The organism is Streptomyces sp. NBC_01410, assembly GCF_045040195.1.
In the GTDB taxonomy this organism is placed as follows: Bacteria; Actinomycetota; Actinomycetes; order Streptomycetales; family Streptomycetaceae; genus Streptomyces.
Genome location: NZ_CP109530.1, coordinates 1,311,493 through 1,424,524, shown reverse-complemented (window position 1 = coordinate 1,424,524; position 113,032 = coordinate 1,311,493). Strand labels below are relative to the sequence as shown.

The following is a 113,032-nucleotide window of genomic DNA, read 5'->3' as shown; positions in this document are numbered from 1 at the left end:
TCGTCCGGCTTCAGCCAGGTGTACTTGAGGATCTCGGCCTTGGAGCCGAGCCGCTGCGAGCAGTACGAGCAGTCCTCGGGGCAGAGCCCCGACTTGAGGTTGACGAGATAGTTCAGCTTCACCCGTCGCCCGAACCACTGGCGGCGCACCTTGCCGGCCGCGGCCACCACTTCGAGCACATCGTCGTCGGAGGTCGCCAGCACGGCGAGCGCTTCTTCGCGGGTCGGCAGCTCGCGCCGCAGCCCCTTGTCCACCAGCGTGGTCAGCAGGTCCATGGCGCTGATCCTTACGTACGGCATGCGCCAGGGCCAAGGAGGAACTCCACAACAGAGCATGTTTGAGGTGTGTGCATGGCCACATCCGCTCCTCCAGCCACCCCGGCTAGGGTCTGTGCGCTGCCTACAAAAGGACCGGACCACCATGCACCAGGATCCTTTCGCCTGGATCGACGACGAGTCGCGCCGCCGCGAGCGCGCGGGTCTCGTCCGTACGCTCCGGCCGCGCACCGCCGAGTCCGAGCTGCTGGATCTCGCCAGCAACGACTATCTGGGCCTCACCCGCCACCCGGAGATCACCGGCGCCGCGGCAGAGGCGGCCGGCCGCTGGGGCGCGGGAGCCACCGGCTCCCGGCTCGTCACGGGCAGTACCGCCCTCCACGCCGATCTCGAGCGGGAGCTGGCCGCCTTCTGCGGCTTCGAGGCGGCCCTGGTGTTCTCTTCCGGCTATGCCGCGAACCTCGCCGGGGTGACCGCGCTGAGCGGCCTCGGCTCGCTGATCGTCTCCGACGCGGGCAACCACGCCTCGATCGTCGACGGCTGCCGGCTCTCGCGCGCCGAGACCGCGGTCGTCCCGCACGCGGACGTCGACGCCGTACGCAAGACGCTGGAGGCGCACCCGGGGCAGCGGGCACTCGTGGTCAGCGACTCGGTCTTCTCGGTGGACGGCGACGCGGCACCGCTGGCGGGCCTGGCGGAGACCTGCGGTGAGTACGGAGCCGCCCTGCTCGTCGACGACGCGCACGGGCTCGGCATACTGGGCGAAGGAGGCCGGGGGGCCCTGAACGCCGCGGGCATCGCGGGCGCCGACGGCGTCGTCGCAACCCTCACGCTCTCCAAATCCCTGGGCAGCCAGGGCGGAGCGGTCCTCGGCCCGGCCCGGGTGATCGACCATCTGGTCAACGCGGCCCGTACGTTCATCTTCGACACCGGCCTGGCTCCCGCGGCGGCGGGAGCGGCCCTGGCGAGCCTGCGGCTGCTGCGCCGCGAACCGGCGCTGGCGGACCGGGCCCGCACTGTCGCCGCGATGCTGCACCGGCGGCTCACGGACGCGGGACTCACCGCCGCACGCCCCGACGCCGCCGTGGTCTCCGTACAGGCTCCGTCGCCCGAGGCGGCGCTGCGCTGGGCCGCGGACTGCCGCGCCGCCGGGCTTGTGGTCGGCTGCTTCCGCCCTCCGTCGGTGCCGGACGGTATCTCCAGGCTCCGGCTCACGGCGCGCGCAGACCTGACGGATCAGCAGATCGAGCAGGCCACGAAGACCATCATCGAGCTCGCGCCGGCCGGTTGACGGCGTCGCCGCCTCCGGCAGCGGTCAACAGGCGATTGTGCGCCCAAATACGGTCTCGCGTAGCAGAGTTCACCGCTTTGAGCGACAGGTATCCGCATATCTTGGTGGATCGCCACCTGGGGAAGCACGTGAGGTGGCACTCTGGCGCGAAGCACAATCCGTGGCCGTCCTTGCAATTCCGCTACGAGTCGGAGCGCGGCCACGGTGGGAAAGGGACAGCTCGCCATGGCAGACCATCAGGAAGCCTCCGTAACCCTGCCGAGCGATCCCGCCTCGGTCTCCGCCGCCCGGAGATACGCCGCACGTGTTGTCTCCGAGTGGGGTCTGCCCGTCGAGACCGAAGCCGTCGACACCGTCCGGTTGATCGTCTCCGAACTCGCCACGAACGCCGTCCAGCACACCTTCGGCCAGTCGCCGACATTCACCGTGGACCTGCGTCTCGAGCGCGACGAGGAACTGCGCATCGGCGTCACCGACAGTCATCCCCGCTGGCCCCAGCGGCTGCCCGCCGCGGTCCGGCAGGACAACGGCCGCGGCATGGTCATCATTCGCAGCCTCACCGCGGAGTACGGCGGACAGCTCTCGGTCACACCGACCCCGGAGGGCGGCAAAACGGTCTGGATCGCCCTCCCGTGGACGGCCCCCGTCCAGAACTGACACCGGCCGGAAGGCTTCGGCCCGAAAGCCCCTGCCCCTGCCTGTCCGCCCTGCACTTCACGCGCGGCCGAACGCGCCCCGTAGCAGCGCCCGAAGAGACTCCGCCGCCGGTCCCGACTCCTCGCCCCGGTGCGCCACCGAGATCGTACGCCGGAAGTCCGCCGGGTCCAACTGCCGTACGCCGAGCGGCGTCGCCGACATCGCCGCGACCATCTCCGGCACCACCGCGACCCCGATCCCCGCGCTGACCAGTGCGCACACCAGCGCGTAGCCGGGCGACTCGCACACCACCGCAGGCGTCGCCCCGGCCCGGGCGAGCGCCGTCTCGACCCCCTTGCGCGGCGGATGCGAGGGCGCGCTGCTGATCAGCGGCTGTCCGGCGAGACCGGCCACCGGCAGCCGCCCCGAGCCGCCCGCGAGCGCATGGCCGGGCGCCGTCACCAGGACCAACTCCTCCACCAGCAGCGGTTCCAGGACCACACCCGCGGGCGGCGGCGCCGGTTCGGCCGGTTCATACGTGTGCGTCAGCGCAAGATCCACTTCGCCGGCCGCCACCGCCAGGACCCCGCCCGGCGGCTCGTACTCGGCGACGGTCAGTTCCACATCCGGATGCGCCCGGCGGAACGAGCTCAGCACCGGCGGCAGCAGATGGACGCCCACCGTGGTGAAGGTCCCCACCCGCAGCCGCCCGCCGGACAGCCCGGACAGCCGCGCCAGCTCGTGCCGCGCCCGGTCCATCTCGTCCAGCACCCGGCGGGCCCGCGCCGCCAGCAGCTCGCCCGCGGCGGTCAGCCGCGCCCCGCGATGGCTCCGCACCAGCAGGGCCGCCCCCGCCTCGCGCTCCAGCTTGGCCAGCTGCTGGGAGAGCGCGGGCGCGGTGTAGCCCAGACGGGCGGCGGCCCGGGTGATCGAACCGGCCTCGGCGACCGCCACCAGCGCCGCCAGCCGTGTCGGGTCGTACATGCCACCTCCCTTAAGCATTGCTTTAGGCAGACCCAGAAGATTACAAGTACACGTTAAGGCCCTGGCCGGTCCACGATGGTGGCCATGGACGCACAACTGGTCGCCTTCATCGGGGTCGCCGCGGGCATGGTGGCCATGCCGGGCGCGGACTTCACCGTCGTCGTACGCAACGCGCTCGCCTCCCGGCGCGCGGGCGTGGCCTGCGCTGTCGGCGTCGCCGGGGGACTGCTCGTGCACACCGCGCTGGCGGTCGCCGGACTCGCGGCCGTCCTGGTCGCCGTGCCGGTGCTCTTCCGCACGCTGCAGATTCTGGGCGGTGCCTATGTGCTCTACCTGGGCGTACGGGCCGTACGCTCCGCCCTGCGCCCGGCGCTCGCGGTCGAGGATCCGCAGGGCCCGGCCGCGCAGGGCATCGGCCGCAGCCTGCGCCAGGGCTTCCTCACGAACGTCCTCAACCCGAAGGCTCCCGTCCTCTTCCTCAGCCTGCTCCCGCAGTTCGTTCCGGACGGTGCAGCGGTCCTGCCGCGCACTCTGCTGCTCGCGACGATCGTGGTCGCACTGGCTCTGGTCTGGTTCCCGGCGGTGGCCCTGCTCGTGGACCGTCTCGGGACGTGGCTGCGCAGGCCGCGCACCACGCGGGCCGTCGAAGGCGTCACCGGCGGAGCGCTCACGGCTCTCGGAGTGACCCTGCTCGCCGAGCCGCTGGCGCACTGAACCGGCGCGCCTGAGGGAGCCCGCGCACCGGTCGCCGCGGCGAAACGCGGCGATCGGCGCGCGATGAGCCACCGCCGTCAGCGCACCCGGCCGTACCAGACTTTCTTGGTCCAGATCTTCTCCAGCTTCACCCAGGAGCCGCTCTTCGGCGAGTGCCAGATCTTGCCGCGGCCGGCGTAGATGCCCACGTGGTAGACCCGGCTGCCGTAGTGGAAGAACACCAGGTCTCCCTTCTGCCGGGAGGAGGCCGGGACATGACGGGTCCTGTTGAACTGCTGCTGGGCGGTACGCGGGAGCTTTTTGCCCGCCTTCTTGTACGAGTAGAGCGTCAGCCCTGAGCAGTCGAACCGGGAGGGACCCGCGGCGCCGAACCTGTAGGGCGCCCCCTTCTTCGAGGCGGCGACCTTGAGTGCCGTTTTCGCGTGGGTCGCTGCCGCGTAGGCCTCGGGAACGGCGCCAGGTGCCAGCAGCGAGCCGCCGACGGCGGCGAGGGTCAGGGCCGACACGGCACCCGCCCTGGTCATCAAGTACGGGACATGAATCTGCGCAGTCATGCGCAACCCTTCGTCAGCCGCCTGTGAAGGATGACCTGTCGGGTTCGGACGGACGAAGATGCCCGGCCGCGGATGCGGCTTCACCCCGAGGGACCGCCGGGCCGTCCGGCTGTCCCGTTCTGCTTGGGTCCTCCACTCCTGCCGATGCACTCCTGTCGACCAGACATCCGGAGCGGCGGCAGGACTCGGCGTCCGCCCGGACCGCCCCGCCGAGGTGGCGGGGGCTTGTCGTCCCAGGGATCTTGACCCACTCTGTGCCGAATTTCCGAGTTGAAACGGCCGTTTGTGAGCTTCGCCACCCCTGACCTGTTCGGGTGGACAGAACGGATTTACGGACGGGTACGTGACAGTTGAGGAGTCTCGCACCAGCACCGGAACAAGTCATTCCGCCAGATCGGTAGTCATGGCGCGCAAGTTGTGCGTACTCGCTGAGGGGTCGTCGAGTCCATCGAATGGGGGATGCACCCCGGTACCCTGATGGCGTACGGAAGCCGCTGCTTCGTCAACTCATTGCCGGGGGCGGCATCGTCACCCGGCGCGCCCGCCGCTCGCCGTCGAGCACCCTGAGTGCTTCGGCGAGCGTCGCCGCATGCACTTCGCTCTCCCCGCGCATATGCATCAGCGTCAGGGCGTCCTTGAGCGCCTCGGCCCGTCCGACCAGCGCCTGTGCCGCGCGGAGTGCGCCATAGGTGTGCGTGCCACGGGCCGGGTTGATCCGCCCCAGCAGGTCGAGGACTTCGAGATAGCTGTCGACGAACTCGCATTCGGCGCGGGTCAGTGCCGGAAGTGGCGGCTGTTCGGGTGGCAGCATCCGGCGCTCACCTCGAACCGGCGGCGGAGAGTGAAGTCTTGCGGTTCTTGATCACATGGTCCACCAGTCCGTATGCCCTGGCGTCCTCGGCGTCGAAGATCTTGTCGCGCTCCAGATCGGCGTCGATCCGCTCGGAGGTCTGGCCGGTGTGGCGTACGAGCATTCCGGCGAGTTGGGTCCGCAGCCGCAGCAACTCCTGTGCCTGGATCTCCAGATCGGACGGCTGGCCCTGCAACGGCTCATCGAACGCGGGCTGCTGAAGGACGATCCGGGCGCCGGGCAGTGCCATCCGCTTGCCGGGGGCCCCGGCCGAGAGCAGCAGCGCGGCGGTGGAGGCGGCCTGACCCAGGCAGGTCGTCTCCACATCGCAGGTGATGACCTGCATCGTGTCGTAGATCGCGGACATGGCGCTGAGCGAGCCGCCGGGGGAGTTGATGTAGAGGGAGATGTCGCGGTCCGGTGCCGCGTACTCGAGGTGCAGGAACTGCGCGATCACATCGTTGGCGGCGGTGTCGTCGACGGCGGTGCCGAGGAAGATGATCCGCTCGTCGAGCAGCTTCGAGTACGGATCGAGAGTGCGGTTGCCCGTGCTGGTGCGCTCGGTGAAGTGGGGCAGGACGTAGCGGGCGGCGGGTCGGTTCATGACGTACGTCTCCTCTCGCACGGCCCATCTGTAAAAAATGTACAGGATGTACAGGCCGTTATGATGGGGAGCATGGCCTACGAGATTCCGGTGACGCAAGCCCGCGCAGAGCTCGCCGAACTGATCAACCGCGTCGTCTACGGCGGGGAGCGCGTCGTCGTGACCCGCCACGGAAAGCCGCTCGTGGCGCTGGTGTCCGCCGCTGACCTGCAACGACTTGAGCGGGATCAGGAGGCGGCCGAGGAGCAGGTGATCAGTTCGGTCTCCTCGCTCGGCTCGGCCGCATCCGCTACCGGCGAACGGGGGCGCTTCGGTCTCGCGGCCGAGCACCGGCGCCCGGATGAGCGCCGCTGACCACGGCCCGGCGCACCGAAGGGCCGCGCGCCCCCGGACGGCCGACGTCCGTATACGACCTCGGTCCTCGTCCGTACGGGCCAAGGGGCCGGGTGAAAGCCCAGTAGGTGAGCACCACCGCAGCGAGGCTCATCGCCCCTGCGCAGGCGCTGATGTCCCTACGTGTCCGTCCGTGTCCCGGCGTGAGACCGAGATCAGTTAACGCGCCGGAAAAACTCTCCGCCTAACGTTCAACCGCTCGCCGTGAGACACCCGCGCGTTGGTCAACAGACTGTTGGCGTGGGTCAGCTTCGCGCTGCACCCGGGCGGGCCGGACGACTGTGAGGTGGACGCGTGCAACTCTCCCCGCACGAGCAGGAACGACTGCTCATCCATGTGGCCGCCGACGTGGCGGAGAAGCGACGGGCGCGCGGGGTGCGGCTCAATCACCCCGAATCCGTCGCCCTGATCACTTCGCACATCCTCGAAGGCGCCAGGGACGGCCGCACCGTCGCCGAACTCATGGCCTCGGGACGCAAGGTCCTCACCCGCGCCGATGTCATGGAGGGCATCCCCGAGATGATCCATGACGTTCAGGTCGAGGCGACCTTCCCGGACGGCACCAAGCTCGTCACCGTCCACGACCCGATCGTCTGAAGGGAAGGCCGCCGATGATTCCCGGAGAGATCCTGCTCGCCGAGGGCCGCGTGTCCCTCAACCAGGGCCGTGAGGTCACCCGCCTTCCCGTCGTCAACGCCGCCGACCGGCCCGTCCAGGTCGGCTCCCACTACCACTTCGCCGAGGCCAACCCCGGCCTGGAATTCGACCGTGCCGCCGCGCGCGGCCTGCGGCTGAACATTGCCGCGGGCACCGCCGTGCGCTTCGAGCCCGGCATCCCGGTCGACGTCGAACTCGTTCCCTTCACCGGCCGACGCGTCATCGCGGGCCTGCGCGGAGAGGTCGGAGGCGGTCTCGATGCCTGAGCTGAGTCGCGCCGTCTACGCCGATCTCTTCGGCCCCACCACCGGCGACCGGATCCGGCTCGCCGACACCGACCTTCTCGTCGAGATCGAGCAGGACCGTTCCGGCGGGCCCGGACTCGCGGGCGACGAGGCCGTGTTCGGCGGCGGCAAGGTGATCCGCGAGTCGATGGGCCAGTCCCGTACGACACGGGCCGAAGGCGCACCAGACACCGTCATCACAGGGGCGGTCGTCATCGACCACTGGGGCATCGTCAAGGCCGACATCGGCATCCGCGACGGGCGCATCACCGGCATCGGCAAGGCCGGCAACCCCGACACGATGGACAGCGTGCACCCCGATCTCGTCATCGGGCCCGAGACCGAGATCATCGCGGGCAACGGCAGGATCGTGACCGCGGGCGCCATCGACGCGCACGTCCACTTCATCTCGCCGACCATCATCGACCAGGCCCTCGCGACCGGTGTCACCACGCTCGTCGGCGGCGGCACGGGACCGGCCGAGGGCACCAAGGCCACCACCATCACCCCCGGGCCCTGGCACCTTGCCCGGATGTTCGAGGCGATGGACTCGTTCCCCGTGAACATCGGCCTGCTCGGCAAGGGCAACACGATGTCCCGCGAGGCCATGCACTCCCAACTGCGCGGCGGGGCGCTCGGGTTCAAGATCCATGAGGACTGGGGGGCGACCCCCGCCGTCATCGACGCCTGCTTGAGCGTGTGCGAGGACACGGGCGCCCAGCTCGCCATCCACACGGACACCCTGAACGAGGCGGGCTTCGTCCAGGACACCCTCGCCGCGATCGCGGGCCGCACCATCCACGCGTACCACACCGAGGGCGCCGGCGGCGGGCACGCACCGGACATCATCACGGTCGTCGGTGAGCCGCACATACTGCCCAGCTCCACCAACCCGACCAGGCCGCACACCGTCAACACCATCGAGGAACACCTCGACATGCTGATGGTCTGCCACCACCTCAACCCGGCCGTACCCGAGGACCTCGCCTTCGCCGAGTCCCGGATCCGGCCCTCCACGATCGCCGCCGAGGACATCCTGCACGACCTCGGCGCCATCTCGATCATCTCCTCCGACGCCCAGGCCATGGGGCGCGTCGGCGAGGTGATCATGCGTACCTGGCAGACCGCCCATGTGATGAAGAAGCGGCGGGGAGCACTGCCCGGAGACGGCCGTGCCGACAACCACCGGGCACGTCGCTATGTCGCCAAATACACGATCAACCCCGCCGTCGCCCAGGGCCTCGACCACGAGATCGGCTCGGTCGAGACCGGCAAGCTCGCGGACCTGGTGCTCTGGGATCCGGCCTTCTTCGGCGTCAAGCCGCAGCTGGTCATCAAGGGCGGCCAGATCGCGTACGCGCAGATGGGCGACGCGAACGCCTCCATCCCGACCCCCCAGCCGGTCATGCCGCGGCCGATGTTCGGCGCGCTCGGCAGGGCGCCCGCGGCGAACTCGTTCAACTTCGTCTCCCGGGCGGCCATCGAGGACGATCTGCCCGAACGCCTCGGCCTGGGCAAGAAGTTCGTGCCGATCACCAGCACGCGCCGGGTCACCAAGGCCGATATGAGGGAGAACGACGCGCTCCCGCGTGTCGAGGTCGACGCCGACACCTTCACGGTGACGATCGACGGCGAGCCGGTCGAACCGGCCCCCGCGGCGGAGTTGCCCATGGCCCAGCGCTACTTCCTGTTCTGACCATGGACGATCACTCCCGCGTGCGGGCCTTCGGAGGGCCCGGCGCCACGCATACGGCCGGCGGCCGCGCCGCCGTCCCGGACCCAGGTCCGATCGGCGGTCCGGCAGCGCCCGCGGCCCGCGCCGCGCTGCTCGTTCTCGCCGACGGCCGGTTCCCCGCCGGTGGGCACGCCCACTCCGGCGGAGCCGAACCGGCCGTCAAGGCGGGCCGCATCCGCGATGCCCGGGACCTGGAGGCCTTCTGCCGGGGGCGGCTGCACACCACCGGTCTCACCTCGGCGGGGCTCGCCGCCGCGGCCGCCCTCGGCCTCGACCCCCTCGCGCTCGATGCCGCCGCCGACGCCCGTACCCCCTCACCCGCCCTGCGGGCCACCGCCCGCAAGCTCGGCCGCCAGATGATGCGCGCCGCCCGCTCCACCTGGCCGAGTCCCGAACTGGACGCGCTCGCCGCGGCGTTCCCGCGCGGCACCCACCAGCCGATCGTCCTCGGGCTCGCCGCCCGCTCCGCCGGACTCGGCCCCGAGGATGCCGCGCACTGCGCCGTGTACGAGTCGGTCGGCGGACCGGCCACCGCAGCCGTACGCCTCCTCAGCCTTGACCCCTTCGAGGCCACCGCCGTCCTCGCCCGCCTCGCACCCGCCATGGACGAAGTCGCCGCACAGGCCGCACACGCAGCGCGCGAGGGTGTCGACGCGCTGCCCGCCGCGTCCGCCCCGCTGCTCGACATCACGGCGGAGGCGCACGCCGCCTGGCCCGTACGCCTCTTCGCCTCGTAAGACATCAAGGAGCCGCACCATGCATCTCGACCACTCGCACTCCGGTCCGGGGGCCGTCAGCGCCGACGCCGTACGCCCCGACGGCACCCGGCGCGCCCTGCGCATCGGCCTCGGCGGCCCCGTCGGCTCCGGCAAGACCGCAACCGTCGCCGCGCTCTGCGGAGCCCTGCGCGACCAGCTGTCCATCGCCGTCGTCACCAACGACATCTACACCCGCGAGGACGCCGAATTCCTGCTCCGCAACGCCGTACTGCCGCCCGAGCGCATTCAGGCAGTCGAGACCGGAGCCTGCCCGCACACCGCCATCCGCGACGACATCTCCGCCAACCTCGAAGCCGTCGAAGACCTGGAGGAGAGCGTCGGACCGCTCGATCTGATCCTGGTCGAGTCCGGCGGCGACAATCTCACCGCGACCTTCTCCAAGGGACTCGTCGACGCCCAGATCTTCGTCATCGACGTCGCGGGCGGCGACGACATCCCGCGCAAGGGAGGCCCCGGTGTCACCACCGCCGATCTGCTCGTCGTCAACAAGACCGACCTCGCGCCCCATGTCGGCTCCGACCTCGGCCGGATGGCACAGGACGCCAAGGAACAGCGCGGTGAACTCCCCGTCGCCTTCACCTCGCTGAGGGGCGAGGACGGCGTGCGCCCGGTCGCCGACTGGGTGCGCGCCCGGCTGGCCGCCTGGACCGCATGAGTATCCAGGCAACCGCCCGCGTCGTCGCCACCCGCGACGGCCTGCCGGTACTCACAAGCGACGGACCGCTCGCCCTGCGCCGTACGCGCGCCGCCGGTCCCTACATCCGTGTCACCGTCGTCGGCGCGATGAGCGCACCGCTCGGCGGCGACCGGCTGGCGATCGAGGCGGAGGCGTCCGACGGGGCACGGCTCCGCGTCGACTCCGCCGCCGCGACCATCGCCCTGCCCGGCCGCACCCCCGAACAGGCCCACTACGACGTGTCGTTGACGGTCGGCGAGAACGCCGAACTGCGCTGGCTGCCGGAGCAGCTCATCTCCGCGTCCGGCAGCGATCTGCGGATGCGTACGCGCGTCGAACTGGCGGCGAGCGCACGGCTGGTGCTGCGCGAGGAGCAGATCCTCGGCCGCCACGGCGAAGAGCCCGGCGCCCTCGCGAGCCGCCTCACCGTCCACCGCGCCGGACGTCCGCTGCTGGACCAGGAAGTGGCCTACGGTCCCGGCGCGCCCGGTGGCTGGGACGGCGGCGCGGTCCTGGGGGGACACCGCGCCGTGGGCCAACTCCTCGTCGTGGACCCCGAGTTCGATGAGAAGCCCGCCCAGCCGCGGCTGTTGGGCGAGAGCGCGGTGCTCACACCGCTTGCCGGTCCTGCCTACCTGGTCACGGCCGTCGCGCCGGACGCCCGCCAACTCCGGTCCGTACTCGACGAAGCGCTGAGCGCGGAGCTGCCCGAGTAGGGCGAACCAGGTGATTTCGCTGTACCGCTGAACGGGACACTACTTACCGGTATTGGTTCGGTAAAGAAACACCAGTACGACCTGTTCCCGGCAGCCCCACAGACGAAAGGATCCCCCGGAGAACTCGACAACAGAAGGGGGAGTTCTACGTGAGACGCACAGCAGTGCTCGGCTCGGCCGGCACTCTGATCGCGGGCACCCTCATCACGGGCGCGATCACCGCTCCGGCAGCCAACGCGACCGGCAGCCACAGCGGTTGGTCCGAGACACGTGGTGTTCAGGTCGCCGCGGAGCGGGCCGCGAAGAAGGGGATCGACTGGGCGGACTGCCCCGCGGACTGGGGATTTGCCAAGCCCATCCAGTGCGGATGGGTGAGCGTGCCGCTCGACTACGCACGCCCCAACGGCAAGCAGATCAAGATTGCCGTCGACCGAATAGGCAACACCGGCACCAAGGCCGAGCGCCAGGGAGCCCTGATCTACAACCCGGGCGGCCCCGGCGGATCGGGCATGCGCTTCCCGACCCGGGTCACCAACAAGAACCCGCTCTGGGTCAACGCGTCGAAGGCGTACGACTTCGTCGGCTTCGACCCTCGGGGTGTGGGCCACTCGGCCCCCATCTCCTGTGTCGACCCGCAGGAGTTCGTGAAGGCGCCGAAGGCCGACCCGGTCCCGGACAGCGAGGCCGACAAGCGCGCCCAGCGCAAGCTCGCCGCCGAGTACGCGGACGGGTGCGCCGAGCGCAGCGGCTGGATGCTGCCGCACATGACCACGCCGAACACCGCGCGCGACCTGGACGTCGTCCGGGCCGCCCTCGGTGAGAAGAAGCTCAACTTCCTGGGCGTCTCCTACGGCACCTACATCGGCGCGGTCTACGCGACGCTCTTCCCGGGCCATGTGCGCCGGATGATCGTCGACAGCGTCGTCAACCCCTCGCGGGAGAAGATCTGGTACGAGGCCAACCTCGACCAGGACGTCGCCTTCCAGATGCGCTGGAATGACTGGAAGGCCTGGGTCGCCAAGAACGACGCGACCTTCCACATCGGGGACACCCCCGAGAAGGTCGAGCAGCAGTGGCTGAAGCTGCGGGCCACCGCCAAGAAGAGCCCCCTCGGCGGGGTCGTCGGACCGGCGGAGCTCATCAGCTTCTTCCAGAGCGCTCCGTACTACGACTCCTCCTGGGTGCCCGTCACCCAGACCTGGAGCAAGTACCTCGCGGGTGACACCCAGGCACTGGTCGACGCTGCGGCGCCGGACCTGTCCGACACCAAGGGCAACATCGCCTCGGAGAACGGCAACGCCGTCTACACGGCCGTCGAGTGCGCGGACGCCAAGTGGCCGACCAGCTGGAAGAAGTGGGACCGGGACAACACCCGGCTCCACAAGGACTACCCGTTCATGACGTGGGCCAACGCCTGGATGAACCTTCCGTGCGCCACGTGGTCGTCCAAGCAGCAGAACCCGCTGTACGTGAAGACGGGCAAGGGTCTGCCGCCGGTGCTCATCGTGCAGTCGACCCGTGACGCCGCCACTCCCTTCGAGGGCGCCGTCGAGCTGCACAAGCGGCTCAAGGGCTCGCGTCTGATCATCGAGAAGGACGCCGGTTCGCACGGTGTGACCGGTCTGGTCAACCCGTGCATCAACCAGCGGGTGGACGCCTACCTGGTCAGCGGCACGCTGGACAGCAGCGACGTGACGTGCACCCCGCACGCCACGCCGAAGCCGTAGTCACAGCCGATACGGGGGAGGGGCGGCCGGTTCCGGCCGCCCCTCCCTATTCGAGCGACCTGCCCAAGGCGTAGTGCCCGCAGGCTCAGTTCGCTCCCCAGCCGTGTTCCTCCAGCCACGCGTCCTCGTCCGCATACCCGAAGAGGTCGCCGTGCGGAGCGTACTGCGCGGCCATCTTCGGGAAGGCGTCCGTCCATTCCCTGCCGCTCAGCTGCCCGGCGAGCCACTCGACGGTCGCGGGCAGGGAGTCTTCGTAGCTCGTCACGGCCCGGTAGCCCAGCTCGCGTTCGGCTGCCGCCATGTCGTACACGACCGAATGCTCGGCCGTCCAGGGCGTCTTGCCCACGGAGTCGCTGGGCGGGCCGCCCTCCAGCAGTACGCTCTCGCCCCGGTGGCCGAGCACCCGGTCGATCGCCGCGCCGATCTCGGCGACCGTCGGCGCCTCGGGATCACCGGCGTTGAGCACCCGCGAGCCCGGCGTCCGGGCCGCGAGCCGGATCAGCTCGGCGAGATTGGCGACATGCACCGGATGGAACCGGCTGCGGCCGCCGTGCGCCAGCACCCGTACCGGGCGGCCGTCCAGTGCCCGCTTCACGAAGTACAGCTCACGCGGGGTGCGGCAGTACGGTCCATGGATCGCGCCCGCGCGCAGCAGCGTCGTCGGCAGAGCCGCGCCCGCCGCCAGCAGCTCCTGCTCCAGGGCCACCTTGCGGGTGCTGTAACTCGCTTCCCCGGGCGCGACGGTGGGCTGGGTCTCCGGGATCGGCACCGGGTAGCGGGGAAAGCCGCCCGGCTCGCCCTGGGTGTCGAAGCTGCGTCCCTCGTCGTCCGCGTACACCGCGCCACTGGAGATCACGACCGCCGAACCGATCCGGTCCGCGAGACCCTTCAACTGCCGTGCGTGGCCGCTCCCGTAGGCGACCATGTCAACCAGCACGTCGCAGCCGTCGCCGAGCGCCGCGGACAGCGCCGCGTCGTCCTCCCGGTCGGCGCGCACCGCGCGCACCCCCTCGGGCCAGCTCCCGTCCCGGCCGCCGCCGCGCGAGAGCGCCCGTACCTCCCAGCCGTCCGCGGCGAGGGCGCGCACCGCGGCCCGCCCCACCTGTCCTGTCGCTCCCAGCACAACTGCGCTTCCCGTGGTCATACGAGGCACGCTAGGCGTGGGGATCACGCCGGGCCCAGAGCGGTTCGCCGAGCGCGCATCCGCTCTCAGCTTCTTCGCCGGGGGAACTTCTTCACCGGCTCCAGCTCCGCCTTGACCTCGGCGGCGTAGCGGTCCACGTACTCCTGGCCGGACAGTTCGAGGATCGCGTACATGATCTCGTCGGTGATCGCGCGGATGGCGGCCTTCTCGTTCTCCATGCCCGCGTACCGGGAGAACTCCAGCGGCTCCCCGAACCGCACGGTGACCCGCTTGATCTTCGGCAGGACCTGCCCGGGCGGCTGGATCTCGAAGGTGCCCACCATGGCGCACGGCACGACCGGTACCCGGGCCCGCAGCGCCATCACGGCGACGCCGACCTTGCCCTTGTAGAGCCTGCCGTCGTGCGAACGCGTGCCCTCGGGGTAGATCCCCAGTAGCTCGCCCTTGCTCAGCACCCCGAGCCCCTCACGGATCGCCGCCTGGCCCGCCTCCTTGCCGGAGCGGTCGACCGGGATCTGCCCGGCGCTGTGGAAGAAGGCGGCGGTCAGCCGGCCCTTCAGGCCCGGCCCGGTGAAGTACTCCGCCTTCGCGAGGAAGGTGATGCGCCGCTTGATGATCGCGGGCATCAGGAAGTGGTCCGAGAACGACAGGTGATTGCCGGCGACGATGGCCGCGCCCTCTTCGGGGATGTGCTCGAGTCCCTCGATCCTGGGCCGGAACAGCAACCGCAACAGCGGCCCCAGAATGACGTATTTGAGCACGTAATAGAACAATTGAGGGTGCTCCTCACTTGGTCCGGATCGGCTTCAGGGCTGCGTTGTGCCAGGTCATCGGGCACGCCGGGGGGTCAGTCTAGGTGCAGGTCTTACCGGGCGTAAGCGTCCGGGGCCGGAATAGTGACGACCGCACGCCAACCGCTGTCGCTTGCTCCGCATGGGCGATGTGTTGCGGTCTCGGCCACCCGAGGTCAATCTTGTTGGTGACCCAGAAGCGACACTTGCTCACTCTTCGCACTCGGGGTCCCTAGCCGAAGAGCTGACCAGGTCGCGGTGAGGAGTAACGGTCATGCACGTCACGGCCGCCTGCCGCTACACCTTGGAAGTGCAGGCATCGACAGAACGGATTCCCCAGATCCGGCGCATTCTTGCAGCGCATCTTCGGTACTGGAGTCTCGAGGACCACATTGGACCGGTATGCCGCGCGGTCGACGAACTCGTCGGCAACGTCGTCCACCATGTGAAGGGCGACAAGACGTGCGTGGTGGAGCTGCGCTGGACGGGCAGGCATCTGATCGCATCCGTCGCGGACAAGGACCGCAGGATGCCGCGGGTGACCAGTTCCTCCCCCAAGAAGGGCGGACTGGCCACGGTCGCCGTGCTCAGCGACAGCTGGGGCACGTGCGGCACAGCCACCGGCAAGGTGATCTGGTTCAGCCGTCGCGTCAAGGAAGTGCAGCGTGTCCTTCGTACCGCGCCGGTCTCGATGCCGCCCGTCCGCGAGTTCAAGCCGCTGCCGAGGAGCCTGGCGTTCCCCGAGGACGAGGTGTCCGCGGTGCCGGCGAAGGTCCGCGAGCCGGACCGCGCCGTCACGCCCGCCGGGGTCGGATGACGGCAGGGGCCACGCGCGTGAGCCGTACGGGCGATTCGCATCGCCCGTACGCGCGGTCCGCCCGCGCGGCCCCTAGGGCGGCCGCCCCACGGCCTGGCACAGGACCTTCGTCAACGGCTGCGAATTCGACGCGGCGACCGGGGACGTCCTCCGCTTCTGAGCGGCTCCGTCCCCGGTGCTCCCCGTCAGTTGCCGCGCGAAGCGATCACTCCGATCGTCACCAGGCCGAGCACCACCCAGCCGAACCAGAGCCAGCCATTGCTTCCGAGTGCCGCCGTGTACGCCGTCACGACCACCAGGGTCCCGACGGTGAGCACTCCCATCGCCTTCGTGGATCCGGACATGCGCGCCCTCCTCCGACGGCTGCGGCCGTCGACCTCATGGTCACCCGTGAAGTGGGCCTCGCGCTACTGCCCGGTTACTGTCCGCGTGCCTGGAGCGAGGCGAGATACGCGTTGTACGCCGCGAGATCCTTGTCGCCGTCCCGGTCCGCGGCCCGGTCCATGCGCTTGGCCTGCCGCAGTTCGGAGCCGTACCACTGGAAGACCAGCGCGATCAGCACCAGCACGGACGGGATCTCGCTGAAGGCCCAGGCGATACCGCCGGCCGCGTTCTGGTCGGTGAGCGCGTCGATGCCGAGCGAGGCCGGCGGATTGCTGTACGCGCTGATCATCGGCTCGGTCGCCATCATCAGGGCGATGCCGAAGAAGGCGTGGAACGGCATGCCCGCGAAGAGCTCCAGCATCCGGATCACATAGCCCGGCCGGTGCGGCCCCGGGTCGATGCCCATGATCGGCCAGAAGAAGACGAGGCCCACCGCGAGGAAGTGCACCATCATCGCCAGATGCCCGGTCTTGGACTCCATCAGGAAGTCGAAGAGTGGGCTGAAGTAGAGCCCGTACAGGCTCGCGATGAACAGCGGGATCGTGAAGGCCGGGTGCGTGACGATCCGCATGTAGCGGCTGTGCAGCAGGGCAAGCAGCAGCTCGCGCGGCCCCTTGCTGCCGCGACGGCTCGCGACCGGCAGCGCGCGCAGCGCCAGCGTCACCGGCGCCCCGAGCAGCAGCACGATGGGGGAGAGCATGCTGATCACCATGTGCTGCACCATGTGCACGCTGAACATGACCATGCCGTAGTCATTGAGCTTGGTGCACATCACCAGGGCCACGCTCAGCACGCCGACCGTGAAGCAGACGGTCCTGCCGACCGGCCAGCTGTCCCCGCGCCTGCGCAGCCGCAGCACGCCCCAGCCGTACAGGCCGAGTGCCAGCAGACAGCCGACGAGAAAGAACGGGTCCGGTGAGAACTCGAGCCCCCGCCCCAGCGTGAACGGCGGCAGATCCATCGTCATGCCGTGCCCGCTGTGATCCATCCGCTCGCTCCCGATTCGCGCTTGTTGTCCGGACCAGACTAGAACCGCCCCCGGCCGCAGCAGCGGCCGGGGGCGGTTCCAGTCGTTTGCTACCGAATCAGAGCACGCACTCGGCCTCGGCATAACGTTCGGCCGGGACGGTCTTCAGCGTCTCCACGGCCTCGGCCAGCGGCACCATCGTGATGTCGGTGCCGCGCAGCGCCGTCATCATGCCGAACTCACCGCGGTGCGCGGCCTCCACGGCATGCCAGCCGAAGCGGGTGGCGAGCACTCGGTCGTACGCGGTCGGGGTGCCGCCGCGCTGGACATGGCCGAGGATCACCGCACGGGCCTCCTTGCCGAGCCGCTGCTCCAGTTCGACGGCGAGCTGCTGGGCCACGCCTGCGAAGCGCTCGTGCCCGTAGATGTCCTTGCCGCCCTCGTTGAACTTCATCGACCCCTCGCGCGGCTTGGCGCCCTCCGCCACCACGACGATCGCGAACTTCTTGCCCGCCGAGAAGCGCTCGCCGACCCGCTGGGTCAGCTCTTCGATGTCGAAGGGACGCTCGGGCACCACGATGGCGTGCGCGCCCGCGGCCATGCCGGAGTGGAGCGCGATCCAGCCGGTGTGGCGGCCCATGACCTCGACGATCAGCACCCGCTGGTGCGACTCGGCGGTGGTCTTCAGCCGGTCGAGGGCCTCGGTGGCGACGCCGACGGCGGTGTCGAAGCCGAAGGTGACATCGGTCGACGCGATGTCGTTGTCGATCGTCTTCGGGACGCCCACGATCGGCAGCCCGGCCTCGGAGAGGAGGTTGGCGGCCTTGAGGGTGCCTTCGCCGCCGATCGGGATGATCGCGTCGAGACCGAGCTCGGCGACATGGCCCCTGGCCCGCTCCACACCGTCGCGCAGATGCGCGGGCTGGACACGGGAGGAGCCGAGAATCGTGCCGCCGCGGGCGAGAATGCCGCCGACCGCGTCAAGGTCGAGCTTTCGGTAGTCGCACTCCAGAAGGCCCTTCCAGCCGTCGTGGAAGCCGATGACCTCGTCGCCGTGGTCGACGACGGCGCGGTGTACGACGGAGCGGATGACGGCGTTCAGACCGGGGCAGTCGCCGCCGGAGGTGAGCACACCAATGCGCATAGCCCGAAATACCTTTACAACGTGGGCAGAGTCCCGGACCACGTCGTCCGGTCGGATCCCCGCCACCCTACCGGCGCCGGGTGACGGGGCCGAACCGGATGTCCGACTGATGGACGTCAGCTTTCTGTCAGCCGGGCTGTCAGTCGGACACTCGGGCGGGCAGTCGGGCGGGCTGCTGTCAGGCGGGCTGGGTCGCGGAGGCGATGCGCTCGGCGCGCAGCGCCTCGTACCACCGGTCGTCCGTCGGCGGCAGCGCGTTCACGTCGAGGGCCAGCTTGAGCAGCAGATCCGCGATCTGCGGATTGCGCGCCATCACGGGGCCGTGCATGTACGTGCCGAAGACGGTCTCGTTGTACGCGCCCTCGGTGCCGTCGCCGGTGCCGTTGCCGCGGCCCAGGATGGTGCGCGCGAACGGACGGGCCGACGGGCCGAGGTGCGTGATGCCCTGGTGGTTCTCGAAGCCGGTCAGCTGCGGCAGGCCCAACTGCGGGTCGATGTCCGCCAGTACGTCACCGACGCACCGGTCGCCCTCGCCGCGCGTGGAGATCACATCGATCAGGCCCAGGCCCGCCTCGCGCTCGCCGAGGTCGTTGATGAACTCGTGGCCCAGGATCTGGTAGCCCGCGCAGACCGAGAAGATGATCGCGCCGTTGGACGCGGCCCGGCTCAGCCCGCCGTCGCGGCGCAGCCGCTCGGCCGCGAGCCGCTGCGGCCGGTCCTCGCCGCCGCCGATCAGATAGATGTCGCCGGAGGTGGGGACCGGCTGGTCGCTGCGTACGTCGACGCGCATCACATCCAGGCCGCGCTGCCGGGCCCGGCGCTCGACGACCAGCGCGTTGCCCTGGTCGCCGTAGGTGCTGAGCAGGTCGGGGTAGACCCAGACCAGACGCAGGCTGTTGTCGCTCATGCTCATAAGTCCTTTTCGGGGTCCGCGGGTCAGTTGCCGACGCGGCGGCGCACGTCCTGGAAGGCGGTGTAGTTGGCGATCAGCTCGATCCGCCCGGGCGGGGAGAGCTGCACCGCCTCGTCGACGCTCTCGCACACCCGGAAGTCCAGGCCCGCGACTTCGAGCCGTACGGCCAGGTCCAGCCGGCGGTCGCCGATCACGAAGATCGGGTGACCGGCGAGCCGGGTGTAGTCGACGTCCCAGAGCCAGGAGGTGTCCGTGCCGTCGGCGCCGCGGGCGTTGACCGAGAGGATCACCGGGGTCGGCGGCGGGTCGATCAGGGAAAACGTTTCGAGCCAGCCGGCCGGGTTCTTCGCCAGCAGCAGACGCAGATCGCGGCCGAGGAAGGAGACGACGTCATAGCGTCCGGCGACGGCCTGCACGGAGTACATGCGCTCCAGAGCGACCTGCGGCGGCACGCCGAAGCAGGCCGCGACGGCGGCCGAGGTGGCGGCGTTCGCCTTGTTCGCGCGGCCGGGCAGCTGGAGGTGGATCGGCCAGGCCGAACCGTGCGGGTCGAGGACATGGTCGCCGCTGAGCACCCAGCTGGGGGCGGGACGGCGGAAGCCGCACTCGCCGCAGAACCAGTCGTCGCCCGGGCGCTGCATCACACCGCCGCAGGACGGGCACGACCAGGCGTCGTCCTTCCACTCCTGGCCGGCGGCCACCCACACGACGTTGGGCGAGGAGGAGGCGGCCCACACGATCAGCGGATCGTCGGCGTTGGCGATGACCATGGCCTTCGTACCGGCCAGACCCTCGCGCCACTTCTCGGCCAGCATCCGGGTCTCGGCCGCGCGGTCCAGCTGGTCGCGCGACAGGTTGAGCAGCGCGATGGCCTTGGGCGTCACATCACGGGCCACGCCCGCGAGGTACTTCTCGTCGACCTCGATCACACCGAACTTGGCGTCGGAGCCACCGGCCAGCGCCGAGGTGATGCCCGCGGGCATATTGGCGCCGAGCGCGTTGGAGACGACCGGTCCGCTGGCCCGCAGTGCCTCGGCGATCAACCGGGTCGTCGTGGTCTTGCCGTTGGTCGCCGACACGAGGACAACGTCCAGGTGCTGCGCCAGCCGCCCCAGCAGATCGGGGTCGAGCTTGAGCGCGACCCGGCCGCCGATCACCGATCCGCTGCCGCGTCCGGCGGCGCGCGACACCGCCGCAGCGGCCTTGCCTGCCGTCACGGCCAGCTTGGCGCGCGGCGTCAGGGGCTCCGAGTTGCCTGACATCGTCCTTGATCCTCCTTGCATCGGTCCGGCCCAGCCTATCGAGGTCCGGCCAGGCGCCCGTACGGCGGCACCGCCGGAGAACGTGGAGGTCATCGAGGACCGTACCCTTACGGCCATGCGAAACCGGCCCATCCCCGGCAGTTCTGGACTCGTGAAGGCCATGAGCCTGCTCGGGGATCCGCTGCTGCACGCCCCCTGTGAGCCCGTCACGGACTTCTCGCCCGCGCTGAAGCAGCTGGTCGAGGACATGTTCGCGACGATGTACGCGGCGCAGGGCGTGGGCCTCGCGGCGAACCAGGTGGGCGTCCCGCTGCGGGTGTTCGTCTACGACTGCCCCGACGACGAGGACGTCCGCCATCTCGGACACATCGTCAACCCGCGTCTGGTGGAGGCGGACGGGGTCACCGTGCGCGGACCGGAGGGCTGTCTCTCGCTGCCCGGCCTCGAAGCCGGGACGGAGCGCTTCGACCACGCGGTGGTGGAGGGCGTGACGGTGGACGGGGAGCCGGTGCGGGTGGCGGGCACCGGGTTCTTCGCGCGGTGCCTGCAGCACGAGTGCGACCACTTGGAGGGGCTGGTCTACACGGACCGGTTGAGGGGGTGGCGCCGGGCGAGGGTGCTGCGGGCGGCGCGGCGGGCGAAGTGGGGGTAGGCGGTGCTGCTACGCGGGGCTGGGTGTGCGGCAGGGCCGCACATCCAGCCCGTCCGGCGTTTGAGGACATGCGGCCGAAGGTCGCATACGGGGGTCACGACCCGCCGCAGGCGCCCCGTCAGAACCCCGGACTCCCCGCGCGGTCCGCCGCCGCCGCCAGCCGGCCCCAGAGCATGTCCGCCAGGCAGCGCACCAACTCCGCGCGGGAGCAGGGGCGTTCACCCAGCCACCAGTCCCCGGCCGCGTGCATCATGCCGACGATGCCGTGGCCCCACACCCGGGCCAGCTGTTCGCTGCCCGGACCGAGGTCGACCCGGTCGTGGATGACCTTCGCCAGCTCCTCGCCGAGCCGGCGCAGCAGCGGCGCAGAGTGGCGGCCGACGTCGAAGGCCCCGTCCGGACTCGCGTCCGCGGGCTGGTGGTCCTCGGACGGATGCATCAGGAAGCGGTACACCTGCGGCCGTGCCTCGATCGCCGCGAGATACGTGTCGAGCGTGGCCTCGACCCGCTCGCGCCGGTCGGCCGGGGCGTCGACAGCGGCTCGCAGTGCGTCGAGCAGCGCGTCGGTGTGGCGCTTGGCGAGGGCCCGGTACAGGCCGCCCTTGTCGCCGAAGTGCCGGTACAGGATGGGCTTGGTGATGCCCGCTTCCGCGGCGATGGCGTTCATCGACGCCTGTGGCCCGTCCCGGAGCACCACCCGGTCGGCCGCCTCCAGCAGCTCCCGGCGCCGCTGGTCGGCAGTCCGCTGCTGGCCCGCCGCCTGCTGTGTGGTCTCCATAGGTGTTTCTCCCCGCCCGAGCGATTGCGCGACGCCTGGGATTGCGCGGCGCCTGCGCAACGTAACACCATGCCAGACCGTCCAGTGGATCGGCCCGTAGCCGGTTGACAGGGGCTACTTGCCGGTAACAGACTCTGGTTACCGCAAGTAACATGTAAAGCGTCACCGCAGTACTGGAGGGGAACATGGCCGAGTTCACGTTCGAGCTCAACGACGACCAGAAGCAGGTCCGCGACTGGCTGAACGGGTTCGCCAAGGACGTGATGCGCCCGGCCGCCGCGGAATGGGACGAGCGTGAGGAGACCCCCTGGCCGGTGATCCAGGAGGCGGCCAAGGTCGGAATCTACTCCCTCGACTTCTACGCCCAGCAGTTCTTCGACCCCACCGGCCTCGGCGTCCCCGTGGCGATGGAGGAGCTCTTCTGGGGTGACGCGGGCATCGGTCTGTCCATCGTCGGCACGGGACTCGCGGCCGTCGGTGTCCTCGCCAACGGCACCCAGGAGCAGATCGGCACCTGGATCCCGCAGATGTACGGCGACGTGGACGATCTGAAGCTCGCGGCCTTCTGCTCCTCCGAGCCCGACGCGGGCTCCGACGTCGGGTCCATGCGTACCCGCGCCGTCTACGACGAGGCCACGGACGAATGGGTGCTCAACGGCACCAAGACGTGGGCCACCAACGGCGGCATCGCCAACGTCCATGTCGTCGTCGCCGTCGTCGACCCGGAGATCGGCTCCAAGGGCCACGCCTCCTTCATCGTCCCGCCGCGCACACCCGGCCTCTCGCAGGGCCAGAAGTTCAAGAAGCACGGCATCCGCGCCAGCCACACGGCCGAGGTGGTCCTGGAGGACGTCCGCGTCCCCGGCCACTGCCTGCTCGGCGGCAAGGAGAAGCTGGACGAGCGTCTGGCCCGGGCGCGCGAGAGCGTGAAGAAGGGCGGCGAGCGCGTGAAGAACGCGGCGATGGCCACCTTCGAGGCGTCCCGCCCGGCGGTCGGCGCGATGGCGGTCGGCACCGCCCGTGCCGCGTACGAGGTCGCGCTCGACTACGCCATGACCCGCAGCCAGTTCGGCCGCCCGATCATCGACAACCAGGGCATCGCCTTCCAACTGGCCGACATGCGCACCCAGATCGACGCCGCACGGCTCATGGTGTGGCGCGCCTCGTGGATGGCGGCGGCGGGCAAGCCCTTCGAGTCGGCCGAGGGCTCGATGTCGAAGCTGTTCGCCTCCGAGACCGCGAAGAAGGTCACGGCCCAGGCCATCCAGATCCTCGGCGGCAACGGCTTCACCCGGGAATACCCGGTGGAGCGCATGCACCGCGACGCCGCGATCTACACGATCTTCGAGGGCACCAGCGAGATCCAGCGCCTGGTGATCGCCCGCACCCTGTCGGGCATGCCGATCCGCTAGGTCCTGTCCGGTCGATCAGGCCGGATCAGTGAGCGGGGTCTGGCGATGGGGGTACCTCCCGTGCCCGAAGGGCTACGGGGGAGAGGTGCCGCGCCAGGGCACGCGAGCCCGGCAAGATCGGCCGGACAGGACCTAGGTGTGCAGCTGACGGAGGCCTATGACAGTGGGTTCTGGGCTTTCTGTCGGAGGCGTTCGTAGGGTGTCTGGCCGGTGAGTGCGCCGTGGGGGCGATGGTAGTTGTAGTAGTCCTCCCATTCCTGGAGCTTGCTGTTGAACAGGTTGACGTCGTCGATGACCTGTCCCTCCAGGAGGCGGTAGAACTCTTCGGAGTCGATGCGGTGGGACCGTTCGACCTTGCCGTTCAGCCGCGGCGTGCGGGGCTTGATGCGGACGTGGCCGATGCCCTTGTCGAGCAGGTGCCAGTGGAACGCTGAGCCGAATTCCTGACCGTTGTCGGTCTGGACCTGCTCGACGGCGAACGGCAGCTTGGCCAGCACGTGGTCGATGAACTGGATGGCGGTCTTCTGGTCGTTGCGCGGGTAGGCGCGCAGGACCCGGAGCCGGGTGCAGTCGTCGATAGCGGTGTACTGGTAGTAGCGCTTCTTGCGGCCCGTCTGGCCGAGGGGCTCGATGAACTTGACGTCGACCTGCAGCTGATGGCCGGGCCGTTGCTTCTCGTAGCGCTTCCAGCGGGTGGAGCGGCGCTTGTAGCGCTGCGAGGCCGGCAATCGGTTGAGTCCCACCTTCTTCAGGATCCGCCAGACGCCGGACGAGCTGACCTTGACGTCGTGATACCGCTCCAAGTACATCGCGATCTTGGCCGGCCCGAAGTGATACTGCTGCCGCAGCCACAGGATCTTCTCCACCACGTCTGCCTTGGTGGCATGCGGCGTGTGGTGCGGCGCGCTTGAGCGGTCCTTCAGCCCCTCAAGCCCCTCGGCCTCGTAGCGTCGCAGCCATATGTAGTAGCACTGGCGGCTGATGCCGTAGTAGCGGCAGGTGGCGGCCACACTGCCGCTCACCTCCTCGACGTGGCGCAGCACCGAGAGCCGATGCCGGGCGCGCCTTTCAAGCTCGCGTTCAGTCATGCAGGTCTCCTAGATACGAGAGACCCACCTGTCAATAACGTCCGTCAGTTTTAGACCTAGGCCGTGTTTTAGAACTAGCGCCGTCCGCCCGTAGGGCGGGGCTCGCGGCGTTTGGTGCGTGCAATCGCAAGGCGGAGGGTCATCCTCGTACTGGACGTACTTGGATGAATCCGACAACGCAGCGAGTGTGCGTGCCAGGCGGGAGTTCCAAAACACGGCCTGGGCCCCATCGACAAGCGCCGGACGGGCTCGACCGAGCCCGTCCGGCGCTTGTCGTCGTTACGCGGCTAGCAGCGCCTCGATCGCGGCTGTGACCGCCGGGTCCTCAGGCTCCGTGCGCGGGCGGATGCGGGACACGACCTGGCCGTCCTTGCCGATCAGGAACTTCTCGAAGTTCCACTGGATGTCCCCGGCCTCGCCCTCCGCGTCCGCGACCTGGGTCAGCTCCGCGTAGAGCGGGTGCCGGCCGGCCCCGTTCACATCCGTCTTCTCCAGCATGGGGAAGGTCACGCCGTACGTCGCCGAGCAGAAGGACTCGATCTCCTCCGCGCTGCCCGGCTCCTGGCCCGCGAACTGGTTGCACGGTACGCCGACGACGCTGAAGCCCTGCTCGCCGTACTGCTTCTGCAGCCGCTCCAGACCGGCGTACTGCGGGGTCAGACCGCACTTGGAGGCCACGTTCACCAGCAGGACGGCCTTGCCCTCGTAGTCGGCCAGGGACGTCGGCTCGCCGTTGAGCGTGCGCAGCGGGATGTCGTACAGGGTCATGGAAATCTCCTCAGGGGCAGGCAATCGACGTTCATTGTGAACCCCAGGGACGGAAGAGACCTTCCTGGACGACCGAAACCAGCAGATTGCCTGCCAGGTCGTAGATACGGCCGCGCGCCAGCCCGCGGCCGCCCGTGGCGATCGGGGACTCCTGGTCGTAGAGGAACCACTCGTCCGCGCGGAAGGGCCGGTGGAACCACATCGCGTGGTCGAGCGAGGCCATGTCGAAGCCGCGCCTGCCCCACAGCGGCTCCACCGGGATGCGGACCGCGTCCAGCAGCGTCATGTCGCTCGCGTAGGTGAGTGCACAGGTGTGCACGAGCGGGTCGTCGCCCAGCGGGCCGACCGCGCGCATCCACACCGCGCTGCGCGGGTCCGCCTCCTTCAGCTCCTCCGGCGTCCAGCGCAGCCGGTCGACATAGCGGATGTCGAAGGGCTGGCGCCGCTCCATCCGCTCCAGCGCCTCGGGCAGCGCACCCAGGTGCTCACGGATCTCCGTGGCGACCGTCGGGAGCGTCTCGGGGTCCGGGAACTCCAGCCGCGGCGGCAGCTGGTGCTCGATGCTTCCCGTCTCCGGCCGGTGGAAGGAGGCGGTCAGATTGAAGATCGTCTTGCCCTCCTGGATCGCGGTGACCCGGCGGGTGGTGAAGGAGCGGCCGTCCCTGACCCGTTCGACCTGATAGACGATCGGCACGCCGGGGATGCCCGGCCGCAGGAAGTAGGCGTGCAGCGAGTGGACGGGCCGCTCGCCGTCGGTGGTGCGGCCGGCCGCGACCAGCGCCTGGCCCGCCACCTGGCCGCCGAAGACGCGTTGCAGGGATTCGTTCGGGCTGAGTCCGCGGAAGATGTTGACCTCGATCTGCTCCAGGTCGAGCAGATCGACCAGGCGCTCGGCCGGGTTCGTCATCGGGTTTCTCCTGTGTTCCCAGGGGTCGGGGCAGGTGTCAGAGCTGGCCGACGGACGTGACGCGCACGACCGCCCGGCCTTCCTCGTCGGAGGCTGCCAGATCGACCTCGGCGCTGATACCCCAGTCATGGTCGCCGTTCGGGTCGGCGAAGATCTGCCGGACGCGCCACAGCCCGTGCTCGGCGTCCTCCTCGATCAGCAGCAGCTTGGGCCCGCGGGCGTCGGGCCCGGTGCCCAGCTCCTCGTACTCGTCCCAGTACGCGTCCATCGCCTCGCCCCAGGCGTCCTCGTCCCAGCCGGACTCGGCGTCCAGCTCCCCGAGGTCGTCGACCCTGTCGAGCGCGGCGAGCTCCACCCGGCGGAACATCGCGTTGCGCACCAGCACCCGGAAGGCGCGTGCGTTCGCAGTGACCGGCTTGACCTGGTCGGCCTTCTCCTGGGCCTGCTCGGCGGTCTCGATCTCCGGGTTGGCGAGCTGCTCCCACTCGTCGAGCAGACTGGAGTCGACCTGCCGCACCATCTCGCCGAGCCAGGCGATCAGGTCTTCGAGGTCCTCGGTCTTGAGGTCGTCGGGGATGGTGTGATCGAGCGCCTTGAACGCGCTCGCGAGGTAGCGCAGCACGATGCCCTCGGTGCGTGCCAGCTCGTACCAGGAGGTGAACTCCGTGAAGGTCAGGGCCCGTTCGTACATGTCACGGATGACGGACTTCGGCGAGACCGGGTGGTCACCGACCCACGGGTGCGACTTCTTGTAGACGTTGTACGCGTGCCAGAGCAGCTCTTCCAGCGGCTTGGGGTACGAGATGTCCTGGAGCCGCTCCATGCGCTCCTCGTACTCGATGCCGTCCGCCTTCATCTGGCCGACCGCCTCACCGCGCGCCTTGTTCTGCATGGCGGCGAGGATCTGGCGAGGGTCGTCGAGCGTCGACTCGACGACGGAGACCATGTCCAGGGCGTAGGACGGGGACTCCGGGTCGAGCAGGTCGAAGGCGGCCAGCGCGAAGGTCGACAGCGGCTGGTTCAGCGCGAAGTCCTGCTGGAGGTCGACGGTGAGCCGGATGGTGCGGCCCTCGGCGTCGGGCTTGTCCATCTGCTCCACCACTCCCCCGTCGAGCAGCGAGCGGTAGATGGCGATGGCCCTGCGGATGTGGCGCAGCTGCGCCTTGCGCGGCTCGTGATTGTCCTCCAGCAAGTGGCGCATCGCCTTGAAGGCGTTCCCGGGCCGGGCGATCACCGAGAGCAGCATGATGTTGGTGACGCGGAAGCGGGAGGTCAGCGGCTCCGGCTCGGAGGCGATCAGCTTCTCGAACGTGGTGTCCGACCAGGCGACAAAGCCCTCGGGGGCCTTCTTCCTGACCACCTTGCGGCGCTTCTTGGGATCGTCGCCGGCCTTCGCGAGCGCCTTCTCGTTCTCGATGACGTGCTCGGGGGCCTGGGCGACAACGAAACCGGCGGTGTCGAAGCCGGCCCGCCCGGCGCGACCGGCGATCTGATGGAACTCGCGGGCGCGAAGGGTCCGTACCCGAGTGCCGTCGTACTTGGTGAGCGCGGTGAACAGCACCGTGCGGATGGGGACGTTGACACCGACCCCGAGAGTGTCGGTACCGCAGATGACCTTCAACAGGCCTGCCTGCGCCAGCTTTTCGACCAGACGGCGGTACTTGGGCAGCATGCCCGCGTGGTGCACACCGATGCCATGGCGTACGTAACGGGACAGGTTCTGCCCGAACTTGGTGGTGAAGCGGAAACTGCCGATCAGATCGGCGATCTTGTCCTTCTCCTCGCGCGTGCACATGTTGATGCTCATCAGCGACTGCGCCCGCTCGACCGCCTGGGCCTGTGTGAAGTGCACGATGTAGACCGGCGACTGGCGGGTTTCGAGCAGTTCGGTGAGCGTCTCGGTGATGGGCGTCGTGACGTACTCGTACGAGAGCGGCACGGGCCGGGTCGCGGACCGCACGACGGCGGTCTCGCGGCCGGTACGACGGGTCAGATCCTTCTCGAACATGGAGACATCGCCGAGGGTCGCCGACATCAGGATGAACTGCGCCTGCGGCAGCTCCAGAAGCGGGATCTGCCAGGCCCAGCCGCGGTCCGGCTCGGCGTAGAAATGGAACTCGTCCATCACGACCTGGCCGATGTCGGCGTTCTTGCCGTCGCGCAGGGCGATGGAAGCCAGCACTTCGGCAGTGCAGCAGATGACCGGGGCGTCCGCGTTGACGGACGCGTCGCCCGTCAGCATTCCGACGTTCTCCGTGCCGAAGAGCTTGCACAGGTCGAAGAACTTCTCGGAGACCAGCGCCTTGATCGGCGCGGTGTAGAAGGTCACCTGGTCATGGGCGAGAGCGGCGAAGTGCGCGCCCGCCGCAACAAGGCTCTTTCCGGAGCCGGTGGGGGTCGAAAGGATCACATTCGCCCCGGAAACCACCTCGATCAGCGCCTCCTCCTGAGCCGGATAGAGCGTGATGCCCTGGCCTTCGGCCCATGAGGAGAAGGCTTCGAAGAGGACATCGGGGTCGGTATCCGGCGGCAGCTGATCGATGAGGGTCACGCCCCCATCTTGCCTGCCTTCACCCCGGATCAGGGAACCGGACGTCGGCGGCAAGATCGCGGGCGATACGCTGCCCTGTCAACTGGGCTTCACCACAAGAACAATGGGGCGGGAAACGCACATGATGGGACCGGCGCACTCACTGTCCGGGGCGGCTGCCTGGCTGGGGGTGGGCGCGGCGACAGCCGCCGCCGGCCATCCGATGCCGTGGCCGGTCCTCGTCGTCGGAGCGCTGATCTGCGCCGGTGCGGCGCTGGCGCCGGACCTCGACCACAAGGCGGCGACGATCTCGCGCGCCTTCGGGCCCATATCGCGCGGACTGTGCGAGGTCGTCGACAAGCTGTCGTACGCGGTCTACAAAGCGACAAAGAAGCAGGGCGACAAGCGCAGGACCGGCGGCCATCGCACGCTCACCCACACCTGGCTGTGGGCAGTCATGATCGGCGCGGGCACCTCGGCGCTGGCCATCTTCGGTGGCCGGTGGGCGGTCCTCGCGATCCTGTTCATCCATCTGGTACTCGCGGTGGAGGGCCTGCTGTGGCGGGCGGCGCGGGTCTCCAGCGACATACTGGTCTGGCTGCTCGGCGCCACGAGCGCATGGATCCTGGCGGGAGTGCTCGACAAGCCGGGCAATGGCGCGGACTGGCTGTTCACCGCCCCCGGCCAGGAATACCTGTGGCTGGGCCTGCCCATCGTGCTGGGCGCGCTCGTGCACGACATCGGCGACGCGCTGACGATCTCGGGCTGCCCGATCCTGTGGCCCATCCCGGTCGGCCGCAAGCGCTGGTACGCGCTGGGCCCGCCGAAGGCGATGCGGTTCCGGGCCGGGAGCTGGATCGAGCTGAAGGTGCTGATGCCGGTGTTCATGCTGCTCGGCGGAGTGGGCGGCGCGGCGGCGCTGGGGTACATCTAGGGCCTGCCGTTTCGATGAGGCCGTAGGGGGCGCGCTCACCCGTGCCAGGACCGCCACAGCGCCGCATACGCCCCGTCCGCCGCCACCAGCGCGTCATGGCTGCCCAGCTCGCTGATCCGGCCGTCCTCCACCACCGCGATCACATCCGCGTCGTGCGCGGTGTGCAGGCGGTGGGCGATGGCCACCACCGTGCGGCCGTCCAGGACCCGCGACAGCGAGCCCTCCAGATGGCGGGCCGCCCGCGGGTCGAGCAGTGACGTCGCCTCGTCCAGGACCAGCGTGTGCGGGTCCGCGAGCACCAGGCGGGCCAGCGCGATCTGCTGGGCCTGGGCCGGGGTGAGCGCGAAGCCGCCCGAGCCGACCTCGGTGTCCAGGCCGTCGTCCAGTCCCTGTGACCAGGAGTCCGCGTCGACCGCGCCGAGTGCCGCCAGCAGCTCGGCGTCGGACGCGTCGGTACGGGCCAGCAGCAGGTTGTCGCGCAGCGAGCCGACGAAGACGTGGTGCTCCTGGTTGACCAGGGCGACGTGCTCGCGGACGCGCTCCGCGGGCATCCGGGACAGCTCGGCGGCGCCGAGCGTGATCTGTCCGGCCCGCGGGGCGTAGATGCCCGCGAGCAGGCGGCCCAGCGTCGACTTGCCCGCGCCGGACGGGCCGACGAGGGCGAGCCGGGTGCCCGGCGCGACCGCCAGGGACACCTGGTGCAGGACGTCCACGCCTTCGCGGTAGCCGAAGTGCACCTCGTCCGCCCGGACGTCGCGGCCGTCCGGCACGACGCCCGCGTCGCCCGCGTCCGGCTCGATCTCGCGTACGCCGACGAGCCGCGCGATCGACACCTGGGCGACCTGGAGTTCGTCGTACCAGCGCAGGATCAGATTGACCGGGTCGACCAGCATCTGCGCGAGCAGGGCGCCCGTCGTCAACTGCCCGACGGTGATCCAGTCCTGGAGGACGAAGGCGCCGCCGATCAGCAGCACGGAGCAGAGGATCGTCACATGCGTCACGTTGATGACGGGGAAGAGCACCGACCGCAGATAGAGCGTGTAGCGCTCCCAGGCGGTCCACTCCCTGATCCGCTGCTCGGAGAGCGCCACCCGGCGTCCGCCGAGGCGGTGCGCCTCGACCGTCCGCCCTGCGTCGACGGTCTCGGCCAGCATCGCGGCCACCGCCGCATACCCGGCGGCCTCCGAGCGGTACGCCGAAGGCGCACGCCTGAAGTACCAGCGGCAGCCGATCACCAGCACAGGAACGGCGACGAGCACCGCGAGCGCCAGCGGCGGCGCGGTCACGGTGAGCGCGCCGATCAGCAGCCCGGCCCAGACCACGCCGATCGCCAGCTGCGGCACGGCTTCGCGCATGGCGTTGGCCAGCCGGTCGATGTCAGTGGTGATACGGGAGAGCAGGTCACCGGTGCCCGCCCGCTCCAGGACACCCGGAGGCAGCCCGACCGACCGCACGAGGAAGTCCTCGCGCAGGTCCGCCAGCATCTGTTCGCCGAGCATCGCGCCGCGCAGCCGCATCAGCCGTACGAACACGGTCTGGACGACCAGCGCGAGCGCGAACAGCGCGGCGGTGCGCTCCAGATGGAGATCCCGCGCCCCGTCCGCCAGGTCCTGGACGAGCCCGCCCAGCAGATAGGGACCGATCATCGAGGCGATCACCGCGACGGCGTTGGCCGAGACCAGCAGCACAAAGGCCCTGCGGTGCCGCCGCAGCAGTTCGCGGACGTACGCCCGCACGGTCGCCGGTGTGCCGACGGGCAGGGTCGCCGCCGTCTCCGGGGCCGCCGGGTCGTACGCCGGTGGCGCCACGCCGATCATGCCGACTCCTCGATCTCTTCCAGTGCTTCCAGTTCGCCGATGACGGTGACTGCGCCGAGCTGTTCTTCCTCGGTCTCGCGGGTGACCACTGCCCGGTAGCCGGCGGTGGTGTGCAGCAGTTCGCGGTGCGCACCGACCGCGGACACCTTGCCGTCGTGCACGAACACCACCCGGTCCGCCCGGTCCAGCAGCAGCGGTGAGGAGGCGAACACGACCGTGGTGCGGCCGGTCCGCAGCCGCTTGATGCCCTCGGCGATCCGTGCCTCCGTGTGCGAGTCCACGGCGGAGGTGGGCTCGTCGAGGACCAGCACCTCGGGGTCGGTGACCAGGGAGCGCGCCAGGGCGAGCCGCTGGCGCTGTCCGCCGGACAGCGACCGGCCGCGCTCGGTGATCCGTGTGCGCATCGGGGCGCCGTCGGTGTCGAGGGACGCCTGGGCGAGCGCGTCCAGCACATCGCCGCACTGCGCGGCCCGCAGGGCGTCCTGTGCGGAGACGTTGCCGGAGGAGGGGACGTCGAGGAGCTCCCGCAGTGTGCCGGAGAGCAGCACCGGATCCTTGTCCTGTACGAGGACTGCGGCACGTGCCTCGTCCAGTGCCAGGTCGTCGAGCGGCACCCCGCCGAGCAGCACGGACGGCGCACCGGCCACGTCGGCGGCCGGATGCCCGCCGAGCCGTTCGGCGAGCAGTCCCGCCGCGTCCGGGTCGCCGCAGACCACGGCCGTGAAAAGGCTCGCGGGCGCGAGGACGCCGGTGGCGGGGTCGTACAGATCGCCGCTCGGGCGCCCGTACTCCACGCCGGAGGGCTCGGTCGCCCGCCGCAGTGACAGCACTCGCGCGGCCCGCTTCGCGGAGGGCCGCGAGAAGGAGTACGCCATGGCGATCTCCTCGAAGTGCCGCAGCGGGTACATCAGCAGCGTCACCGCGCTGAAGGCGGTGACCAGTTCACCGACCTCGATCCGGCCGTCCTGGGCGAGCCCGGCCCCGTACCAGATGACCGCGATCAGCAGCATGCCCGGCAGCAGCACCTGGATGGCCGAGATCAGCGACCACATACGGGCGCTGCGCACAGCCGCCCTGCGCACCTCCTGGGATGCCTGCCGGTAGCGGCCGAGGAACAGCTCCTCGCCGCCGATGCCCCGCAGCACCCGCAGTCCCGCGACGGTGTCCGAGGCCAGCTCGGTGGCCCTGCCCGCCTTCTCGCGCTGGATGTCGGCGCGCCGGGTGGCGCGCGGCAGCAGCGGCAGCACGGCCAGCGCCAGCACGGGGACGCCGATCGCGACGACCAAGCCCAGCGCCGGTACGTACAGGACGAGGCCGACGCAGACCAGAGCCACCGTGATGGCGGCCGCGGCGAAGCGCGAGACCGCCTCGACGAACCAGCCGATCTTCTCCACGTCGCCCGTGGAGACCGCGACCACCTCGCCGGCCGCGACCCGGCGGGTCAGCGCCGAGCCCAGCTCGGCCGCCTTGCGGGCCAGCAGCTGCTGGACACGTGCCGCCGCGGTGATCCAGTTGGTGACGGCGGCGCGGTGCAGCATCGTGTCGCCGAAGGTGATCGCGACGCCGCACAGGACGATCAGCGCGCCGGCGAGTGCCAGGGCGCTGCCGGAACGGTCCACGACCGCCTGTACGGCCCGGCCGACGCCCAGCGGCAGCCCGGCCACACCGCAGAAGTGCAGCAGGCCCCAGGCCAGTGCCTTGCACTGTCCGCCCAGCTGATTCCGCCCGAGCCAGAGCAGGAAACGCGGACCGGACCCGGCATCGGCCACACCAGGGTCGGGATAGGGAAGATCGCGAATCTGCATGATGTCCCAGAGCTCGAAAGTGTGGCGGAAACCGTGCAAGGTTCGCCTTTCGGAGCCCCTTCCCGCAATCGAATTTCGTGCGCAGCACACACAACGCGCCAAGGTCGAACAGGTGGGTCTGGTGCCCGGCGCCTGCCGCACGCTTCACTCCTGACGCATGAGACGACGACAGATCATGTCCATGCTCGCCGGTCTCGCGCTGGCGGCCGGATCGCTGCTCGGCGCCGGGCCCGCCGCGGCGGCCGACGAGCCCCCTGCCGAGTTCGGATCCGACTGGCACGACCCGGTGACCGCCGCGCCGCCCGTCGCCCGCCCGGACACGAAGTCCTGCCATATGACACTCGCCGAGGCGCAGTTCCGCGATTTCACGCCGTACAAGGGGAGTTACGCGCCCCCGAAGGGCTGCGGCAAGAGCTGGAGCCGGGTGGTGCTGCGGCTCGACGGCAGCGTCAAGGGACGGCAGTACGACCGGCTCGGCCATCTCGCCGTCGGCGGCGTCGAGATCCTTCGTACCTCCACCCCGCAGCCCTCGCCGGACGGCATCGCCTGGTCGGTCGAGAAGGACGTCACGCGCTACAGCGACACCCTGCGCAGCGCCCAGCCGGTCGAGATGCTCATCGGCAACGTGGTCAACGAGACGTACACCGGGGTACTCGACGTCAAGGTGACGCTGACCTTCTACGCGGCGGACGGTACGGCGAAGGCGGCCGCCACACCCGACAAGGTGCTTGCGCTGGAGGGCACTTCACTCACCACGCCGCGCAACTCCGAGCGGATCCTCGCCGAGGTGTACGCGACCGGGTCGGGCGGCGGCTGCGAGGAGTACTGGTATCTGACCGTCCCGGACTCCGCGCCGTACTCCTGCAAGGCCGCGGGCGGGCCGTACCGCGAGGTGCAGATCAAGGTCGACGGACAACTCGCGGGAATCGCCGCGCCGTTCCCGACGGTCTGGACGGGCGGCTGGTCCAACCCCTTCCTCTGGTACGTGATTCCGGGGCCGCGCGCCTTCGACATCAAGCCCGTCCAGTACGACCTCACGCCCTTCGCCGCCCGGCTCAACGACGGCATGCCGCACCGGATCGAGGTGTCCGTCGTCGGAGTTCCGCAGGGTCAGACCGGCTGGAGCACGCCCACCAATGTGCTGGTCTGGCAGGACGAGGGGAGCGCGGTGGTGACGGGCGCGCTGACCCGGCACGAGGAATCCACGCCGGTCAACTCGTTGACGTACATGCCCGGTTCGGAGCACCGGCTCGACACCGAGGGCGCCCATCGGCTCACCGTCGGGGGTCACCTCGACACCTCGCACGGACGGGTCGCCACGACCGTCCGCCGCGTGCTCACGAACACCTCCGCCCACCGCTGGACCGAGGGCGAGAACATGGACGCACTCAAGGGGACCTGGAGCGACGACGAGCGCGTCACCAGCGGCGGGCAGGTCACGCGCAGCCATCGGACCTACACGATGGACGGTGTCACGACACTGGGCGAAGGTGACCGGCTGCGCACCGTCCTCACCCTGGGGGACAGGGCCGACACCGTCGTGGCGCGGAGCGGGCATCGCTTGGCGTGGTCGCGCCTCGATGACGCGTACACCGGCGATGCGACCTACACGGCCAATGTGCCGCGTGACCAGCGGCACGCGGTCGGCACGACGGCTGAGCGCTACCGGCTCCAAGGCTCCGGCGGCTGCTACGAGCGCGCCCTGCGGACGGTCCAGGGGGTGCTGACCGAGGACCGGCGGTACTGCTGAGCTGCGCCCAGCGGCACGGTCGGCGACGGGTCGCCCGCGTCAGCAGCGTGGCCCCGGCCCGTCGACCAGGGTGGACAGCAGTCCGCCGAGCACCTCGCGCTGGTCGGTGGTCAAGGGAGCCAGGATGTCCTCCGCGGCCGCCCGGCGTGCGCTGCGCAGCGCTCTGAGCGCTGCGCGGCCGGGGTCGGTGAGCTCGATCCGGATCACCCGGCGATTGGTCGGGTCGGGTACGCGGCGGACGCAGCCGCTCGCCTCCAGGCCGTCGACCAGGCTGGTCACGGCGCGCGGGACCACCTCCAGGCGGGCCGCGAGATCGGCCATGCGGGGCGGCTCGTCGTAATGCGCGAGGGTGCGCAGGAGGCGGGACTGGGCGGGCGTGATCGCGATGTCGGCCGACTCCAGCTGGCGCTTCTGGCTGCGGTGCAGCCGTCGGGTCAGCCGCAGGAGCTGCTCGGCCAGCAGGCCGTCGGGGTCGGTGCTCATGCCGGGAACAATATCAGGACCGGGCTCATTGTGAATATAGGTAACAATGAGCTATGCTCTCAAAATCTTTGCCGCACCACCCTTCTCGTTGCTTCACCGTCCCTGCCGTCTCGCCCCTGGTCGAAGGAGCCCATGCGTATCGACGCCGAGTCCAACTGGACACCACCACCCCGTGATGCGGAGCAACCGCCCGCCGAAGTGCGGCGTATTCTCCGGCTCTTCCACCCCTACCGCGGCCGCCTCGCCGTCGTCGGCCTGCTCGTCGGTGCCGCGTCGCTCGTCTCGGTCGCCTCGCCGTTCCTGCTGCGCGAGATCCTCGACACCGCCATTCCGCAGGGCCGCACCGGGCTGCTCAGCCTGCTCGCCCTCGGCATGATCCTCACCGCGGTGATGACCAGCGTCTTCGGCGTGCTCCAGACACTGATCTCCACCACCGTCGGCCAGCGTGTCATGCACGATCTGCGTACCGGCGTCTACGCCCAGCTGCAGCGCATGCCGCTCGCGTTCTTCACCAGAACCCGCACCGGAGAGGTCCAGTCGCGTATCGCCAACGACATCGGCGGGATGCAGGCGACCGTGACCTCGACGGCGACCTCCCTGGTCTCCAACCTCACGGCCGTGGTCGCCACCGTCGTCGCGATGCTGGCGCTCGACTGGCGGCTCACCGCCGTCTCGCTGCTCCTGCTGCCGCTGTTCGTCTGGATCAGCCGCCGCGTCGGCCGCGAGCGCAAGAAGATCACCACGCAGCGCCAGAAGCAGATGGCCGCCATGGCCGCCACCGTCACCGAGTCGCTCTCCGTCAGCGGCATCCTGCTCGGCCGCACCATGGGCCGTGCCGACTCGCTCACCAAGTCCTTCGCCGAGGAGTCCGAGCGGCTCGTCGACCTCGAAGTCCGCTCCAGCATGGCCGGGCGGTGGCGGATGTCGACCATCGGCATCGTCATGGCCGCCATGCCCGCACTCATCTACTGGGCCGCCGGACTCGCCCTCCAGTCGGGCGGAGCCGCGATATCGATCGGCACGCTCGTCGCCTTCGTCTCGCTCCAGCAGGGCCTGTTCCGCCCCGCCGTGAGCCTGCTCTCCACCGGAGTGCAGATGCAGACCTCGCTCGCCCTGTTCCAGCGGATCTTCGAGTATCTCGATCTGCCGGTGGACATCACCGAGCCCGAGAAGCCGGTCCGGCTGGAGAAGATCCGCGGCGAAGTCCGGTTCGAGGACGTCGACTTCGTGTACGACGACAAGCAGAAGCGGCCGACCCTCGACAGGATCGACGTGGCCGTCCCGGCCGGCGGCAGCCTCGCCGTCGTCGGCCCGACAGGCTCCGGCAAGTCCACGCTCAGCTATCTCGTCCCGCGGCTGTACGACGTCACCGGTGGCAGGGTCACGATCGACGGTGTCGATGTCCGGGAGCTCGACTTCGACAGCCTCGCCCGGGCCGTGGGAGTCGTCTCCCAGGAGACGTATCTCTTCCACGCCTCCGTCGCCGAGAACCTGCGCTTCGCCAAGCCGGACGCGACCCAGGCAGAGATAGAGGCGGCCGCGCGGGCGGCACAGATCCACGACCACATCGCAACGCTGCCCGACGGCTACGACACCCTCGTCGGCGAGCGCGGCTACCGCTTCTCCGGCGGCGAGAAGCAGCGCCTCGCCATCGCCAGGACGATTCTGCGCGACCCTCCCGTCCTCATCCTCGACGAGGCGACCAGCGCGCTCGACACCCGTACGGAGCAGGCCGTGCAGCAGGCGATCGACGCGCTCTCGGCAGGGCGGACCACCATCACCATCGCCCACCGGCTCTCCACGGTCAGGGGCGCCGACCAGATCGTGGTCCTCGACGCGGGGCGCATAGCCGAGCGCGGCAGCCACGGGGAGCTGCTCGACAGCGACGGCCGATATGCCGAACTGGTCCGCAGGGACGCCCGGTTGGCCCCGGTGGCACCCTGACGGACCCTCGCCCGTCCGGCTACGGCATGATCACCGCCCATGAGAGCTCTCCTCGGTGTGGAACTGCCCGGATACCGGCCCGTCGACCAGGACGTCTGGGCCAACGACGAAGGCGATGTGCTGTCGCTGCACTTCTTCGGGCTGCCGCCGGACCTGCCCGCCTCGCTCGACGACGGCCCCTCGCTGCGCGCCGAACTCACCCGCCTCACCGCCCAGGCGGGTGGAGGCCTGATCGAGGCATCCGTGAAGTCGCTCGGCCCGCTGCCCGCGCTGAAGCAGATACTGAAGCTGCCGCTGCCGGGACAGCCCAGCGGCCAGGCATTCATCGGCAGCTTCACCGTGCCGCGCGCGACATGCAGCACCGTGGTGAAGATCCAGGCACCCGAGCGGGGCATGACAGGGATGCGGGAGGCCCTGGTCATGGCGCAGGTCGGCCACGACAAGTACTTCCGGCCGCACCCCTACGCGCCGGAGGTGCAGGGTGGTCTGCCCTTCCATGCCGCCGACCACGCCCAGTGGGACGCGCAGTTCCCCGACCATCCGCTGAGTCGCGTACGACGCACACTCGACGCGCTCGCCGGGGCGGTCCAGGTGGCGCCCGAGTTCGCCGCACTGCCGCCTTTCGCTCCCTGAGCCACCGGCAAGCCACCGGCCGGCCGTCGGCCGCGGCAGAGTCATGTGTCGCCTGTCGCCCAGCACCGGGTGCCGGGATCGGGGCGAGCCCCGGGTTAGCGTGCCTGTATGAAGAATGAACCGTCGTCGGGACCACCCGGCCGCAGGTTCGGGCTGACCCGGCGGGGCCGACTGGTGCTGACCGTGACCGCCCTTGTCGTCGCGGCCGTCGCGGTCCTGGTGCCGCTGCTGCTGAACGGGGCCCACGAGGAGAAGAAGTCGCTGCTGGTCCCCGAGGGCTGGCGCGCCACCCAGGTCTACGCGGCGATCGACAAGGCCCTGGACGAGCCGGCGGGCACCACTGCGAAGGCGGTCGGCACGGCGCGGCTGAAGCTCCCGGCGGACGCCCGGGGCAATCCCGAGGGCTACCTCTTCCCGGCCACGTATCCCGTCGACTCCACGTCCACTCCTGAGAGTCTGCTCAGTTACATGGTCAACACGGCCCATCAGCGGTTCGGGGCCGATCGCATGAGAAGCGGCGCCGAGCGCAGCGGACTGACGGCCTATCAGATGGTGAGCATCGCCAGCATCGTTCAGGCCGAGGCCGACACACCGGAGGACATGGGGAAGGTCGCCCGCGTCATCTACAACCGGCTCGCGCAGGGGATGCCGCTGCAGATGGACTCGACCCTGAACTACGCGCTGAACCGCAGCACGCTGGACACCACGGCCGCCGACACCCGCATCGACAGCCCGTACAACAGCTACCAGCGCCGCGGGCTGCCGCCGACCCCCATCGACAACCCGGGGGAGCAGGCCATGCGCGCGGCGATCAGTCCGCCGCCCGGCAACTGGCTCTACTTCGTCACCGTGGCGCCGGGGGACACGCGCTTCACGGCTGGTTACGAAGAGCATCGGCGCAATGTCGCGGAGTTCAACGCCAGGCGCAGAAGCGCGAGCAGCGGCGGCTGACGGGCGTCAGACCAGGGCCGGTTCGCGCTCCAGCAGCCGCTTGATCTCGCGGACCGCTGCCCGGCCCGCCCGGTTGGCGCCGATCGTCGAGGCCGACGGCCCGTATCCGACGAGATGGACGCGGGCGTCCCGTACCGCGCGGGTGCCGTCCAATTGGATGCCGCCACCGGGCTCGCGCAGTTTCAGCGGCGCGAGATGGTCGATCGCCGCGCGGAATCCGGTCGCCCAGAGGATCACATCCGCTTCCACCGTCCGCCCGTCGTCCCAGGCCACGCCCGTCGGCGTGATCCGGTCGAACATCGGCAGCCGGTCCAGAACGCCCGACTCGCGGGCCCGCCGTACGGCGTCGGTGAGCGGCAGCCCGGTCACCGAGACCACACTCTGCGGCGGCAGCCCGCGGCGTACGCGCTCCTCGACCATGGCGACGGCCGCTCGTCCCGCGTCCTCGTCGAAGGGGCCCTCGCGGAAGACGGGCGGCCGCCGCGTCACCCAGGTGGTGTCCGCCGCGTACTCCGCGATCTCCATCAGATGCTGGGTGCCCGAAGCCCCGCCTCCCACCACGATCACGCGCTGTCCGGCGAACTCCTCGGGTCCCGGATAGTTCACGGTGTGCAACTGCCGCCCCCGGAAGGTCTCCTGACCCGGGTAGCGCGGCCAGAAGGGCCGGTCCCAAGTGCCCGTCGCGTTGATCAGCGCCCGCGCCGCCCACGTCCCCTCCGAGGTCTCGACGCGCAGCCGCCCGCCCTCGCCCTCGCGCACGGCCGTGACATCGACGGGCCGGTGTACGCGCAGATCGAAGCGCCTTTCGTACGCGGTGAAGTACGCGCCGATCACCTCGGAGGAGGGGCGCCCGTCATCCGCACCGGTCAGTTCCATGCCCGGCAGCGCGTGCATGCCGTGCACCTTGCCGTAGGTGAGGGACGGCCAGCGGAACTGCCAGGCACCCCCGGCTCTCGGGGCATGGTCGAGCACCACGAAATCGCGGTCCGGCACCAGTCCGGCGCGCCGCAGATGGTAGGCGCCGGACAGTCCTGCCTGTCCGGCGCCTATGACGACCACGTCCACGTCACGTACCCCGAAATTGTTCACGTTTCTACCAACCCTGCGGGGTGCGTGGATCTTCCCGGTCCTCTTCCCGGTACTTTTCCCGATCCCGTGCGGGGCTTACAGGAAGTTCACTCCCTGCGCGAGCGGCAGGCTGTCGGAGTAGTTCACCGTGTTCGTCGCCCGCCTCATGTACGCCCTCCATGCGTCCGAACCCGACTCGCGCCCGCCGCCGGTCTCCTTCTCTCCGCCGAACGCCCCGCCGATCTCGGCCCCCGAGGTACCGATGTTGACGTTGGCGATACCGCAGTCGGAGCCGTCCGCCGCGAGGAAGCGCTCCGCCTCCCGCTGGTCCTGCGTGAAGATGCTGGAGGACAGGCCCTGCGGGACCCCATTCTGCAGCGCGACGGCCTCCTGAAGGGTCCGGTAGGTGAGCACATAGAGGATCGGCGCGAAGGTCTCCCGGCGTACGACGTCCGTCTGCGCGGGCATCCGCACCACCGCGGGCCTGACGTATGCCGCATCGGGCGCCTGCCCGCCCAGCTGCCGGTCGCCGCCGGTGAGGATCTTCCCGCCGTCGGCCTCGGCAGCCGCCAGCGCCTCGGTCATCGCCCGGTGAGCCGCGGAGGAGATCAGCGGGCCCACCAGGGTGGCCTCCTGGAACGGGTCGCCCACCGGCAACTGGCCGTACGCGTGGACGATCTTCTCCACCAGCCGGTCCGCGATGTCCTCGTGGACGATCAGCCGGCGCAGGGTGGTGCAGCGCTGGCCCGCCGTGCCCGCCGCGGAGAACACGATCCCGCGTACCGAGAGGTCGAGATCGGCGGAGGGCGTGACGATCGCCGCGTTGTTGCCGCCCAGTTCGAGCAGACAGCGGCCGAAGCGCGCGGCCACCCGCGGGCCGACCTCCCGCCCCATCCGGACCGATCCCGTCGCGCTCACCAGGGCCACCCGCTCGTCGTCGACCAGCCGCTCGCCCGTCTCGCGGCCGCCCAGCACAAGAGCGTGCACACCGGTCGGCGCACCGGTGTCGGCTGCGGCGCGCGCGAGCAGGGCGTCGCAGGCCACGGCGGTCAGCGGGGTGAGCTCCGAGGGCTTCCAGACCACCGTGTCACCGCAGACGAGAGCGATCGCGGTGTTCCACGCCCAGACCGCCACCGGGAAGTTGAACGCCGAGATCACACCCACCACGCCGAGCGGGTGCCAGCTCTCCGAGAGGCGGTGGCCGGGACGCTCGGAGGCCATGGTCCGCCCGTACAGCTGCCGGGAGAGCCCGACCGCGAACTCGCAGATGTCGATCATTTCCTGCACTTCGCCGAGCGCCTCGGAGCGGATCTTGCCCGCCTCGATGGTGACGAGGTCGGCCAGCTGCTCCTTGTGCTCGCTCAGCAGCTCACCCAGCCGCTTGACCAGTGCCCCGCGCTGCGGCGCCGGGACCGTGCGCCACTCGCGGAACGCCGCGTCGGCCGCGCCGATCGCCGTGCCGGCCTGCTCGGGGGTCGTCGCGGGCAGGGTGAACAAGGTGGTGCCCGTCAGCGGCGTACGGGCGATGACATCGCCGCCGTCCACGGGCAGTCGGGCGCCGCAGCCGCGCAGGCTCTCGCGGGCCCGGGCGCGCAACGAGTCGTTGTCGGGAAGCGTGGTGCCGGTGCTGGTCACGGTGTGTCCTTGGGGAGTCCGAGGGCCTGGCGGGCCTGGCGAAGTGAGCTGTCCTGCTGAGCGGCGTAGAGGTCGAAGGGGTCGTGGACGGGGCGCTCCAGTACGCCGGAGAGCCACTGCTGGTCGTAATGGGCGCCTTGGGCCGCGGAGTCCCTGGTGCCCTCGTCGGAGAGGTTCGACTGGAAGATCCCGGCGGCCGACCTGGGGAGGAAATCCTCGTAGACGATGGGACGGGCGCGCACCCATCGCCCGTCGAGGAGGCCCGCCAGATCGTCCGGCGGGGTGCGGTCGTCGCGGGGCCGGTCGCCGCCCGGTTCGTAGCGGAAGAACGCTCGCTCCTGGACGGCCAGTTGACGTTCCGTACGCGGGAACCGCTGCTCCCAGACCTCGGCCGGCTCACCCGCCAACTCGTCGTAGAGAGCACGGCCCGCCCTCGTCAGTGCGATGCCGCGCGCCTCGACCTCGCCGAAGCGCACCCGCAGCGACCCCACCGCGACGCTGCCGTCCGGCTCGCGGAAACGGCGCGGTTCGGCCAGCGCGCGGAACGACGTCTGCCGCAGCAGCACATCCGGCCCGTCCCAGCGCGGTGGGCCCTGGATCCGGTCGATCATCGTGATGCCGCGCTCGCCCATGCGCCGGTAGAGCTCGTCGATGTCGAGAACCCGCGGCGTGAGGTGGTTGACATGGGTGCCGGTGACGCCTCCGATGTCGGCGGCGACGGCGGAGATCCGCTCCAGTTCGGCGTACCAGGCGCGGTCCACCGGCTCCCGGGAGAGCTCGAAGGCGGCCACCGCCAGGGTGAGGAAGCGCTCGGCGGGCCATTCGTCGAGTCCCTGCTCCCGCTCGGCGCGGGCCGCGAGGTCCAGGAGCTCGGGAGGGAAGAGCTCACGCCGGGCCAGGAACGATTCGAGGCGCGCTTGAAGATCCGCGTCGAAGAACCGCCGGTCGGCTGTGGTGAGCATCGAGGTGAAGACGCGGAAGGGATTGCGCTCCAGCTCCTCGGCGTCGATGGGCCGGAACGCGGTGGAGACGACCGGTACGGAGCTGGCCGCAGCCTCGCGCAGATCGTAGAAGCCCACCGGCCGCATGCCGAAGGCGGCGAAGATCTGGGCGACCTGGCGCATCTCGCGCGGCGTACCCACACGGATGGCGCCGTGCCGCTCGGCCGTGACCCGCTCGATCCCGCCGAGCCGTCCCGCGTCACCGCCCTTGCCGATCACCTCGTCGTTGACCTGCGCCGACACCTGAAGAAGCGTGGTGTACGCGGGGACCTCCGCCCCGTACATGTCGGAGAGCCGACGGGCGAACGCGGCCCGCAGCCACCAGGTGGGGAGCATTGCGTCCTCCTTCCCGTACCGGTCGTGCCGGGGTCAGATGATGTGGGCCTCGGGGCGTACGGCGGTGGCCCGCCCCTCGAAGCGGGCCGCGGACAGCGGGCCCACGTCGATGAACGGGGTCCGCTCCAGATACAGATCACGGACGATCTCGCCGACCGCGGGCGCCTGCAGAAACCCGTGCCCGGAGAAACCCGTGGCATACAGGAAGCCGTCCACGTCGCCCGACCGGCCGATCAGCGCATTGCGGTCGGGAGTCATCTCGTACAGCCCCGCCCAGCCGCTCCCGGCCGTAAGACCGGCGAGCGCCGGAGCCCGCCGCCCGGCCGCCTCACGGAACGGCTCCAGCCACTCCCGGCTGAACTCCCGTCCGAATCCCGGCTTCTGGCGCCGGTCGGACAGGCCGAGGACCAGCCCGTCCGCGCGGTCGTTGTGGAAGTAGAGCGTCGATGAGAAGTCGAGGGTGAAGGGGATCCGCGGCGGCGCGGGGGACAACCGCCCGGTCAGCGCGATCTGTCGGCGCAGCGGGGTGACCGGCAGCCTCACCCCGGCCATCGCACCGACGGCGGCCGACCAGGGGCCCGCCGCGCAGATCACGGCCGAGGTCCGGATCGTGCCTGCCGTCGTGCGCACCGCCCGCACCCGGCCGCCGTCGGTGTCGATCCCAGTGACGCCGCAGTGCGTACGGAGTCTCGCGCCGAGGCGCTGAGCCGCGCGCAGATACCCCTCGACCGCCGCTCTCGGAAGCGCGAAGCCGTCGTCGGGGGAGTACGCGGCGGCGACGAAGGAGACCGGATCCACATACGGGCACAGTTCCTGCGCCTCGCGCGGCGTGATGATCCCGCTGCGGACCCCGAGCTCGTTCTGTACGTCCACGGCCTGCTGGAAGGCCGTCACCTCGGCCTCGCCGCCGAGCAGGAAGAGATAGCCGACGCTCTCGACCCCGACGTCGGCCCCCGGGCGGGAGGTGAACGCCCGCCACGCCTCCAGGCTGCGCTGCCCCAGCCTGATGTTGAGCGGATCGGAGAACTGGGCGCGAATCCCGCCGATCGGCTTGCCCGACGAGCCCGACGCCGGTTCGTCACGCTCCAGGACCAGGACGTCCTCCACCCCGGCCTCGGCCAGATGGAAGGCGATGCTCGCCCCGACGACGCCACCGCCGACGATGACGACCTCAGCACTGTGACCCATGAAAGCCATGGTGGAGGGGCCGACTCTTCGCGTCCATTGACAGTTCCAGCAGTCGATCTTTTAGATCCCCTGTATGGAACTGGGTGGAGCACATCTGCGCGCGCTGGTCGAACTCGACCGCTGCGGCACGATGACGGCGGCCGCCGCGGCTCTCGGCTACACCCCCGGCGCGATCTCCCAGCAGATCGCCCAGCTGGAGCGGACCGCCGGCGCGCAGCTGATCAGGCGGGCGGGACGCCGGGTCGAACTCACCGACGCCGGGCACACGCTGGTCGTCCACGCCGGGCACATCCTGCGGGCCCAGGCCGAGGCGGCGGCCGCCATCGAGCGCACCCGCGGGGAGATCGCGGCGAGGCTGCGGCTCGGGGTGTTCGGCTCGGCGGCCGCGGCGTTTCTGCCGCCCGCGCTGCGCTGGCTGGCCGAGCACCACCCCGGCGTGCGCGTGGTCAGCCAGGAGGTGGATGTCGACCAGGCCCACGCGGAGGTCTCCGCGGGCCGGGTCGACCTCGCGCTCGGCCTGGACTATCCGGATGCCCCGCTGGCCCGGGACGAGGCCTCCGAGCTGGTACGGCTCCACGCCGAACGCTTCTCACTGGCGGTACCGGAAGCCGGGGCGCCGCCCGCGGGGACGTCGTGGCGGCTGACCGAGCTGGCCGACCGGGACTGGATTCTGCCCGCGGCCCGTACGTACTACGGCAGGGCCATCCGTACGGCCTGCCGCCGGGCAGGATTCGAACCGCGCGTCGTCCACGAGGTGACCGACACCGCCACCTCGCTGGCCATGGTCGGGGCGGGGCTGGGCGTGGCGCCGCTGACCGGCCTGATGCTGCGGTTGCGCTCCGAGGGGATCGTTCCGGTGCCGCTGGACGATCCGGTGGAACGCCATGTCGTGGTGGCGGTGCGGGCCGCCGCGCGGGGGAGGCCGTCGGTGGAGATGCTCATCGAGGCGCTGCGGCAGGGGGCGACGGCCGGGGCCTGAAAGGACCCCGTGCGGCGCGATCGTGCGCGCGCGATCGTGCGGTGCGAACGGGAAGATGGACTCATGCCCGGACCCTTCACCACCAGGACCCTGACCATCTCCAGCGGCTCCAGCGAGACGGTGACCGACCTGACCCGCGCCTGCAAGGAGTTCCTCACGGAGGCGGCGGGCGGCAGGGACGGCCTGCTCAATGTCTTCGTCCCGCACGCGACGGCCGGCATCGCCCTCATCGAGACGGGCGCGGGCAGCGACGCCGATCTGCTCGCCGCGCTGCACACCATGCTGCCCGCCGACGACCGCTGGCAGCACCGCCACGGCAGCCCGGGCCACGGCAGGGACCACGTCGTGCCCGCCTTCGTCCCGCCGCACGCCACGCTGCCCGTCATCGGCGGCCGTCTGGAGCTCGGCACGTGGCAGTCCGTGTGCCTGGTCGACACCAACAAAGACAACGCCGACCGCCAGGTTCGGTTGAGCTTCCTTGGGTAGCGGTCGCGAGCCCGACCCTACCGGGCATCCCCGGCCCCCGGAGGCCTGCACCAGCAGGCGTTCAGCGGCCCACCGAGCTCAGAGCCCGGTGACTTTGGCGCTCGCCGACAGCTCGTAGACCAGGGTGACCGTGCGGCGGCCGCCGGGTGGGAGGGTGACGTCCCAGCGGGCGATGCCCTCGGCGTCGACCACGTCGGGCGCAGGGGAGCATGAATCCTTGTGCAGGCGTATCTCCACCGCCGAGACCTCGGAGACCGGGATCCGCTCCCGAAGGACGACCACCCGCTCGCCGTGCTCGCCGGGGGCGGAGAACCGGGACAGGTGCAGCCGGACCGTGCGGGTGACCACGGTCCGCTGGGTGATTCCGGCGGAGTCGCGGGACTCCTCGGCATCCCGGACCACGCTGTAGTCGTCGCAGCTGCCGAAGGCCAGCTCGACGGGGGCGCCGGGGGCGGTGAAGTCCAGCGTGCCGCGGCCGCTGAATCCGCTGCCGCGGACCAGGTCCACGGGCCCGGCGAGCAGCGCGTGGCCGGACAGGTTGTCGAACCGCACCACCTGGGTGACCAGGGGGGACAACTCCGGTGAGCAGGTGTACTCACTGACCGCAGCCGTGGTGAATGCGGAGAGCGGCACTCGGTGGGCGCGGCCGTCAGCGGGCACCGAGACCGGCGCGGGGGATCTCAACACCCGCACCTCGCCGCCGTCGTCCACCCCCGGCAGGCCGAGCACCGGGGCCGGGCCGAGGGTCCCGATCTCCTCCTCGCGCAGTTCGACATCGACCGTGCGGCGCTCCGCTGCGGAGCGGTCCTTGAGCGTCAGCCGGTCCTCGCCCAGCCGTGGCGGATCGGTGGCCGGCGCCGAGCGGGCCGTCGACAATGTCAGCCGTACGTCCGACCAGTCCTCACCGGTGCGCTGCCAGACCATCGCGTCGGTCTCCAGCGTGAGGGAGTCCCCGTCGAGCACGGCCCGGTAGGCGGGCCGCCACAGCGCGCACGGGGTGAGGTGGCTCAGGCGCAGCGAGACCGGCCCGGCGACCGCGGTCTCCACGGTCAACTCGATATGGCCGACCAGCTCGGCGGGCTCCTCCTCGGAGAGGTGCATGGCCCGCTGGGCCTCCCCGAGTTCGGCGTCGAGGGCGGCCAGCCGGGCCTCCACGGTGCGGAGTTGCTCGCCGTGCGCGTCGCGCTCGTCGTCCACTCGGTCCAGTTCGCGGGCCCAGCGGACCCGTTCGTTCTCCCCGGAGCCTGCGCCTTCGCCGATCTCCCGCAGCAGATCGGCAGCGAGGCGGCCGAGCAGGTCAAGGCGGGCATGCAGCCGGTCGCGTCGCTGCCCCAGGGCCAGCCGCTCCTCTTCGAGGGCGTGTACGCGGCGCCGCAGGGCGGAGTCGTCGTCGGTGGACGGCAGCGGCCCGCGCGGCGTCCAGCTTCGGACGATCCGCACGTCGAGCACGGTCGCGGGGTGATCGGAGGTCAGCTCGGCATGGAGGGTCCGGTCGACGGCCAGCGCACTGACCGGCCCGAGACGCATCCGCTGGACCCCGGCCTCCAGGTCGAGCACGACGGCGCGCTCGATGTGGGCGCGATCCTCGAGGCACGTGACGGCGGTGACGGGGAGGGCGATCGGCTTCGGGGCCGTGGACATGGCGTGTGTCAGCTCCTGCGGTTGCCGCCGACCAGGGCCTTGCTGGTCGGGATGCGGATCTCGTAGCCGCCGTCGAGAGCGGCAGTGGCGCCTGCGGGCAGGTCCAGCCGCCAGACGCGGGTGCCCGGCGCATGGCGATCGGGCCCCGTGCCTTCCTCGGGTGCCGTCCAGTCGGCCCGTTCCTCGATCCGGACGTCCGGATCGGAGGTGACCGGCACCCGCTCGCGGACTTCGACGGTGACGGGTCTCGCGAGCCGGTTGGCCAGCTCCACGTGGACACGGTGGTCGAGCACGGTGGTGTTGTTGCGCAGGCCCGAGGTCGACTCGTGCAGGTTCGTACGCCGGGTGACCCGGATGCCCTCGGCCGGCCCGAGCCCCACCCGGCGGACACCGCCGGGGGCGAGCGTGGGCAGTGCGGCGGTCAGCAGGAAGTCGTCGTCGACGGTGACCTCCACCGGTCCGGCCAGCAGTGCTTGGTCGGTGGCGTTGGAGAGCACCAACGTCGCGTACACGGTCTGCTCCACGGACGGCACGCAGAGGTACTCGGTACGCAGGCCGACCGGGATCTCGCCGACGGTGACGGTGTGCCAGGTGCCGTCCGACGGAATGTCGGCGCGGGCGGTGGCATCGAAGCGGTGGTCGAAGGAACCCGCCGACTCGCGGGGCCGCACGGCCTGTCCGGGCAGCGGCAGCGCGGCCACCGCTTCGGCGCGGCGGCGGTACTCGGCCGCCACCGGGTCGAAGGGAGAGCCGGGAAACAGCCGGCCTCTCCGACCGCCCTGCTCGTCGGGCCCGCACAGGACAAGGGCGGCATAGTCGAGCTCGGCGCCGCTCGGCTGCGGCGGAGCGGCTATCGGTGCCGGAGGGGGTGGCGGCGGCGCGGCCGCGCCGGGAGCCACGGGTGCCATGGGAGCGGGGGCCCCGGCGAAGGATCCGCCGGCGGCACCCTGCCTGCCGGCCCCTCGCGACCGGGCCGGCTGCGCAAGGTCGGGCATGCCGCCGCCGAAGGCCTCCGGGGGAGGGCCGTACGCGCCGCCGGGCACCGGGAGCGCCGAGGGCGGTCCGCCGTAACTCTGCGGTGCCGGCGGGGGAGGGGGCGGTGGCGGCACGGGACCGGGCGCGGAGCCTGCCCCGACGGCCCCGGGTCCGGCGATCGGGGCGGGGCGAGGGCCTGCCGCGTCGTAGGCGGCGAACAGGTCGGCGAGACCCGCCGGGGGCTCGCGCCAGCCGGACGGCGCGGGGGCGGGCTGACGGCGTCCGATGCGGACCGAGCGGAGCCTCGGCAGGTCGGTGCGGCGCCGAAGATCGGCGGTGGCCAGGGCGATGCGTACGCCGGCCCAGTCCTCGCCGGTCCGCTGGGCGACCGAGGCGCGCAGCACCAGACGGCCGCTGCCGTCGCCCTGACGGTGAGTGAGACGGTATGTCGGCACCCAGACGGCACCCGGAACCCCGTACTCCAGCTCAACCTCCGTGGCACCGGTGCCGTCGAGGGTCAGGACTGCGCAGACCGTGGTCTCCACATGCGCCGGCGGTGCGTCGGTGGAGGCGCGGGAGAGCCTGTCGGCGGCGCCGGTGAGCTCGTGCTCGACGTTGCGAAGCGCCTCCTCCAGCTCGACGAGGCGGGTGTGCAGTCCCGTCAGCCGCTCGTCGACGAAGTCGGCGAGCTCCAGCCACGCGTCGACCGGGGTGCGGCGGTGCGGGTCCTCGCGCTTGCGGGCAGGCGGAACCGGGTGGAGAGCCCTGACCTCCTCGATCAGACTCAGCTGCCGGTCCCGGCGCCCCTCGGTCGCCGCGTACTCGTCGCGCAGCCGCTCGACCTCGCGTCGCAACGCGTCGGGCGTCCCCGTCGCGAGCGGCTCGGCCTCGACTTCCACCCGGGCCTCGGTGACGCGCACCCCGGAGGCGCCCACGGCACGGGCCCGCAGCGAACCCGGGTCCAGCGAGCGGGGCAGTCCCGTCACCCGCACCCGGCCGTCGGGCGGCACGGTGCCCCGGGTCAGACGGCGGCAGACCGCGCCCTGCGCGTACACCACGACCGAATCGAGGGTCGACCCCCACCTGTGTGCCGGCTCAGCCGTCATGTACTTCGCCCCCGCGCCGCGTTGATGCTGAGCGAAGCCTACGCTCGGCCGGTTGGTGCGTCCGCCTAAGCTGCCATCCGGCACCGGCCGCGACCCAGGAGCGCACATCATGTCCGACCCCGCCCAGAAGCCCCCGTATCCCGACGCCCTGCGCCTGGACGACTCACCCGCACCGCACGCACTGCTCGCACCGGTGACCGGGCTGCTGGGCACCTGGACCGGCCGGGGCCGGGGCGGATATCCGACGCTCGACGAGGAGTTCACGTACGCGCAGGAGGTCACCTTCAGCCACGACGGGCGGCCGTTCCTCCACTACGAGGCGCGCGCCTGGCTGCTCGACGCGGACGGTACCCCGCTGCGGCCGTCGGCCCGAGAGAGCGGCTGGTGGCGGCTCCAACCCGACGGACGTGTCGAGGCGTTGATCACCCAGCCCACCGGCATCGCGGAGATCCTGGTCGGCAGTGCCGTCCCCGGCACGGTCGACCTCACCAGCCACGAGGTGGCTCTCACGCCCACGGCCAAGAAGGTGAACGCCACCCGCCGCCGCTACACGGTGACGGACGAGGACACGCTCGACTTCGTCCACGACCTCGCGGCGGTCGGTCAGCCCCTGCAGCACCACCTTTCGGCACGGCTTCGACGGAACCCCTGACCGGCCGTCAGGCGTCAGGCGTGCGGTGCTCGCGGCTCGATCCGGAAGTCGAAGGCGCATGCCGGGGGCGAGGGCGGTCACACCGCCGTCAACCGTGAGCACGGCTCCGTTGACGAAGGAGGAGGCGGGCGAGAGCAGCCAGGCGACGGCCTCGGCGACCTCACGCGGCTCACCGGGACGCCCGGCGGGCAGGACGCGGGTGACCTCTTCGTACGCCGCGTCGACACCGCCCTCACCCAGGCCGGCCTCGTCCGCGAACCGGCTCATCCGGCGGTCCGCCATGTCGGTGCGCACCCAGCTCGGGCACACCGTGTTGGCGCGCAGCCCGGCGGGCCCGTAGTCGACCGCGAGCGAGCGACAGAGCTGGAGCAGCGCCGCCTTGGAGGTCGTGTAGGCGGCATTGCCCACGCCGTTGCGGAGGGCGGACACCGAGGCGACCGCGACCACCGTGCCCCGGGTGTCGAGCGGGGAAGCGCGGCGCGCAGCAGAATGGAGCGGATTCCGATGGATTACGGCCGCTGTTCGGTCGGTTGACCGGCGTAGTCCTCGGCCAGGTCGCCGATGAGCGCGAGCAGGGCGTCGATCCGGTGCCGGTCCTCCGGCTGGTTCCGCAGCTTGCGGTCGAGTGCCTGGAGAGAGGCGAGGGCGGACGGTTCGCGGCGCCTCACCTCGTCGAGCAGGGGGCCGGTGATCAAGTAATCTGTACTGCGGGAGCCATGTAGCCGTTCTTGGTCGGAATCTCGCCCTCCACCACGTCCGTGTGCGTTATCGGTTTGCCGAGCACTGTCCGGCGTGCTGTCACCAATTCCCGTAGATGTCCACCAAATTGGCGATCATCTCGCGCAGGGTGTCGGCCCGGTGCCGGTCCTCGCACTGATCGCGTAGGGCTTCGTCGGCGGCCCGCAGCCGGGCCAGGGCGGCCGGCTCCCGGTCCTCCACGTCGTAGATCACTGGATCGGTGACCAGGTTTAGGCACTCGGTGAGCAGCTGACGGGTGGCAGGGGACGGCGGGTTGGGGTCGGGGTCGGTGTATGGGGTGGTCAGGTATTGGGCGGGGTCGGTGAGGCTCCAGCCGACGACGGTGCCGTGCTGGACGAGGAGTGCCACGCCGCGGGCGATGCCGATGCGGGCCTCCAGCGGCTCGTCGAGGACGTCGAGGTGACGCAGACAGGTCAGCACGGTGTCCCCGGGCACGCGACACAGCACCGGACACATCTCGTGCCGGAAGTCCTGGACCTCGTCCGCGCGGAGCCCGCCGGGGCGGAGCGCGGGCATGACGGGAACGCGGTGGGAGGTCTCGCAGCTAGGGCACCCGTAAGGCAGCTGGAATTCGGCCCCGACCAGTTTCCGGCTGTCCGGGTCGAACCGGAGGATGTCAGGGGTGTCCCACATAAAGTGCTTGCTGCCGAAGGTGTCCAGGACGAACCGCTCACGCTCCTTCACGTCCACGTACTGCACAACATCCACGGAGTCGCCTGTGAAGCGGGGGGCGATGTGCAGCGGATCATGCGTCACCGTTGCGCGCCAGTCTCCGTCGAACGTCAGCTGCATGGTCGTTCTTGCCTCATCTGATCTGTGTTGCCGGGGCCTGGAAGCCTCCTTGACGTTCCCGGCCGACCGTCACCAGTCCCCGTAATCCTCCACCAAGTCGGCGATCTTGACGGTCAGGGCGTCGATTCGGTGCCGGTCCTCGCGCTGGTTTCGCAGGCTGTGATCGAGTGCCCGGAGGCTGGCCAGGGCGGCCGGGTCCCGATCCCTCACCTCGTCGAGCAGGGGGCCGGTGATCAGGTCCAGACATTCGGTGAGAAGGAGCCGGGTGGCCGGGGCGGGGGGAGCCGGGTCGGCGGCGGCGAAGCCGGTGGTCAGGTACCGCACGGGGTCGGTGAGGCTCCAGCCGACGACGGTTCCGTGCTGGACGAGGAGTGCCACGTCGGGGGCGATGCCGATGCGGGCTTCCAGTGGCTCGTCGAGGACGTCGAGGTCGCGCAGACAGGTCAGCACGGCATCCCCGGGAGCGCGGCAGAGCTCTGTGGTCACCTCCAGGCGGCAGTCCCGGGCCTCGTCCGCGCGGAGTCCGCCCGGGTGGACGAGGGGCGTGGCGGGAACGCGGGCAGAGTCCTCGGCATCGGCGGCCTCACCGGCGATCGCAAACTCGGCGCCGACCAGTTCCCGGCCCGCCGGATCGAACCGGAGCTCGTCAGGCGTGTCCCAGAGCCACGGCTGACTGCCGAAGGTGTCCAGAAGGAACTGCCCGCGTTCCTCGACGTTTGCGTACGTTGCGATGCGCAGACGAAAGTCCCAAAAATCGAAACGCGGCGTGATGTGCAGCGGATCGTCCGTCACCGTCGCGGTCCAGTCGTCGTCGATGGTGAGTTTCATGGTGAATGCCACCTCATCTGACCTGCACTGCGGGAGCCATGTAGCCGTTCTTGGCTGGAATCTTGCCCTCCACCACGTCTGCGTGCGTAATCGGTTTACCTGGATCGGTGGGCAAGCCGCCCAGTGCCTCGGCCCCGGAGGGACCCTTGATGCCGGACGAACCGTATGCCGTGATGACATTGCCTGGCGCGGTCTTGTCAGCCCGGACCACCACGATGTCCTCTCCCTGACGGAAGATCAATTTTCCGCCGCCCGCCGTCGAGTGGTACACCGCGTCCGGCTTCTTGAGGACCTCCATGACCATGTCCTCAGTGAAGCCGTGGTCGTGCGCGTGGTAGTTGGAGGCCTTCTTCAACTTTCCTGCCTGCGCCCGCTCGACGACATCGTCTATGTCCTTCTGTACCTTCTCCTCCTTCGTGTACTTGGGCATGAGGCCCAGCGGGTCGCACCCGCTGTGCGGGTTGTCCACGTACGCGAGGGGGTTGGGAGCGGGAGCCAGGCCGAGGGGGTCCGGGGAGGTGTAGCGGCCGGTTTCCGGGTCGTAGTGGCGGAAGTAGTTGTAGTGGAGGCCGGTCTCGGGGTCGAAGTACTGGCCAGGGAAGCGGAGCGGGGTGTACGTGCTGCTGTCGCGGGCCCAGGCGGTGGTGCCCCACAGGGTGGCCCGGGAGCGCCACGCGATGTCGCCGGACTCGTCGATCAGTTCGGTGGGAGTGCCGATGAGGTCCGTGGCGATGGCGAAGAAGCGGCGGTCGATCTCCTCCTGGTGTGCGTCGGCCGTGAGGATGCGTTCGGTCTGGGCCAGGGGGACGTCGAAACGGTGGTCCCAGGTGAGGGCGACCGCGTGCGGGAGGTCCGGCTGGTGGCTGGTCTGTTCGCACAAGGTCAGGCCGTCCCAGGTGAAACGGACCTCCTCGACCACACTCTCGCCGTCGGCCGCCAGGCGCTGCTTCGCGGTGCGACGGCCGAGCGGGTCGTAGCGGTACCTCCAGCGGGTCCCGTCGGGGGTGGTGACGGAGGTGAGGCGGTTCTCCGTGTCCCACGCGTAGCGCCAGGTGTCGGGCTTGCGGGAGAGGCGGGTCTTCTGGCGCAGGGTGACCCGGCCGAGGGCGTCGTGCTCGAAGCGAACGCCACCGGCCCGGGTGAGGGCGGTGCCGGTGTAGGCGCGTGGTCCGGTGGCCTCGCTGCCGGGGTGGCCGGACGGCCAGGACGCCGAGGACTGGTTGCCGACGTCGTCGTAGGCGTACCGCTCCGTCCAGCCCTGGGCATGGACGGCGGTGACCCGGCCCGCACGGTCGAGATCGAAGGTGCGGGTGCCCGACAGCCGATCCGCGACGGATATGAGATGACCGTCGGCACGGTAGGCGTAGGCGCGGCTGTTGACGGCGCGCGCTCCGGTGGTGATGTGCTGCGCGGCGAGCCGTCCGGCCTCGTCCCAGGCGGAGGTCATCGTGATCGCGTCGCCGAAGACACGGGCCAGCTCGCGTCCGGCGGCGTCGTGGGTGAACTCGACGCGGTGGCCGCCGGTGGTGAGGCGGTGGGCCTGCCCGTCGGCGCCGTAGGCGTAGGAGGTGACGTGACCCGTGGGTGTGGTGCGGCGTGTACGGCGCCCCAGGACGTCGTACGCGTACATGATGGGGCGGCCGTCGACCAGCTCCGTCTTGGTGAGCCCGCGACGGTCGTACTGGTACCGCAGCTCGCTGTCCGGTCCGGTCGCCTCCAGCAGGCGCCCGGCCCTGTCGTAGGCGTAGGTCGTCACCTGGCCGTCGACGTCCTTGGCGAGCACCTGGCCGAGCTGGTCACGCTCGAACGCAATGGTCCCGCCGAGCGCGTCGACGCGGGCGGCCAGCCGGCCCGCGGCGTCCAGCCGGTAGGTGAGGGTGCGTCCGTCGAAATCGGTCTCGGAGACGATGTTGTCGGCACCGTCGTACTCGTAGGTCCAGGTCAGACCTTGCGGGTTGGTGACGCGGGTGAGGCGCAGCCCGGCGTCGTGCTCGAACTCGTAGCGCGCGCCGTCCGGTCCGGTGCGGGCGACCGGCAGGTCGCAGTGGGTGTACTCGAAGCGGGAGACCCCACCGGAGGCGTCGGTGCGGGTGAGCAGGTTGCCCTCGCCGTCGTAGCTCCATGACTCCACCGCGCCGTCGGGGCCGGTGCGCCGGGCGAGCTGTCCGTCGGCGTGCCATTCCAGGCGGGTGACGCCGCCCATCGGATCGGTGATGCGGACCGGCCTGCCGAGGGCGTCGCGCTCCGTGCGGGTGATGGCGCCGGCGGGGTCGGTCACCTCCACGGGCAGCCCCACCCCGTCGCACACCACGCGTGTTGTGGCCCCGAGGGCGTCGGTGACCGAGGTGAGCCGGCCGCCGTGGTCGTAGGTGTAGCGGGTGGTGGTGCCGGCCGGGTCGGTGACCGCCGTGCGGTTGCCGCGTTCGTCGAACTCATGGACCGTACGGGCGCCGTCCGGCCCGAAGACCTCCACCGGCAGGCCGAACAGGCCGCGCACGGTGCGCAGTTCGCTCCCGTCGGGGCGGATGGCGGAGATGAGCCGATCGTCCTCGTCGTACGCGAAGGCGGTGGTGAGGCCCAGCGGGTCGGTGCGGGTCATGAGGTTGCCGCGCGGGTCGTAGCTGAACCGGGTGGTGTGGCCGAGCGGGTCGGTGATGGCCAGGAGACGGCAGCCGGGGCCGAACAGGTGGCGGGTCGGGTGCCCGTCGGCGGTGGTGAGCGTGGTGGTGTGGTGGCCGGTCTCGGGGTCCGGGTCGGTGTAGGCCAGGGTGATCTGGATGTGGCCGGCCTCGCCGCCCTCCGCAACGACGCGGTCGCGGTCGTCGTAGACGTAGTCGTAGCGGCTTCGGTTGGAGTCGATCCAGGCGATGACGCGGCGGCGGTCGTCGTACACGAAGGTGGTGGTGGCGCCGGACGGCTTGGTGGCGGCGGTCAGATCGCCGTCCTGGTAGCCGTAGCTCATCAAGGGCAGGTCCGCGCCGTCCTCGCCCGCGCCGGCCAAGGACAGGGCGGTGACCAGGCCGTCGGCGACGGACAGCTTCACCTGATGGCCCGCCGAGTGGACCAGGGCCAGCGGCACTCCGTCCTCGGTGCGGTCGACGGTGAGGGAGTGGCCGTTGCGTTCGGTGACTCCGGACAGCCAGGCGTCGCCGTCGCCCCCCGGCTCGCTGCCGGCCGGGGCGGTGAAGTGGAAGGTGAGGCCGCTGTCGGGGTCGGTGACCGTGTAGTCGCCGTCGGCGTCGCGGGCCAGCAGGGTGTGGGCCCTGCCCGTCTCCGGCCGGGTGGGCGCGCCGGGCACCGGGTGCGGGTACGGGATCAGGAGCCCGTCGGCGGTGACGTGGACGACGCCGACGGCGTCGATCTCCAGACGCTCGTCGACGGTGGACGTCCAGGCGGCACCCAGGAAGCGGCCGACCGCGCAGCCGGACTCGGTGCGGCGTGTGAAGACCAGCGGCAGGATGCCGGGCAGTTCGATGTCGGTCTGGGGCAGGAACATCCGGCCCGTCGCGAGGTCCACCGGGTCGCCGCCTGCTTTGCGGTCGCCGTCCGGGGTGTTGTGGGTGCCGTCCGGGGCGTTGTCGACCAGCTTGCGGGCCTTCGCGGCGTCGGCCATGTCCGCGGCGATGCGTATGCCCTTCACCGCGGCGCCGCCTCCGCCGGTGGCCACGGTCAGAGCGGCGTCGGGCAGCAGACGGCCCAAGCCCTCGTACGGGTCCTTCATGAAGTCGCTGATCATCTGGCGGCCGGTGCCGATCGGGTCGTTGGCGGCGACCACCAGCCCCGCGGCCAGGCTGTTGAGGGAGGTGGCGTACTCGGCCGGGTGCGTGATGTTGTACGCGTCCAGGGGGTTGATCCCGCGGACGAAGTTCAGGATCCCCGCGGTGCCCTTGACGATGCCGCCGCCGACGTGGTCCCCCATGATCTGCAGTTCCTGGAGCCCGTCGCGCAACTGCTCGGCGTACGACGGCTTCTCCGGGGCCTTGTCGCGGGCGGCGCGGACCGCGGTGCGCGCGGTCTCCGCGGCCGTGTTCCGCTGCTTGCGGGCCTCGGCGAGGATCTCCTGCGCTTCCTGCATCAGCTTCTTGCCGGGGTCGGCGAACGTCGGGGCGGGGCAGGGCGGGAGCGTGGACGGGTTGCGCTGGTCGGCGGGCTGGGCGTTGTAGCGGTCGACCGCGCTGTTGTAGTGGTCGATCTTCTTGCGGTGGGCGTCTGCGGCGTCCGTGGAAGCCTTGGTGCCTTCCTTCCACTTGTCGATCGCCGTCTGTGCCTGCCCTTGCGCCCAGGTGACCGTGCCGGCGAACGCCTCCAGCGCGGAGGCCGCCTTCTCGCAGGCGTCGGCACCGGTGAACCACTTGGGCGGCTGGGTGCGCACGGCGGTCCGCAGGGCCTCGGCCGCCTCGCCCTTGAGCTGGGAGGAGTCGAGTCCCTTGAGACCTTCGCCGGCGTTGTCGAAGGACTTCTGGAAAGCGCGGAGGTTCTTGGCGTTGGAGCGGATCGTGTCCGGACTGCCGTAGATCAGCTTGGTCTTGTCCTCGGTCTGCCCGAGATCCATCTCGTCGACCTCGGCGCCCATCCGATTGGCGACCGAACGGGACTGCTCGCGCACCCAGTCCGCACCGGACTCCCAGCCGACGTCGTCCAGCCGGTCGGCAGTCCAGTTCCCGGCGTCCTCGACCCGGTTGCCGACCCACTCGGTGCCGTCCTCGACCGCGTCCTCGACCGAGTCGGGCGTGATGTCACTGATGAAGTCGCCGATACCCATGCTCAGTTCCCCCCGGACTCACCCTGCTGCTGCGCCTGCTGGGCGCGTTCCTCCGGCGACGGACCGAAGGTGTCGTCCAGCGCCTGGTTCCACTGGTCCTCGGAGATGCCGAACTCGTCGTTGAGCAGCTCCGACTGCCGGCCGCCGTAGCCCTCCGTGAGGACGGTGCGGCCGGTGTCCTTCCACGTCTGTTCCATCTCCTGACCGGCCCGGTCCCACGACTCGGCGCTCCAGTCCGGGTCCAGGTAGTCCGGGGTGAACACGTCGCCCCAGTCCTGCTTCGTGATCTCCTCCTCGGTGGCGTGCGGGTTGCCGCCCATCACGGAATTGACGCCCACCTTCAGTGCGCCCTCGACGTACTGGTCGTGCTCCCACTGGGTGCCCGCCGCCAGGCCGAGGCGGTTCGCGATCGCGCTGGCGTCGCTCACCAGGGCGCGCACGCCCCACTCCCAGCGCTCGCAGAAGTCCTCGAAGTCGACCGAGAGGCCGTGGTGCCCGGCCTCCATCCCGGTCATCGACAGCTCCGAGAAGCCCTTGCCCATCACCGAACCGGTGGCGCCGCCGAGTTCACCGAGCTGGTCGATGGTCGCGCCCACGCCCTGCGTGAACTTCGCGACGGACGCCTTGTCGAAGTTCAGATCCGCCCCGTCACCGCCCATGGCTGCGCCCCTCCTCCGCCTCACCGAAGTCGACGGCGGCCGCGTCCGGGACGATGCCGACGACCGGTGGGAAGAACATCGACCCGTCCTCGGTGGCGATGTCGACGGCGAGGCCGGCAGGCTCGTCCAGAGAGGGCACGACCTCGTCGACGATGCGCGCGCCCAGCAGCGCGGCGTAGTCCATCGGCTGATCACCGGATGCGTGCAGCAGGGCGAACCGGGCCAGTGCGGCCTCGTCGGTGAACCCGCAGATCCACCGCACCCCGCCCGACCGCGCCGACCAGAGGCCTCCGCCGGCCGTCGGCACGAGAAGGACCGAGCGCCGCATCTCACCGACCAGCGCACGAGGGTCACCGACTCCCCTTCTCTGCTCGGCAATTCGCTCGGCGAGCGCTGTCCTTGCCTGCTCCACGGCCCCTCCCCCGTCGTAGGTGACTGATGGACCGTAGATCATGACGCGCGGAATGGCGGGGTCGGTTCTCGTGAGGTCCGCTCGGGGCCGACTGGCCTCAGGGCACGAGGGCCGCCGGCAGGTTGGGTTGAGCTTCCTCGGCTGTTCGGGCGAGCCGGTCCGGCCGTCCTGCTCAGGCGTCCTTGCTGGCCTTGAGCTTCTGCCACACCGTGCTGAGCGCTTCGAGATCCTCCGCGTCGAGGAGGTCGGTGAAGACCGGCGCAAGGCAGGCGCGTCGCGTCGCGTCGGCCTCCTCGAAGAGCCGACGGCCCTCCGATGTGAGCGCCACCTCGACGGAGCGCGCGTCCCGCGGGGACGGGGTGCGGGTGACGAGACCGCGGCTCTGCAGGGCGTCGACCACGCGGGAGACCTGGCTGCGGCTGAGCATGGTGCTGTTGCCCAGTACGGAGGCCGGAACCGGATCCGGGCTGGAGGCGAGCCAGAGCATGACCTCGAACCAGGAGACAGGCAGATCGTGGGCCTTGGTCAGGGCGCGGTCCACACGTTCGGTGAGGACGGTTCCGGCCCAGACGAGGCCATAGAAGGCGTGGTCGGCGACCGGCATCTCTGTCTGGGTGAGCTTCCTTTGTGCCATGGGTCCGATCCTACCTATTGCGTGTGCACACACAGAATGGCTATAGTGTGTGTACACGCACTGAAATTTTCGGCGTCACCGACGAAAGGGCGCACCATGTCTTCCAAGGTTGTTCTGATCACCGGCACCTCCTCCGGCATCGGCCTGGCCACCGCCGTTGCCACGGCCAAGGCCGGCTGGCGGACCGTGGCGACCCTGCGCGACACGGGCCGCGCCGACGCGCTGCGCAAGGCGGCCGCGGACGCGGGGGTCGAGCTCGACATCCGGCAGCTGGACGTCACCGACGAGGCTTCCGTCGCCGCCGCGATCGACGGCGTGATCGGCGACCACGGCCGCCTCGACGCCGTGATCAACAACGCGGGTGCCGGACACCTCGGCACGCTCGAGAACGAGACCGTGGCCGACGTGCGCCGGGTCATGGAGGTCAACTTCTTCGGCGTGCTTCACGTCTCCAAGGCCGCCCTGCCCCACCTGCGCGCGTCCGGCGGCCGGCTGATCACCGTCACCAGTGTGGGCGGGGTCGTCGGGCAGCCGTTCAACGAGGCGTACTGCGCTGCGAAGTTCGCCGTCGAGGGCTACATGGAGAGCCTCGCGCCGGTGGCGGCCAAGCTGGGCGTGACCGTCTCCGTCGTCGAACCCGGAGCCGTGGCCACCGAGTTCGTCAACAACCTCGGTGTCGACCCGGAGGCCGCCGTCGCCGCGGCGGGTCCGTACACCGACGCGCTGCGGGCCTACGTGGACCGCACCGTCTCGCAGTTCCTCAGCGGCGCGCAGACCCCGGCCGAGGTCGCGGAAAGCGTCATGGAGACGCTTGTGGCGGACCGGCCCGCGTTCCGTGTCCAGACGTCCGACTGGGCCCGCGCCTTCACCGGCACGAAGCTCGCCGACCTGGACGGCTCGGCCGTGCAGGGCCTCACCGGAGGCTGGGTCGGCTGACTCCGCGCGGCGTCAGGCCCCTGCCGACCGCAGCCAGTTGTACGCCGCCCGCGCACTGAACTCGCCCTGCCCGCCGGCGAAAAGCAGCCCCGCCGCCCCGAAGGCCGGGTCGCCGGCCGTCTCGGGGACGTAGGGAACAGCGATGCAGCGCATGCCCGCCGCATGCGCGGCCGCCGCGCCCGGAGCCGCGTCCTCCAGGACCACGCAGTCGGCGGGAGCGGCACCCAGGCGGCGCGCGGCCTCCACAAACACGTCGGGCTCCGGCTTGCCCCGCGCGACCTCCTCGGCGGAGACGGCCGTGGTGATGAACGCGTCCAGACCGGTGCCCGCCAGGACCGCCTCGATGGCAGCGCGTGAGGAGCCCGAGGCCACCGCCATCGGCACATCCTCCGCGTACAGCAGCTCCACGAACTTCCGCATCTCGGGGAACACGTCCGTCGAGGCCCGGGCCAGCTCCAGATAGTTCCGGTTCTTCCCGGCGAGCAGTTCGTCGACCGGAGCCTCGATCCCGTACTTCCCGCGCAGGATCTCCAGGGTCTCCCGCGTCCCGATGCCGATGAACCGCGTGTGGTGCTCCCAGCTGAAGTCCTTCACGCCGTACTGGGCCAGGAGCCTGCGCCCCGCCTCGTAGTAATTCGGCTCGCTGTCCACGAGTGTTCCGTCGAGATCGAAGATGACCGAGGCGGTGCGCACGATGCCCATGCGCTCCAAGGTGCCAAGGCGTGGCTCACCGTGCCGCGCCGGCCGCCCGGCCCACCGACTCGACCAGCGGCAGCAGCCGGTGCGGCACCCGCTCGCGCAGCGCCATCTCGGTACGCGTGCGCACCACGCCAGGCAGCTGGATGAGCCGCTGGATGACGTCTTCGAGATGACCGTTGTTCCGCGCGGCGACCCTGGTGAGCAGATCCCCGCCGCCGGTGATCGAGAAGGCCTCGATGATCTCGGGTACGGCGGCGAGCGCGTCGCCGACATCGTCCAGATGCCCCTGGGTGACCTCGATATGGACGAACGCGAGCACGGGGTGCCCGAGCGCGGCGGGGGAGAGGTACGGGCCGGTGCCGGTGATCACGCCCTCCCGCTCCATCCGGTCGATCCGGGCCTGGACGGTGCCGCGAGCGATGCCCAGAATGCGGGCGTACTCCCGCACGCTGGTGCGCGGCTGCTCCATCAGCAGCCGCAGGATCCGGGTGTCGAGAGCGTCCACCGCCATGGTCCGCTGGCCTCCCTCTGGTACGGATCTGCCGACTGGAACTGTACCAATGGCCCACCCCGTGGCGGTCGAGTTGAGCCGTTGTCCTTCGTGATGCTTTCCTCTGGGGAGAGACGGCGCCGCGCAGCGCCGGAACGGCGACGGAGCCGGACCGGACCCGCGGCGCCTTTGCCATGTCCGCGGAGCGTGTCCGCGCAGCAAGTCGAACAGCAAGGGGGCGGGACGGCCGCGGTGAAGAGCCTGACCGGTGTGAAGAGGATGTTCGTCGCCCCCGATCCGGGGCGCGTACGGCTGCGCGTCTCGACACGCGCAGTCCTCGGCGTGGGCCTCGCGGTCGCCGCCGCCGAGCTCGCCGGTCTCTCCCTCGCCGCCGCCATCACCGGCGGTCTGGCAGCGATGCTCGCGCTGTTCACCGTCGCCGACACGAGCGTGCGCGGCCAGGCGGTCACCACCGCCCTGCTGCCCGCCGCCGGTTTCCCCGTACTCGCGCTCGCGACGACCCTGCACGATCAGCCGCTGCTGCGCGCCGCCGCCTGGCTCGCGGTGGTCTTCTGCGGCGTCTACGCCAGGCGATGGGGCCCGCGCGGACACGCGCTGGGGATCTTCGCCTTCATGATGTTCTTCGTCACCCAGTTCCTGCACGCGCTCCCGGCCCAGCTTCCTGAGCTGTACGCAGCGGTCGCGCTGGCCGTCACCGCCTCGTCGGCCGTCCGCTTCGGGCTGTGGTGCATCGAGCGGCGTACGCCTCCGCCGGCCGCGCCGACACCGCTCCCCGGCCGCCGACTCGCCCGCCCCACCACCCGCCAGGCCTTCCAGGCGACCTTCGCCTGCGCCGTCGCGCTGGCCGCCGGGCAGCTGATCTCGCCGGACCGCTGGTACTGGGCCGTCGGCACCGCCTGGTGGATCTTCGTCAACACCGCCTCACGCGGCGAGACCCTCGTACGGGGCTTCCGCCGCGTCGTCGGGACCGTCACGGGTATCGCCGCCGGTCTGCTGATCGCCATCCCCCTCGCGGGCGCGCCCGCGCCCACCGCCGCCCTGGTCGCGGTGTGCGTCTTCGGCATCTTCTACACGGCCGCGCCCTCGTACAGCTGGATGATGTTCTTCGTCACCGTCATGGCCGGTCTGCTGTACGGACTCCTCGGCGTCCTGCATCCGGGCCTGCTGCTGCTCCGTCTCCAGGAGACGGCGGTCGGCGCCCTCGGCGCGGCACTTGGTGTCGCGCTGATCCTGCCCTTGACCACGCATGCGGCGACCGACGCCTGGATCCGGCGGGCGCTGAGTTGCGTCCACGGCTGTACCACCGAGGCCGCGCGACGGCTGGCGGGGGACGAGCAGGCCGACCCCGCGCCGCTCGCCGCCGAACTGGAGATGCTGCTGGGGCGCGTACGGCTCTCTCTCGCGCCGCTCGTCCACCCGCTCAGCCCGCTGCGGGCCCGCAAGGCGCGCGCCCGCCAGGTGATCGGGCTGCTCGACGACTGCGCGCGCGAGGTGCGCGGCCTGACCGCTGTGGCCGCCGACCCCGACGCGTCCCACGACGCACGGCTCGCCGCCGCGTGCAGCCGCGTCGAAGCTGCCGTGCACGCCCTGGTGCCGCCAGCCACCCGGCAGACCAAGGTCCACACCCACTGCGTACCGGCGCCGCGGCACCACCCCGGGGCCGAGGCCGCGCTCACGCACCTTGAGGCACTCGAGCAGGCGCTCGGCGAGCTCGACGCGCCCCTGCGTACCTCTCCGCGTGCCCCGCTCGTGCCTGCCTGACCTGGGGAACCGCCACACAGCCCTTGGGCGGGGCACATTCCACCGGCACACACAGGGTAGATCAGTGTGTTCGGGGGGTAACCAGAGCGGCATCCACGTACGTCCTGTGGGACCCAGGGGGTGCGCACCATGCGGAAGTCTCTACTCAGGTATCTGCGCCGGAACGGAGCGCGTGACGGAGCACATAGGCAAAGACCGGAGCCGGCTCCGTCTGTCGCGGCGCACTGCCCGGTGAGCCACACCGAGCCGCCCGCGTCCGCCACGGATACCGAACTGCGCAAGGAGGCCGAGGACTTCATCCAGCTCTTCCACCGGGAGGAGGCAGTGGGGGACCCGGAAGCCCGGATCGCCGCCGTACGGGCCGAGATCGACGAGACCGGCACCTACCGCCACACCCGGGCCGAACTCGTCTACGGCGCGCGGGTGGCCTGGCGCAACAGCAACCGCTGCATCGGCCGCCTGTACTGGCGCTCGCTGCGCATACGCGACCGCCGGCACATCGACGACGCCGACTCCGTGGCACGTGAGTCCGTGGAGCATCTGCGGGTGGCCACCAACGGCGGCCGCATCCGCCCCCTGATAACCGTCTTCGCCCCGGACGCGCCCGACAGGCCCGGACCGCGGATCTGGAACGAGCAGCTCGTGCGGTACGCCGGCTACGCCCCCGCACAGGGGCCCGCCGTCGGCGATCCGCGCAATGCCGGGCTCACCGACTTCGCACTCCGGCTCGGCTGGGCGGGCGGGCCCGGCACACCCTTCGACCTGCTGCCCCTGGTCATCGAGGACGGCGACGGCAAGCCGCGCTTCTTCGAGCTGCCGCGCGACGCCGTGCTCGAAGTGGAGCTGCACCACCCGGAGGAGAGCTGGTACGCGGACCTGGGGCTGCGCTGGCACGCAGTGCCCGCGATCGCGAACATGTGCCTGGAGATCGGCGGGATCTGCTACCCGGCCGCTCCCTTCAACGGCTGGTACATGGGCACCGAGATCGGCGCGCGCAATCTCGCCGACACCGACCGCTACGACCAACTGCCGCGTATCGCCGAACGGCTGGGCTTCGACACCGCCGACGACCGTTCCCTGTGGAAGGACCGGGCGCTGGTCGAGCTGAACCGCGCGGTGCTGCACTCCTTCGACCGCGCGGGAGTCACCGTCACCGACCACCACACGGAATCGCGCCGCTTCCTGGCCCATGTGGACCGCGAGGAGAGCCGCGGCCGCGGCGTGGGCGCCGACTGGTCGTGGATCGTTCCGCCGATGTCGGGCTCCGCGACGCCCGTGTTCCACCGGACCTACGACCCGACGCAGTGGCGTCCCGCCTACGTGCACCACCCGGAGGCGCAGGCGCGCGCCCGCGGCGAAGGGAGCGCGTAGAGGGATTGGTCTAGACCGACTGCTACTGTCGGCCCCGCGGCAAGGTCCGGTCCGGTCGATCGAGCCCGGCAAGATCGGCCGGACAGGACCTGGCGATCAGAGGGCGGAGAGGGGACACGCTGTGGGCGAGGCAAGCGCGGGGCGGGCATTCATCGGGTCGTTCACCTCGGCCGGTGGCCGCGGGATAATCGCGGCCACCGTCGACGGGGAGACGGGCGGGCTGACGGAGACGGGAGTGAGCGACGTCCTCGCCGACCCCTCGTATCTCGCCCTCGCGATCGGGCTCCGCGGTCCGGTCCTCTACGCCGTCTCCGAGACGCAGGAGGGCGCGGTCGCCGCCTTCGACATCGACGGGCCCTTGCCGAGGCCCGTCGGCTCCCGGGTCCCGGTGTGCGGCGAGGGTCCGACGCATCTCGCGCTCGCCGCAGGCCACTTGGTGACCGCCAACTACAGCTCGGGCAGCGTCAGCGTGCTCCCGCTCGGGACCGCCGGGGAGCCGGGCGCGGCCACCGGCGTCCTCCAGCACGAGGGCACGGGCCCCGACCCGGAGCGCCAACGCAGCCCGCACGCCCACCAGGTGCTGCCCGACCCGAGCGGACGATGGGTGCTCGCGGTCGACCTCGGCACCGACAGCGTACGGATCTGCGCACTCGACCCAGGGGCGGGCGAGCTGACGCTCCACGGCGAGACCGCGCTGCGTCCGGGGACGGGGCCGCGCCACCTCGCCTTCCACCCGGCGGGCAGCCACGCCTATGTCCTGAACGAACTGGAGCCGACCCTCACCGTCTGCCGCTGGGACGCGGACGCCGGTGTGCTGGAACCACTCGGCGAGCAGTCCGTGCTGCCGCCCGGCGTGGCAGGGCCCGCCTATCCGTCCGAGGTGGTCGTCTCGCACGACGGGCGCCACCTCTGGACCGCCAACCGCGGCCACGACAGCATCGCCGTCCTCACGCTCGACGAGACACGCGAGCGGGCGGAGCTGGTCACCACCGTGCCGTGCGGCGGGCACTGGCCGCGCGATCTGGCCCTCGACCCCACGGGACGCAGGCTGTACGCCGCCAATGAGCGCTCCGGGGACGTCACCTGGTTCGACATCGACCCGGACACCGGCGTGCCGCACAGGGCGGGCTCCCTGGCCGCCCCTGCGGCTTCCTGCGTGATCTTCGCCTGACCGGTACACGCACCCGGCCTGACCGGTACGGACACCCGCACCGGACGCGTCCTGCCGAAGGGCCCGCACCGTTCGAGTGGTGCGGGCCCTTCGGCGCAGGTACGGCAGACCGCCGGACGGTCAGAGCGAGGGCGAGCCCTGAGGCGGGGCGATGCCCAGCGCCGTCGTGTACTGCGACAGGACCAGCTTGCCGATCGCCGGGTAGGCGCCGAGCGCCTCGGCGGCGGCACAGCCGGCCTCCTTCGCGGCGGCGTCGAGCAGGCCGTCGGACAGCTCGGGACCGACGAGATACGGGGCCAGCGCGAGCTGCGCCGAGCCGGAGCCGCGCAGCTGCTCGGCGATCGCGCCGACCGCGCCCTCCTGGTCGAGCGCGGCAGCCATCACCGGCACCGCGAGGCGCGCGGCCAGCAGCATGCCGGTGATCCCGGCGGCCTGGACGGCCTCCTCGCCGCCGACCGTGGCCAGGATGATGCCGTCGGCGGCGGTGGCCACGGTGAACAGCCGGGCGCGGTCGGCGCGCGCCAGTCCGGCCTCCGAGAGCCGGACGTGCAGGGCCTCGGCGAGCAGCGGGTGCGGGCCGAGGACATCGGTCAGCTCGGCGGCGGAACGGCTGTCCATGACGGCCTGGCGGATCCGGCGCATCAGGGCGTTGTCGGGACCGGCGAGGAGCGGCACCACCACGGCGGCGGGCCCTTCGGGCGCGGCCACTTCACGGCCGGCGGCCGTCGCGATCTCGTAGCGCTCGGTGCGCCGGGCGGCGTTCTGGGCGAGGACGGTCGCGAGCGTGGGGTACTGGGCGTCGTCGCCGTCCAGGTAGCCGATGCCGACATCGAGGCCGGGCAGCTCGGAACGGGCAATGCTTATGACCTCTTCGGCCAGGCTGCGCGTGGCGGGCGCGGGGGCGCCGGGCACGGCGAGAACCAGCGCGGGCGCACCCTCGGGAGCCGCCACGGGTTCCGGGCGGCGGTGCCGCCCTGACTGGCGGGGTCGCGGCATTCGTACAGGCAGGCCGGATGCCGGCCCAGTGGGGGAGCTCATGGCGCCGCATGCTACTGGTTTTGTGTGCTCCTCCGTTCGGGGAGGGGGCAGTCAAGCGTTATCTGTCCGCATTTATCCGATGAATGCAGTACGCCTCACCTGTGCGGCTCTGTCGGTGCGTGCAACAGCGTGGGATGGCGTGGCAGCAGCAGCGAATCGGTGGCGAGCGCGGCCGCAAGAAGCACCGCGCCGGAGAGCGGATCACCGGCCGCGGACACGAGCCGCGCATGGGGTAGTTGACCAGCCAGTTCTGCCCTCAGCGGCGTCAGGAGTGGCTCGCCCAGCTTCAACAACCCGCCGGTGAGGGCGACTTGGGATCCTTGCGGATCCTCCGGCACGGGCGGGCAGGCGGCCGCGGCCGCCTCCGCGATATGCTGGGCGGCCGTCGCGAGGATCCCCGCCGACACCTCGTCACCGGCCGCGGCGCACTCGGCGACCTCCGGCGCGAAGGAGGCGAGCACCGCGGGCCGGTCGGAGCGCGGATACAGCTGTCCCGGCAGCTCCTGTGCCGGACCGAAAACCGACTCCATCCTGGTCAGCAGCGCGGACGAACCGCCACGCCGCCCGTCGTGGGCGCGCAGCGCTGCCTCCAGACCGGCCCGGCCGATCCACGCCCCGCCCCCGCAGTCGCCCAGCAGATGGCCCCAGCCGTCCGCCCGGTGCCACGCCCGAAGATCCGTGCCCATCGCGATCATGCCGGTGCCGGCGGCGACCACGGCTCCCGGGCGCTGGCCGAGTGCCCCCGCGTACGCGGTGACCGCGTCGGCGGCGAGCGCCAGCCGCCGTACGCCCAGCGACCGGTCCAGTGCGGCGGGGAGTTCGGCACGCAGGGCGCCGCCGAGCGTCGCCATCCCGGCGGCGCCGATCGCGACGGCCGACAGGGAGCCACCGCCGGTCCGCTCCAGCAGCGCACGAGCCATCGGCAGCAACTGATCCAGCAGATGCTGCGCGTCGATCCCGCCGCTGCCCGTCCGCACGGGTTCGTGTGACTCGGCGGTCTCCAGACGCCCCGGATCGGCCGCGTCGGCAAGCGCCGCGCGCAGCCCGGAGCCGCCGGAGTCCACCCCAAGCACCCAGCCGCCGCGGCGAACCGTCACGGAAGCCGCCAGTCGACCGGCTGCGCCCCCTGGCGTTCGAGGAGTTCATTGGCGCGGCTGAAGGGGCGGGAGCCGAAGAAGCCGCGGTCGGCGGACATGGGGGAGGGGTGCGAGGACTCGATCGCCGGGAGATCGCCGAGCAGCGGACGCAGATTGCGGGCATCACGTCCCCACAGCACGGACACCAGCGGCTTGCCGCGCGCGGCAAGCGCCACGATGGCCTGCTCGCTCACCTCTTCCCAGCCCTTGCCGCGATGGGCGGCGGGCTTACGGGGCGCGGTGGTGAGCGCCCTGTTGAGCAGCAGCACACCCTGCCGGGTCCAGGGCGTGAGGTCGCCGTTCGCCGGCCGGGGGTGCCCAAGGTCCGCGTGCATCTCCCGGAAGATGTTGTCCAGGCTGCCGGGCACCGGCCGCACCTCGGGCGCCACCGAGAAACTCAGTCCCACGGCATGCCCCGGCGTCGGATACGGATCCTGACCGACGATCAGGACACGCACGTCCTCGAAGGGCTGCTGGAAGGCCCGCAGCACATTCGGTCCGGCCGGCAGATAGGTGCGTCCCGCGGCGATCTCCGCGCGCAGGAAGTCGCCCATCCCGGCGATGCGTTCGGCCACCGGCGCGAGGGCGTCCGCCCAGCCCGGCTCGACGATTTCTTTCAACGGTCGTGCTGCCACGGGGCGTCACTCTACTGGTGCGGCGATGCCCGTCTCACGCCATGGCCACCGCCCGTACACAGAGCACATCCGGCAGATGGGAGGCGAGCAGCTGCCAGCTGTCACCGTCGTCCGCGCTGGCGTACACCTCGCCATTGCGATTGCCGAAGTACACCCCGGCCGGATCCGCGTCGTCCGTGCACAGGGCGTCGCGCAGCACGGTGCCGAAATGGTCGCCCTCGGGCAGCCCGGCCGCCAGGGCCTCCCAGGTGCTGCCCGCATCGCTCGTACGGTAGACACGACAGCGGCGCCCGGCGGGCACGCGGTCCGCGTCGGCCGTGATCGGGAAGACATAGGCCGTGCCGGGGCGGTGTGGATGGGCGGCCACCGCGAATCCGAAGTCGGACGGCAGGCCCTCACCGATGTCGGTCCACTTGGCGCCCCCGTCGTCGCTTCGGTACACGCCCCAGTGGTTCTGCAGATACAGCCGGTCCAGATCGCCCGCGTCCTGGGCGATCTTGTGGACGCACTGGCCGAACTCCGGGTCGGGGTCGGGCAGAAAGACCGCCGACACCCCCTGATTGGACGGGGCCCAGCTCGCGCCGCCGTCCTTGGAGCGGAACACCCCGGCCGTCGACACGGCGACCGTCACCGACTCCGGATCCCTGCGGTCGGTCACCACCGTGTGCACCGCCTCACCGCCGCCGCCCGGCACCCACTGGGAGCGGGTCGGATGCTCCCAGAGCGGCCGTACGAGCTCGAAGGTCTCGCCACCGTCTTCCGAGCGGAACAGCGCGGCGGGCTCTGTCCCCGCGTACACCACATCCGGCGTGGAAGGACCGGCCGGATGCAGCTGCCAGACCCGCTCCAGCGAGGCTCCCGTGTCCTTGGGGAATTTCACGGCCGGTTTCGGCGGCTCGATCCATGTCGCGCCGAGGTCGTCGGAGTGGAACACCGAGGGGCCCCAGTGCGCGCTGTCGCCCCCGACCAGCAGCCGGGGCACGGAACGGCGGGTGTCGATCCCGATCGAGTACACGGCCTGAGCATTGAAGTGCGGGCCGTCGAACTCCCATGTGCCGCCGCGCCTGCGGCCGATGAAGAGCCCTTTTCGTGTGCCTACGGTCAGAAGTACATCGGTCATGGCCTACTGCCTCCAGGACGACTCTGTCGCGGATACGGGCCAGTCTGCACCTGCCCACTGACAGTGGCTCGTGGACGGGCCTTCATGCAGGTCAGCCCGGCGTGGAAGGGGTGAGTGAGGGTTTCAGTCGACGACCGAGCCGCCGGTGATGTTGAGAGCCGTAGCGGTCATCGAGCGGGCCATGTCCGAGGCGGCGAAGACCGCCGCATTGCCCACGTCCTCCAGCGAGGCCGCACGCCCCAGCATCGTCTGCCCGGCGATCTCGTCGGTGATGGCATCGCGGTAGTCCAAGCCCTCGGGGATCGTCTCGGGCACGCCGCCCGTCTGGAGCGTCAGTACGCGGATGCCGTGCGGCCCCAGTTCGACTGCGAGATTCCGTCGCAGCGACTCCATGGCTCCGAACGCCACCTGGAACCCGCCCATCAGGTGCGCGCGGGGCGGGTCGCCGTAGCCGCCGAAGGCGAGGATCACGCCGGACTTCTGGAGGATCATGTGCCGAGCCGCGGACCTTGCGGTCAGGAACATCGCGCGTACGGCGTTGTGCACAGGACGCTCGAAGTCCGCCAGGGAGATCTCGGTGAGCGCGACCCCCTGGACCTCCCCGAACGAGATGAGGCTGAAGGAGACATCGATGCTCCCGGCCCGCTCGACCACCGCGTCCGTGAACCGGTCCACCGCCGCCTCGTCGAGGGCGTCGACCTGATCCGTGTCGGCCCGGCCGCCGGCGGAGCGGATGGACTCGGCCACCTCCTCCAGGCCCTTGCCGGTGCGCCCGGCGAGATGGACCCGGGCTCCCTCGCGGGCGAAGGCGCGGGCGACCGCCCCGCCGATCGCGCCGCCCCCTCCGTAGACGACGGCGTCCCTGTTCTCGAGCAACACGATGTACCTCCTTGGTACGGACGTCCTCAGTGGAGACGTTGCCTGGGTCCGGAACTCATCGGTGCCGCGCGGGTGAGCCTGCCGGAGCGGTTCGGCCCGCGCGGCGCCGGGACACCGGCCGCCCGCGAGGCCTGTCCATCTCGAAGGGGTACGTGATCATCGTGCCGAATGCCAGCAGCAGCGCCGAGAGCACCGGCGGCACGCAGGCCGACAGCCACCCACCGGCTCCACCCTGCGGCCCGGACGGCGGCCTATGGCTGGGTCGTCGGCCTCGACACCAGTTACGCACGCGCGCATCCGCGGCCACCGAACAGGCGAGGGGCAGCGCGTTCCGGCGATGTGCCGGAACGCGCTGCCCCGTCGAGGAGGAGTCGACCGCTACCCGCGGAGCTCCTGAGTGCAGCACTTCGCCCCGCCGCCCGCCTTGCGGAACTCCGAGAGATCCACGGGAATGGGCTCGTAACCGTGCGCCGAGACGCTCTCCATGAGGCCCGTCGCGTCCTGCGCCATCACCACATGGCGGCCGTCCGATATGGAGTTGAGCCCAAAGGCCAGCGCGTCCTCCCGGCTGGATATGACGGCGTCGGGGAAGAGCTTCTTCAGGACCTTTTGGCTGCCGTTCGAGAAAGCGCCCGGATAGTAGGCGATGTTGCTGTCGTCGAGCGCGAAGAGTGCCGTGTCCAGATGGTAGAAATGCGGATCCACCAGATGCAGGCTCACGGTCGGCGTGCCGAAGAATTCCTGCGCCTCGTGGTGAGCCGCGGGGAGGGTACGAAATCCCGTACCCGCGAGAATGAACCCGCCCACCGGGGTGAAGTCACCTTCCCCTTCGCAGGTGTGGGACGGAACAAGCGTCTCGAAACTGGCGTCTTCGAACCAGGTCCGGTAGTGGCCGGCCTCGGGCTGCCGCTGCGGTGCGTGGAATTGCGCGCCGAATGCCCGGCCGTCCAGAACGAGCGCCGAATTGGCCGCGAACACCATGTCGGGAAGATCCGCGACCGGCTCCACCATTTCGACGGTGTGCCCCAGCTCGCGATACAGAGATACGAGCGCGTCCCACTGCTTATGTGCCAGCGGGACGTCGACCGGCTCCAGTGAAGTCATCCAGGGGTTGATGGCGTACCGGACGTCGAAGTGCTCCGGAGGGCAGACAAGGTACCGGCGCTGCTTCGCAGTTCGGGTGGGCGGCATCCTCGGCTTCCTTTCCTCGGACGGGGGATGCTCACCACGCTAGGGAGGGTGACGCACAGCAACAAGACGAATGAGTTGCGTGCACTCGCAACTATGTTGCGTGTCCGGGGCCCGGAGCCACTACTTGTTACGTCATCTCCGGCGAGATGCGTCCGGTTCCGGCTTCGGGGCTGCTCGGCAGCAGGTGATTGAGCACGATGAAGCTGTTGGTGGCCTTCACGAAGGACTCCGACCGGATGCGTTCCAGGACGTCCTCGAAGTGCGCCACATCCAGCGCCCTGATGTGCAGGATCGCGTCCGCCCGGCCCGTCACCGTCACGGCCGACTGGATCTCGGGGTGATTGCGGACCACCTCCGCCAGCCTGCGCGGCGGAGCGGCGTCGTCGCAGAACACCTCCACGTACGCCTCGGTGTGCCAGCCCAGCGCCGAGGGTTTCACCACGGTGGTGAAACCGGCGATCACCTCTTGCTCCCGCAGCCGGTCGACCCGGCGTTTCACGGCGGGCGCCGAGAGGCCGATGGACACACCGATCTCCCGCAGGCTCGCGCGCGCATCGGCCATCAGCGCCGCGATGATCTTACGGTCGAGTTCGTCGAGCTCTGCTCCGCGCCGGGACATGAGGCAGCTCCTTTCGGTCCGCGGTGATCCTGCCACCCGCCACCGCTCGGCGCCCGCGCGGCACTGCCTTCGGGGCACGGCCAAGATGAACGGGCTGCGGCGCGAGGACACGCGGCCGAAGGCCGGGCCGCCCCCGTCGGCTCACCCGCCCCGCACGCCCGCCGCCGTCAACAGCCCCGACCAGTCAGGGATCTTGACGGACCGCCGGCCCAGCGTCCGCCCCAGCGCCGCCTCGGCCACCTCGATCGCCAGCCAGCCCGGCCACTGGACGGGACGGTGTCCGGACTCCCGCAGCACGGCGAGCGGATCCGCCGCGACCGGGCGCAGTGCCAGCGCCGCCGCGTCGTCGAGCAGCGAGTTCACCGTCTCCTTGGCGCACGGCCTGTTCGTGCCGATCACCCCGGTGGGCCCCCGCTTGATCCAGCCCGCGACGTACTCACCGGGCGAAGCAACCCCGTCCCGGAGCACCCGCCCCGCGGCATGCGGCACCGTGCCGTGCCGCTCGTCGAAGGGCAGCCCGGGCAGCGGCACACCGCGGTAGCCGACCGCCCGCAGCACCAGTTGCGCCTCGATCTCCTCGTACGCCCCGGTGCCCCGCACGCCCCCCTCGCCGTCCGGAACAGTGCGCTCGAACCGTACGGCGCCGACCCGCCCCATCCGCTCCAGCAGCTCCACCGGGCGCAGGAAGAATCGCAGATGGATGCGCCGCTCCCGGCCCTGGGAGGGCTGTACGGCCCAGCCGCGTACGACATCGAGGTTGCGCCGGTTGACCGCGGGCAGCGCGGCCGCGGCCGGGGCGTCCTCGTACGCCGGATCCAGGGCCAGGTCTTCGGGCTCGACCATGACGTCCACCGAGGGCAGCGTGCCCAGCTCCCGCAGCTCCTTGGTGGTGAACTTCGCCTGCGAGGGTCCGCGCCTGCCCACCATGTGCACCTCGCGCACCTGACTGAGGGCGAGTGCTCCGAGCGCCGCCTGCGGAACGTCGGTGGGGCGCAGCTCGTCCGCGCCCCGCGCCAGGATCCGGGCCACGTCGACGGCCACGTTCCCGACGCCGATCACGACGGCCGAACGGGCGGCGAGCGCAAAGCCGTTGCCCGCCGCGTCGGGGTGCGCGCTGTACCAGGACACGAAGTCGGTGGCCGAGTGGCTGCCCGGCAGATCCTCGCCGGGAATGCCGAGCCTGCGGTCCCTGGCGGCCCCTACGCAGTACACGACCGCGTGATAGAGCTCCAGGAGCTGCTGCGGCCCGAGCCCGTGCGTCCCGACCTCCACATTGCCGATGAAGTCGATCCGGTCGTGCTCCAGCACGGTGCGGAGATTGTTCTGCAGCGACTTGATCTTCTCGTGGTCGGGCGCGACCCCGTAGCGCACGAGTCCGTAGGGGCAGGGGAGCCGGTCGAGCACGTGGACCCGCACATCGGGCACCCGGCTCTGCTGGACGAGATCCTGCGCGGCGTAGACCCCGCTGGGTCCCGATCCGACAACGGCGACGCGAAGCACAGCTGCGCTCCTTCCCGCAGGGGACTCCAGCATCGCACCGCGGTGCGGGGCTGGGGAGATGAGCTGACGGGGTGCCTTGGTGCGGTGCGGCGTGCGTGCCGCGAGGAAAGCAGACTATTTGGCTGGTTACGTGTTAATTGTGCAAGAAACTACGTTTCTTACCAGTAATGATCAGTATGGCCCGAATGAGGCACTGCCCTACCCGCCCGTCTGGGAGCTGCAGGGCGCCGGGAGGGTCACCTCGGAGCCCGGCGGCCACGCGATCCGGCCGCCCTGGTTCAACGTCCGGCTGGCCTTCGCCGACGGCGCCCGTATCGATGTACTCGCCGTCGTCGACGACGGGCGGATCGCCATCGAGGACCTGCGGGCCGACCCGCCGCTGCCCCTGGAGAGCCTTGCGGTGCTCGCCGACCGGATCGAGGAGCCCCTCGAAGACGCCTGCGGGGTCACCGAGCGGCAGCCCGAACCGCCGGTCGAGGCGGCACCCTCGCGCGGCTCCCCGGCCCGCCGTCGCCGGCCCGTCGTGGTGCGCGGCAGCGCCGGCCGGCGGCTCGCGGCCGACGCCTACCGGGCCGCGCAGCTGGAGGGGCGCGACCCCGTGCTCGCGGTGATGGCCGTGACCGGGCGCAGCCGCCGCAAATCGCTCCGGCTCATCGCGGGCGCCCGGGACGAGGGCTATCTCGCGCCCCGCCACAACCGCCGCCGTACCCGCTGAGCCGAGCCCCGCCCCTCGCGGCCCCGCGTCACATCGAGCGCATCCGGTTGATCTCGCTGGTCTGCTGGGCGATCACATCGTTGGCCATCTCCTCGATCAGGACGTTGTTGCCGTCCGAGAGGACCTCGGTGGCCATGGTGAGCGCGCCCTGGTGGTGAGTGATCATCAGCTTCAGGAAAAGTTCGTCGAAGGCGGTGCCCTTCGCGGTGCGCAGCTGGGCGAGTTGGGCGGCGGTGGCCATCCCCGGCATCGCCGCGTGAGAGTGGTCGTGGCCGCCCGGTCCCCCCTTGCCCTTGTCCCCTCCGTTGGTTTTCAGCCAGGCCGCCATCGCGGCCATCTCCGGCTTCTGTGCGGCCGCTATGCGCTCCGCCAGCCGTTTGACCTGCGTGGATCCCGCCCGCTCCGGTGCCAGGGCGGTCATCTGCAGTGCCTGGCCGTGATGCGTGATCATCGTCTGCGCGTAGGAAAAGTCCGCCGAGTTGGGGGAGTCGTCGGGTGCGGCCTTCGCGGCCTCTTCGGCGGAGAGCGTCCTGGCCGGTTCGCCCGGCTTGCCGGGCGCCACCACTGACGGTCCGGCACCCCCCTTGGCCTTGTCCGGAGCGTCGGAGTCCGACTCGCAGGCGCCCAGCGCGAGTACGGCGACAGCGACCGCGGCAGCGACGACCGGTCTGCGGACACGCGCGGTCCTGTGACGGTTCAACACGGTGACCTCCTGTGGCACTTGGGGTGTTCCGGGACGGTCTCAGCACTCTTCTGCACGTGGTTGATCAGAGACTTTCATTAAGTCTCTGTTGCCATCTGTTGAGATGTACATGGAAAGGAAGATACTGCCGGGGTCCGTCAACCGTTCAACTGCGAACGGATACAAGGGAGGACACCTCAGTGACCCTGTTGCACACCACCCGAGTGCGGCGCAGACGGCTGGGCGTGGCGGCAGCCGCGGCCGGGCTCCTCGCCACCCTGCTGACGGCCGGACCCGCGGCCGCCACGCCGGACCCTGGGGACACCCCCGCCCAGGCAGCGATCTCGTCGGAACAGGCCGCCGCTACCAAGTCGGCCATCCAGAGCGGCGAGATACCCCCTGTGGACGCGGTCGTCCACAGCGACAACATCGAACACCTCGTCAACATCCCCAAGGACGCGCTCAAGGGCACCAACTCGGACCTGGCCTTCCAGGGCAAGTACGCCTACGCCGGCAACTACGACGGCTTCCGGATCATCGACATCAGCAACCCCAAGGCCCCCACGACGGTCGCGCAGGTCCTGTGCCCGGGATCGCAGAACGACATCTCCGTCTCCGGCGACCTGCTCTTCCTCTCCACCGACTCCTCGCGCAGCGACAACTCCTGCACCAGCACCTCGCAGCCCGCGACGGAGAAGTCGTCCTGGGAGGGCATGAAGATCTTCGACATCAGCGACAAGCGCAATCCGAAGTACGTCGCGGCCGTCGAGACCGCTTGCGGCTCCCACACGCACACGCTGGTGCCGAAGCGCCGCAACGTCTACATCTACGTGGCTTCGTACTCGCCGAACGCCACCTTCCCGGACTGCCGGCCGCCGCACGACGGAATCTCCGTCATCAAGGTGCCGCGCAGGTCCCCCGAGAAGGCGGCGGTCGTCAACTTCCCGGTGCTCTTCCCGGGTGAGGGCCCCGACGGGGGCGGAAACCCCGGTGGGCCCACCAACCCCGGCGTCTCCAAGACCACCGGCTGCCACGACATCACGGTGCTCCCCTCCAAGGACCTGGCCGCCGGCGCCTGCATGGGTGACGGCATCCTGTTCGACATCGAGGATCCGGAGAACCCGAAGGTCATCGATCAGGTCCAGGACAATGTGAACTTCGCGTTCTGGCACTCGGCGACCTTCAACCAGAAGGCCAACAAGGTCATCTTCACCGACGAGCTCGGCGGCGGCGGCGCGGCCACCTGCAACGCCGCGATCGGTCCCAACCGCGGCGCAGACGGCATCTACGACATCGTCGGCAGGGGCGAGAACCGCAAGCTCGTCTTCCGCAGCTACTACAAGATCCCCCGGCACCAGGCGGACACCGAGAACTGCGTGGCCCACAACGGCTCGCTGATCCCGGTCAAGGGCCGCGACATCATGGTCCAGGCCTGGTACCAGGGTGGCGTCTCCGTCTGGGACTTCACCAACTCCAGCAAGCCCAAGGAGATCGCCTACTTCGAGCGTGGCCCGCTCAGCGCGGACACGATGATGACCGGCGGCTCCTGGTCGGCGTACTACTACAACGGCTACATCTACTCGAACGACATCGCCAAGGGCTTCGACGTGCTGAAGCTCGACGACCGGCGGACGGATCCGGCGAAGCGGGTGCGGATGGACGAGCTCAATGTCCAGACCCAGCCCGACTACTTCGACGACTTCGACCGCGACTGAGCAAGCGGCTCGAGAACGGTGTCATCAAGGGTTCCGCCGGGCGGATCGTCGTCCGGCGGAACGCCGAGTTCCCACTCCAGCCCGTAGCGCTGGAACAGCTCCGCGCGCAGTCGCGACGGAGGCATCGGCACGCCGGGCAGCAGGATCGCGAAGACCGCTCCCATCAGCAGCGCCCGCAGCAGCGGATAGTCGACGTCGACGTTCTGCGAGCCGTACCGCTCCACCGTGCCGCGCAGCAGCGCCGCCAGACGCTGCTGCTCCGGGCACTGCCTGAACCCGTCGGCCTGCAGTACCCCCGACATGTGCGTACGCATCAGTACGGGATGGTCGACCGCCAGTCCGAGAATCGCGTCGATCGCCCGCGCCAGCCGCTCCCGTCCGTCGTCGGTGCGGGGCTCGCGGTCCAGGGCCGCATCGAGGGTGAGATGCATCAGACGATGCACGGCCGACTGCAGGAGCTGTCGTTTGCCCGGGAAGTAGTACGAGACCAGGCCGCGCGCCGAGCCCGCCCTGTCGGCGATGTCGCCGAGCGTCGTGGCTTCGTATCCGCGCTCTCCGACCAGCTCCACGGTTGCCTGGAGAAGCCGCTCCCGGGAACGCCGACGAAGCTCTTCATTGACCGATGCGCTCCGCGGGGACATGCTTAACTCCTGCGTTGACTGGCTCCGAGCCAGTATACTCAACGTGTCCCGCCGGGCGGCCTTCAGGGCCTGGTCAGCGGGGGTTGCTGCCCGAACCGGGCGACGCGGGGGATCGTCCGGTTCGGGTGGCTTTGGCGCGCCTTCGGCGTGGTCCTACGAGCCGTTTGTCACCTTTCGTGACCCCCTGCCCCCTTCACTCGACGAGTCCCAGTACCGGGAGCAGGCCCGCCGGCCGGTCCCCGACCGGAAGATGGTCCACGAAGTGGACAGCGCATCCCAGATCCGTGGCCCCGCCGTCCGCGCGCCGGTCGTCGCCGACCATCAGGACATCGGCCGGGTCCTGGCCCAGTGCCTCGCAGGCCGCGCGGAAGAGCCGTATGTCCGGCTTCTGGACTCCGTGCTCGTACGACAGCACATACGCGTCCACCCACGGGTCGAGGCCATGGGCACGGAAGACGGGCCGCGGGTCCCAGCCGATGTTGCTGACCACCGCGATGCCCACGCCCCGCTCCCGCAGCGTGCGCAGCACCTCGGCCGCGTCGGGGTAGGGGCGCCAGGCGGCGGGCGTCATATGACGTTCGTAGAGCGCGTCGTACAGACCCGGGTCGGGCAGCTCCACCTGGCGGGCGAGCCCGGTGTAGGCGGCACGGTGCCGCTCCGCACTCTCGTCGCGGGTCGCCCACAGTTCGGCGAGACGGGAGGGCATCCGCTGCGGGTACGAACCGCCCGGCAGCGCCCCGGCGGCCGCCAACTGCTCGGCGTACCTGGCCAGTTCGGCCTCGGGCAGACGGCTGCCGCGGTCGTTCAGCACCGCCTGCAGCCAGTCCCGCACCGACTCGATGCGGAAGAGGGTTCCGGAGAAGTCGAAGAGCACACCCTTGATCGCCATGACCGCGATCCTTCCGGGATCAGCGTTCCCGGGACAAGACCACACGTTCGTACACCACGATGGCAAGGGCCACCCAGCAGGCGCCGAGCAGCCAGCCGCCGAGTACGTCGGAAGGCCAGTGCACGCCGACGTAGAGCCGCGTGAAACCCACCCCTGCGACGGACACGGCCGCGGCCACGACACTCACCTTCCAGAGCATGCCCCGGCCTCCGTACCGCCTGAGCAGCCACAGCAGCAGCCCGCAGCTGACCATGGCCGTCATCGCATGGCCGGAGGGGAAGGCCGCGTAGTGCGCCGTGGCGACCGGGTCGGACCACTGCGGCCGCTCGCGGCCGACGGCGGCCTTGAGCCCCTGCTGGACTTGGGTGCCCACCGCGCTCGTCAGCGCGATCCACGCCGCGAGCAGCCACTGTCTGCGCCACAGCAGCCACAGCACCGCGACTGCGATCAGCGCGCGCATGGTCCACGGGTCCCACACCCAGTCCGTGAGCACCCGGTTGACCCGGGTCAGCCCCGGCTCGGCCACCGCCGAGCGGTGCAGGGCGTCGGTGATCGTCCGGTCGAAGGAGATGAGGGGCGCCCACGGGATCGCGACCAGGGTCAGCAGCAGCGCCGCGAGGGCGCCGAGCACCGCGGCCGCGCGGGCGGCTGCCGAGAACGGGACGGGCGCCGGCGGGGTGGGCTGTGCTGGGCGCGGGAGATGCATGGGGAAGATCTTCGCCGCCGACGGCCGCATACGGCTAACCCAGCGCGCGCAGTCCCGGCACGAAGGCCACCAGGAGCGGGACCACCGGAACCAGTGCGGCGGCCGCCGTCAGCCGCAGCCGCCTGCCCGCGGTCAGCCGCGGCACCGGCGTGAGCAGCCGGTTCACCCGCTGCGGCAGCTGGGCGTCCGGGGTGGGACAGGGCCCGAACACCCCACGGTCCTCGTTGAGTTCGACCAGTGCCAGCGCGATCGTCAGCCGGCCGAAGCGCCGCGAGGCGACATCGTCGGCGGCCAACTCGACCAGGCGGTGCATCTCGTCGCGGAACGCCGCGAACACCGGGATCTGCGGAAAGCCGTAGGCGAGCGCGGCGGAACAGTGCAGCAGCCAGTCGTGCCTGGCCCGCGCGTGCCCCTGCTCGTGCGCCAGTACGGCATCGAGCCGGTGGCCCTTCAGCCGACGCAACGCGGCCGTGGTGATAACCAGTTGGGGTGCGGCTCCCGGCAGCCACCAGGCGTCGGGCCGCTCGCCCTCCAGGACGACGAGCGGTTCGCTGCCCGGCTCCTCGCCCGGCATCAGGGGGGAGCGCACGAGCAGTTCCGTGCGCCGCCGCTTGCGCCGGACATGGGACCGGTAGATCTCCCGGGTGAGCATCGCGCCGGTCCACAGCCCGCAGGCGGCCAGGATCACGGCGAGGACGGCGGAGTACGGCTCGCCCGCGCCGAGGGCGTACGCCTCCATCACGCGGTGCGGCGCGGACGCGAAGACCTGGCCGCGTACGAGCTGCCAGGCCGCTGCCGCGCTGAAGGTCATGGAGAGGGCGAAGCAGAGCAGTACGGCCGCCACCACGCACTGCCAGACCCACAGTGCCACCACGGGCTCCCGCTCCGGCCAGTCGGCGCGCGACACGAGTCGCGGGGCCACGACGGCGGCCAGTGCGCCGAGACCCAGCAGCACGAGGGAGACCAACATGGTGTCAGCCTATGAGCGCGGGGCTACTTGCGGGTATGGCCGCGCGTCCCAAGTGACGTACGACACGGTTTGGTGCCGTGAGCCCGCGGAGGCTCACAGAGGCGGGACTCAGAGCGTGAGCAGCATCGCCAGCATGGCGAGGCCCATCGCGAGTCGGCAGGCCGGCGCCAGTTCGGGACGGGCGCCCCGGGAGACGGCCGCCACGCCGCCCGCGGGGGGTGCCAGGGGCACCAGCCGGACGCCCGAGCGCAAGACATACACGGTGTAGTACGCCAGCAGGCCGCCGGTGAGCAGCGGGATTCCGGCGGCCTGATGCCCGGCGTGCGCCCCGGCGCCCGAGGGCATGGCCACCGCCATATAGACCATCGCTAGGGAGCCGACGAGATGGTGCAGATGGTGAGTGCCGCGCCGGGAGGGTAAGAGGGCGCGCAGCGCGGCGGCGCCGAACACCGTCGCGTACATCACCCACACCCACCGGGGCAGCGCGAACACGGCGGCAGGCATCGCCATCGCCGCCATCCCCAGCCCCATCATGGCCTCGCCGCAGGCAGCCTCGCGTGCCTGACCGGAACAACTGCGCATCCGCACCAGGCAGTAGGCGCCGGTCGCCCCGCACAGGGTCACGAGCAGCCAGCCGGACACAGCGGGTCCGTGCACGGCGTACCTCCCCCTCAGACTGAGTCAAGGGGGCGATGCCCGGCTTCCGAGAGGCCTACGCGAGCGCACAGGGGTGCGCAGGGAGCACGGACGGTGGTGCGAGCGGGCGCGCGCGGCCTTCAGGGTCGATGGCGCAGCGGATGATCGGCGGGGACCTCGACGATCGCGATCCGGTGCCCGTCCGGGTCGGCGATCCACATCTCGATCAGCCCCCACGGCTCACGCACCGGCGGCCGCAGCACCTCGACGCCGAGCCCGGAGAGCTCGGCGTGTACGGCGGCCGCGTCCTCGACCTGGAGCCACAACCGCACGGCCGGCGACGGGGCGTCCGCAGAGCGCCCCGACACCTCCAGAAAGCCGCCGCCGAGGAAGTAGACCGTGCCCCGCTCGGGGCCGGTGCCGAACTCGCGGTAGACCGGCAGGCCGAGCGTCTGCCCGTAGAAGCGCCGGGACCGCTCGGGGTCGGCGGGGCGCAGGAGGATCCGGCTGCTGAGCACATGAACCATGGGCGAACCCTAGGGCCTGTCGTTCGGATCGTGCCGGGTTCGCGTGCCCTGGCACGCACTCCCCCGTAGCCCTTCGGGCACGGGAGGTGTTCCCATGCCGCGTTGCGTCAGTCGCCGACGCTCCGCGTCGGCTCCATCCTCCGCCTTGCGATCGCACGCACCAGACCCCGCTCACTGATCCGGCCTGATCCGAACGACAGGCCCTGGATCGCCAGGCGCGGGTTAGTCTCGGGACACTTGTAGACAGTCGAGAGGGGAGCCCACTTCATGGACACCGCACCACTCCGGGACTCCGGCGAGCTCACCTACCGTGACGCGGTCGAGGCCGATGTGCCGGCGCTCGTCCCGCTGATCGAGTCCGCGTACCGAGGTGACGCGAGCCGGACCGGCTGGACCACCGAGGCGGACATACTCGACGGCCGGCGCACCGACCCGGAAGGCGTCCGCGAGGTCATCACCGCCTCCGGCAGCACCCTGCTCGTCGTGGAGCGCGACGGTGAGCTGATCGCCTGCTGCCAGCTCGAACACCGCGGCGAGGCCGCCTACTTCGGCATGTTCGCCGTCCGCCCCGAGCTGCAGGGCGGGGGCCTCGGCCGGCGGATCATCGCCGAGGCGGAGCGCAGTGCGCGCGAGCGCTGGGGTGTGAGTGAGATGCACATGACCGTGATCTCGGTACGGGACGAGCTGATCGCCTGGTACGAGCGGCGCGGTTACCGCCGTACGGGAAAGCTGAGCCCCTTCCCGTACGGCGACGAGCGCTTCGGTATCCCGCAGCGCGAGGATCTCGCCTTCGAGCTCCTGGTGAAGGACCTGCCGTAGAGGGGCTTCAGGCCGTGAAGCGGCCGGTGCGCCGGATCTCGGGGAAGTCGGTGGTCGCGCCGTCGAGTTCGAGGGCGCGCACCAGCCGCAGATGGTCCTGGGTGTTCACGACCCAGCCGATGACCTGAAGTCCTTCGGCGTGCGCATGCTCGACGGTCTCCAGGGTCAGCCTGCGGATGTTCAGCGCGAGCGCGGCGGCGCCGACGGTCTTCGCGCGGTCAGAGATGTCGGCGCCCCAGCGGCTGGCGACCAGCACGGTCCGTACGCCCGGCACCATGCTCGCGATCTCGGCGATCGCGCCGTCGTGGAAGGACGACACCTCGACACGGTGGACGAGATCGCGGCGGAGCATCACCTCCGCGAGCGCCCGGGCGGCGGCCACGTCCTTGATCTCCACCTGGAGGGGGGCCCGTACGGCGTCGAGGACCTCGTCGAAGACCGGCACCCGCTCGCCGCCGCCCGCGTCGAGCTCCCGCAGCTCGGCGAGGGTCTTGTCGGCGATCGGCCCGTTTCCGTCGGTCGTACGGTCCACGTCCGCGTCGTGCATGACGACGAGCGCGCCGTCCTTGCTGAGATGCAGATCCAGTTCGATGGCGTCCATGCCGGACTGTTCGGCACGGATGAAGGAGCGCAGGGTGTTCTCCGGCTCGACGCCCATGACCCCGCGATGACCGATGGTGAGGAAAGTCAAGATTCTCTCGCTTCCGTCGACTGCGGCTCCCGCGCGGCGCATCCCGGCAGCCGCACGGCAAGCTCGCAGCCTAATGGCCCGCCTGCGCGAAGGGACCGCTCGCGCGCGGGGGAGTGGAGTGCTCCGCTCTGCCCACCGCGACGCCGGCGGGCCCGTCGGCGTCGCGGCGGCGTGAACCGTGTCACCCTCCCGTGGGCGCGTCATGCCCGCGTTGACGGGCGTGGGCCGCAAAACCTCCGGCGATCATGTGGTGGGGCAGGATAATTTCCCAAAGCTTCACTTGTACGGGAGAACCCTGCACAGATACGGTGTCTTGACGCGAGGTTCTCCTGTGGAGGAAGTGACATGACGGAAATTCTTGTGCAGGACCCAGCAGTAGGGGGCATACCGAATGCTGCCCTTGCTGCCCCGGTGATCGAGCACCCGGCCTGGCCGAAGCTCAAGAGTGCCGTCGAGGAGATCCGCCCCTGGCAGTCCAAGGACGGCTCGATCGACTTCGACGCCGAGGGCGCCCCCGCCCGGGTCACCGTGGAGGCCGCGCTCGACCGCGTGATCGACGCCGTGGAAGAGCTGTCCCTGCTGCTGCCGCACGATGCCGCCTACCACCGCGCGCTCGTCGCCGATCTGCACAAGTGGGCCGACAGCTCCTTCACCGTCCCCGACTTCCTGGACTCGCTGCTCGCCTTCCAGCCTGCCGCCGCCCGTGTCGACGGACTGCAGCACCTGGTCCTCTTCCCCATGTACACGCAGAACGGCAACCCGGACCGCAACTTCGAGGCGGTCGTGCTGCGCATGGTCTGGCCCGAGTGGCTCGCCGAGCTCGAGCGCACCCGCTACGACAACCCCCTCTTCTGCGGCATCACCTTCGAGGACTTCACCGCGGGCTACGACACCAACTCCGCGGTGCTCTTCCCGGAGACGATCGCCGTGCGCGAGGCACCCGAGCGCTTCACCTGGGGCGGCATCTTCTGCGACCGTGAGGCGGCCCGCTTCCGCGCCGTCACCGAGGAGGCCGTGCACGTCCTCGGTCTCGAACTCCCCGAGGACATCAGCGAGATGGTCGCCGACCAGTCGCGCTGCGAGCAGGCCTTCGTGCTCTGGGACATGGTCCACGACCGCACCCACAGCCATGGCGACCTGCCCTTCGACCCCTTCATGATCAAGCAGCGCCAGCCCTTCTGGATGTACGGCCTGGAGGAGCTGCGCTGCGACCTCACCGCCTTCAAGGAGGCCGTGAAACTGGAGGCCGAGGGCAACCGGCACGGCCGCGACGTGCAGTACGCGGTGCTCTTCGACCGGATGTTCCGCTTCCCGGTCTCCGGCGACCGGGTGCGCAACTACGACGGTCTCGGCGGCCAGCTGCTCTTCGCGTACCTCCACAAGCACGAAGTGGTGCGCTGGACCGACAACAAGCTGAAGATCGACTGGGACCGCGCCCCGCAGGTCACCAACGAGCTCTGCGCCGAGATCGAGAAGCTCTACCGCGACGGCATCGACCGACCCAAGCTCGTGCACTGGTTCGCCGCGTACGACCTGGTCTCGACGTACCTCGCGCCGCACCCCGGCTCCCGCTGGGCCAAGGGTCCCGATGCTCTCGATCTGACGCAGCCGCCGCGCAAACTTGTCGACGACGTGCTTCCTGACGAGTTTCCGCTCAGCATGTTCTATGAGGCGCTCTCCAAGAAGCTGAAGAACGTGATCGCCTCCACCAAGGGGATCACCGCGGCGAGCGTCGAGCAGGCAGCCGCGTGAGCACTCGTACCCAGGAGGCCAGGTCTATGAACACGAACGGCAACGGGGCGCTGGACGGTGCCGTGATCGCGGTGGCCGGAGCGGCCGGTCCTGCGGGCCGCGCCACCCTGCTCAAGCTCGCCGACGCCGGGGCGATCGTCGTGGCCTCCGACGCGGACACCGCCCGCCTCGCCGAGGCGGTCGACGCCGCCCGGTACGCGCACGGCGGAGCGACTGTCACCGGCGACACGGTCGATCTGCTCGACCTGGCCGCGACGCGGGACTGGGTGAACCAGACGGAGAAGGAGTTCGGCCGCATCGACGGCCTGGTCCATCTCGTCGGCGGCTGGCGCGGCAGCGCCACCTTCGCCGAGACCGAACTGGGCGACTGGACCTTCCTGGAGAAGCTGCTGATCCGTACGGTTCAGCACACATCCCTCGCCTTCCAGGAGCCGCTGCAGCGCAGCGACAGGGGCCGCTTCGTACTGGTCAGCCAGTCCGGGGCGGCCAAGCCCACCGAGGGCAACGCCGCCTACGCCGCGTCCAAGGCCGCGGCCGAGGCCTGGACGCTCGCCCTCGGCGACGCCTTCCGCAAGGCGGGGGGCGAGGACGGCCCGAAGGCCGCTGCTGTCATCCTGATCGTCAAGGCACTCGTGCACGACGCCATGCGCGCCGAGCGCCCGAACGCGAAATTCGCGGGCTTCACGGACGTGGCTGAACTGGCCGAGGCCATCGCCGGAGTCTGGGACCGGCCCGCCCGGGAAGCGAATGGACAGCGCCTGTGGCTGACGCCCAAGCCGTGACACCGCCGAAGACCGACGCCCGACGCCATCACGACCCAGCGGTACGGGGCTTCGCCAGCGACAACTACGCCGGCGCCCACCCCGAGATCCTGGCTGCGCTCGCGCTCGCCAACGGCGGTCACCAGGTCGCGTACGGCGAGGACGTGTACACCGAGCACCTCCAGCGGGTCATGCACAGCCACTTCGGCCCGACGGCCGAGGCCTTTCCGGTCTTCAACGGCACCGGCGCGAACGTCACGGCGCTCCAGGCGCTCACGGACCGCTGGGGCGCGGTGATCTGTGCCGAGTCGGCGCACATCAACGTCGACGAGGGCGGCGCGCCGGAGCGGATGGGCGGGCTGAAGCTGCTGACCGTACCGACTCCGGACGGCAAGCTCACACCCGAGCTCATCGACCGGCAGGCGTGGGGCTGGGACGACGAGCACCGGGCGATGCCGCAGGTCGTGTCGATCACCCAGAACACCGAACTGGGCACGGTCTACACGGTGGAGGAGATCCGGGCGATCGTCGACCACGCGCACGGGCACGGCATGAAGGTCCATCTCGACGGGGCCCGGATAGCCAACGCGGCCGCGTCGCTGGATGTGCCGATGCGCGCCTTCACCAACGCCGTCGGCGTCGACGTCCTGTCCTACGGCGGCACCAAGAACGGCATGCTGTTCGGCGAGGCCGTGGTCGTCCTCAACCCGGACGCCGTGAGTCATATGAAGCATCTGCGGAAGCTGTCGATGCAGCTGGCCTCCAAGATGCGCTTCGTGTCGGTGCAGTTGGAGGCGCTCCTCGCCCGCGATCTGTGGCTGCGCAACGCCCGGCACGCCAATGCCATGGCTCAGCGGCTGGCCGACGGCGTACGCACTGTGGACGGTGTGGAGATCCTTCATCCGGTCCAGGCCAACGCCGTCTTCGCGCGTCTGCCGCACGATGTGAGCGAGCGGCTGCAGAAGCGCTTCCGCTTCTACTTCTGGGACGAGGCGGCCGGAGATGTCCGCTGGATGTGCTCCTTCGACACCACCGAGGACGATGTCGACTCCTTCGTCCAGGCGCTGAAGGAAGAGATGGCGCCCTAGGCCCTGTCCGGCCGATCTTGCCGGGCTCGCGTGCCCTGGCACGCACTCCCCCGCAGCCCTTCGGGCACGGGAGGTGCCCCCATGCCGCGTTGCGTCAGTCGCCGACGCTCCGCGTCGGCTCTCCCCCTGCCTTCGGCGGGGGGACCCCCATCCTCCGGCCTGCGATCGCACGCACCAGACCCCGCTCACTGATCCGGCCTGATCGACCGGACAGGACCTAGCGCGAAGCATGCACACGTATGTGGCCGGCCGGAAAGTCATTGACTTCCGGCCGGCCACTTTCTTGGGTTCGACCTGGTCCAATGAGATGGACTGTCCGGTGCTCTATGATGTACCGCATCCGGTTGTGCTCGACGCCCCGAGGTCCGGCGTCCGGGCAGGACATCCTCCGGATCCTGTACTCAGCCGAACTGTGAGGCACGAAGAACCATGACGCTCACGCTCACCGTGTCCGACGAGGTCCGGGCGATCGCGCCCGGCTTCACCCACGTCGCCGTCGAGGCCCGCGGTCTGGTCAACGGGCCCAGTAGCGCGGACAGTTCGGCGCTCCTCGACGACGCCGCCCGTCGGCTCGCCGAGCGGCTCGGCCCGCGCGCCCCGCACGAGGACCCGCACATCGCCGCCTGGCGCGAGGCGTACGCCGCCTTCGGCGCCAAGCCGTCGCGCACCCGCAACTCCGCCGAGGCACTCGCCAGGCGCGCGCTCGCGGACGGCGGCCTGCCGCGGATCAATCTGCTGGTCGACGCCTACAACGCGGTCAGCGTCGCCCATCTGATTCCGGTCGGAGGCGAGGACACCGACCACATCAAGGGCGGGATGAGGCTGCTGCGCGCCACGGGCGACGAGCCGTTCGTCACCGTCGCGGGCGGCGAGGAGACCGTGGAGCATCCCGAGGCGGGCGAGGTGGTCTGGTGCGACGACGAGGGCGTCACCTGCCGGCGCTGGAACTGGCGTCAGGGCGTACGGACCCGGCTCACCGAGCAGTCCGTGAACGCGCTGTTCCTGCTGGAGTCCATGGCCCCCATGACGATCGGCGAGCTCGGGGCCGCAGCCGCCGAACTCGCCGAGTCGCTGGAGAAGTTGAGTCCCGGAGCGCGGATCACGGTCCACCCGCCCCAGCCCCAGGTGTGACGTCTTAACCAGCCTCGCGGACCTCGGCGGGCGTCGGCGCCGTACCCCCGAGGTGCGCGGGCACCCACCAGGTGTCGCTCGCGTCTTTGGGGCGTACGGGATAGGCGCGCTGCGCCGCTTCCAGGAGCTCCTGCACCCGCTCGCGCAGCCGGCGCGTGATCGCGCCCGCGTACTGGTCGGCGGGAGCCTCCACCGGCTCGCCCACCCGGATCGTCACGGGGATGTGGCTGCGCTTGAAATTGCGCGGGCGACCCTTGGTCCAGATCCGCTGGGTACCCCACAGCGCCATCGGGATCAGCGGTACGCCGGCCTCCTGGGCGAGACGGGCTGCACCCGACTTGAAGGACTTGAGGGTGAACGACTGCGAGATCGTGGCCTCGGGGAACACGCCGATGATCTCGCCGGCGCGCAGCGAGGCCAGCGCGTGCGCGTAGGCCTGTTCGCCCTGCTTGCGGTCCACCGGGATGTGCTTCATACCGCGCATCAGCGGGCCGGAGATCTTGTGCCGGAAGACCGACTCCTTCGCCATGAAGCGCACCACGCGCTTCTGGGGGAGCGCCGCGAGGCCGGTGAAGACGAAGTCCAGGTAGCTGATGTGGTTGCTCACAAGCACAGCGCCGCCCGAGCGCGGGATGTTCTCCGAACCCTGAGTGTCGATCTTCAGGTCCAGCGCCTTGAACATGGTTCGAGCGGCGCCGATGACCGGCCGATAGACGAGCTCTGCCATCTGGAGAAGACCCTTCTGTTGTGCCCGGGGAGGGTTCTCCCGGCGGAAGTTACGCAGCCGTAGGTTTTCGGCATTGGGCAGATCGTGCCCCATGCGCGGCGTGCTGACCAGTCCTGAGGCCTGAGGCGCGCGAGATTCTTCTCACGTCCTTCTTGTCACATCATGACCGGACAGGCGCCGCGCGGCGCAGCAGCGGAAACAGCTCACACCCCAGGCAGTACCCGAATACGGCGTTGAGGAACGCGGCGGCGAGTGCGCATCCGGTGGCCGCCGACCGGCGGGAGCGGTGCGGGAATCTTTGCAGTCTCGTGAATGCTGGAGCCTGGGATGACCGCACTGGTGGTGTGCGGTGGTGCTCGCGGCGGCGAGCGCATTCGGCACGGGTGGCAGCAACGCGGCGGAGGGAGGCTGAAGGTGCGCGGACGGGATGCCGGCAGACGGCTCGGCGCGGACGAACTGGGTGCCGAGCTCGGCGAGCGGGCGACGCTCGTGCAGTTCTCCAGTGCCTTCTGTCAGCCGTGCCGGGCCACCCGGCGCACCCTCGCCGAAGTCACCGGCATGGTCGACGGAGTCACCCATGTCGAGATCGACGCTGAGGAGCGGCTGGCGCTGGTCCGGGACCTCGGCATTCTCACGACACCGACCGTGCTGGTGCTCGACGCGGACGGCCGTATCGTCGCCCGCGCGTCGGGGCAGCCCCGCAGAGCGGATGTCATCGCCGCACTGGGGCAGGCGGTGTGACGCCCCGTGACACGTGTCGCACATCGTGGAACGCGCTTGACTGCACCCGCCATGCATCGTCACGCTGACGCAGTGCCTTCTGAACTCCTTCTCCACGGGCGGGCTCATGTGGACCTCGCCCGGAACGCGAGCGCGCGCTGTCCGGCTGTGTGAACAGCCACCGCCGCCCCGCTCGCATACCTCCAGAAGGACACCATGACGGCCTCGCCCGAACTCGGCACTCCTCAGTTGGCCTCTCCCGACCTGCTTCGCTCCGTCTTCCGGCAGCATGCCGCGGGCGTCGCGGTGATCACCGCCCAGGGTGAGAACCCCGTCGGATTCACCGCAACCTCTCTCAACTCGGTAGCCGCCGAGCCCCCGTTGATCTCCTTCGGGGTGGGGGCCTCGTCCTCCAGCTGGCCGGTCATCGCCCGGGCCGAGCACATAGGCGTCCACATACTCGGCGAGCACCAGTGCGATCTGGCCGCCACCTTCGCCCGCAGCGGCGCGGACCGCTTCGGCCCGCCGACCTCCTGGCGCACCGGCCCCGAAGGCGTGCCCGTTCTCGACGGCGTACTGGCCTGGCTGGTGTGCCGGATCATCAACCGTGTCCCGGCCGGGGACCATCGCATCGTGATCGCCGAGGCCGTCGTAGGCGACCCCGCCGGAGCCGGCCGTCCGCTGCTCTATCACCAAGGACGTTTCAACTCCCTCAGGGAGTGAGACTTTCCGGTTACGCAGCGTTGGCAAGGTCACAGTACTAAGCGCTTGCATATGGGGAAGGAGCTGGGTGTACTGACGAGTAATATTTCGTTCGGTGCGCGGCCTGCCCCGACCGGGATCCGCCCAGTAAGGCGCCTATGCTGCCAACAGAAGGCAGCTCAATAGAGACGATGCAGTAGGAGAGCCGGCGTGAGCTTGAGGATCGTTGTCTGTGTGAAGTACGTGCCCGACGCCACCGGCGACCGGCACTTCGCCGATGACCTGACCGTCGACCGCGACGACGTCGACGGCCTGCTGTCGGAACTGGATGAGTACGCGGTCGAGCAGGCGCTGCAGATCGCCGACGAGGCGGACGACGCGGAGATCACCGTGCTGACCGTCGGTCCCGAGGACGCCAAGGACGCCCTGCGCAAGGCGCTGTCCATGGGTGCCGACAAGGCCGTCCACGTCGAGGACGACGACCTGCACGGCTCCGACGTCATGGGCACCTCGCTGGTGCTCGCCAAGGCGATCGAGAAGACCGGCTACGACCTGGTCATCGCTGGTATGGCGTCGACCGACGGCACCATGGGTGTCCTCCCGGCGATCCTCGCCGAGCGGCTGGGCGTCCCGCAGGTCACGCTGCTCTCCGAGGTCTCGGTCGAGGACGGCGTCGTCAAGGGCCGTCGTGACGGTGACACCGCGAGCGAGCAGCTCGAGGCGTCCCTGCCGGCCGTCGTGTCCGTGACGGACCAGTCGGGCGAGGCCCGCTACCCGTCCTTCAAGGGCATCATGGCGGCCAAGAAGAAGCCGGTGGAGTCCCTGGACCTGGAGGACCTCGAGCTCGACGCCGACGAGGTCGGCCTCGAGGGCGCCTGGACCGCGGTGGACTCGGCGGCCGAGCGTCCGGCCCGTACCGCCGGCACGATCGTCAAGGACGAGGGCGAGGGCGGCAAGCAGCTCGCAGAGTTCCTCGCGAGCCAGAAGTTCATCTGAGCTTCGGCCACTTCCCCAACCGCCCCCAGACACTTCGCATTCGCAGGAGAGCAATCCCATGGCTGAAGTTCTCGTCTACGTCGACCACGTGGACGGCGCCGTCCGCAAGCCCACCCTGGAGCTGCTGACCCTGGCCCGCCGCATCGGCGAGCCGGTCGCCGTCGCCCTCGGCTCCGGCGCCGAGGCCACCGCCCCCGCCCTCGCCGAGCACGGCGCGGTGAAGGTGCTGACCGCCGACGCCCCCGAGTTCGCCGACTACCTCGTCGTGCCGAAGGTGGACGCGCTGCAGGCCGCGTACGAGGCCGTTTCCCCGGCCGCCGTGCTCGTCCCGTCCTCCGCCGAGGGCAAGGAGATCGCGGCCCGCCTCGCGGTCCGTATCGGCTCCGGCATCATCACCGACGCCGTCGACCTCGAGGCCGGCGACGAGGGCCCGGTGGCCACGCAGTCCGCGTTCGCCGCCTCCTTCACCACCAAGTCCCGTGTCTCCAAGGGCACTCCGGTCATCACGGTCAAGCCGAACTCGGCCGCCGTGGAGGCCGCCCCGGCCGCGGGCGCCGTCGAGGCCCTCGCGGTCTCCTTCTCCGAGAAGGCCACCGGCACCAAGGTCGTCTCCCGCACCCCGCGCGAGTCGACCGGCCGCCCCGAGCTGACCGAGGCCGCGATCGTGGTCTCCGGCGGCCGTGGCGTCAACGGCGCCGAGAACTTCCACATCATCGAGGCGCTGGCCGACTCGCTCGGTGCCGCCGTCGGCGCCTCGCGTGCCGCGGTGGACGCGGGGTGGTACCCGCACTCCAACCAGGTCGGCCAGACCGGCAAGTCGGTCTCCCCGCAGCTGTACATCGCCTCCGGCATCTCCGGCGCGATCCAGCACCGGGCCGGTATGCAGACCTCGAAGACCATCGTGGCCATCAACAAGGACGCCGAGGCCCCGATCTTCGACCTGGTCGACTACGGCGTGGTCGGCGACCTGTTCGAGGTCGTCCCGCAGCTGACCGAAGAGGTCAACACCCGCAAGGGCTGACCTGCGCATGTCGTGAGCGGCCGGGGCCGCGCGGTGTTGGTCACCGCGCGGCCCCGCCGTCATTCGGGCGACCATTGACGCAGGTCGTCACCGCCTATTAACTTCGCTATACGGATTATTGATTCCGTGGAGCGGAAAACAGGAGGGTACGGGATGGGTCAGCAGGAGAAGGTGGCAACGAGCCTCGCCGGCGCGGTCAGCGAGGGCATCAGCGCCTCCCTCGCGCCGGTGGACGCGGAGCTCGCCCGCCGTTACCCGGGAGACCCCGGCACGCGCCAGCCCGTCCACACCGTCTATGTCCCCGGCGACGCCTTCGCCGCCGACACCATCCGCTCCTGGGGCGACCAGGCGCTGGCCGCGCTCGACGAGCACGCCCCGGACGCCGCGTCCTTCGCCGCTGTCCTCGGCCTCTCCGACGAACTCGCCGCCCCTGTCCACGACCGCGTACGGGCCAAGCTGGAGCGGGAGCCCATCGAGGATCTGCGCATCGACTTCGAGGACGGCTACGGCGGCCGCGGCGACGCCGAGGAGGACGCGCACGCCGCCCGCGCCGCCCGGCTGATCGGCGAGGCGTACCGGAACGGCACCGCCGCCCCGTACATGGGCATCCGGATGAAGTGCATGGAGGCCGCCGTACGCGAGCGCGGCATCCGCACCCTCGACATCTTCCTCACCGGCCTGATGGAGGCCGGCGGCCTGCCCGGCGGACTGGTGCTCACGCTGCCCAAGGTGACGTACCCGGAGCAGGTGACCGCGTTCGTCCGGCTGCTCGAAGCCTTCGAGAAGGCGCGCGGCCTGGACGCGGGCCGCATCGGTTTCGAGATCCAGATCGAGACCAGCCAGTCCATCCTCGCGGCAGACGGAACCGCGGCCGTGGCCCGGATGATCGACGCCGCCGAGGGCCGGGCCACCGGACTGCACTACGGCACCTTCGACTACAGCGCCTGCCTCGGCGTCAGCGCCGCCTACCAGGCCAGCGACCACCCGGCCGCCGACCACGCGAAGGCCGTCATGCAGGTCGCCGCCGCGGGCACCGGCGTACGCGTGTCGGACGGCTCCACCAACGTCCTGCCGGTCGGCACCACCGAGAAGGTCCACGACGCCTGGCGGCTGCACTACGGCCTGACCCGCCGCGCGCTGGCCCGCGCCTACTACCAGGGCTGGGACATGCACCCCGGCCATCTGCCGACCCGCTACGCCGCCGTGTTCGCCTTCTACCGCGAGGGCTTCGAGCAGGCCGCGGCACGCCTTCGTGCCTACGCCAACCACGCGGGCGGCGACGTCATGGACGAGCCCGCCACCGCCAAGGCGCTGAGCAGCTATCTGCTGCGCGGCATCGACTGCGGCGCCCTCGACACCGCCGAGGTGGCCCGGCTCACCGGTCTGACCCGTGCCGATCTGGACGGATTCGCCGCGCCGCGCCGCGGAGACCTCACTGCCACAGCCAAGTAACAACCGCCCGGAGCTGTCACCGCTGCCGCTTACTCTGTACGCGACCAGAGTCGCAACAGGATCGGGGCAGCGGTGTCTTCGGGGGAGAACGAGCGGATCGCCGGCCGCTACCGGGTGATCGATCAGCTGGGCCGCGGCGGCATGGGCGTCGTGTGGCGGGCCTTCGACGAGGTGCTCGGCCGTGAGGTCGCCGTCAAGGAACTGCGCACCTACACCGACTCCTCGGGCCCCGAACTGGCCGACCTGACAGTGCGTATGCAGCGCGAGGCCCGCGCCGCCGCGCGCGTACGCCACCCCGGGGTCATCGCCGTCCACGACGTCGCCGAGCACCAGGGCCGCCCGGTCATCGTCATGGAGTTCATCGACGGCCCCTCGCTGGACGATGTGCTGGGCGAACGCGGCGTCATTGACGCGCGCGAGGCCGCCGCCATCGGCGCCAGGGTGCTGGAGGCGCTGGGCGCCGCCCATCGCGCCGGCGTGCTGCACCGTGACGTCAAGCCGGGCAATGTGCTGCTCGAAGGCAACGGCCGTGTCGTTCTCACCGACTTCGGCATCGCCGCGATGGACGACCCGGGCGACGGGTCCACCACCCGTCTGACACGCAGCGGCGAACTGGTCGGCTCGCTCGACTACTTGGCGCCCGAACGCGCCCAGGGCCAGGCGCCCGGACCGGCCTCGGACATCTGGGCGCTGGGCGCGACCCTGTACGCGGCTGTCGAGGGCTCGGCCCCGTTCCGCCGCACGTCCACCTGGTCGACGCTGAACGCCATCGTCGTGGATCCGCTGCCCGAGCCGCGCCGGGCCGCGGCGCTCGCACCCGTACTACGGCAGCTGATGCACAAGGACCCGGCGCAGCGACCCGACGCGGACACCGCCGCCCGCCTGCTGACCGCGGTGGCGGAGGGCAAGGACACCGCCAAATCGACCGTGTCGCTCGGTTCCGTGGTGCCTCCGGCGCCGGACCCGTCGACCCGGGTACCGACCGAGCTCAGCGAGATGCCGAACCGGCCCGAGGGCTTCGGCCCCGCTGTGCCGCAGGCCCCGCCGGGGCCTGCCGCCGTTGCGGCCGCGCATGCCCCGGCTCCCGCGTCCGGCGGCCGTGGTCGGGCGCGGGCCCTGGTCGCCGCCGGAGTCCTCGCCGTCCTGCTCGCCGGAGGAGGCGTGACGTACGCCCTCGTCGGCCAGGGCGGGGACGGCACCAAGGGCAGCGAGCTCGCGGGCGGCCGGGGCGAGAGCCCGGTCGCCGGTTCCAGCGCACCCGGGGAGCCCGGCGGGAGCCCGACGAACGGGAAGCGGAGCCCGAGCGGCAAGCCCACCGGCAGGGGCGCCACCACGTCGGCCTCTCCGTCAGCGAAGCCACCGGCGCCGGGCACGGTCCCCGGAGGCTCCGACTCGGGTACCACGGGCGGCGGTTCGGCCACCGGGGGATCCTCGGGCAGCACCAGTGGGTCGACCGGCGGCTCCAGCACCACGACCACGGGCGGCGGTTCGACGACCGGCGGCGGTCCGGCCCCGACCACCGCGGCCGCCTGCCATGCGATCGGCGGCGGGAAGTACAACTGCGAGGTCTGGCGCACCGCGAACTCGTACACCGCGTCCGGCACCCGGGTGGGCACGCTGAACGCGGGCACCAACTACTTCTACTGCCAGCAGAATCTGGGCCGCCGCGAGACCTACGGCGAGTGGACGAACGTCTGGTGGGCCAAGACCGACGACGACAGCGGGAACGCCGATGTCCTCGTCAGCGACGTCTACATCAAGGGCGGCGACAACGACGAGCCGGTGCCGGGCCTACCCGTCTGCTGACGGCGGGATCTCGCCCGAACCGCGCGGGATCAGCACCGTCTCCAGCGCCACCTGCGAGGGTGCGTCGTCCGCGCCGTCGAGACGCCGGAACAGCCGCTCGGCCGCCGTGCGTCCCAGCGTCGCGGCGTCCTGGGCGATGACAGTGATGCCCAGCAGATCGGCCAGCTCGATGTCGTCGAAGCCGACCAGGGCGACCGGCCGCTCGCGCTCGGCCAGAGCCCGTACCGCCGTCACCGTCACCCGGTTGTTGCCCGCGAAGATCGCGGTGACCGGGTCGGGACCGGTCAGCATCGCGGTCACAGCGGCCCGCACCCGCTCCGGCGCGGTGGAGCCCAGCGACACCCAGGACTCGTCCACCGTGAGTTCGGCGTCCTCCATGGCGGCGCGATAGCCGCGCAGCCGCTCGACGGCCGTGTGGATACGGGGCTGGTCGCCGATGAAGCCGATACGGCGGTGCCCGTGCGCGATCAGATGGGCCACGCCCGCGCGGGCGCCGCCGAAGCTGTCGGAGAGCACCACATCGGCGTCGATCTGCCCGGGCGGCCTGTCCACGAACACCGTCGCTATGCCCGCCTTGATCTCGGGCTCCAGATAGCGGTGGTCATGACCTGCGGGAATCACGATCAGCCCGTCGACCCGGCGGGCGCACAGGGCGAGCACCAGCTCCTGCTCGCGGTCCGGGTCCTCGGCGCTGGAACCGTTGATCAACAGCGCGCCGTGCGCGCGGGCGACCTCCTCGACGGCGCGGCTGAGCGGGCCGTAGAAGGGGTCGGCGAGATCTTCGAGGACGAGCCCGATGGAGGCGGTGCGGCCCTTGCGCAGGACGCGCGCGCTGTCGTTGCGGCGGAAGCCCAGGGACTCGATGGCCTCCTGCACCCGGCGCTCGGTGTCGGGGGTGACGCCCGGTTCGCCGTTGACCACCCGGGAGACCGTCTTGAGGCCTACGCCCGCCCGGGCGGCGACATCCTTCATGGTGGGCCGATTGCCGTAGCGGGGCTCGGGGCCTCTGGGGCGCCCGGGCGAAGCCAGGGGATCGTCGGTCTCGGCCACAGTGCGCTGTCCTGTCGTCGTCGGGTGTGCGAGGGTGTGGCGTCGAGCATAGGCCCTGGACAACGTTGTCAGGGGAATGGAGACTGTTACCGAACCCGCAGGTCCGACAGCTCCCATGGGGGATCCCACACCGATGCATACCGACCTCGTCGCCGCGCTCGACATCGGCGGCACCAAGATCGCCGGCGCGTTGGTGGACGGCAGCGGCACGATCCTGGTGCGGGCCCAGCGCCCGACTCCGGCCAAGGAGGACGGCGACACGGTGATGCGCGCGGTCGAGGCGGTCCTCGGTGAGCTCGCCGCATCCCCGCTCTGGGTGCGGGCCGGTGCCGTCGGCATCGGCAGCGCCGGACCCGTGGACGCATCCGCAGGCACGGTCAGCCCGGTCAATGTCCCCGGCTGGCGCGGGTTCCCCCTGGTCGCGCGGGTGCGCCGGGCCGTGGGCGGGCTCCCCGTGGAGCTGGTCGGGGACGGTGTCGCGATGACGGCGGCCGAGCACTGGCAGGGTGCGGCCCGCGGCTACGACAACGCCCTGTGCATGGTCGTCTCGACCGGCGTCGGCGGCGGACTCGTCCTCGGCGGCAAGCTCCACCCGGGACCCACCGGCAACGCCGGCCACATCGGCCACATCAGCGTGGATCTCGACGGCGACCTCTGCCCCTGCGGTGCCCGCGGCTGCGTCGAGCGCCTCGCCAGCGGCCCGAACATCGCACGCCGGGCACTCGAGAACGGCTGGCGGCCCGGCCTCGACGGCGACACCTCGGCCGCCGCGGTGGCCGCCGCCGCCCGTGCGGGGAACCCGGTCGCCATTGCCTCCTTCGAGCGCGCGGCCCAGGCGCTCGCCGCCGGTATCGCCGCCACCGCGACCCTGGTGGAGATCGAGATCGCGGTGATCGGCGGGGGAGTGGCGGGCGCGGGCGAGGTGCTGTTCGCTCCGCTGCGCCGCTCGCTGCGCGACTACGCCACCCTCTCCTTCGTTCAGCGCCTCACGGTGGCCCCGGCGCTGACGGGAACGGACGCCGGTCTGGTGGGTGCGGCGGCTGCCGCCTCGCTCGGCAGGCATGGCGAGGCGGCAGCCGTCGTCAGCGGCCGGTCCTGAGACCGGCCGCTCAGCAGTGGCCAGTTGGCGTGGTCGGAATCGACGCACTTCCGGCCGTCGGTGACTACAGCGCCGCGGCCAGCGCTCCGACGACTCCGCGACGGGCACTGCGGGTGGGAAGGTGACGCATCGTTACGTTCCTCCGTACTCGCCCATTTTGGGACGGCTGGAGGTGTGTGTCCGTCGCGAGCGTTTACGGTAGGGCGTGTTGGAGTCTGTTGAAGAGAAGCGGTAACGGTTGTTCGATATCTCGCCAAAACCCTTGACGACACCCCTTTCTGGGAGTGAGATCCAATCCTCGCGTTGGGTTGTGTTGGGTTGCACCCCGGAGGAGGGGACATGGCGCAGTCATCGTTCAACGGTCCTGCCGCGCCCGGGAGCGTGGCAGGACATCGGATGTCCCGGCGGAGCCTGCTGCGCGGTGCAGCGGTGGGTGCAGGTGCGATCGCGCTGCCCTCACTGCTCGCCGCCTGCGACAGTGGCCCCGGCGGGGACGGCAAGACCATCAAGCTCGGGTCCAACTCGTCCGACCCTGTGCCGAAGAAGGCGTTCGCCGACGCGTTCGCCGCGTACGCGGAGCAGTCGACGGACGGACGGAAGGTCAAGGTCAACACCGTTGACCACAACACCTTCCAGGAGAACATCAACCGCTATCTGCAGGGCAAGCCGGACTCCGTGTTCATGTGGTTCGCGGGGTACCGCATGCAGTTCTTCGCCAAGAAGGGCCTGCTGCACGACATCAGCGACAACTGGGCGGGCTACCAGGGCTTCTCGGCCGCGCTGAAGGCCCAGTCGACGGGCGAGGACGGCAAGCAGTACCTCACCCCGTACTACTACTACCCCTGGGCCGTCTTCCACCGGAAGAGCGTCTTCCAGCAGTACGGGTACCAGGCCCCCAAGACCCTCGACGAGTACATAGCCCTCGCCAGGCAGATGCAGAAGGACAAACTCGTCCCCATCGCGTTCTGCGACAAGGACGGCTGGCCCGCAATGGGCACCTTCGACTACATCAACATGCGCAGTAACGGATACGAGTTCCACAAGAACCTGATGGCGGGCAAGGAGGCGTGGACCGACAAGCGCGTCAAGGACGTCTTCGACACCTGGCGCAGCATCCTCCCGTACTGCCAGCCCGGAGCCAACGGCCGCACCTGGCAGGAGGCCGCGACCAGCCTGCAGAAGAAGGAAGCGGGCATGGCCGTCTTCGGACTCCCGCACCCCGGCGCGCAGTTCCCCAAGGGCGAGCAGGCCGACATCGACTTCTTCCCCTTCCCGGAGATCAACCCCGAGCACGGCCAGGACGCGGTCGAGGCGCCCATCGACGGCTTCCTGCTGGCGAAGAAGTCCAAGGAACTCAAGAACAGCGAGAGCATGGAGAGCGCCAAGGACCTTCTCAAGTGGCTGGCCACCGGCAAGGCGGAGGACATCTACCTCGCCAGTGACCCCAACAACATCGCCGTGAGCGACCAGGCCGACACCTCGAAGTACTCCCCGCTGCAGAAGAAGGCGGTCGACCTCGTCTCGGGCGCCAAGCAGATCTCGCAGTTCCTGGACCGCGACACCAGGCCCGACTTCTCGTCGACGGTAATGATTCCGGCCATCCAGACCTTCATCAACAAGCCGAAGGACGTCGATGGGTTGGTCAACAGCATCGAGAGGCAGAAGAAGACCATCTTCGCCGCCGAAGGCTGAACCGACGCCGGCCGCAACCGACTTGGAGCCACCAGCCGTGCCGCTGCTGCACTCTTCCGGGGAACACCTCCCCGGCCCGGAACCCCAGGCCCCCGGGGGCACCCTGAAGGACTCCGGGGGGCGATCGGGCGTGAGCATCACAAGGCGCGCCGCACGGCGGGGTCCGCGGCGCTTCACCCGCCGCGACCGCGCCGTCCTCGGCGTGCTGCTGGGCATACCGATCCTGCTCGACCTGGCCATCGTGTGGGGACCGACCCTCGCCTCCGTCGTGCTCTCCTTCACCAGCTGGGACGGCATAGGAGACATCTCCTGGGTCGGCACGAAGAACTACGAGACCCTCTTCACCGACTATCCGCAGTTCTGGCCGGCGGCCCGCCACAATCTGCTCTGGCTGGCCTTCCTCGGACTGGTCGCCACCCCCTTCGGGCTGCTGCTGGCCGTCCTGATCGACAGGGGCGTGCGGTTCAGCCGCTTCTACCAGTCCACTCTGTACATGCCGGTGGTGCTCTCGCTCGCCGTCGTCGGCTTCATCGCCCAACTGGTCTTCTCCCGCGACCAGGGCGCGCTCAACGCGATCCTCGGGGACACCGAGAATCCCACCGACTGGCTCGGCGATCCCGACATCAACCTCTGGATGATCCTGCTGGCCGCGGCCTGGCGGCACACCGGCTATGTGATGATCCTCTACCTGGCCGGGCTCAAGGCCGTCGACCCCTCACTGAAGGAAGCCGCCGCCATCGACGGCGCAAGTGAGGCACAGACCTTCTTCCGCGTCGTCTTCCCGACCCTGCGGCCCGTCAATGTCATCGTCGGCGTCATCACCGTCATCGAAGCGCTGCGCGCCTTCGACATCGTCTACGCGGTCAACAAGGGCAGAAACGGCCTGGAACTGCTCTCCGTACTCGTCACCGACAACATCATCGGCGAGGCCAGCCGGATCGGATTCGGCTCCGCCATCGCCGTCGTCCTGCTGCTCGTCTCCATGGGATTCGTCGTGACGTACCTGGTCCAGGAGATCCGTGGGGAGAAGAACCGATGACGCTCGACACCGCCCCGGCGCCCGCTGCCGCCCGGCCCGCGCAGCCCCGCAAGCGCCTCCTGCGCCCCGGACGGCTGGGCCTGCACGCCTTCTTGATGACCGTCTCGCTAGCCTTCCTCGCGCCGCTGCTGCTCGCGGTCTACGCCTCGCTCAGGCCGTACGACGAGACCTCCGAGCACGGCTACTTCTCACTGCCGAAGAAGCTCTCCTTCGACTACTACCAGCAGGCCTTCAGCGACTCGGAGATGACGAAGTACTTCGTCAACACCCTCATCATCGCGGTGCCGGGGGTGTTTCTCGCACTGTTCTTCGCCTCGTTCGTCGCCTTCGCCGTGGCGCGGCTGAAGATGCGCGGCTCGATCCTGCTCCTGATGCTGTTCACCGCGGGCAATCTGCTGCCCCAGCAGGTGATCGTCACTCCGCTGTACGTCATGTTCAACCGCATCCCGCTGCCGTACTGGATGTCCGACTCGATGACGATGTTCGACTCGTACTGGGCCGTCATCTCCGTCCAGGTCGGCTTCCAGATCGGCTTCTGCGTCTTCGTGCTCGCCAACTTCATGCGCACGCTGCCGCAGGAGATCCTGGAGGCGGCGATCGTGGACGGCGCGAGCGTGTGGACGCAGTACTGGCGCATCACGCTGCCGCTGTGCCGACCGGCCCTCGCGGCGCTCGGCACGCTCCAGTTCACCTGGATGTACAACGACTTCCTGTGGGCGCTCGTCTTCATCTCCGACGGTGACAAGCTCCCCGTCACCTCGGCGCTCAACAATCTCCGCGGCCAGTTCTTCACCGACTACAACCTGCTCGCCGCGGGCTCGGTGATCGTCGCGCTGCCGACGCTGCTGGTCTTCCTGCTGCTGCAGCGGCACTTCATCGCCGGGCTCACGCTCGGCTCCACCAAGGGCTGACACGCACGGTGTGGCCCCGTCCCCGCGTGGAGGGGGACACACCCCGCCCCGGACGGAATTCCTGTAGATCGACGGCCCGCGGGTGGCCGGCTCCGGGCGGCGGAGGAGATGCGATCTACGGAGGTTTTCGTGGAGGGTGGAAGCCCGGGATGCACCGCTGGGTCAGCGCCGGCGGCTCGGAGCTGACACCTCCTCCCGCTCTTCGTTGTGAGGTGCACCGTGGCATCTACACCAACCGGCCCCCACACAGTCGGCGAGGAGGTTACTGGCCCGTTCTCCTGGTACCGGTCGTTCACCCCGCAGGGGCGCCGGGCATTCAAGGGGGCATTCGGCGGATTCGCTCTTGATTCCTACGATTTCCAGGTGCTGCCGCTGAGCATGGTCGCCATCACGGCCTACTTCCACCTCACCAAGGCAGAGGCAGGGCTCCTGACCACCGTCACACTGGTGATGTCCGCGCTCGGCGGGATCCTCGCCGGGGGGCTGATCGACCGGGTCGGCCGGGTCAGGACCCTCATGATCACCGTGGGCACCTACGCCCTGTTCACCGTGCTGTGCGGCTTTGCCGTGAGCTACCCGATGCTGCTGGCGAGCCGCGCTCTTCAGGGCCTTGGCTTCGGTGGTGAGTGGGCGGCAGGCGCCGTCCTGGTCGCCGAGTACGCCAGGAGCCGCTACCGAGGCCGGACCCTGGCCTTCATCCAGAGCTCCTGGGCCATCGGCTGGGGACTGGCGGTCATCGTGAGCACGGTGGTGATGGACAATCTTGCCCCCGACATCGCCTGGCGGGTGATGTTCTGGACCGGCGCCCTGCCGGCGGTGCTGCTGTTCTACGTGCGCCGCAATGTCCAGGACGCCCCTGAGGTGACCACCCGGCTCGCCGAGAAGGACGCGCGCGTCCCGCTGTCATCGGTCTTCAAGGGCACCCTGGCGCGCAGGACGTTCTTCGCGACCCTGCTGGCGACCGGAGCCCAGGGCGGCTACTACACCATTGCGACGTGGCTGCCCACCTACCTCAAGACCGACCGCGGTCTGACCGTTGTCGGTACCGGCGGCTACCTGTTCGTGCTCATCACCGGCGCCTTCTGCGGCTACGTGACCGCCGGCTACGTCATCGACCTCATGGGACGAAAGAAGTCGTTCGCTCTGTTCGCGGTCATGAGCGGGGGCCTGCTTTTGGCCTACATCAACATCCCCGAGGGCGCCAACAGCCTCCTGTTGGTCCTCGGCTTCCCCCTGGGCTTCTGCGCCTCCGCCATCTTCTCCGGCTTCGGCTCCTTCCTGGCCGAGCTCTACCCCAACGCGGTCCGAGGCACCGGTCAGAGCCTCACCTACAACGTCGGCCGCGGTGTCGGAGCCTTCTTCCCCACCGCAGTGGGCTTCACAGCAGGCAGCGCAGGCGTCGGCGGCGCCCTCGTCTACGGCGTCGTGGGATACGCCGTCGCCCTTGTCGCCCTCCTCGGCCTGCCCGAGACCCGCGGCACCGAATTCACCTGATGCAACGACAAGGTCAGTGATCATGCCCACGTCTCGGGCATGAGCGACAGTGTCGTGGCTTACTGCGCTGGTCGCGAGGGTGTGGCAGCGTCACAGCCGTCGGCCTTCGGTACGTTGGGAGCGGGGACCCTGGTGATCGCCGAATTTGATCTCTTCGACGAAGCGTTCGTACAGGACCCTCATCCCCTGCTCGCTCGGCTGCGACAGGAAGCACCCGTGTGCTTCGATCCGGCGACGGGCCTGTGGGTGGTGAGCCGCTACCAGGATGTGCGTCGCGTGCTGCTCGACAGCGGCGCATTCCGTCCTGACAACGCTCAGAATGCGGTCACGCCGCTGTCGGTGGCCGCGCTGCGTGTGCTCGCGCGGTCCGGCTTCTCCCTGCCTCCGGCCCTGGCCAACAACGGCGGGGTGAGCCATGGTGGCCTGCGTCGGCTTGTCACCCGATTCTTCAACGCCGAGCGTGTGGCTGCGGCGGTACCTGTGGTGGACGAGGTCGCGGCGGAGTTGCTGACAGGACTGCGCGGACGGCTGGAGGCCGGGCTACCCGGCGATTTGGTGTCTGACTTCGCGCGTATTCTCCCCTGCCGCGTACTGATGCGGCTGCTGGGCGTGCACGGAGAGGATCCGCTGACGCTGGTGCGCTGGAGCGACGACGCGCTGGAGTTGTTCTGGGGCCGCGCAACGGTAGATCGCCAGGTGGAACTGGCCGGATCGGTGGCGACGTTCCACCGGTGGCTGTCCGAGGAGGTGTCCGGGGGCTCGGTGGACAAGGACAGCCTGGTGGGAGCCCTGTCGCAGTACCTGCTGCCGGAGGGCACGCAGCTGGACAGGGCGACAGCGGTAGCCGTGTGCTTCTTCGTCCTCATCGCCGGTCAGTCCACGACCGGACAGCTGATTGCCAACGTGCTGCGTCGGGCACTGGAAGAGCCGGAGGGATGGGCCAGGGCCGGCGCGGAGCCGGGGTTCCCGCAAGCCTGGGTGGAGGAGATCCTTCGGGCCGAGTCACCGGTGACGAGCTGGCGCCGGACAACGGCACATGAAGTGGAACTCGGCGGAGTACAACTCGCTCCGGGCTCCCAGCTGCTGCTGATGCTGATGAGCACGGGGGCCGATCGAGACGTGTTCCAGCAGCCGCAGCTGCTGGACCCTCACCGGAACAACGTCCGCCATCACCTGGCTTTCGGCGCCGGGCGCCACCGCTGCCCCGGCGCTTCCCTGGCCCGGACCGAAGCCGCGATCGCACTTCGCGCGGCCGCCCGCTCTCTGCCAGAAGCCGTCACGGTCAAGGACAGCGCCCGCCCGCCGATGCTGGGCCTGTTGTCCTTCCGGGCGCCGATGTCCCTGCCCATCGTCCTCGACCAGGCGTACTGATCTTCAACCCCGGCAGGGCGAAGTGCCTGGTTCCGTAGCGGCAGCCACCTGTTGTACCGCTACGTCGGTCGGGGGAACGGCGGACGGCGGAGGGCGATGGCCGTGGCACGGTCGGTCCACGCGGAGACCGGGGGCCTGCGGGGAGCTGCTGCTGCTGCGGTGGTGGTGGCACGGGCGTGGACGACGCTGATCACAGCGGCCAGTTCTTCGGGAGTGGGCTGCCCGTACAGCACTTTGATGGGAGGGATCGTGTGCTCCTGGATGGGGAAAGCCATGTCAGCCACGTCGGTACGTGTCCCTCCGTCTAGAGCGGTATGTTGCCGTGCTTCTTGGGGGGCAGCGTCTCTCGCTTGGTGCGCAGCGCCCGCAGGCCGCGGATGATGTGCTGCCGTGTCTGAGAGGGTTTGATCACCGCGTCGATGTGACCGCGCTCGGCAGCGATGAAGGGAGTGAGGAGAGCGTCCTCGCACTCGCTCATCAGCTCGGCGTGCTTCTCCTCCCAGTGCACTGGGTCCGGGACTTCACCCCCGGTCTGCGACACGCCGAGGAGGATGCCGATGGCGCTCTGGGGGCCCATCACAGCGATCTGTGCGGTGGGCCAGGCCAGGTTGAGGTCGGCGCCGAGCTGTTTGGAGCCCATGACGTCATAGGCGTCGGCGAAAGCCTTCCGGGTAATGACGGTGATGAGCGGGACGGTGGCCTCGGCGTAGGCGTAGATCAGTTTGGCGCCGCGGCGGATGATGCCTCGGTGTTCCTGGTCAGTGGCCGGCACGAAGCCGGGCACATCCACGAAGGTCACCACCGGGACGTTGAAGGCGTCGCAGGTCCGAACGAACCGGGCGGCTTTTTCGGAGGCGTCGATGTCCAGGCAGCCGGCCAACTGCATCGGCTGGTTGGCGACGATGCCCACCGGGTGTCCCTCGATGCGGCCGAAGCCGGTGATGATGTTTGGCGCGAACAGAGGCTGTGTCTCAAGGAATTCGTAGTCGTCGAGGACGTGCTCGATGACGTGGTGCATGTCGTAGGGCTGGTTGGCGGAATCTGGTACGACCGAGTCCAGCTCCAGGTCTTCGGCGCAGGTCGCCAGGTCGGCCTGGTCCGGACAGGCCGGCGGTTCCTGGAGATTGTTCGAGGGCAGGTGGGACAGAAGGGCCCTGACGTACTCCATGGCCCCCTTTTCGTCACCCGCCATGCAGTGGGCGACACCGGAGACGGTGCTGTGCGTGCGGGCTCCGCCCAATTCCTCGATGTCGATGTCTTCGCCGGTCACGGTCCTGATCAGTTCGGGCTCGGTGGCGAGCATGTGCGAGGTCCGTTCGGTCATCACGGTGAAGTCGGTCAGGGCGGGGGAGAAAACCGCACGGCCGGCGCACGATCCCAGAATGAGCGAGATCTGGGGGACGACTCCGGACGCATGCACATGGCGGCGGAACATCTCGCCACTCGTGCCCAGGGCGCTGTCCCCGGCCTGGATGCCGGCCCGTCGGGAGTCGCTGATGCCGATGACCGGACAGCCCGTCTTCACCGCAAAGTCCATCACCTTTGCGATCTTCCCGCAGACTGCCTCACCCCCCGCCCCGCCGAAAACGGTGGAGTCCTGGGCGAAGACAGCCACCGGGCGGCCGTCGACCGTGCCGTAGCCGGTGACCACGCCGTCTCCCGGTCGTTCTCCCAGGTCTGCATGGCTCACGCGGTGCCCGGCGGCCGCGTCCAATTCCACAAGGGAGTCCCGGTCGAGCAGTTGCTCGACGCGCGCACGGACGGTCACCTCGGCCACGTTGCCTTGGGTGTGTTGCTCTTCCATGGTGTGCACGGTGTCCTTGCGAGTCGTGATGAAGGAAGGGCGGCGCGAGGGGGCAGGTCCTCGCGCCGCTGGCGGCCGTTGAGGCGGCCGCAATGTCACCCTATGGATTGTAGAACGATTCTTCAATAGGGCATTTGATTCGCCTCCCGTGACGTCTCGGTGCATCTTCGGCCTGGACTCCCGCCGGATCGGCGGGTTGAGCGGGGTTGACATGGGCGAGATTGACTGATAATCCAGTAATTCAGAACGAGGATTGTAGAACAATCCTACGCATGGGTAGGCGGAGGTCGCGGACCCGCGGGATCTGGATCGGCTTCCCTCCGGATGTCGCGTTTCCGGCCAATGTCTCAGCGTCAGTCATCGTCCAGCCGCTTCGAGCCCTCTCGCAGGCGGACCGCCGCGCGGTGTAGTTCCGGCAACAATGGCCGCGCATCCCCCAAGTGAGGACGCAATGCCTCCTTTCACCTCCACTCAGGCGCAGTCGGCCCACTCGGATGCCGAGACGGGGCAACGGGTCTCCGTGACCTGGGTCCTGCCTGCGGTGGCTGCATCTGCTCAATCCGCCCGTCGACAAGTCGGGGACCTGCTGCAGGCCTGGGATCTGCGGCATCTGGTCGAGGATGCGGAGCTGATCGTTTCGGAACTTGTCACCAACGCGATCTGCCACGGCTCGGACCGTGATCCCATCTGGCACACGGTGCGGCGCATCCGCATGGCGACCGGGGATGTGATCCGCCTCGAGGTCGGCGACTACGGCCGGGGGTGGAGCGGTGTTCTGTCTCCTCCGGAGTCCGATGGCGACATCCCGTGCAGTGGGCGTGGGCTGTACCTGGTCGAGGCCTTGTCCTCTGGCTGGGGCGCCTGGAATCTGCCGCACGGCCATGCGGTGTGGGCCGTGCTGCCGATTGGTGGCGACCTTTCCGACTCCGCGGTTCTGCCCGCTCCGCGGTCCGACCCTGGCTCGTCGTAATGAAACCGAGTTGTAGAAAAAGCTTCGCCCCCTCTTGAAGGATCGTTCAACGATCCCTAGCTTGTACCCACGTCAAGCCGCAGGGCATGCGCGTCGTCCGAATCTCGTGAAGGCGGCAGTACGGATGACAGCCCACCGCTGATGAGGGCCTTGACTCCCGTCCCTCTCCATCTCCGTGAGGTCACCGTGACATCCATCCCCACCAGCCCCCCGACCACAGTCGAGAGCGAGGTGACCGGTCCCTTCGCCTGGTTCCGGTCGATGTCCCCGCAGGGCCGCAGGGCCTTCAAGGGCGCATTCGGCGGATACGCCCTCGACTCCTACGACTTCCTTGTGCTCCCGATGGCCATGGTCGCCATCACGGCCTACTTCAGCCTGACCACGGCGCAGACCGGGTTGCTGACCACGGTCACACTGCTGTCCTCCGCAGTCGGCGGAATCGTCGCCGGTCTCCTGATCGACAGAATCGGCAGGGTCAAGACCCTCATGGTCACGGTGGGCACCTACGCCGTGTTCACCGTGCTGTGCGGCTTCGCGACGAGCTACCCGATGCTGCTGGGGTTCCGGACACTGCAGGGTGTCGGGTTCGGTGGCGAGTGGGCGGCCGGCGCCATTTTGGTCGCCGAGTACGCCAAGTCGCGCTACCGCGGCCGGGTCCTGGCCTGGGTCCAGAGTGCGTGGGCGGTCGGCTGGGCGCTGGCCGTCATCGTCGGCACGACCCTCACGAACAACCTCGATCCGGACCTGGCCTGGCGTGTGCTGTTCTGGACAGGAGCCCTGCCGGCGCTGCTGCTGGTGTACGTGCGGCGCAACGTCCAGGACGCCCCCGAGGTGACCGAGCGGCTGGCCAAGAAGGAAGCCCGTCCTCCGCTGTCCTCCATCTTCAAGGGCGGCATGGCTCGCCGGACCCTCTGCGCGACCCTGCTGTCCACCGGCGTGATGGGCGGGTACTACACCTTCGCCACGTGGCTGCCGACCTACCTCAAGACCGAGCGCGGCCTCACGGTCGTCGGCACCGGCGGCTACCTGTTCGTACTCATCACCGGAGCCTTCTGCGGCTACATCACGGCCGGTCAGCTCGTCGACCGCCTGGGCCGCAAAGTCACCTTCGTCATCTTCGCGCTCCTGAGCGCCGGCCTTCTGATCTCGTACGTCAACATCCCGCAGGGCTCCAACTCCCTTCTGCTGATCCTCGGATTCCCCCTCGGCTTCAGCGCCTCGGCCATCTTCTCCGGCTTCGGCTCCTACCTGGCCGAGCTCTACCCCAGCACGGTCCGCGGCACCGGCCAGAGCTTCACCTACAACGTGGGACGCGCGCTCGGAGCCATCTTCCCGACGGCTGTCGGCTTCTCGTCGGCGGGTGTCGGCGGTGCGCTGATCTACGGTGCCGTCGGCTACGGGCTCGCACTCGTCGCTCTTCTCGGCCTCCCCGAGACCCGTGGCTCCGAACTCACCTGAACTGTCCGGAACCCACTGACCCTTGGCGACGGTGGCCGGCGACGAAGCCGCCGGCCACCCCATCGCCCCCTTCGGCGAGGCGTTGCACTCCACCCTGAGAGGTCCATCCCTGTGCGCGAGAAGGTCAGCCGAACCCCTAGAGCAAAACCCCGGCACCGGTACGGGACTGACCTCAAAGCCGTGGGCCACCTCATCAAGCCGAAGAACTGGCGCGTACGCAATAAACTGACCGCGGTCGTGCTGATCCCCGGGCTCCTGGCCGGCGTTCTGGCGGTTGCCAGCCTTTCCCGCACTGTCGGCGACGCCGAGGACTACAGACAGTTCTCCGTCCTCGCTCGCCTCCAGCAACCGGCCTTGCGACTGGTCCACGCCCTCCAGGAGGAACGCGACACCACAGCCGGATTCATCGCCGGCCGGCGCAAAGCCGCGAACGGCAACCCCCGTCGGCAGCGCATCGCAGTCGACACCGCTGCTGCCCTTTACCGCCAGGCAGCCGATGACATCGACGCCTCCGACGATCCTCAGCTGCGGGAGGTCCTGAGCGCCGTCACCCAGGAACTGGCAAGCCTCCCTGCGCTCCGCAGGTCAGTGGATGAAGCCAACCTGACGCAAGGCTCGATCCTCGCCAACTACACAGCCGCCATCGGCGAACTCATGCGTCTCGGACCGATCCTGGCCGCGCACAACGGCGGCAGCAGGACCGCCGGCCAGGTCCGGGCCCTCAACTCCCTGTCCTACGCATTGGAAAACACCAGCCGGGTGCGAGCAGACCTCAATGGCGTCCTGACCACCGGCACCTTCCTCGTGGGTCAATTCCCGGAATTCGCCGGCGCGGTTGCACGCCAACAGGAGTCTGTGAACGAATTCATGGCCTCAGCCAACGAGGCACAGCAGAGCCTGTACGCCAACACCGTCAAGGGCGCATCCGTCAGCACCACCCAGGCCATTCAGGAACGCGCCGGCGAGCAGGCACAAGCTCCGCGCGTCGAAGCGGACCCGGCGACATGGCACAAGGTCTCCAGCCGCAAGATCGCGCTCATGCGCGAGGTGGAATCACGGATCCTCGGCGAACTCATCACCCGCAGCGGCCAGGAGCACGGCTCCCGCCAGAGCGCAGCGCTATGGGGAGCGGCCGGGCTGCTCGCCGTATTTCTGGTAACAGGCTCAGTGGTCACCGTCGTCGTAAGGTCCATGACCCGGCCCCTGAAGATCCTGCGCATCTCGGCGCTGAAGGTCGCAAACGAGCACCTGCCGCAGGCACTCACACGGCTTCGGCAGGCCGACATCGATGACTTGCGCGACTACCGGGCCACGCCGACCGCAGTCGCGGCCAACGACGAGATCGGGGAGGTCGCCCAAGCATTCGACGCCGTACAGAGTGCCGCCGTCGCTCTCGTGAGGGACCAGGCCGCACTCCGCAAGCACATCAACGGCATGTTCATCCACCTCTCCCGCCGCAACCAACATCTGGTCAGCAAACTCCTCTCCGAGATCAGCGACTTGGAGCAGCACGAGGACAACCCCAACCACCTGGCTCGCCTCTTCCGCCTGGATCACCTGGCCACACAGATGCTCCGCACGGACGAAAGCCTTCTGGTGCTGGCCGGCTCCGACACGGTCCGTGGATGGGAGCAGCCGATGCCGGTGTCGGAGATTCTGCTGGCTGCCAGTGCCGAGGTGGAGCAGTACACCCGTATTGACTGCCGTCCGTCGCAAGGAGCCGACATCGCGGCAGACGCCGTTACCGACCTGGTGCACCTGTTGGCCGAGCTGATGGAAAATGCGACGGTCTTTTCCAGCGCCCGTTCCCGCGTCACCGTGACCTGTCGGACGGCTTCCGACCGTCCCGGTGACCTCGTGATCTCCATTGAGGACGAGGGCACTGGAATGACACCCGAGAAGCTGGCCACCGTGAACCAGCGGCTGGCCTCCGCGCTGTCGCTCGACCCCGAAGCGGGGCAGAGCATGGGGCTGTTTGTTGTGGGCCGCCTCGCCGCCAGACACGGCATCGACGTACATCTTTCTTCGACCGCCCGTCGGGGGAGCACGGCCCTGGTACGAATCCCCGGGAACCTGCTGGCCGGCCTTCACCAATACGGCCCTGTGGCGCAGGAGTGGACCGACTCCGGGTCGGCCGACGAGCCCTCCACCCACCTTGGCCCGGCCTGGACGGCGTCTTCGGCTCATGTGCCCGCATCGCCACCTGAGGACCGTCCTGCTCCTGCCGTCGGCTCATATCCGACCACCGACGCCGAACCCGTCTTCGGCTCGCCACAGGAGTGGCTGGCGCACCGCCGCTACACCGATGGCCTGCACATCAGCGACAGAGCATCGCCCGGCTCGCCCCCGGCCCCTCACACCGGCAGCGGCACTCTGGGCGATCTGCCGACCGTAGAAGGACAAACGTGATGCCCAGACCAGCCACTCGTACCGCCGTGCTTCTCTGCGCCGCCCTGTTCCTGGCTTCCGCCTGCACAGGTGAGCCGGCTGTTCCGCCGTCCCGCGCCCCCGTGAAAATCGGCTTCCTCGCGCCGCTGTCGGGCCCTGGCGTCTCAGTGGGCACCGATACCAGGCGAGGCGCCGAACTGGCCGTGCAGATCGTCAACGGCCAATACCCCTCGATGGCGCTGCCGCTGGGGCGGGGGTCGGGTCTGCCTCGCTTGGACAACGCGAAGATCAGGCTCATAGCCGCCGACACCAGTGGCTCCGTTTCGCGCGGGGCCACCGAGGTGGCGCATCTGGTCAGGACCCAGCACGTGGTCGCCATGGCCGGGGGATACGAGTCCGCCGTCACCGAAGCTGCCAGCGCACGTTCCGAGGATCTGAGGATCCCGTTCGTGAACGGAGGTTCCTCCGCATCGTCCTTGACCGAGCGCGGACTTGACTGGTTCTTCCGCACCGGCCCTTCCGACCTGAGCTACGGCCGAGTGGTGTTCTCCCTGCTGAAAGAACGCCAGAGCATGGGCACGTCGGTCAAGCGCATCGCAGTCCTCCACACCGATGATCAATACGGCAACGACGGTTCCGCCATGATCGAGCGGCTTGTCTCCCACATCGACGGCAACGTCGTGGCCGACATCAAAGTCGGCGCCCAGTCCAGCGATCTGTCCTCCCACGCGCACGCGGTGACAGCCTCGAACGCCGACGTTGTACTGACCTTCCTGTACACATCCCAGGCGCTGGCGCTGAGGGACGCCTTCGACCGCCTCGCATACCAGCCTCCCGCGCTCATAGCCTTCGGAGGGGGGCATGCAGATCCCGCTTTCATCCGCAGGGACCGGAGCGCCGCCGAGGGAGTCTGCAGCCGCTTCGCCTGGTCTGCCGACCTGGCCGAGCGCAACCCCACGGCCAGGGCCGTCGCGGACCTGTACAGGGAAACGTACGACGCCCCCATGAACGATGACGCTGCCCGTGCGTTCACCGCCGTGATGACGCTCGCACAGGCGATCAACGAGGCCGGATCCCCCACACCGGCCGATATCCGCTCAGCACTGGTGAACATCGATGTGCCGGGCCGCGACACGATCATGCCGTGGGATGGCGTGAAGTTCGATGACAACCACCAGAACATCGGAGCCCGCGGCATCGTGGAGCAGGTCCACAACGGCCGGTACCGACTTGTCTATCCCTTCGACGTGGCCCGTGCACGCCTGCGATGGCCCATGGCCGACGTGGGCTGACGACACAGAGCACGGGTCCTTGGTCAGCGGCCGGCCTCACGGAGCCATGAACTCGGAGTACTTCTCGAGCAGCTGCTTTTCCGCGCCGTCAAGATAGTCGGCCAGCAGCAGCTCGGCTCTGACTCTGTCTGCCGCCTTGAGGGCGGAGAGGATCTCCCGGTTGCGTCCCAGGTACGGCTCGTGGAAGCTGCGCGGATTGTCCATGGCATGGAAGACCAAGCGCAGTTCAGCCAGCACACCGCGCATGAGCTCGTCCAGGCGCTTGCTGTGGGTGAGGGCCACAACGGCATGGTGGAAGTGGATGTTCGCTGTGCCCAGTTCACGCCAGGCGCCTTCCTCGGCCGCCTTCTCGCCTTCGGCGACCGCAGCTTCAGCCTGGGTCAGGTCGTAGGGGGGTGCCCCGAGATTACGCACCGCCGCACACTCGATGAGTCTGCGGACCCGGTAGATGTCGGTGACGTCCTGCACGGTGAGGATGCGGACGAACACGCCGCGGTTGAGCTCGTGGACCAGGAGCCTCTCGTGCGTGAGGAGACGAAACGCCTCTCGCAGGGTGTTGCGCGAAACTCCCAGAGCGTTACCGATGGTGTCTTCGGAGAGCTTGCTCCCGGGCGGGATGTAGCCCTCGGCGATGCGTGCCCGCAAGATGTCGGCGACGCGGTCGGCGGTGCTGGAGCGCCCCAGAAGCGCACGGTCACCGACGAGCACGGACGGGTCCACCTCGGCTGTCATGGTTTTCTGCCCTTTCCCACGGCCGGCGGTGCGTCCGACGGTCTTCCCAACGCGTTCCTGTGTATCCAGTGAACCGGAAACTCGTGAACGAAACAACAGAGGCCCTGTCGGATTGTTCAACGATCCTCTACTATTGGGTGAACGGGGAGCACCCTGTTTGCAGAGCGCAGTAACACCAGAGGCAGCCTTGATACTGCCTGTGACGACAGGGAGAGTGATGACGACAGCGGCTCCCGGGGCCCTCATCCCCGCCGATGCGCGAGCGATGTTCCGCGACGGTACAAATGTGCCCACCGCAGGATGGTGCGCGGCGTACACCCAGGTCAACCTCATCGCAGTCCCGGCCCACTGGGCCTATGACGTTCTCCTGTTCTGCCAGCGCAACCCCAAGCCGTGTCCCGTGCTCGACGTCACGGAGCCGGGATCCTGGTCAACATCGCTGGCTCCCTGCGCCGACCTGCGCACCGATGCCCCTCGCTACCGCGTCTGGGAGAACGGCCGGCTGATCGACGAACCCTCCGACGTCACCGGTGCCTGGCGCAGCGACCTGGTCACCTTCCTCATCGGGTGCAGTTTCTCCTTCGAGACCGCGCTGGCCCAGGCGGGAGTGCCGCTGCGCCACGTCGACCAGGGACGCAATGTCGCGATGTACAAAACGAACCGCGACTGCCGCCCGGCCGGCCGGCTGCAGGGCCCCCTGGTGGTGTCCATGCGGCAGATCCCGGCCGGCCTCGTCGACACCGCGATCCGCGTCAGCACCCTGATGCCAGAGGTACACGGAAGCCCCGTCCACGTCGGCGACCCGGCAGCCCTGGGCATCGAAGACCTTGCGCACCCCGACTTCGGTGATCCGGTGCGGGCGGAGCCGGGCGATGTGCCGGTGTTCTGGGCCTGCGGCGTCACACCGCAGGCCGTGCTGATGGCATCACGACCGTCGTTCGCCATCACTCACGCCCCCGGATACATGCTGATCACCGACGCCCGGGACACGGACTACCGCCTCGGATGAGGGCGCAGTGGTATCTCATGCCGAGCGGACTGTCCCAAGGAGACAAAGCAGCGATGACAGACATCGTGATCGACCTCAATGCAGACCTCGCAGAAGGCTACGGACGGTGGGTCCTCACCGACGACGAGGCCATGCTGTCGGTCGTCACCAGCGCCAATGTTGCCTGCGGCTTCCACGCCGGAGATCCGAGCATCATGCGCCGCGTCTGTGACATGGCGGCCGAGCGCGGTGTGAGGATCGGCGCCCAGGTCTCCTACCGGGACCTGGCCGGGTTCGGCCGCCGGGCCATGGACGTGCCTGCTGACGAACTCGCCGACGAGATCACGTACCAGATCGGTGCCCTCCAG

At 70.0% G+C, this 113,032-nt stretch carries 106 protein-coding genes, 3 pseudogenes and 1 riboswitch (2 of these 110 running past the window's edge); of the genes and pseudogenes, 51 read left to right on the top strand and 58 right to left on the bottom strand.

The genetic code is table 11. From position 1 onward, the window contains the following. Positions 1-275: the start of a biotin synthase BioB gene (gene bioB / locus OG741_RS06575; RefSeq protein ID WP_405595875.1), read on the bottom strand. 907 nt of this gene lie to the left of the window's left edge; the window shows 275 of its 1,182 coding nt (coding positions 1-275); the start codon lies at positions 273-275; its stop codon lies off the left edge, out of view. A 145-nt stretch (positions 276-420) separates the two neighbouring features. On the opposite strand from bioB, the gene OG741_RS06570 reads away from it, so the two are divergent. Together OG741_RS06570 and OG741_RS06565 are read left to right on the top strand one after the other, a co-directional pair. Further along, positions 421-1,566, top strand: a complete 1,146-nt coding sequence (locus OG741_RS06570; protein ID WP_405595874.1) for an 8-amino-7-oxononanoate synthase — start codon at positions 421-423, stop codon at positions 1,564-1,566. Between the two features lie 225 nt (positions 1,567-1,791). After that, positions 1,792-2,223 carry an ATP-binding protein gene (locus OG741_RS06565; protein ID WP_266488247.1) on the top strand — a complete coding sequence of 144 codons (432 nt, stop codon included), beginning with the start codon at positions 1,792-1,794 and terminating at the stop codon, positions 2,221-2,223. Positions 2,224-2,280: 57 nt separating this feature from the next. Here the strand turns inward: OG741_RS06565 and OG741_RS06560 are convergent, their stop codons facing one another. After that, complete coding sequence (locus tag OG741_RS06560) at positions 2,281-3,186, bottom strand: LysR family transcriptional regulator (RefSeq protein WP_405595873.1); 906 nt, start codon at positions 3,184-3,186, stop codon at positions 2,281-2,283. An 84-nt stretch (positions 3,187-3,270) separates the two neighbouring features. On the opposite strand from OG741_RS06560, the gene OG741_RS06555 reads away from it, so the two are divergent. Further along, complete coding sequence (locus OG741_RS06555; RefSeq protein ID WP_405595872.1) at positions 3,271-3,900, top strand: LysE family translocator; 630 nt, start codon at positions 3,271-3,273, stop codon at positions 3,898-3,900. A gap of 77 nt (positions 3,901-3,977) precedes the next feature. Here OG741_RS06555 and OG741_RS06550 read toward each other — a convergent pair whose 3' ends face one another. From OG741_RS06550 to OG741_RS06540, 3 genes are all read right to left on the bottom strand, one after another. Then, the gene (locus OG741_RS06550) at positions 3,978-4,454 is read right to left on the bottom strand and encodes a C40 family peptidase (protein ID WP_405595871.1); all 477 of its coding nucleotides are present in this window, start codon (positions 4,452-4,454) and stop codon (positions 3,978-3,980) included. A 3-nt stretch (positions 4,455-4,457) separates the two neighbouring features. Then, positions 4,458-4,642, bottom strand: a riboswitch (cyclic di-AMP (ydaO/yuaA leader). Positions 4,643-4,956: 314 nt separating this feature from the next. Then, positions 4,957-5,265 carry a hypothetical protein gene (locus OG741_RS06545; RefSeq protein WP_405595870.1) on the bottom strand — a complete coding sequence of 103 codons (309 nt, stop codon included), beginning with the start codon at positions 5,263-5,265 and terminating at the stop codon, positions 4,957-4,959. Positions 5,266-5,272: 7 nt separating this feature from the next. After that, the gene (locus tag OG741_RS06540; protein WP_405595869.1) at positions 5,273-5,908 is read right to left on the bottom strand and encodes a ClpP family protease; all 636 of its coding nucleotides are present in this window, start codon (positions 5,906-5,908) and stop codon (positions 5,273-5,275) included. A 72-nt stretch (positions 5,909-5,980) separates the two neighbouring features. Here OG741_RS06540 and OG741_RS06535 point away from each other — a divergent pair, with 72 nt between their 5' ends. From OG741_RS06535 to OG741_RS06500, 8 genes are all read left to right on the top strand, one after another. Further along, complete coding sequence (locus tag OG741_RS06535) at positions 5,981-6,262, top strand: type II toxin-antitoxin system Phd/YefM family antitoxin (protein WP_266488231.1); 282 nt, start codon at positions 5,981-5,983, stop codon at positions 6,260-6,262. Positions 6,263-6,595: 333 nt separating this feature from the next. Beyond that, positions 6,596-6,898 (top strand): urease subunit gamma, encoded by a 303-nt coding sequence (locus tag OG741_RS06530; protein ID WP_266488229.1) that lies wholly within the window; start codon positions 6,596-6,598, stop codon positions 6,896-6,898. Positions 6,899-6,912: 14 nt separating this feature from the next. Continuing rightward, on the top strand, positions 6,913-7,224 hold the full coding sequence (locus OG741_RS06525) for an urease subunit beta (protein ID WP_405595868.1): 312 nt from the start codon (positions 6,913-6,915) through the stop codon (positions 7,222-7,224). Continuing rightward, positions 7,217-8,938, top strand: a complete 1,722-nt coding sequence (locus OG741_RS06520; RefSeq protein ID WP_405595867.1) for an urease subunit alpha — start codon at positions 7,217-7,219, stop codon at positions 8,936-8,938. The genes OG741_RS06525 and OG741_RS06520 overlap by 8 nt, the downstream gene beginning before the upstream one ends. 2 nt (positions 8,939-8,940) lie before the next feature. Further along, on the top strand, positions 8,941-9,714 hold the full coding sequence (locus OG741_RS06515) for an urease accessory protein UreF (protein ID WP_405595866.1): 774 nt from the start codon (positions 8,941-8,943) through the stop codon (positions 9,712-9,714). Positions 9,715-9,733: 19 nt separating this feature from the next. Continuing rightward, entirely contained in the window at positions 9,734-10,411 is a 678-nt protein-coding gene (ureG, locus tag OG741_RS06510; protein WP_405595865.1) for an urease accessory protein UreG, read from the top strand. After that, a complete protein-coding gene (locus OG741_RS06505; RefSeq protein ID WP_405595864.1) occupies positions 10,408-11,148 on the top strand; it encodes an urease accessory protein UreD in 741 nt (246 codons plus the stop codon). The genes ureG and OG741_RS06505 overlap by 4 nt, the downstream gene beginning before the upstream one ends. Before the next feature lie 149 nt (positions 11,149-11,297). Continuing rightward, entirely contained in the window at positions 11,298-12,875 is a 1,578-nt protein-coding gene (locus tag OG741_RS06500) for an alpha/beta hydrolase (RefSeq protein WP_405595863.1), read from the top strand. Positions 12,876-12,960: 85 nt separating this feature from the next. Here the strand turns inward: OG741_RS06500 and OG741_RS06495 are convergent, their stop codons facing one another. Next, positions 12,961-14,019 (bottom strand): NAD-dependent epimerase/dehydratase family protein, encoded by a 1,059-nt coding sequence (locus OG741_RS06495; protein WP_405595862.1) that lies wholly within the window; start codon positions 14,017-14,019, stop codon positions 12,961-12,963. Positions 14,020-14,084: 65 nt separating this feature from the next. Then, complete coding sequence (locus OG741_RS06490) at positions 14,085-14,792, bottom strand: lysophospholipid acyltransferase family protein (protein ID WP_405595861.1); 708 nt, start codon at positions 14,790-14,792, stop codon at positions 14,085-14,087. A 292-nt stretch (positions 14,793-15,084) separates the two neighbouring features. Between OG741_RS06490 and OG741_RS06485 the strand changes: the two genes are divergently transcribed. Continuing rightward, positions 15,085-15,627: an ATP-binding protein gene (locus OG741_RS06485; RefSeq protein ID WP_405595860.1), complete on the top strand. Its 543-nt coding sequence runs from the start codon at positions 15,085-15,087 to the stop codon at positions 15,625-15,627. Between the two features lie 185 nt (positions 15,628-15,812). Here OG741_RS06485 and OG741_RS06480 read toward each other — a convergent pair whose 3' ends face one another. The 5 genes from OG741_RS06480 to OG741_RS06460 all read right to left on the bottom strand — a co-directional run bounded on the left by OG741_RS06480 (position 15,813) and on the right by OG741_RS06460 (position 20,297). Continuing rightward, entirely contained in the window at positions 15,813-15,971 is a 159-nt protein-coding gene (locus tag OG741_RS06480; RefSeq protein WP_266488210.1) for a hypothetical protein, read from the bottom strand. 74 nt (positions 15,972-16,045) lie between these two features. Then, entirely contained in the window at positions 16,046-16,999 is a 954-nt protein-coding gene (locus tag OG741_RS06475; protein WP_405595859.1) for a cytochrome c oxidase assembly protein, read from the bottom strand. A 97-nt stretch (positions 17,000-17,096) separates the two neighbouring features. Beyond that, a complete protein-coding gene (locus OG741_RS06470) occupies positions 17,097-18,122 on the bottom strand; it encodes a 6-phosphofructokinase (RefSeq protein WP_405595858.1) in 1,026 nt (341 codons plus the stop codon). A gap of 178 nt (positions 18,123-18,300) precedes the next feature. After that, complete coding sequence (locus tag OG741_RS06465) at positions 18,301-19,029, bottom strand: type 1 glutamine amidotransferase (RefSeq protein WP_405595857.1); 729 nt, start codon at positions 19,027-19,029, stop codon at positions 18,301-18,303. A gap of 29 nt (positions 19,030-19,058) precedes the next feature. Next, complete coding sequence (locus tag OG741_RS06460; protein ID WP_266488203.1) at positions 19,059-20,297, bottom strand: MurT ligase domain-containing protein; 1,239 nt, start codon at positions 20,295-20,297, stop codon at positions 19,059-19,061. A gap of 115 nt (positions 20,298-20,412) precedes the next feature. On the opposite strand from OG741_RS06460, the gene def reads away from it, so the two are divergent. Next, entirely contained in the window at positions 20,413-20,949 is a 537-nt protein-coding gene (def, locus tag OG741_RS06455) for a peptide deformylase (protein WP_405595856.1), read from the top strand. Positions 20,950-21,067: 118 nt separating this feature from the next. Here def and OG741_RS06450 read toward each other — a convergent pair whose 3' ends face one another. After that, positions 21,068-21,727 (bottom strand): TetR family transcriptional regulator, encoded by a 660-nt coding sequence (locus tag OG741_RS06450; protein WP_405595855.1) that lies wholly within the window; start codon positions 21,725-21,727, stop codon positions 21,068-21,070. Positions 21,728-21,912: 185 nt separating this feature from the next. On the opposite strand from OG741_RS06450, the gene OG741_RS06445 reads away from it, so the two are divergent. Further along, positions 21,913-23,139, top strand: coding sequence for an acyl-CoA dehydrogenase family protein (locus OG741_RS06445; protein ID WP_405595854.1), 1,227 nt, complete (start codon positions 21,913-21,915; stop codon positions 23,137-23,139). Between the two features lie 155 nt (positions 23,140-23,294). On the opposite strand, the gene OG741_RS06440 is transcribed toward OG741_RS06445, so the two are convergent. The 4 genes from OG741_RS06440 to OG741_RS06425 all read right to left on the bottom strand — a co-directional run bounded on the left by OG741_RS06440 (position 23,295) and on the right by OG741_RS06425 (position 28,453). Next, positions 23,295-24,227 carry an IS481 family transposase gene (locus OG741_RS06440; RefSeq protein WP_405594160.1) on the bottom strand — a complete coding sequence of 311 codons (933 nt, stop codon included), beginning with the start codon at positions 24,225-24,227 and terminating at the stop codon, positions 23,295-23,297. Positions 24,228-24,506: 279 nt separating this feature from the next. Beyond that, positions 24,507-24,995 (bottom strand): glutathione peroxidase, encoded by a 489-nt coding sequence (locus OG741_RS06435; RefSeq protein WP_405595853.1) that lies wholly within the window; start codon positions 24,993-24,995, stop codon positions 24,507-24,509. A gap of 31 nt (positions 24,996-25,026) precedes the next feature. Next, a complete protein-coding gene (locus OG741_RS06430; RefSeq protein WP_328680604.1) occupies positions 25,027-25,902 on the bottom strand; it encodes an acyl-CoA thioesterase II in 876 nt (291 codons plus the stop codon). 37 nt (positions 25,903-25,939) lie between these two features. Further along, positions 25,940-28,453 carry a DEAD/DEAH box helicase gene (locus OG741_RS06425; RefSeq protein WP_405595852.1) on the bottom strand — a complete coding sequence of 838 codons (2,514 nt, stop codon included), beginning with the start codon at positions 28,451-28,453 and terminating at the stop codon, positions 25,940-25,942. A 121-nt stretch (positions 28,454-28,574) separates the two neighbouring features. Here OG741_RS06425 and OG741_RS06420 point away from each other — a divergent pair, with 121 nt between their 5' ends. Further along, entirely contained in the window at positions 28,575-29,366 is a 792-nt protein-coding gene (locus tag OG741_RS06420; RefSeq protein WP_405595851.1) for a metal-dependent hydrolase, read from the top strand. 35 nt (positions 29,367-29,401) lie between these two features. Here the strand turns inward: OG741_RS06420 and OG741_RS06415 are convergent, their stop codons facing one another. After that, positions 29,402-31,183 carry an ABC transporter ATP-binding protein gene (locus OG741_RS06415; protein ID WP_405595850.1) on the bottom strand — a complete coding sequence of 594 codons (1,782 nt, stop codon included), beginning with the start codon at positions 31,181-31,183 and terminating at the stop codon, positions 29,402-29,404. Continuing rightward, positions 31,180-32,988, bottom strand: a complete 1,809-nt coding sequence (locus tag OG741_RS06410; RefSeq protein WP_405595849.1) for an ABC transporter transmembrane domain-containing protein — start codon at positions 32,986-32,988, stop codon at positions 31,180-31,182. Before OG741_RS06410 ends, OG741_RS06415 begins: the two co-directional genes overlap by 4 nt. Before the next feature lie 157 nt (positions 32,989-33,145). Between OG741_RS06410 and OG741_RS06405 the strand changes: the two genes are divergently transcribed. Then, the gene (locus OG741_RS06405; RefSeq protein ID WP_405595848.1) at positions 33,146-34,738 is read left to right on the top strand and encodes a peptide-N4-asparagine amidase; all 1,593 of its coding nucleotides are present in this window, start codon (positions 33,146-33,148) and stop codon (positions 34,736-34,738) included. A 39-nt stretch (positions 34,739-34,777) separates the two neighbouring features. Here the strand turns inward: OG741_RS06405 and OG741_RS06400 are convergent, their stop codons facing one another. Continuing rightward, complete coding sequence (locus OG741_RS06400) at positions 34,778-35,221, bottom strand: MarR family winged helix-turn-helix transcriptional regulator (RefSeq protein WP_405595847.1); 444 nt, start codon at positions 35,219-35,221, stop codon at positions 34,778-34,780. A 132-nt stretch (positions 35,222-35,353) separates the two neighbouring features. On the opposite strand from OG741_RS06400, the gene OG741_RS06395 reads away from it, so the two are divergent. From OG741_RS06395 to mltG, 3 genes are all read left to right on the top strand, one after another. Beyond that, complete coding sequence (locus OG741_RS06395; protein WP_405595846.1) at positions 35,354-37,165, top strand: ABC transporter ATP-binding protein; 1,812 nt, start codon at positions 35,354-35,356, stop codon at positions 37,163-37,165. A gap of 39 nt (positions 37,166-37,204) precedes the next feature. Beyond that, positions 37,205-37,798 carry a hypothetical protein gene (locus tag OG741_RS06390; RefSeq protein WP_405595845.1) on the top strand — a complete coding sequence of 198 codons (594 nt, stop codon included), beginning with the start codon at positions 37,205-37,207 and terminating at the stop codon, positions 37,796-37,798. 108 nt (positions 37,799-37,906) lie between these two features. Next, positions 37,907-38,749, top strand: a complete 843-nt coding sequence (mltG, locus tag OG741_RS06385) for an endolytic transglycosylase MltG (protein WP_405595844.1) — start codon at positions 37,907-37,909, stop codon at positions 38,747-38,749. Between the two features lie 6 nt (positions 38,750-38,755). Here mltG and OG741_RS06380 read toward each other — a convergent pair whose 3' ends face one another. The 4 genes from OG741_RS06380 to OG741_RS06365 all read right to left on the bottom strand — a co-directional run bounded on the left by OG741_RS06380 (position 38,756) and on the right by OG741_RS06365 (position 43,977). Continuing rightward, entirely contained in the window at positions 38,756-39,838 is a 1,083-nt protein-coding gene (locus OG741_RS06380; RefSeq protein ID WP_405595843.1) for an NAD(P)-binding domain-containing protein, read from the bottom strand. A gap of 75 nt (positions 39,839-39,913) precedes the next feature. Beyond that, on the bottom strand, positions 39,914-41,452 hold the full coding sequence (locus tag OG741_RS06375; RefSeq protein ID WP_405595842.1) for an aldehyde dehydrogenase family protein: 1,539 nt from the start codon (positions 41,450-41,452) through the stop codon (positions 39,914-39,916). Continuing rightward, positions 41,449-42,789 carry a 2-oxoadipate dioxygenase/decarboxylase family protein gene (locus tag OG741_RS06370; RefSeq protein WP_405595841.1) on the bottom strand — a complete coding sequence of 447 codons (1,341 nt, stop codon included), beginning with the start codon at positions 42,787-42,789 and terminating at the stop codon, positions 41,449-41,451. Before OG741_RS06370 ends, OG741_RS06375 begins: the two co-directional genes overlap by 4 nt. A 33-nt stretch (positions 42,790-42,822) precedes the next feature. Further along, positions 42,823-43,977 carry an NAD(P)/FAD-dependent oxidoreductase gene (locus OG741_RS06365; RefSeq protein ID WP_405595840.1) on the bottom strand — a complete coding sequence of 385 codons (1,155 nt, stop codon included), beginning with the start codon at positions 43,975-43,977 and terminating at the stop codon, positions 42,823-42,825. A gap of 73 nt (positions 43,978-44,050) precedes the next feature. On the opposite strand from OG741_RS06365, the gene OG741_RS06360 reads away from it, so the two are divergent. Together OG741_RS06360 and OG741_RS06355 are read left to right on the top strand one after the other, a co-directional pair. Next, entirely contained in the window at positions 44,051-44,956 is a 906-nt protein-coding gene (locus tag OG741_RS06360) for a LysR family transcriptional regulator (protein WP_405595839.1), read from the top strand. Between the two features lie 63 nt (positions 44,957-45,019). Beyond that, positions 45,020-45,442 (top strand): YjbQ family protein, encoded by a 423-nt coding sequence (locus OG741_RS06355; protein ID WP_405595838.1) that lies wholly within the window; start codon positions 45,020-45,022, stop codon positions 45,440-45,442. Between the two features lie 78 nt (positions 45,443-45,520). Here the strand turns inward: OG741_RS06355 and OG741_RS06350 are convergent, their stop codons facing one another. Continuing rightward, positions 45,521-47,083, bottom strand: a complete 1,563-nt coding sequence (locus OG741_RS06350; RefSeq protein WP_405595837.1) for a DUF4139 domain-containing protein — start codon at positions 47,081-47,083, stop codon at positions 45,521-45,523. A gap of 8 nt (positions 47,084-47,091) precedes the next feature. After that, entirely contained in the window at positions 47,092-49,164 is a 2,073-nt protein-coding gene (locus OG741_RS06345) for a DUF4139 domain-containing protein (RefSeq protein WP_405595836.1), read from the bottom strand. Between the two features lie 109 nt (positions 49,165-49,273). Here OG741_RS06345 and OG741_RS06340 point away from each other — a divergent pair, with 109 nt between their 5' ends. Continuing rightward, a complete protein-coding gene (locus OG741_RS06340; protein ID WP_405595835.1) occupies positions 49,274-49,816 on the top strand; it encodes an FABP family protein in 543 nt (180 codons plus the stop codon). 14 nt (positions 49,817-49,830) lie between these two features. On the opposite strand, the pseudogene OG741_RS06335 reads toward OG741_RS06340, so the two are convergent. The 8 genes and pseudogenes from OG741_RS06335 to OG741_RS06300 form a co-directional block, all read right to left on the bottom strand. After that, positions 49,831-50,281, bottom strand: a pseudogene (locus tag OG741_RS06335) (SDR family oxidoreductase); the annotation flags it as partial. 44 nt (positions 50,282-50,325) lie between these two features. After that, a complete protein-coding gene (locus OG741_RS06330; RefSeq protein WP_405595834.1) occupies positions 50,326-50,511 on the bottom strand; it encodes a hypothetical protein in 186 nt (61 codons plus the stop codon). Between the two features lie 103 nt (positions 50,512-50,614). Beyond that, complete coding sequence (locus tag OG741_RS06325) at positions 50,615-51,367, bottom strand: hypothetical protein (RefSeq protein ID WP_405595833.1); 753 nt, start codon at positions 51,365-51,367, stop codon at positions 50,615-50,617. A gap of 69 nt (positions 51,368-51,436) precedes the next feature. Further along, positions 51,437-52,195: a hypothetical protein gene (locus OG741_RS06320; protein ID WP_405595832.1), complete on the bottom strand. Its 759-nt coding sequence runs from the start codon at positions 52,193-52,195 to the stop codon at positions 51,437-51,439. Positions 52,196-52,208: 13 nt separating this feature from the next. After that, positions 52,209-56,957: a putative T7SS-secreted protein gene (locus OG741_RS06315; protein ID WP_405595831.1), complete on the bottom strand. Its 4,749-nt coding sequence runs from the start codon at positions 56,955-56,957 to the stop codon at positions 52,209-52,211. A 2-nt stretch (positions 56,958-56,959) separates the two neighbouring features. Next, positions 56,960-57,616 carry a hypothetical protein gene (locus OG741_RS06310; protein WP_405595830.1) on the bottom strand — a complete coding sequence of 219 codons (657 nt, stop codon included), beginning with the start codon at positions 57,614-57,616 and terminating at the stop codon, positions 56,960-56,962. Then, on the bottom strand, positions 57,606-58,070 hold the full coding sequence (locus OG741_RS06305; protein WP_405595829.1) for a hypothetical protein: 465 nt from the start codon (positions 58,068-58,070) through the stop codon (positions 57,606-57,608). Before OG741_RS06305 ends, OG741_RS06310 begins: the two co-directional genes overlap by 11 nt. Before the next feature lie 130 nt (positions 58,071-58,200). Beyond that, entirely contained in the window at positions 58,201-58,662 is a 462-nt protein-coding gene (locus OG741_RS06300) for a MarR family winged helix-turn-helix transcriptional regulator (RefSeq protein ID WP_405595828.1), read from the bottom strand. Positions 58,663-58,758: 96 nt separating this feature from the next. Here OG741_RS06300 and OG741_RS06295 point away from each other — a divergent pair, with 96 nt between their 5' ends. Further along, positions 58,759-59,598 carry an SDR family oxidoreductase gene (locus OG741_RS06295; protein WP_405595827.1) on the top strand — a complete coding sequence of 280 codons (840 nt, stop codon included), beginning with the start codon at positions 58,759-58,761 and terminating at the stop codon, positions 59,596-59,598. Positions 59,599-59,610: 12 nt separating this feature from the next. Here the strand turns inward: OG741_RS06295 and OG741_RS06290 are convergent, their stop codons facing one another. Together OG741_RS06290 and OG741_RS06285 are read right to left on the bottom strand one after the other, a co-directional pair. After that, complete coding sequence (locus OG741_RS06290; protein ID WP_405595826.1) at positions 59,611-60,300, bottom strand: HAD family hydrolase; 690 nt, start codon at positions 60,298-60,300, stop codon at positions 59,611-59,613. Between the two features lie 25 nt (positions 60,301-60,325). After that, the gene (locus tag OG741_RS06285; protein WP_405595825.1) at positions 60,326-60,808 is read right to left on the bottom strand and encodes an Lrp/AsnC family transcriptional regulator; all 483 of its coding nucleotides are present in this window, start codon (positions 60,806-60,808) and stop codon (positions 60,326-60,328) included. A 258-nt stretch (positions 60,809-61,066) separates the two neighbouring features. Here OG741_RS06285 and OG741_RS06280 point away from each other — a divergent pair, with 258 nt between their 5' ends. The 3 genes from OG741_RS06280 to OG741_RS06270 all read left to right on the top strand — a co-directional run bounded on the left by OG741_RS06280 (position 61,067) and on the right by OG741_RS06270 (position 65,111). After that, positions 61,067-62,569, top strand: coding sequence for an FUSC family protein (locus tag OG741_RS06280; protein WP_405605428.1), 1,503 nt, complete (start codon positions 61,067-61,069; stop codon positions 62,567-62,569). Positions 62,570-62,800: 231 nt separating this feature from the next. Continuing rightward, positions 62,801-63,940, top strand: coding sequence for a nitric oxide synthase oxygenase (locus OG741_RS06275; RefSeq protein ID WP_405595824.1), 1,140 nt, complete (start codon positions 62,801-62,803; stop codon positions 63,938-63,940). A gap of 121 nt (positions 63,941-64,061) precedes the next feature. Beyond that, positions 64,062-65,111, top strand: coding sequence for a lactonase family protein (locus OG741_RS06270; protein ID WP_405595823.1), 1,050 nt, complete (start codon positions 64,062-64,064; stop codon positions 65,109-65,111). Between the two features lie 120 nt (positions 65,112-65,231). Here OG741_RS06270 and OG741_RS06265 read toward each other — a convergent pair whose 3' ends face one another. The 8 genes from OG741_RS06265 to OG741_RS06230 all read right to left on the bottom strand — a co-directional run bounded on the left by OG741_RS06265 (position 65,232) and on the right by OG741_RS06230 (position 73,229). Continuing rightward, complete coding sequence (locus tag OG741_RS06265; protein ID WP_405595822.1) at positions 65,232-66,149, bottom strand: sirohydrochlorin chelatase; 918 nt, start codon at positions 66,147-66,149, stop codon at positions 65,232-65,234. A 95-nt stretch (positions 66,150-66,244) separates the two neighbouring features. Beyond that, positions 66,245-67,246: an N-acetylglucosamine kinase gene (locus OG741_RS06260; protein ID WP_405595821.1), complete on the bottom strand. Its 1,002-nt coding sequence runs from the start codon at positions 67,244-67,246 to the stop codon at positions 66,245-66,247. Continuing rightward, complete coding sequence (locus OG741_RS06255; protein ID WP_405595820.1) at positions 67,243-67,920, bottom strand: uracil-DNA glycosylase; 678 nt, start codon at positions 67,918-67,920, stop codon at positions 67,243-67,245. The genes OG741_RS06260 and OG741_RS06255 overlap by 4 nt, the downstream gene beginning before the upstream one ends. Positions 67,921-67,954: 34 nt before the next feature. After that, on the bottom strand, positions 67,955-69,040 hold the full coding sequence (locus tag OG741_RS06250) for a WD40/YVTN/BNR-like repeat-containing protein (RefSeq protein ID WP_405595819.1): 1,086 nt from the start codon (positions 69,038-69,040) through the stop codon (positions 67,955-67,957). A gap of 123 nt (positions 69,041-69,163) precedes the next feature. Continuing rightward, positions 69,164-69,919, bottom strand: a complete 756-nt coding sequence (locus OG741_RS06245; protein ID WP_405595818.1) for an SDR family NAD(P)-dependent oxidoreductase — start codon at positions 69,917-69,919, stop codon at positions 69,164-69,166. A 378-nt stretch (positions 69,920-70,297) separates the two neighbouring features. Further along, positions 70,298-71,110, bottom strand: coding sequence for a dimethylargininase (gene ddaH, locus OG741_RS06240; RefSeq protein ID WP_405595817.1), 813 nt, complete (start codon positions 71,108-71,110; stop codon positions 70,298-70,300). A 127-nt stretch (positions 71,111-71,237) separates the two neighbouring features. Next, on the bottom strand, positions 71,238-71,729 hold the full coding sequence (locus tag OG741_RS06235) for an Lrp/AsnC family transcriptional regulator (protein WP_266488118.1): 492 nt from the start codon (positions 71,727-71,729) through the stop codon (positions 71,238-71,240). Positions 71,730-71,870: 141 nt separating this feature from the next. Continuing rightward, complete coding sequence (locus OG741_RS06230) at positions 71,871-73,229, bottom strand: FAD-dependent oxidoreductase (protein ID WP_405595816.1); 1,359 nt, start codon at positions 73,227-73,229, stop codon at positions 71,871-71,873. A 139-nt stretch (positions 73,230-73,368) separates the two neighbouring features. Here OG741_RS06230 and OG741_RS06225 point away from each other — a divergent pair, with 139 nt between their 5' ends. Then, positions 73,369-73,944 (top strand): DUF6214 family protein, encoded by a 576-nt coding sequence (locus OG741_RS06225; RefSeq protein ID WP_405595815.1) that lies wholly within the window; start codon positions 73,369-73,371, stop codon positions 73,942-73,944. Between the two features lie 28 nt (positions 73,945-73,972). Here OG741_RS06225 and OG741_RS06220 read toward each other — a convergent pair whose 3' ends face one another. Further along, positions 73,973-74,647: a DUF305 domain-containing protein gene (locus tag OG741_RS06220; RefSeq protein ID WP_405595814.1), complete on the bottom strand. Its 675-nt coding sequence runs from the start codon at positions 74,645-74,647 to the stop codon at positions 73,973-73,975. A 179-nt stretch (positions 74,648-74,826) separates the two neighbouring features. On the opposite strand from OG741_RS06220, the gene OG741_RS06215 reads away from it, so the two are divergent. Next, entirely contained in the window at positions 74,827-76,341 is a 1,515-nt protein-coding gene (locus tag OG741_RS06215) for an LVIVD repeat-containing protein (protein WP_405595813.1), read from the top strand. Here OG741_RS06215 and OG741_RS06210 read toward each other — a convergent pair. The 6 genes from OG741_RS06210 to OG741_RS06185 all read right to left on the bottom strand — a co-directional run bounded on the left by OG741_RS06210 (position 76,314) and on the right by OG741_RS06185 (position 80,710). Next, positions 76,314-76,982: a TetR/AcrR family transcriptional regulator gene (locus tag OG741_RS06210; RefSeq protein WP_405595812.1), complete on the bottom strand. Its 669-nt coding sequence runs from the start codon at positions 76,980-76,982 to the stop codon at positions 76,314-76,316. The genes OG741_RS06215 and OG741_RS06210 overlap by 28 nt on opposite strands. A gap of 193 nt (positions 76,983-77,175) precedes the next feature. After that, positions 77,176-77,871 carry an HAD family hydrolase gene (locus OG741_RS06205; protein WP_405595811.1) on the bottom strand — a complete coding sequence of 232 codons (696 nt, stop codon included), beginning with the start codon at positions 77,869-77,871 and terminating at the stop codon, positions 77,176-77,178. A gap of 19 nt (positions 77,872-77,890) precedes the next feature. Further along, on the bottom strand, positions 77,891-78,577 hold the full coding sequence (locus tag OG741_RS06200; RefSeq protein WP_405595810.1) for a phosphatase PAP2 family protein: 687 nt from the start codon (positions 78,575-78,577) through the stop codon (positions 77,891-77,893). 34 nt (positions 78,578-78,611) lie between these two features. Continuing rightward, positions 78,612-79,547 (bottom strand): M56 family metallopeptidase, encoded by a 936-nt coding sequence (locus OG741_RS06195; RefSeq protein WP_405595809.1) that lies wholly within the window; start codon positions 79,545-79,547, stop codon positions 78,612-78,614. 108 nt (positions 79,548-79,655) lie between these two features. Beyond that, entirely contained in the window at positions 79,656-80,204 is a 549-nt protein-coding gene (locus OG741_RS06190; protein ID WP_405595808.1) for a DUF5134 domain-containing protein, read from the bottom strand. Between the two features lie 119 nt (positions 80,205-80,323). Next, a complete protein-coding gene (locus OG741_RS06185) occupies positions 80,324-80,710 on the bottom strand; it encodes a VOC family protein (RefSeq protein ID WP_405595807.1) in 387 nt (128 codons plus the stop codon). A 267-nt stretch (positions 80,711-80,977) separates the two neighbouring features. Here OG741_RS06185 and OG741_RS06180 point away from each other — a divergent pair, with 267 nt between their 5' ends. Then, the gene (locus OG741_RS06180) at positions 80,978-81,529 is read left to right on the top strand and encodes a GNAT family N-acetyltransferase (RefSeq protein ID WP_266488094.1); all 552 of its coding nucleotides are present in this window, start codon (positions 80,978-80,980) and stop codon (positions 81,527-81,529) included. A gap of 7 nt (positions 81,530-81,536) precedes the next feature. Here OG741_RS06180 and OG741_RS06175 read toward each other — a convergent pair whose 3' ends face one another. Further along, positions 81,537-82,220, bottom strand: coding sequence for a glycerophosphodiester phosphodiesterase (locus OG741_RS06175; RefSeq protein WP_405595806.1), 684 nt, complete (start codon positions 82,218-82,220; stop codon positions 81,537-81,539). A gap of 345 nt (positions 82,221-82,565) precedes the next feature. On the opposite strand from OG741_RS06175, the gene OG741_RS06170 reads away from it, so the two are divergent. From OG741_RS06170 to OG741_RS06155, 4 genes are all read left to right on the top strand, one after another. Continuing rightward, positions 82,566-83,972, top strand: a complete 1,407-nt coding sequence (locus OG741_RS06170; RefSeq protein WP_405595805.1) for a DUF6421 family protein — start codon at positions 82,566-82,568, stop codon at positions 83,970-83,972. Positions 83,973-83,998: 26 nt separating this feature from the next. Then, on the top strand, positions 83,999-84,754 hold the full coding sequence (locus tag OG741_RS06165; RefSeq protein ID WP_405595804.1) for an SDR family NAD(P)-dependent oxidoreductase: 756 nt from the start codon (positions 83,999-84,001) through the stop codon (positions 84,752-84,754). Then, complete coding sequence (locus OG741_RS06160; protein WP_405605426.1) at positions 84,751-85,821, top strand: threonine aldolase family protein; 1,071 nt, start codon at positions 84,751-84,753, stop codon at positions 85,819-85,821. Before OG741_RS06165 ends, OG741_RS06160 begins: the two co-directional genes overlap by 4 nt. Positions 85,822-86,250: 429 nt before the next feature. Then, positions 86,251-86,952, top strand: a complete 702-nt coding sequence (locus tag OG741_RS06155) for a B3/4 domain-containing protein (RefSeq protein WP_405595803.1) — start codon at positions 86,251-86,253, stop codon at positions 86,950-86,952. 4 nt (positions 86,953-86,956) lie between these two features. Here OG741_RS06155 and OG741_RS06150 read toward each other — a convergent pair whose 3' ends face one another. Further along, entirely contained in the window at positions 86,957-87,679 is a 723-nt protein-coding gene (locus tag OG741_RS06150; protein ID WP_405595802.1) for a lysophospholipid acyltransferase family protein, read from the bottom strand. 160 nt (positions 87,680-87,839) lie between these two features. After that, positions 87,840-87,950: pseudogene (locus OG741_RS06145) on the bottom strand (DUF4395 family protein); the annotation flags it as partial. Positions 87,951-88,006: 56 nt separating this feature from the next. Here OG741_RS06145 and OG741_RS06140 point away from each other — a divergent pair. From OG741_RS06140 to OG741_RS06115, 6 genes and pseudogenes are all read left to right on the top strand, one after another. Further along, positions 88,007-88,420, top strand: a pseudogene (locus tag OG741_RS06140) (TlpA family protein disulfide reductase). A 195-nt stretch (positions 88,421-88,615) separates the two neighbouring features. Next, positions 88,616-89,122: a flavin reductase family protein gene (locus tag OG741_RS06135; protein WP_405595801.1), complete on the top strand. Its 507-nt coding sequence runs from the start codon at positions 88,616-88,618 to the stop codon at positions 89,120-89,122. Between the two features lie 189 nt (positions 89,123-89,311). Beyond that, complete coding sequence (locus tag OG741_RS06130) at positions 89,312-90,097, top strand: electron transfer flavoprotein subunit beta/FixA family protein (RefSeq protein WP_405595800.1); 786 nt, start codon at positions 89,312-89,314, stop codon at positions 90,095-90,097. A gap of 58 nt (positions 90,098-90,155) precedes the next feature. After that, entirely contained in the window at positions 90,156-91,118 is a 963-nt protein-coding gene (locus tag OG741_RS06125) for an electron transfer flavoprotein subunit alpha/FixB family protein (protein WP_405595799.1), read from the top strand. A 153-nt stretch (positions 91,119-91,271) separates the two neighbouring features. Next, positions 91,272-92,570 carry a DUF6986 family protein gene (locus OG741_RS06120; RefSeq protein ID WP_405595798.1) on the top strand — a complete coding sequence of 433 codons (1,299 nt, stop codon included), beginning with the start codon at positions 91,272-91,274 and terminating at the stop codon, positions 92,568-92,570. A gap of 72 nt (positions 92,571-92,642) precedes the next feature. Further along, positions 92,643-94,376: a serine/threonine-protein kinase gene (locus OG741_RS06115; protein WP_405595797.1), complete on the top strand. Its 1,734-nt coding sequence runs from the start codon at positions 92,643-92,645 to the stop codon at positions 94,374-94,376. Here OG741_RS06115 and OG741_RS06110 read toward each other — a convergent pair. Beyond that, the gene (locus OG741_RS06110) at positions 94,362-95,348 is read right to left on the bottom strand and encodes a LacI family DNA-binding transcriptional regulator (protein WP_405605424.1); all 987 of its coding nucleotides are present in this window, start codon (positions 95,346-95,348) and stop codon (positions 94,362-94,364) included. The genes OG741_RS06115 and OG741_RS06110 overlap by 15 nt on opposite strands. A 211-nt stretch (positions 95,349-95,559) precedes the next feature. On the opposite strand from OG741_RS06110, the gene OG741_RS06105 reads away from it, so the two are divergent. The 6 genes from OG741_RS06105 to OG741_RS06080 all read left to right on the top strand — a co-directional run bounded on the left by OG741_RS06105 (position 95,560) and on the right by OG741_RS06080 (position 103,032). Further along, complete coding sequence (locus OG741_RS06105; protein ID WP_405595796.1) at positions 95,560-96,525, top strand: ROK family protein; 966 nt, start codon at positions 95,560-95,562, stop codon at positions 96,523-96,525. A gap of 396 nt (positions 96,526-96,921) precedes the next feature. Further along, a complete protein-coding gene (locus tag OG741_RS06100; protein WP_405605422.1) occupies positions 96,922-98,217 on the top strand; it encodes an ABC transporter substrate-binding protein in 1,296 nt (431 codons plus the stop codon). A gap of 130 nt (positions 98,218-98,347) precedes the next feature. Beyond that, positions 98,348-99,256, top strand: coding sequence for a carbohydrate ABC transporter permease (locus tag OG741_RS06095; protein ID WP_266488065.1), 909 nt, complete (start codon positions 98,348-98,350; stop codon positions 99,254-99,256). After that, positions 99,253-100,167, top strand: a complete 915-nt coding sequence (locus OG741_RS06090; RefSeq protein WP_405595795.1) for a carbohydrate ABC transporter permease — start codon at positions 99,253-99,255, stop codon at positions 100,165-100,167. Before OG741_RS06095 ends, OG741_RS06090 begins: the two co-directional genes overlap by 4 nt. 219 nt (positions 100,168-100,386) lie before the next feature. Beyond that, positions 100,387-101,661, top strand: a complete 1,275-nt coding sequence (locus OG741_RS06085; protein WP_405595794.1) for an MFS transporter — start codon at positions 100,387-100,389, stop codon at positions 101,659-101,661. Between the two features lie 132 nt (positions 101,662-101,793). Beyond that, a complete protein-coding gene (locus OG741_RS06080; protein WP_405595793.1) occupies positions 101,794-103,032 on the top strand; it encodes a cytochrome P450 in 1,239 nt (412 codons plus the stop codon). A gap of 59 nt (positions 103,033-103,091) precedes the next feature. Here OG741_RS06080 and OG741_RS06075 read toward each other — a convergent pair whose 3' ends face one another. Beyond that, on the bottom strand, positions 103,092-103,307 hold the full coding sequence (locus OG741_RS06075) for an acyl-CoA carboxylase subunit epsilon (RefSeq protein ID WP_405595792.1): 216 nt from the start codon (positions 103,305-103,307) through the stop codon (positions 103,092-103,094). A 29-nt stretch (positions 103,308-103,336) separates the two neighbouring features. Then, the gene (locus OG741_RS06070) at positions 103,337-104,866 is read right to left on the bottom strand and encodes an acyl-CoA carboxylase subunit beta (protein WP_405605420.1); all 1,530 of its coding nucleotides are present in this window, start codon (positions 104,864-104,866) and stop codon (positions 103,337-103,339) included. A 490-nt stretch (positions 104,867-105,356) separates the two neighbouring features. Here OG741_RS06070 and OG741_RS06065 point away from each other — a divergent pair, with 490 nt between their 5' ends. From OG741_RS06065 to OG741_RS06050, 4 genes are all read left to right on the top strand, one after another. Continuing rightward, positions 105,357-105,806, top strand: coding sequence for an ATP-binding protein (locus tag OG741_RS06065; protein WP_405595791.1), 450 nt, complete (start codon positions 105,357-105,359; stop codon positions 105,804-105,806). 141 nt (positions 105,807-105,947) lie between these two features. Next, a complete protein-coding gene (locus tag OG741_RS06060) occupies positions 105,948-107,264 on the top strand; it encodes an MFS transporter (protein WP_405595790.1) in 1,317 nt (438 codons plus the stop codon). Between the two features lie 180 nt (positions 107,265-107,444). Continuing rightward, positions 107,445-109,673, top strand: a complete 2,229-nt coding sequence (locus tag OG741_RS06055; protein WP_405595789.1) for a nitrate- and nitrite sensing domain-containing protein — start codon at positions 107,445-107,447, stop codon at positions 109,671-109,673. Further along, on the top strand, positions 109,673-110,944 hold the full coding sequence (locus tag OG741_RS06050; RefSeq protein ID WP_405595788.1) for an ABC transporter substrate-binding protein: 1,272 nt from the start codon (positions 109,673-109,675) through the stop codon (positions 110,942-110,944). Before OG741_RS06055 ends, OG741_RS06050 begins: the two co-directional genes overlap by 1 nt. A gap of 36 nt (positions 110,945-110,980) precedes the next feature. Here the strand turns inward: OG741_RS06050 and OG741_RS06045 are convergent, their stop codons facing one another. Continuing rightward, positions 110,981-111,676 (bottom strand): GntR family transcriptional regulator, encoded by a 696-nt coding sequence (locus tag OG741_RS06045; protein WP_405595787.1) that lies wholly within the window; start codon positions 111,674-111,676, stop codon positions 110,981-110,983. 217 nt (positions 111,677-111,893) lie between these two features. Here OG741_RS06045 and OG741_RS06040 point away from each other — a divergent pair, with 217 nt between their 5' ends. Together OG741_RS06040 and OG741_RS06035 are read left to right on the top strand one after the other, a co-directional pair. Beyond that, entirely contained in the window at positions 111,894-112,685 is a 792-nt protein-coding gene (locus OG741_RS06040) for a putative hydro-lyase (RefSeq protein WP_405595786.1), read from the top strand. A gap of 65 nt (positions 112,686-112,750) precedes the next feature. Next, a protein-coding gene (locus tag OG741_RS06035) for a LamB/YcsF family protein (RefSeq protein WP_405605418.1) crosses the window boundary here: on the top strand, positions 112,751-113,032 show its start. 471 nt of this gene lie beyond the right edge of the window; only the first 282 of its 753 coding nucleotides appear in the window; the start codon lies at positions 112,751-112,753; its stop codon lies beyond the right edge, outside the window.

What these genes read in the sequence shown, in the direction of transcription:
- OG741_RS06150 (WP_405595802.1), bottom strand. Translation starts at nt 87,679, where the DNA reads ATGGCAGAGCTCGTCTATCGGCCGGTCATCGGCGCCGCTCGAACCATG.
- OG741_RS06405 (WP_405595848.1), top strand. Translation starts at nt 33,146, where the DNA reads ATGAGACGACGACAGATCATGTCCATGCTCGCCGGTCTCGCGCTGGCG.
- OG741_RS06390 (WP_405595845.1), top strand. Translation starts at nt 37,205, where the DNA reads ATGAGAGCTCTCCTCGGTGTGGAACTGCCCGGATACCGGCCCGTCGAC.
- OG741_RS06350 (WP_405595837.1), bottom strand. Translation starts at nt 47,083, where the DNA reads ATGTCCACGGCCCCGAAGCCGATCGCCCTCCCCGTCACCGCCGTCACG.
- OG741_RS06105 (WP_405595796.1), top strand. Translation starts at nt 95,560, where the DNA reads ATGCATACCGACCTCGTCGCCGCGCTCGACATCGGCGGCACCAAGATC.
- OG741_RS06535 (WP_266488231.1), top strand. Translation starts at nt 5,981, where the DNA reads ATGGCCTACGAGATTCCGGTGACGCAAGCCCGCGCAGAGCTCGCCGAA.
- OG741_RS06195 (WP_405595809.1), bottom strand. Translation starts at nt 79,547, where the DNA reads ATGTTGGTCTCCCTCGTGCTGCTGGGTCTCGGCGCACTGGCCGCCGTC.
- OG741_RS06395 (WP_405595846.1), top strand. Translation starts at nt 35,354, where the DNA reads ATGCGTATCGACGCCGAGTCCAACTGGACACCACCACCCCGTGATGCG.
- OG741_RS06495 (WP_405595862.1), bottom strand. Translation starts at nt 14,019, where the DNA reads ATGACCACGGGAAGCGCAGTTGTGCTGGGAGCGACAGGACAGGTGGGG.
- OG741_RS06180 (WP_266488094.1), top strand. Translation starts at nt 80,978, where the DNA reads ATGGACACCGCACCACTCCGGGACTCCGGCGAGCTCACCTACCGTGAC.
- OG741_RS06310 (WP_405595830.1), bottom strand. Translation starts at nt 57,616, where the DNA reads ATGGGCGGTGACGGGGCGGATCTGAACTTCGACAAGGCGTCCGTCGCG.
- OG741_RS06305 (WP_405595829.1), bottom strand. Translation starts at nt 58,070, where the DNA reads ATGATCTACGGTCCATCAGTCACCTACGACGGGGGAGGGGCCGTGGAG.
- OG741_RS06170 (WP_405595805.1), top strand. Translation starts at nt 82,566, where the DNA reads ATGACGGAAATTCTTGTGCAGGACCCAGCAGTAGGGGGCATACCGAAT.
- OG741_RS06415 (WP_405595850.1), bottom strand. Translation starts at nt 31,183, where the DNA reads ATGATCGGCGTGGCGCCACCGGCGTACGACCCGGCGGCCCCGGAGACG.
- OG741_RS06370 (WP_405595841.1), bottom strand. Translation starts at nt 42,789, where the DNA reads ATGCTCCCCACCTGGTGGCTGCGGGCCGCGTTCGCCCGTCGGCTCTCC.
- ddaH (WP_405595817.1), bottom strand. Translation starts at nt 71,110, where the DNA reads ATGCCGCCCACCCGAACTGCGAAGCAGCGCCGGTACCTTGTCTGCCCT.
- OG741_RS06445 (WP_405595854.1), top strand. Translation starts at nt 21,913, where the DNA reads ATGGCCGAGTTCACGTTCGAGCTCAACGACGACCAGAAGCAGGTCCGC.
- OG741_RS06280 (WP_405605428.1), top strand. Translation starts at nt 61,067, where the DNA reads ATGTTCGTCGCCCCCGATCCGGGGCGCGTACGGCTGCGCGTCTCGACA.
- OG741_RS06555 (WP_405595872.1), top strand. Translation starts at nt 3,271, where the DNA reads ATGGACGCACAACTGGTCGCCTTCATCGGGGTCGCCGCGGGCATGGTG.
- OG741_RS06550 (WP_405595871.1), bottom strand. Translation starts at nt 4,454, where the DNA reads ATGACTGCGCAGATTCATGTCCCGTACTTGATGACCAGGGCGGGTGCC.
- OG741_RS06465 (WP_405595857.1), bottom strand. Translation starts at nt 19,029, where the DNA reads ATGAGCGACAACAGCCTGCGTCTGGTCTGGGTCTACCCCGACCTGCTC.
- OG741_RS06265 (WP_405595822.1), bottom strand. Translation starts at nt 66,149, where the DNA reads ATGAGCTCCCCCACTGGGCCGGCATCCGGCCTGCCTGTACGAATGCCG.
- OG741_RS06570 (WP_405595874.1), top strand. Translation starts at nt 421, where the DNA reads ATGCACCAGGATCCTTTCGCCTGGATCGACGACGAGTCGCGCCGCCGC.
- OG741_RS06505 (WP_405595864.1), top strand. Translation starts at nt 10,408, where the DNA reads ATGAGTATCCAGGCAACCGCCCGCGTCGTCGCCACCCGCGACGGCCTG.
- OG741_RS06210 (WP_405595812.1), bottom strand. Translation starts at nt 76,982, where the DNA reads ATGTCCCCGCGGAGCGCATCGGTCAATGAAGAGCTTCGTCGGCGTTCC.
- OG741_RS06485 (WP_405595860.1), top strand. Translation starts at nt 15,085, where the DNA reads ATGCACGTCACGGCCGCCTGCCGCTACACCTTGGAAGTGCAGGCATCG.
- OG741_RS06440 (WP_405594160.1), bottom strand. Translation starts at nt 24,227, where the DNA reads ATGACTGAACGCGAGCTTGAAAGGCGCGCCCGGCATCGGCTCTCGGTG.
- OG741_RS06315 (WP_405595831.1), bottom strand. Translation starts at nt 56,957, where the DNA reads ATGGGTATCGGCGACTTCATCAGTGACATCACGCCCGACTCGGTCGAG.
- OG741_RS06525 (WP_405595868.1), top strand. Translation starts at nt 6,913, where the DNA reads ATGATTCCCGGAGAGATCCTGCTCGCCGAGGGCCGCGTGTCCCTCAAC.
- OG741_RS06515 (WP_405595866.1), top strand. Translation starts at nt 8,941, where the DNA reads ATGGACGATCACTCCCGCGTGCGGGCCTTCGGAGGGCCCGGCGCCACG.
- def (WP_405595856.1), top strand. Translation starts at nt 20,413, where the DNA reads ATGCGAAACCGGCCCATCCCCGGCAGTTCTGGACTCGTGAAGGCCATG.
- OG741_RS06290 (WP_405595826.1), bottom strand. Translation starts at nt 60,300, where the DNA reads ATGGGCATCGTGCGCACCGCCTCGGTCATCTTCGATCTCGACGGAACA.
- OG741_RS06430 (WP_328680604.1), bottom strand. Translation starts at nt 25,902, where the DNA reads ATGACGAACCCGGCCGAGCGCCTGGTCGATCTGCTCGACCTGGAGCAG.
- OG741_RS06250 (WP_405595819.1), bottom strand. Translation starts at nt 69,040, where the DNA reads ATGACCGATGTACTTCTGACCGTAGGCACACGAAAAGGGCTCTTCATC.
- OG741_RS06565 (WP_266488247.1), top strand. Translation starts at nt 1,792, where the DNA reads ATGGCAGACCATCAGGAAGCCTCCGTAACCCTGCCGAGCGATCCCGCC.
- OG741_RS06235 (WP_266488118.1), bottom strand. Translation starts at nt 71,729, where the DNA reads ATGTCCCGGCGCGGAGCAGAGCTCGACGAACTCGACCGTAAGATCATC.
- OG741_RS06120 (WP_405595798.1), top strand. Translation starts at nt 91,272, where the DNA reads ATGGGTCAGCAGGAGAAGGTGGCAACGAGCCTCGCCGGCGCGGTCAGC.
- OG741_RS06470 (WP_405595858.1), bottom strand. Translation starts at nt 18,122, where the DNA reads ATGCGCATTGGTGTGCTCACCTCCGGCGGCGACTGCCCCGGTCTGAAC.
- OG741_RS06400 (WP_405595847.1), bottom strand. Translation starts at nt 35,221, where the DNA reads ATGAGCACCGACCCCGACGGCCTGCTGGCCGAGCAGCTCCTGCGGCTG.
- OG741_RS06110 (WP_405605424.1), bottom strand. Translation starts at nt 95,348, where the DNA reads ATGAAGGATGTCGCCGCCCGGGCGGGCGTAGGCCTCAAGACGGTCTCC.
- OG741_RS06475 (WP_405595859.1), bottom strand. Translation starts at nt 16,999, where the DNA reads ATGGATCACAGCGGGCACGGCATGACGATGGATCTGCCGCCGTTCACG.
- OG741_RS06540 (WP_405595869.1), bottom strand. Translation starts at nt 5,908, where the DNA reads ATGAACCGACCCGCCGCCCGCTACGTCCTGCCCCACTTCACCGAGCGC.
- mltG (WP_405595844.1), top strand. Translation starts at nt 37,907, where the DNA reads ATGAAGAATGAACCGTCGTCGGGACCACCCGGCCGCAGGTTCGGGCTG.
- OG741_RS06325 (WP_405595833.1), bottom strand. Translation starts at nt 51,367, where the DNA reads ATGCAGCTGACGTTCGACGGAGACTGGCGCGCAACGGTGACGCATGAT.
- OG741_RS06125 (WP_405595799.1), top strand. Translation starts at nt 90,156, where the DNA reads ATGGCTGAAGTTCTCGTCTACGTCGACCACGTGGACGGCGCCGTCCGC.
- OG741_RS06090 (WP_405595795.1), top strand. Translation starts at nt 99,253, where the DNA reads ATGACGCTCGACACCGCCCCGGCGCCCGCTGCCGCCCGGCCCGCGCAG.
- OG741_RS06040 (WP_405595786.1), top strand. Translation starts at nt 111,894, where the DNA reads ATGACGACAGCGGCTCCCGGGGCCCTCATCCCCGCCGATGCGCGAGCG.
- OG741_RS06345 (WP_405595836.1), bottom strand. Translation starts at nt 49,164, where the DNA reads ATGACGGCTGAGCCGGCACACAGGTGGGGGTCGACCCTCGATTCGGTC.
- OG741_RS06420 (WP_405595851.1), top strand. Translation starts at nt 28,575, where the DNA reads ATGATGGGACCGGCGCACTCACTGTCCGGGGCGGCTGCCTGGCTGGGG.
- OG741_RS06045 (WP_405595787.1), bottom strand. Translation starts at nt 111,676, where the DNA reads ATGACAGCCGAGGTGGACCCGTCCGTGCTCGTCGGTGACCGTGCGCTT.
- ureG (WP_405595865.1), top strand. Translation starts at nt 9,734, where the DNA reads ATGCATCTCGACCACTCGCACTCCGGTCCGGGGGCCGTCAGCGCCGAC.
- OG741_RS06560 (WP_405595873.1), bottom strand. Translation starts at nt 3,186, where the DNA reads ATGTACGACCCGACACGGCTGGCGGCGCTGGTGGCGGTCGCCGAGGCC.
- OG741_RS06450 (WP_405595855.1), bottom strand. Translation starts at nt 21,727, where the DNA reads ATGGAGACCACACAGCAGGCGGCGGGCCAGCAGCGGACTGCCGACCAG.
- OG741_RS06100 (WP_405605422.1), top strand. Translation starts at nt 96,922, where the DNA reads ATGTCCCGGCGGAGCCTGCTGCGCGGTGCAGCGGTGGGTGCAGGTGCG.
- OG741_RS06185 (WP_405595807.1), bottom strand. Translation starts at nt 80,710, where the DNA reads ATGGTTCATGTGCTCAGCAGCCGGATCCTCCTGCGCCCCGCCGACCCC.
- OG741_RS06050 (WP_405595788.1), top strand. Translation starts at nt 109,673, where the DNA reads ATGCCCAGACCAGCCACTCGTACCGCCGTGCTTCTCTGCGCCGCCCTG.
- OG741_RS06340 (WP_405595835.1), top strand. Translation starts at nt 49,274, where the DNA reads ATGTCCGACCCCGCCCAGAAGCCCCCGTATCCCGACGCCCTGCGCCTG.
- OG741_RS06135 (WP_405595801.1), top strand. Translation starts at nt 88,616, where the DNA reads ATGACGGCCTCGCCCGAACTCGGCACTCCTCAGTTGGCCTCTCCCGAC.
- OG741_RS06545 (WP_405595870.1), bottom strand. Translation starts at nt 5,265, where the DNA reads ATGCTGCCACCCGAACAGCCGCCACTTCCGGCACTGACCCGCGCCGAA.
- OG741_RS06360 (WP_405595839.1), top strand. Translation starts at nt 44,051, where the DNA reads ATGGAACTGGGTGGAGCACATCTGCGCGCGCTGGTCGAACTCGACCGC.
- OG741_RS06320 (WP_405595832.1), bottom strand. Translation starts at nt 52,195, where the DNA reads ATGAAACTCACCATCGACGACGACTGGACCGCGACGGTGACGGACGAT.
- OG741_RS06200 (WP_405595810.1), bottom strand. Translation starts at nt 78,577, where the DNA reads ATGCATCTCCCGCGCCCAGCACAGCCCACCCCGCCGGCGCCCGTCCCG.
- OG741_RS06060 (WP_405595790.1), top strand. Translation starts at nt 105,948, where the DNA reads ATGAGGGCCTTGACTCCCGTCCCTCTCCATCTCCGTGAGGTCACCGTG.
- OG741_RS06355 (WP_405595838.1), top strand. Translation starts at nt 45,020, where the DNA reads ATGCCCGGACCCTTCACCACCAGGACCCTGACCATCTCCAGCGGCTCC.
- OG741_RS06520 (WP_405595867.1), top strand. Translation starts at nt 7,217, where the DNA reads ATGCCTGAGCTGAGTCGCGCCGTCTACGCCGATCTCTTCGGCCCCACC.
- OG741_RS06165 (WP_405595804.1), top strand. Translation starts at nt 83,999, where the DNA reads ATGAACACGAACGGCAACGGGGCGCTGGACGGTGCCGTGATCGCGGTG.
- OG741_RS06155 (WP_405595803.1), top strand. Translation starts at nt 86,251, where the DNA reads ATGACGCTCACGCTCACCGTGTCCGACGAGGTCCGGGCGATCGCGCCC.
- OG741_RS06075 (WP_405595792.1), bottom strand. Translation starts at nt 103,307, where the DNA reads ATGGCTTTCCCCATCCAGGAGCACACGATCCCTCCCATCAAAGTGCTG.
- OG741_RS06365 (WP_405595840.1), bottom strand. Translation starts at nt 43,977, where the DNA reads ATGGGTCACAGTGCTGAGGTCGTCATCGTCGGCGGTGGCGTCGTCGGG.
- OG741_RS06460 (WP_266488203.1), bottom strand. Translation starts at nt 20,297, where the DNA reads ATGTCAGGCAACTCGGAGCCCCTGACGCCGCGCGCCAAGCTGGCCGTG.
- OG741_RS06480 (WP_266488210.1), bottom strand. Translation starts at nt 15,971, where the DNA reads ATGTCCGGATCCACGAAGGCGATGGGAGTGCTCACCGTCGGGACCCTG.
- OG741_RS06205 (WP_405595811.1), bottom strand. Translation starts at nt 77,871, where the DNA reads ATGGCGATCAAGGGTGTGCTCTTCGACTTCTCCGGAACCCTCTTCCGC.
- OG741_RS06295 (WP_405595827.1), top strand. Translation starts at nt 58,759, where the DNA reads ATGTCTTCCAAGGTTGTTCTGATCACCGGCACCTCCTCCGGCATCGGC.
- OG741_RS06285 (WP_405595825.1), bottom strand. Translation starts at nt 60,808, where the DNA reads ATGGCGGTGGACGCTCTCGACACCCGGATCCTGCGGCTGCTGATGGAG.
- OG741_RS06300 (WP_405595828.1), bottom strand. Translation starts at nt 58,662, where the DNA reads ATGGCACAAAGGAAGCTCACCCAGACAGAGATGCCGGTCGCCGACCAC.
- OG741_RS06410 (WP_405595849.1), bottom strand. Translation starts at nt 32,988, where the DNA reads ATGCAGATTCGCGATCTTCCCTATCCCGACCCTGGTGTGGCCGATGCC.
- OG741_RS06435 (WP_405595853.1), bottom strand. Translation starts at nt 24,995, where the DNA reads ATGACCCTGTACGACATCCCGCTGCGCACGCTCAACGGCGAGCCGACG.